The organism is Pseudaestuariivita sp. (genome assembly GCF_052825805.1).
Map to the genome: position 1 here is coordinate 335,839 of NZ_JBRBVB010000003.1, position 112,675 is coordinate 448,513.

Sequence of the window (112,675 nt, forward strand, 5' to 3'; positions counted from 1 at the left end):
CGTAGCCCGCCAGTCCCAGCAGCACGAGCCACGCTGAGATGAGCAGACCCAGCAGGATGACAACCGGCAGGGCAGCGCCATAAAGCCAGACGCGTTTGCGTTCGCGGGTAAAGAAGTCCGGGTGCAGATCGCCCACCTGCGCAAATCCGTGGCCAGAGCGCACGGCGCGTTGCCACCACTGTCCGAAGCGGGTCATGGCGGCGTCGTGTCGGGTCATCTCGACAGGCAGGCGGCGGAGCGTCCAGCCCGCCTTGCGCAGGCGCTGGCAGAACTCGTCGTCCTCGGCGGCGATCACGTCCGGGCGCCATCCGCCGGCAGCGCGGTACGCGGAGACGCGCACCTTCATGTCGCCGCCACACGTCTCGATCTCGCCGGCGGGCCTGCGCCACTCGTGGTGGCAGAGCGCGTTGTAGACGCTCGCGTCCGGTGCGATCTCGGAGCGCCACCCGGTGACGAGGCCCAGGTCGGGGTCCTCGGCGAGTGCCTCGCGGCCCGCGTCGAGCCAGCCTTCCACAACGGCGCAATCGCCGTCAATGAACTGGATGACGTCGACGTCGTGCGTGACGAGCAAAAGCTCCGCGCCTTCGCCGCGCGCGCGGGCAGCGGTGAAGGGTGTGGCGGGGTCAAGCTCGATCACGTCGGCACCCATGGAGCGCGCCACGGGCACGCTGTCATCGCGCGAGCCGCTGTCGACATAGACGACCGGGTGGCCGAGGCCAGCGACGGACTGGAGGCTGCGCACGAGCCGCTCCCCCTCGTTGCGCCCGATGAGGACGAGGCCGAGTTTCATGAAGTTGGCCTCAAACCGAGCGTTTCGCCGGCGTGATGCGCTTCGATCAGGGATTTCAGCCAAGCGGCTTCCTGGCTGACGTCGAACTCCGCCGCGACCTTGGCGCGACCGGCCGCGCCCATTCGTGCGCGCAAGTCGGGGTCGTCGAGCAAAGTGCGGAGCGCGTCTGTCAGAGCCTCGACATCGCCGGGCGCGACAAGCAGGCCGGATGTGCCGTCCTCGACCAGCTCAGGGATGCCCGCGATGCGCGTGGTGAGGACGGGGACCTGTGCGGCCATCGCCTCCATCAAAACCACTGGGACACCCTCGGCAAAGGAGGGCAGCACCAGCACGTCGGATTGCGCCAAAAGCTCAGCCACCCGGTCCTGCGACTGGTAGCCGAGGAAGTTTGCGTTGACGCTGAGCTCTCGCGCGAGCGCTTCGTGGGCCGCGCGTTCAGGTCCGTCGCCGACAAGAGTCAGGTCAAACTCGGTCGTTAGCTTCTCCGCTGCTTGCAAGAGGAGCGGCACGCCTTTCACACCTGCGAGACGCCCGACAAACAGCACCTGCGGACGGCGGTTCGGCTCGCGCGCGGCGGCATAGCGCCGAGGCTCGACGCCGCAATGCACGATGTGCAGCTTGTCCCAGTGCCGCGCCTCGGAGAACGCCATCGCCTGGCTCCGGCAAAAGTGCGAAATACAGGCCACGAACTGAGCGCGCGCGATCTTTTCATCGAGGCGCCAGTGCATCGGTTCAAAGAAGATGTCCGGCCCGTGCAGCGTGAAACTGTAGGGTCGCCCGTTCAGATGGGACGCCAGCATCGCGACGGTACAGGACGCCTTGGCGATGTGGTTGTGTAGATGCACCGCGTTCTCGCGCCGCATCCAGTCCGCCAACACGACCGCCTCGGCGAGGTAAATGAGGTTGTAAAGCCGGCCTTTGATCCCCTTGGGCGCTGTCCGCCAGGCCAGCGCCAATGCACTCCAGAACCGCGGCTGCGCGAGCGCCTTTAAGGAGAGCATAAGCCCCGCCAGAGAGGCGAGGCGTTCGAGCACGTAGAAGGTCTGCGCCGCCTCCGCGCGTTGCTCGGGACCCACCAGATGTGCCGCGTCGGTGCGGCGGATCGAGGACGTGACGACCTCCATCCCGTGCGCGCGCAGGGCGGCAACTTCGCGTTGGACGAACGTATCCGTCGCGCGGGGATACTCGCCTGTGAGGTAGGCGATCCTCATGCGTTGGTGCCTGCAACACTCGCGGCAAAGGCGGCGTCGAAATCCATGCCCGGCGTCCAGCCGAGCGCGTGCAATGCGGCGTTGGAATATGTCAGCGGTTGATAGCGCGCGCGGAGCGTCTCGATCTGAAAGAGCGAGGACGCGGTGCCAGACTGGCCAAGCAAAGCTGCTGCCGGGCGCAGCCAGCGCCAATGAAAGGGCACAACGCGCTCCGGCCAACCAGTCTGGCGCATGGCAGCCAGAAAGCGCGCGCGGGTGGGCAAGTCATCGTCGAGCACATGCACGGTCTGGATGCCCTCGGGCGCCTGCCCGGCGGCCAGCACCAGCGCCTGCGCACAGTGGTCGATGTAGGAGAGCGGGACCTGGCCGCGCGTCTCCATCCGCACCAGCGTCGGGCCAAAGGTCGGACCGATATGCGCATTCCACAGCCGGTCCGGGCCAAAGACTGCGCCGGGGCGCATGATCCAGACTGGCAGGCCGATGTCGCGGGCGGTGGCGCGCACGTGCTGCTCTTGCACCAGCTTGGCGCGGGCATAGGCGTCGCGGCCGGCAGTGCGGGTTTCGACCTCGCTTGTCTCGTCGATAAGGGCGCCGTTGGCATGGCCCATGGCTCCGATCACGGCGATGGAGGAGACGTGGACCAGCCGTTTCGGCGCGACGGCGAGCGCTTGCAAAAGCGTTTGCGTGGCGCGGTCGGTGTCGCGGGATTGCACCAGTGGATCGCCGCTGAGTGAGGCGGCACAGTGGATGACGGCGTCGACGCGGGGGAGCTCTTCATCCAGGGCGGCGCGGGCGGAGGGTTCGGCCAGATCGCAGGTGCGGACGACCTGTGCGCCCGGCACGTCCGCCCCGCGGGAAAAGGCGGTCACGTACCATCCGCGCGCCACGGCTTCGGCCACAGTCGCGCGCCCGATGAAACCCGACGCGCCGGTGATGAGGACGCGGCCTACCTCGCCCATGGCATCGGCTCCATCGGATCGCAGGTGGTGGTCATCGTCTGCGCCCCCGCCGTGCGGCCGGCATTTTGCAGTGCGAGCGTGACCTCATTGAGGTGCAGCGCCTCGCGTGGACCAAGGCGCGGCGGGCAGCCTCTATCGAGCGCATCGCTCATTTCCGCGAGGCCCAGCGCAAAGTTCATCGAGGCTGCGCCCCATCTGCCGACCTTGGGGTGGGTCGGGCCTTGGAGGCGGATACGGCGCCCGAGCGGGTGTTCGAGGAGGCGGCGGCGAATCTTCATCCGGCGGTGAAACCGGACGGGCGCGCCGTTGTCCCACGCCTTTTTCACGCGCAGAACGCCAGCGTCGCCGATCACCGCGATGCCGTGATCATGCGGGGCGACGATCGAACAGGTAAGCCGTGCGACCATCCCGCTGGCAAAAAAGAGCGTCCCGATGGAGACGTCGGGCGTGTCGGTGTCGGGGTCCGTCTTGCCGGGGATGACGGAGGCGGAGGCGGCCACCACCGTCTCGACCGCGCCAAACATGGCGATGAGCCAAGTGAGGTAGTATCCTGCGTGCTCGAGCGTGCATCCGGTGCGAAATTCATCCTCTGCCGGCCAGGGCGCGCCGCTGTCGCTGGTCCAGTCCTGGTAGGGCGCTTGCGGGATGAACCCGTCGTCGAGCTCTGCATAGACGAGGCACGGCGTGCCGGCGGTGCCATCGCGGACGGCCTTGGCCAGCGTCTGCGCCGTCTCCCCGAGCACCGAGCAGGGCGCGGAGGCAAGGCAGAGGGCTTGCGCCTCGGCCAGCGCGCAAAGCTCAGAGGCGTGGTCCATCTGCAGGGCCAGAGGCTTCTCCGAATAGACGTGGCACCCGGCGGTCAGCGCGGCCTTGGTGATCTCGTAATGGGCGGCGGGGTTGGTGAGGTTGAGCACGATCCCGTCCCGGGGATGTGCCGCGAGGAGCGCCTCGAGCGAGGACGCCGCCGGCACGTCGTGATGCGCGCAAAACGTCTGCAGCCGCGCGCCGTCGATGTCGAACACACCTGCCACGCGCACGTCCCCGAACGCCGCGAGCGACGCCATGTAGAGGTCCGCGACAAAGCCGCAGCCGATGATCGACACCGTGCGCATCCCGGGCCTGTCCTCACGCGTTTGCGGTCGCTCGAACGAACCGCCTTGGGCGTTGATTACATAAAAGCGTGGCAACAATTCGACACGGGGCAGCGTGCGGTCGGTGGCTTTTGTCGGCAATGGTGCTGTTTGGCACCGCCGCCATCCTATCGCCGCGCCCGGGTCTCGCTTCTGACGCCTGGCGCCTGCACAAAGTCTGCGCAACCTGAGGACGCGCCGCCTTGAAATTTGTCACCCGCACGGGCTCCGTCACGATCAACATGCCCACGCGCGCGGCGCTGCTGGAGGCCGTGCGCGCGCGGATGGCGGCGCGCGAGGGCTTTGCGCTGGCAACGCTCAACCTCGATCATCTGGTCAAGCTGAACCACGACCCGGCGTTTCAGACGGCCTATGCGGCGCAGGATTTTGTGGTCGCGGATGGCAATCCCATCGTGTGGCTGTCGCGGCTGGCGCGTCGCCCGGTCGAGCTGGTGCCGGGCGCTGATCTGGTGCTGCCGCTTGCGCGGCTGGCCGCGGAGACAGGAACGCCGGTTGCTCTTCTTGGCACGACGGAGGCGGCGCTCGAGGCGGCTGGCGAAGGGCTCATGGCACATGCTCCCGGCCTTGCCGTGGTGGCCAAGATTGCGCCGCCGATGGGGTTCGATCCGTCCTCCGAGGGAGCTGTTGCAGTGTTCGACGCGCTTGCGCAGTCAGGCGCGGGGCTGTGCTTTCTCGCGCTCGGTGCGCCCAAGCAGGAGGTGCTGGCCGCGCGTGGACGCAGCCTTTGCCCAGGCGTCGGGTTTGTCTCGATCGGAGCGGGGCTCGACTTCATCGCCGGCAGCCAGACACGTGCGCCGGCCTGGGTGCGACGGCTGGCGCTGGAGTGGGTTTGGCGGATGGTGCTCGCGCCCGGGCGGCTTGTTCCGCGCTACGCAAAGTGTATCGCGATCCTGCCGGGCCATGTGCTGCGCGCGCTGCGCCCGCGCAGGGACGGCTAGAAAAAGCGCGGCTTGGGCGCGCTGCCGCGCGACAGGCACCATTTGTAGATTTCAAAGATCTGCTCCGCCTTGCGCGACCACAGGAAATGCGACTGCACCCGCGCGTGGGCGGCGGCGGCCAGCGCGGGCAGGCCGGTGCGGTCCTGCACCAACGCCTCGAGCGCGGTGCGGAAGCGGGTCACGATGTCCGCGCGCCCGCCCAGCGGCACCTTGAGGCCGACGTCGGCGGACACCAGCTCCCCGGGGCCGGCATAGTCCACGATCAACGGGACGACGCCCAGCGCCATCGCCTCGAGCACGACACCGCCGCCAAACTCGCGGATCGATGGGAAGGAGAGCAGGTGGGACTGCGCGAGGATTTGCTGCACCTCCGTGTGGTCCTTCCAGCCATGAAAGGTGACCGCAGGGCCGAGCTCGCGCGCGGCGTCCTCCAGCGACGGGCGCATCGGGCCATCCCCGATGATGTCAAGCTGCATCCGCCCGGCCTCTAGCATCGGGCGCGCCGCCTCGATCAGCATATCGGGGCCCTTGTAAGGCACGAGCCGGCCGACAAAGCAGGCCCGGAGCGGGCCGTCCTGTGCTTGGGCTGCACGCGACGCGACGGCGAACCGGGACGGGTCGATACCGTTTTCAGGGATGTAGAACGTCTTGGATTCGGTGCCGTGCGGCAATTCCGAGGCGGTGTGCCGCGAGCCGGCGATGATCGCGCTCGCCGCGCTGTAGGTCGAGGTGTGGCCGGGCAGGTACTTGTAGGCGCCGCGCACGTAGCTCAGCCACTCCTTCTCCTGCCGGCGCTCGGCGTCAAAGCCGTCTGGCCAGGGCACCCCGCCGTTGAGCGGTCCCAGCACAAACGGCACGCCCGCGCGCGTGACCTTGCCGGCGATGGGGCTTGGCTGCGTCGGGCTGAGCGGCGTGATCCGGTGCACGATGTCGTAAGCGCCTGCCTCGATCTCCGGGCCAAAGCGTTGCCAGACGAGGCGCTCGAAATAAGGATAGGCGAAGCGCGACACCGCCTGCAGCATCGTCCAGCCGACGCCGGCCCCGCCGCGCAGCCGCTCGGACACGCCCCAGGCGGGGCGCATTACGGCCTCGCTGTCGATGGCCACGAACTCGCTGCCCTCGACGAGGCCGGTCTGCAGAATGTCGTCGCGGTTGCGCACCTGCGTGACCAGCGTGACGTCCGCCACCTCCGCCAGCGCGCGCGACAGCGACCAGCCGATGAGCGGCACGCTCACCCAGTTGGGGTTGGCCGCCTCCGCGATGAGGAGCACGCGCGTCACAGGACCGGCTTCCAGTTGAGGTGAAAGCTCTTGTGCAGCGGCTGCGCCAGACGCTCGGCCTTGAGGTGCTCGGCGTAGCCCAAAAGCGCGCCGGCCACGAGGAAGGTCAGCGGGGTGATCGTCGCGTTCGGCACGAGGTCGATCATGTTGATGGCATGCAGCAGCGACAAAGGCCCCACAAACGGAGAAACCGCGTCGAGCCGCCGCGCCGTCGCCTCCCGCCAGATCAGGAGCAGCGGCATGAGGAGGAGCAGGAACTCCGCGAGGAACCCGACCCAGCCAAAGATGCCGATGACGATCACCCAGCGCCCGTCCGAGATCGACAGGATTTGACCCGTCACGGGGTGCAGGATGTGGTTGCGCCCCCAGCTGCCCCAGCCAAAGACCGGCTTCTCCTCCGCCTTTTCCAAAAGCTGCGCCTCGTTCTCGAACCGGAACTCGAGCGACGCAGCGCGCTCGGCGTCGATGGCCCGGGCCGCGCTCAAAAGGCTTGCGTCGGGGATGATCTCGTTGCCCTTGAGCACCGGGTAGGCCACCGCGATACAGCCCAAAAGCGCCGCCAGCCGGACCTGCGCCATGGGGCGCATCATCAGCACCAGCGGCAGCAGGAACGCGGCAAAGAGCCAGGCGCCCAGCGACTTGGCCAGCACCAGGACGACGCCGATGTAAACGGTGCACCAAAAGTAAAACGTCTTGCTGCGCCGGTCATCGAACCGGTAGAGCGCCGCCGCGCAGATCAGCGCGGTCATGCAAAAGAACGCCACCCAGATGCCGTGGTAGAGAAACACGACCGGGCGGAACCCGCCGAACCGGATCGACTGGCCGAACTCGTGCTGGAAGTACCCGTAGATCTTGACGTTGAGCTGCGGCGACAGGCGCACCTCGATCAGCATCGGGATCGTGTAGACAAGCCCCGCGAACATGAACGCGACCACCAGCGCCCGCAGCGACTCGGCGGAGTGCAGGAACTGCCGCGCCAACAGGAACGGCAGCACAAAGATCGCCTGAGTCAGCACCAGCGCCAGTGCGTCGCTCACCCGCAGCCCCGGCACGGAGGCCGCGCCGAGGATGATCGGATCCTGGTTGTTGAGCATCGTCAGGAACGGGCTCAGCACAAAGACGAACAGAAGCCCCTTCCCGATCCAGCTTTGCGGCAGGATCGTGCCGCGCACGCCGTGCATCATCAGCACCAGCGCAAAGGTCGCGATCGAGGGGATCGTGTCCTTGCTAAAGACCGGCATCGCGGGAAAGTCGAACCCCGCAGGCGGCGGAGGCAGCAGCAGATACGCCACCAGCAGCGTGAGGATCACCCCCCGCTCCGGGCTCAACTGGCGTAACATCATCAACGTGATGAAGGGCCAGATGAGCAGCATCATCTGCGCAAATGCGTTCGGCATGACCCTCGCCCGCTTGGTCCACGCCTCGTTTACCAACGAGACGTGGCGAAAACGAGGCAAAACCATGGCGCACGCGGGAACCGGCCGGTGCCGTCCCGCGTGCTGCCGCCTTGTTATGCAGGGCTTTCGGGCTTCCGTTACGGCACGTGCGTCACAGCCCGATCGCCCAGTCCGCCAGCGCAACAAAGAGCGGGATGCTCAGGATCGCGACCGGCGTGCCGAGCCCGGTCGACGTCCCCACATAGGCCGAGGGGTTCGCTTGGGGTAGCGCGCCACGCATCGTCGGGGGACCCGAGATGTCCGAGGACGAGGCGGCCATGACCGCCAGCAGCACCACGCCGCCCGCCGAAAAGCCCGTTAGGTGATGCGCCACCAGACCCACGCCAAACCCGATCAGACCATGCACCAGCGGCGCTGTGAGACCGTAGAGAATGTACGTGCCCGCGACGCCCTTCATCTCCGACAGCCGCGACCAGGCTTCCATGCCCATGATCAGCATCAGGATCGACAGAAGACCCCGGAAGAGCGGCTCATAAAAGCTGTCATAGACTGAGTCAGGCCGCGCAAAGAGACCCAAAGCCAGGCCCAGAAACAGGGCTGAGATTGCCGGGCTGCGCACGGTGTCAACCAGGATACCTTTGATGAGACCCGGCTCGAGCGGCGCCTTGCCGCCTGTGCCAGCACCTGCGCCGCCGCCCATCGTCATCGTCGCCGCACCGCCCACTGGCGCCGTTGCGCGCGCCCTCTCGGCACTCATCCTTGCCAGCACAATGGCCGTGACGAGCGCTGCGACATCCATGAAAGGATAAAGCGCACCAATAAAGCCCTCATAGGCAATGCCGTCTGACTCAAGCATGGCCATACCCGCCGCCAGGGTCGAGGCAGAGACCGCGCCAAACAGGCCAACTGTGGCCATGCCATCCATATTCGACACGCCTCTGCGCCCGGCGAGCACTTTGCCACCAATCAGCACGATCACAATGCCGATCAGTGCTGCGCCAATCGCGGGCACGGCAAGCTCTGTCAGATCGCTTTCGCGCACGGACATGCCCGCGCCAATGCCCACCTTGAGCAACAGCAGGATCACAACGAATTTGTAGACCGGTTGGGGCACTTCGAGTTTACTTCCAAGCGCCGCGAGCACCATGCCTCCGATCAAAAAGGCAAGCGTCGGCTTTTGCAACTGCGCCAGCAGCGTTGTGAAAATGTCTGCAATTATGTCCATCGTGGGCTCTCCATCCGTGTCTGGACGGCGATGTAGAGGGGCGCGACGCACAAGAAAAATACAACTTTCACGCTTAATCGTTCTTCTTTATAGAACGATAGATGCTCAACTATCATCATTTGCGCTACTTTCGCGAAGTCGCCCGCGACGGCCACCTGACCCGCACCGCCGAACGGCTCAACGTCTCGCAATCGGCGCTGTCCACGCAGATCAAGACGCTCGAAGAGCGGCTCGGCCACGCGCTCTTTGCCCGCAAGGGGCGGCAGCTGCACCTGACCGAAGTCGGGCGCATCGCCCTCGACCACGCCGACCGCATCTTCGAAGTTGGGGACGAGCTCCTCGCCACGCTCAGCGGCACGCACGGCACCGAGGCACCCCTGCGCATCGGTGCAGTTTCGACGCTGTCGCGCAACTTCCAGCTGCAGTTCCTGACGCCCCTCCTTGCGAAGCGTGACGTCGACATCATCCTCAAATCCGGCAACCTGCACGACCTCTTCAGCGCCTTGCGCGCACTGGCGCTCGACGTGGTGCTCACCACCGACATCCCCGAAGGCGCCACACGCGACGGCCTCATCGCGCACAAGCTCGCCGAACAACCCGTCGGCCTACACGGTGTGCCGAAGCTCTTGCGCGCGGGCACGCTCAGGGACCTTTTGACCAACGTGCCAGTGATCGTGCCCACCGAAAGCGCGATCCGCACCGGGTTCGACGCGCTAGTCGCCCGGCTCGGCGCCCTCCCGCGCATCGCGGCCTCGGTCGACGACATGGCCATGGTCCGCCTGCTCGCACGCGAAGGTGTCGGCCTCGCCCTTGCGCCCGAGGTGGTTTTTGCAGACGAGATTGCCGACGGGCGGATCGCCGCAGCGGGCCTCGATCTGGGGCTGGTCGAGCCGTTCTACGCCGTCACCGTAAAACGCGCCTTCCCGCACCCGCGTCTCGAGGCCCTGATTGCACATAAATAGCTATTATTGAGACTCCAAGTCCCAACTGGCAACACAATCGCTACGGAACTGGCCCTAACCCGTTAGGTCCAGTCTCTCCTAAGTTGACGTCAACGCGCCCGTATCTTCGGGCCGATTCTGTGTGAGGAGACGCATCCATGAAAATGACGACCGAAGAAGCCTTTGTGAAGGTGCTCCAACGCCACGGCATCAAACACGCCTTCGGGATCATCGGCTCGGCCATGATGCCGATCTCGGACCTTTTCCCGACCGCGGGGATCAAGTTCTGGGATTGCGCACATGAAGGCTCGGCCGGCTTCATGTCCGATGGCTACACCCGCGCAACGGGTGAGATGTCGATGATGATCGCGCAGAACGGTCCCGGCATCACCAACTTCGTGACCGCGGTAAAGACCGCCTACTGGAACCACACCCCGCTCCTGCTGGTCACGCCGCAGGCCGCGAACAAGACCATCGGTCAGGGCGGTTTCCAGGAAGTCGAGCAGATGAAGCTCTTCGAGGACATGGTCGCCTACCAGGAAGAGGTCCGTGACCCCACTCGCGTTGCCGAAGTGCTGACCCGCGTGATCTCCCAGGCCAAGCGTCTTTCGGGCCCCGCCCAGCTCAACATCCCGCGCGATTTCTGGACGCAGGTGGTGGACATCGAGATCCCCGAGCCGATCGAGTTCGAAGTCTCCCCCGGTGGCGAGAACTCCGTCGCCAAAGCCGCGGAGCTGCTGTCGAACGCAAAGAATCCGGTGATCCTCAACGGTGCCGGTGTCGTTCTCTCCGAAGGCGGGATCAAGGCGTCGATGGAGCTTGCCGAGCGCCTCGATGCGCCGGTCTGCGTGGGCTACCAGCACAACGACGCCTTCCCCGGCTCGCACCCGCTCTTTGCTGGCCCTCTGGGCTACAACGGCTCGAAAGCCGGGATGGAGCTGATTTCCGAAGCGGACGTCGTCCTCGCCCTCGGCACGCGCCTCAACCCGTTTTCGACCCTGCCGGGCTACGGCATCGACTACTGGCCGCAGAACGCGACGATCATCCAGGTCGACATCAACCCCGACCGCATCGGCCTGACCAAAAAGGTCACCGTCGGCATCGTCGGCGACGCCGGCAAGGTCGCGCGCGGCATCACCGCGCAGCTCAGCGATGATGCGGGTGACGCAGGCCGCGACGCACGTAAGGCCAAGATCGCCGAAACCAAGTCGCGCTGGAAACAGCAGCTGACCGAGATGACCCACGAGGACGACGATCCGGGCACCACGTGGAACGAACGCGCCCGTGCGGCCAAGCCCGACTGGATGAGCCCCCGCATGGCGTGGCGCGCGATCCAGGCCGCCCTGCCGCGCGAGGCGATCATATCGTCCGACATCGGCAACAACTGCGCCATCGGCAACGCCTACCCGGATTTCGACGAGGGCCGGAAATACCTCGCACCGGGTCTCTTTGGTCCGTGCGGCTACGGCCTTCCGGCCATCGTGGGCGCCAAGATCGGCCAGCCGAACGTTCCGGTTGTGGGCTTTGCTGGGGACGGCGCCTTCGGGATCGCGGTGAACGAGCTGACGGCCATCGGTCGTGGCGACTGGCCGCCGATCACGCAGATCGTCTTCCGCAACTACCAGTGGGGCGCGGAAAAGCGGAACTCGACGCTCTGGTTCGACGACAACTTCGTCGGCACCGAGCTGGACGAGCAGGTCTCCTATGCCGGCATCGCCAAGGCGTGCGGCCTGCAGGGCGTCGTCGCCCGCACCATGGAAGAGCTGACCGACGCGCTGAACCAGGCGATCAAGGACCAGATGGAGAATGGCAAGACCACGCTCATCGAGGCCATGATCAACCAGGAGCTGGGCGAGCCCTTCCGCCGCGACGCGATGAAAAAGCCGGTCTCGGTGGCCGGCGTCTCCGAAAGCGACATGGTCGCAGCGGAATAAGCCCCGCGATGCACCTACGACCCTCGAGCGCCCCGGACTTGATCCGGGGCCTCACCTCCCTTGCCAGCCAAGAGGCCCCGGGTCACGCCCGGGGCGCGGTGCGTCTGTGACAAACGTCTTGCAAGCTCTTCAGTCCCGCGCGGCACCCCTCGGCAAGCACATCGTGCTGAGCGAGGGCGACGATCCACGCGTGATCGAGGCTGCGCGGCGGGCGAACGCCAGCGGCTTGGCACAGGTCTCGATCGTGGGCGACGCGGCCCAGGTCGAGGCCGCCAGCGAAGGCGGACGAGAGGGCCTGCCGGAGGTCCAAGACCCGGCCACCTCGCCACTGACCGCTGAGCTGACCGAGCTGCTGGTGGAGCTGCGCCAGCACAAGGGTATGACGCCCGAGAAGGCCGCTGCAGCGGTGCAGGACCGGCTGACCTTTGCCGCGCTCCTCGTGCGCGCGGGCCATGCCGATGGCACGGTGGGAGGCGCTGTCGCGACCACCTCCGACACAGTGCGCGCCGCTTTGCAGATCATTGGCAAAGCCCCTGACGCGGCGCTTGTCTCCTCCATCTTTCTCATGGTCCTGCCTGAGGGGCATCCTTCGGGGCGGGACACCATGCTCTTCTCCGATAGCGGGCTTGTAATCGACCCTGATGCGCAGGAGCTGAGTGCCATCGCCGCGCAGTCGGCGGCCAGCTGGTCGGCCTTGACCGGTGAGGAGGCCAGGATCGCCTTCCTGTCGTTCTCAACCATGGGCTCTGCCCGCCACGCCAAGGTCGGCAAGGTCTCCGAAGCCGCCAAGCTGCTCCAGGACGCGCGTCCCGATCTCGCCTCGGACGGAGAGATGCAGTTCGACGCAGCCTTTGTCCCGTCGGTCGGCGCGTCCAAGGCGCCGGGCTCGCAGGTCGCGGGGCAGGCCAATGTGATGATCTTTCCCGATCTCGACGCCGGCAACATCGGCTACAAGATCGCCCAGCGTGTGGGCGGATGCACGGCCATCGGGCCGGTGCTCCAAGGGCTCGCACGGCCTGCGAACGACCTGAGCCGGGGCTGCACGGCGGACGACATCGTCGACATGATCGCCGTGACCGCGCTGCAAGCCGCGCAAGTCGGCGATGGCTGAGCTGTGGCCGGTGCTTTCGCTCACTCCCGCCACGTGGGCGGCGCTTGCCGGGATCATGTTCCTGGCCGGTGTGGTGCGCGGGTTCACCGGGTTTGCACTCTCGGCCTTTGCGCTGGCGCTCGGCGTTCTGATCCTGCCGCCGGTGCAGTTGATCCCGGTGCTTTGGTGGCTCGAGGTCTCCGCCTCACTGGCGATGCTGCGAGGCGGCTGGGCGGACGCGGACAAGCGCACGGCGCTGACGCTGGCCATCGGTTCGTTCACCGGCATGTTCATCGGGCTGGGGCTGACGACGCAGCTCGACCCGCAGGTCTCGCGCCTGATGGCGCTGTGCGTCCTGATCGCGCTGGCGGCGCTGCAGTTGGCCAAGGTGCGGCTCGGCGTCTTTGCGACGCCTGCCGGCACCGTGATCGCAGGCGTCCTGGCCGGGATCGCCACCGGGATCGCAGGGATCGGCGGGATGGTGGTCGCACTCTTTGTGCTGGCACAAGAGCGCCCGCCCGCGCAGATGCGCGCCACGATGGTGCTTTTCCTGCTGCTGGGTGCGTCGTCCTCGCTGCTGGTGCACCTGACCTATGGCACGATGAACGCGACCTCGACCATGCGCGGGCTTTCGTTTCTCCTGCCCTGCCTCTTTGGCGTTTGGATCGGCACCCGCCTCTTCACGCCGCAGTGGCAACCCTATTACAAACCGATATGCCTGTGGCTGCTGATCGGGCTGGGCGCGCTGTCGCTCGTCCGCACCCTGATCTAGGCCACCTTTGGACCCCGGAGACCTGACATGAACCAGCCCAAGCTGAACCTCTCGCCCAAGGTCTCGGACGAGGTGCGCAAGACGACCTGCTACATGTGCGCCTGCCGCTGCGGGATCAACGTGCACCTCAAGGACGGCCCGGATGGAAAAAAGCAGGTCGCCTATATCGAAGGTAACCGCGACCATCCGGTCAACAAGGGCGTGCTTTGCGCCAAGGGCTCTGCCGGGATCATGCAGGTCAACGCCCCCTCGCGGCTGCGCGCGCCTTTGAAGAGGGTCGGCAAGCGCGGTGAAGGCAAGTTCGAAGAGATCACCTGGGACGAGGCGCTCGAGATCGCCGCAACGCGCCTGACCAAGATCAGGAACGAAGACCCGTCCAAGCTCGCCTTCTTCACCGGGCGCGACCAGTCGCAGTCCTTTACCTCCTTCTTCGCGCAGAACTTCGGCACGCCGAACTACGCCGCACACGGTGGGTTCTGCTCGGTCAACATGGCGGCGGGCGGCATCTACACGATGGGCGGCGCGTTCTGGGAGTTCGGCCAACCCGACTGGGACCACACCAAACTCTTTATGCTCTTTGGCGTGGCGGAAGATCACGACAGCAACCCGATCAAGATGGGGCTGGGGAAGATCAAGGCGCGCGGCGCCCGTGTGATCGGCGTGAACCCGATCCGCTCGGGCTACAACGCCGTGGCAGACGACTGGGTGGGGATCACCCCCGGCACCGACGGGCTTTTCATTCTCGCGCTGGTGCACGAGTTGCTCAAAGCCGGGAAGATCGATCTGGAGTACCTTGCGCAGTTCACCAACGCGCCTGTGCTGATGAACATGGATGAGAAGTCGCCGGAATACGGCCTGCTGCTGCGCGATGAGAACGGCAAGCTGCTGGTGATCGACAAGACAACCGGCAAGCCTGCGCCGTTCGATCAGAAAGGCGTGCGCCCCGACCTCAACGGGAAGATCCGCGAGCGCGGTGTGACCCATGGCACCGTATTCGTGAAGATGGTCGAGCGGTATCTCGACCCCGCCTACGCGCCCGAGGCGGTGGCAGAGCGCTGCGGTGTCAAGGCGGACAAGATCCGGCGGATCGCCTACGAGCTGGCCCGTGTCGCGTTTGAGGAGGCGTTCGAGCTGGACCAGCCCTGGACCGACTTTCGGGGCGATCACCATCCCACGATGAAGGGGCGTCCGGTCTCCATGCACGCGATGCGCGGGATTTCGGCGCACTCCAACGGGTTCCAGACCTGCCGCGCGCTGCATGTCCTGCAAATCCTGCTGGGAACCGTGGAGGCGCCCGGAGGCTTTCGGTTCAAACCGCCTTACCCCAAGCCGGTCAGCGCCCATCCCAAACCGCATTGCAAGGTCACGCCGGGCCAGCCGCTCGACGGGCCGCACCTGGGGTTCGTGCGCGGTCCCGAGGACCTTTGCCTGCGCGAGGACGGCACGCCTGCGCGGATCGACAAAGCCTTCACCTGGGACAACCCGATGTCGGCGCACGGGCTGATGCACATGGTGATCTCGAACGCGCATGCCGGCGATCCGTACAAGATTGACACGCTTTTCATGTACATGGCGAACATGTCGTGGAACTCGTCGATGAACACCACGGGCGTGATGAACATGCTCACCGACACCGACGAGGACGGTGAGTACGTGATCCCCAACATCATCTACTCGGACGCCTACTCGTCCGAGATGGTGGCCTATGCCGATCTTGTCCTGCCCGACACAACGTATCTCGAGCGGCACGACTGCATCTCCCTCCTCGACCGGCCGATCTGCGAGGCGGACGGCGCGGCGGACGCGATCCGCTGGCCGGTGATCGAGCCTGACCGGGATGTGCGCGGCTTCCAGACGGTGCTGGTGCAGCTGGCGAACAAGATGGGACTGCCGGGTTTCACCAACGAGGACAGCAGCGCCAAGTATCAGGACTACGCCGACTACATCACCAACCACGAGCGCAAGCCTGGCATCGGTCCGCTTGCCGGTTGGCGGATGGGAGAGCAAGGTTTGCAGAACGGACGCGGTGCACCGAATGCCTCGCAGCTCGACAATTACATCGCCAATGGCGGGTTCATGGTCGAGCATATCCCGGACGAGGCGCTCTACTACAAGCCGTGGAACATGGCGTACCAGAACTGGGCGGTGAACCTGGGTCTCTTCGACAGCCCGCAGCCGTACCTCTTCGAGCTTTATTCCGAAACGATGCGCAAATTCCAACTCGCCGCCGAAGGGCACGGGGAGCGCCAGCCCCCCGACCATCTGCGCGAGCGGATCAAGACGACGCTCGACCCGCTGCCGATCTGGTACCCGCCGTTCGAAGACGGCCATGTGGACCCCGAGGAGTTCCCGATCCACGCGCTCACGCAGCGCCCTATGGCGATGTACCACTCCTGGGGCTCGCAGAACGCCTGGCTGCGGCAGATCCACGGGCGCAACCCGCTCTACCTGCCGACCAAGCTTTGGGACCAGCACGGTTTTGGCGAGGGCGATTGGGCGATGGTGACTTCGGCGCATGGCGCGATCACGGTGCCGGTGGCGCATCAGGCGGGGCTCAACGAGAACACGATCTGGACCTGGAACGCGATCGGAAAGCGCAAGGGCGCCTGGGCGCTCTCGGACGATGCGACGGAGACGACCAAGGGCTTTTTGCTCAACCACCTGATCCACGAGCTACTGCCGCCGCGCGGGGATGGCCTTCGTTGGGCGAACTCGGACCCGGTGACGGGACAGGCGGCCTGGTTCGATTTGCGCGTGAAGATCGAGAAGGTCCCGGCGCCTGCTGAGAGCCTGCCCGCGCATCCGCCGCAAAGCGCGCCGGTGCCGAAGGGTCCCTCGGAGCTGACGTGGAAGGTGGGGCAATGACGGTCTCAACCTGCACCACACACAAATTTTTGCTGCGAAAAATTTGGTTCACGGAGGTCCTCACATGACCCCGCGCCGCACACTCCTTTTGATCGCGCTCTTTGTGGCGATCACCTTTGGCAGCTTCGTGCTGTATCTCGTCCGCGCCATGTCGGACGCGCCGGAAGCCGCCCTGACCCTGTCCCTTTTCGGAGGTGTCGCATGACCGCCCTGCCAGACCGTACCGAGAAAAAGCTCGGCCTCGTCATCGACCTCGACACCTGTGTCGGCTGTCACGCCTGCGTCGTCGCCTGCAAGGGGTGGAACACCGAGAACTACGGCGTTCCGCTCTCGGACCAGCAAGCCTACGGCGCCACGCCGAGCGGCTCCTTTCTCAACCGCGTGCATTCCTACGAAGTGCAGCCCGATGTCGGCCCCGCGCAGACCGTGCACTTCCCCAAGTCGTGCCTGCATTGCGAGGACGCGCCCTGCGTGACCGTCTGCCCGACCGGCGCCAGCTATAAGCGGGTCGAGGACGGGATCGTGCTCGTGAACGAAAGCGACTGCATCGGCTGTAGCCTCTGCGCCTGGGCCTGCCCCTACGGCGCGCGCGAGCTCGACAGGGCCGCCGGCGTGATGAAGAAATGCACGCTCTGCGTCGACCGCATCTACAACGAGAACCTGCCCGAAGAGGACCGCACCCCCGCCTGCGTGCGCACCTGCCCCGCGGGCGCGCGCCATTTCGGCGATCTGGGTGACCCCGAGAGCGACGTCTCCAAGTTGGTGATCGAGCGCGAGGGCGTCGACCTGATGCCCGAGCAAGGCACCAAGCCGGTCAACAAGTACCTGCCGCCGCGCCCCAAGGATGACCTCGACCAGATCGACATCCTCTCGCCCTTCCTCAAGCCCGCCGCGCCCGAAGCAAAAGGCATCGCAGGCTGGCTCGACCGCGTTCTGGAGAAGATCTGATGCACCCAGCCCCCTCCGTCATCGTCTTTACCACGCTCTCCGGCCTCGGGTTCGGGCTGCTCTTCTTCCTCGGGTTCGGAATGCCCGCCGTGACCGGCTGGGTGACGTTTGTCTTCTTTGCGTTGGCCTATGCGCTGGCGGTTGGAGGATTGCTCGCCTCCACATTCCACCTCGGCAACCGCAAGAACGCGCCCAAGGCATTCACCCAGTGGCGTACGTCCTGGCTGAGCCGGGAGGCGATTGCCTCGGTGGCGGCATTGATCGTCATGGGGTTTTACGGGCTCGGCGCGGTCTTCTTTGACGCAAGCTGGCAGCCGCTCGGCTGGATCGGCGCGCTGCTGTCGCTGCTGACGGTCTACACCACGTCGATGATCTATGCGCAGCTCAAGACGATCCCGCGTTGGAACCATTGGCTGACGACGGCGCTCTTCATCTCGCTTTCGCTGGCTGGCGGCGCGCTGCTCGCGGGGCAAGTCTGGCCGGCCATCGTGCTTTTGCTCATCGCGGGGCTGGTGCAGCTGGTGGCGTGGCAGCAGGGCGATCAACGGTTCCGCCAGCGCGGGCACACGCTTGAGACGGCGACGATGCTGCCGGGCGGGAAGGTCCGCCAGTTCGAGCCGCCGCACACCGGGTCGAACTACCTGCTCGACGAGATGGTGTTCGTGGTGGGCCGCAAACACGCGCAAAAGCTGCGGGTGATCGCGGGTGTGCTGATGGTCGGCGTGCCGGTGCTGTGCCTCTTTCTGGCCCTGGGCGAGGGCTCGGGCGTGTCGCACTTCGCGGCGCTAGTCGCGGTGGTGAGCCACCTCATCGGCGTCGCCTGCGCGCGCTGGCTCTTCTTTGCCGAGGCCGAGCACGTGGTCGGCCTTTACTACGACAAACGCTAGTTTCGGCAGTGCCCACCTTACCTCGCTTGGAGATGCGTGGAGCGCATGGGGACAGGCGTGGCGGAATGAACTCAGCACAGTAGGGTGGACACCCCTCTACAGTCGTAACCAGCTGCCCACCTTACCTCTCTTAGTTCATAGACCTCCACGAGAGGCATTCGGCGAGAACCGAAACCCGCAAAGTAAGGTGGGCACTGCAATCAGAGATCGAGCGCCGCGCTGCATGCCGCGCCGTATTCCCACCGCATCTGTGTAAGGTGGGCACTGCCGAACGCCCTATGCCTTCTTCCCGCGGAACCAGTTGCGGATGCCGCGGCCTTGTTCGCGAGCGTTCTCGCGCGCCATGTAAAGGTCGTCGCCCAGCTCATCGAGCGCCGGCTCGATCCGGTTGCGCTTGAACCGGCGCCAGCGCGCCCAGATCGCCCAGACCAGCATCACAAAAAGCCCGATCACGATGATGTTGACCCACGGCACAGGCTTGCCGACGTCCGGCCCTGCGATGGGGCGCACCCCGACGGCATTGGGAAAGATCGTCAGAAACTCGTTCCGCCAGCCGTAATGCGTCATCAGCACCCACTGCGGCGCGTCCTTGGTGGACACGAGGTCCGCCGCCTCGGTCTGCAGGTTGGTCGTGTCGATCTTGAAATAGGGCGGCCAGCCCCAACCGGTGTCCTCGTTGCGGTAGACCATCGGCCGGCCATTGGCGCGGACCGTCTGGATAAAGAGCACGTCGCGGTTCACCGGATTCGCGGCCATGCCCGAATTGGGGTTCGACCAAAAGATCGAATTCTCACCAAAGTCGATGCGCTGCTCGAACGTGTCCACGATCCGCACGATGTCGCGCTGCGGCAGGGTGTAGTGAAAGATCGAGAGCACAAGCCCCCAGAACACCACAAACAAAAACCAACGCACATAGATCATCGCCGCGCCCCCTCAGGCAAAGTTTGTCATGTAAAAGATCACCGCGATCAGGATCACCGGGACCACATAGACCCCCAGGATCAGCTTGCGGCGCACCGAACCGTCGTACTCTTCGAGGCCCTGCCGCACCCACTGCTCCTTGTCGCCGGTCATGCCGTCTTCCTCCCAGGCGCGCTCCAGCTTGCGGCGGCGCGTCTGGCGGGAATAGAGCGACAGGCACACGTAGACAATTGTCAGAACGACAAAGAGGATCAAGAGCAGCCGCCCCATCGCAAAGATCATGTCCTACCTCCTGACGGCGCCCCACGGGCCCACGCGTGCGATCAGATCGTCCTTCTGGCGGCGCACCGGCTTGCGCCCCGGCACGGGGCGCGGCGCAGCCTCCGGCTCTGCCATGGCCGCCTCGAACCCAAAAAGCTGGCCCCTGACGCCCGCCTTGTCCACTTGATACTCGGTTGCGAGGAATTCCGCCACATAGGCTTGCTTGTCCTCCGGCCAGGCCGCGTAGGCGGCGTAAAAGGCGGGCTTGTGACAGATATAGAGCTGCCGGACGTCTTCGGGAGCCAGCTCCGCAAGAAGTTGGTTCACAAGTGCTGCATCAGGCGTGTCGGAGGCGCGCAGCGAATGGAAATACGCAGGATGCGCGGAGGTGATGTGCGGCCACGGTCCGCCCTCCTCGGCATAGGCGAGCAGTTGGCGCAGGCCGTGCCACGCCTCGGGCAGGTCGGCGGCCACCTGCCGGGTCACCCGCCGCAGCGCACGCCGGTCGCCATGCGCGACCTCGACGCCCCGGCTCGCCGCCGTTGCGATGACGATAAAGTCCATCTTCTGCCGCAGGATCGCGCCCGCATCGATGCCGCGCGCCTTGACGATGGGTTCCACCAGATCGTGCTCCGCGAGGTAACCCGCAATCGCGTTGCGGTCTTCCAGCGTCATCTGGTGCTGCACCGGCAGGTCATACGCCTCCGCCTCTGCACCGATCACCGCATCCGCGCCCTCCTGGCGGAAGACGTAAAGCCCGCCAAAAAGCGCCGTCCAGAAGGAGCGCTGCTCGAACGTCATCTCCCTCAGGCGCACCGGGTTGCGCGTCACGTCGCCCGTCCGCTTGGCCACGGTGATCATCTCCGCGATCAGAACGTCATCGAACCAGGCGTCCTCCTCGCCCATGAACCGGTCCACCATCCCCGCGAGTGTGTCCGCATCCTTGACCGTGCCTTGCGTCGTATCCGCCTCCACCGTGATCTTGCGCAAGTCCAAGAGCCGCGCCGGCGTGTCCGCATGAAAGACCGAGTTCACAAGCTCCCCCGCCACCGCATCACGCGCCGTGAGCGCAAAAAGCTGCGCCTCGTTCTCCTCGATGAAGCGCCTCAGAATGTCGCGCGAGGTGGAGAACTTGGCCTCCAAAAGAGGCGCCGTCTTCTGCTCAGGCGTGAGCAGGATAAACTGCCGGTTGACCCCGTGGTGGTTGAGATAGGCCCGGTCGCCCAGCTCTTCGCCAATCTCCGGCGCATAGCCCGAAAGGTCGATGTGAAAGTCGGTGAGGCCGGTCCGCTTCCCCGTCAAATGCTCCAGCGCACGATTGTACCGCTCCACGAGCGCCGGAGTGCTGACGTGAACCAGGTTCCCAAACATGAGGCCGCGTTTGATCAGGTGGTGCATGGATTTAACTGTTCACAACGGCTTGGCGGGTTTTTTCTTGTGCCATTTTCTCCCCAAGTTCTTGAATTGAATAAGGAGGACTTTGCTTATGCAGCATTGCGTGACAATTCGGGCAGACAGGTCGCAGGTCTTTCACAGGATCCGTCTCGCGAACACCTTCACTTAAGCTCAAGGGGTCCAGATGATGGACATGAATAAAGCCATCACCAATTTCGCCATAGACTATTGAAAAATCTATGCCGCAAACCTGACAGACTGGTCCAAAATAATCGACACAGACCTTTCGTGCTTTTGGGTTTCTTTCAATCGCTTTCGCAACGATTTCCTTCCTTTGCCCCTCAGGAAAGGTTGGCTGAAAGTACTTCTGTTGGACAGGTGCTGATGTCGAAAGTGCGCCCACCCTATAGGCATGCCATTGTCGCCCAATTTTTATCAGCTCGGCAGGCCGTAGTCTTTCGTCGATTTCAGCAATTTTGCTTGGCGAGCTTGTTCGGTCTTCTTGCCCTTGGACCATATCGAATATTTCAAGGCGATACCCATGATTTTCGATTAGCTCGATCTTCAAGAGGGCATCTGAATAGCCCGGTTGTTTCCGCCCAGAAGCCCCTATTTGCCATTCCTCATCAAGAATTATAGCGTCGTCACCATCAGTATTATGATCGAATGCACCAAATACGACCACTTTCCGCTTGTGATTAACGGCACACCAACTCCACTGCTGGTTTGCAAATTCTAAATTATTGGCTTTGAAAAACGCTGTTCTTTTCACCCCTTCCCCTCCAAATACCGCCGCTTCGCCTCTTCCTGCCTTCCAAAGTCGCGCACCATCCCTTCGATCGCCACTTCGTCCGACTTGTCGGCATACCGAAACTCGCTGTCGGCGTAGCGGTTGATCTCCTGGATCACCATCTCGGGCGTGATCGGCACGCGCAGCTCGGCGATCATCTCCTTCTTCCGCTCATAGGGCTGAAAGAGGAAGAGCTCCGGCTGCTCCATCCATTCATCGGGCAGTTCAAAGTCCATCGCCCGCACCTTCACCGCGTCGGTGATGTTCTTGATCGCGCGCCCGGTAAACCGTTCATCGGCGGCCTGGATCGCCTTAAGGTAGGTCCCCATCTTGGCCAGCGTATCGAGCTCGCCGACCTCGCCATGCACCCGGTCAAAGACCTCGAGCAGCCCCGCCTCAGCCGGGCGGTTGTGCGCCTCAAAGGACTTGGCGACCGCCGACTTGATCTCCTGCGCGCTCATCAGATCGTGCGCGCCGACGGGGATGTCGTGGTTCTTGCCCATCAAAAGCGCGAGGATGTCGATGTAGTCTTCCCGCGTCTGCGGTCCGTCCACAAGGAACCGCGCGCCCGCCCTCTGGCGCAAAGCGTCGTCCACGTTCTCGGGATAGTTCGAGAACATCCCGAACGTGCAATTCCCGCGCACGACGGTGTTCGCGCCCGCAAAGCTCTCCATCAGCACGGCGGTGATCTCGAGCTGCCCGGCTGAGGACTGCCGATCGCCGCGCTTGCCCGCCAGCTGGTCGATATCGTCGATGGTCCCGAACCCGATCACCCCCGGATCGAGCACGTTGTTGATAAACGCCTTGGCGTTCTGGCCCGACTTCCCCTGGTAGCTGTCGATGTTGTCCGTGCTGAGGTTCTGGTAGCGAAACGGATACCCCGCCACCTGGCAATACTCGTTGATGAGCCCCGCCATCATCTGGATCAGAGTCGTCTTGCCCGTCCCCGGCTTGCCGTCCCCCATGAAGGTAAAGATGAAGCCGCCCAGCTCGGCAAAGGGGTTGAGCCGCCTGTCAAAGTCATAGGCCATCAGCATCTTGGCGAGCTTCATCGCCTGGTACTTGGCAATGTGATTGCCCACGACCTCGTGCGGTTTCTTGAAGGTCATGGTGAGCGTGCTGGCCTTGGCCTTGCTGGCCGGCTCAAAGCCGCGGATCGTCAGGTCATCCGCCTCGATCCGCCAGGCTGCACCCGTGAAGGGCTCCAGCCGCGCCGCCTCCTGCGCCCGCAGCGCGATCTTGCCCATCACCGCCTCGGCAAAGCCTGTCGCCACCGCCACCAGCCGCGCATCGTCCTCCGCGCGCGTCTCGAACAGACCGTCCAGTTCCCAAAGCAATCCATGCAGCATGACCTGCGCGTTGTCGGTCACGACCTCCTCCGGCTCCGGCAACTCGACCTGCGTCTCGCTTGTGTGCGGCGCCAACAGGTAGGCGAGCGCATTGGCAAAGACATGCCCCACCACCAGCGCCTCAGCGGTCAAGAGCTGACCAAAGGCCGCCTTCTTGTCCGCACCCAAAGCGCCTTGCAGGTTCGCGCGCTTGAGGTCGGCCAGCTCCGTCCGCTCGGCAAACTGCTCGCCCACGGCCAGCGCAATCGCGATCCCCCGGCGCAGCGCATTCAGCACGCTCGCCTGAACGGGTGAGACCAAATCCTCCCCCTCGATCCGCTCGATCAAAGCCACGCCCTCGGGACGCGCGGTCGACCGCGTCACCAGCCCCGGCGTCGTCGTACGAAACCGCCGTCTTGTACCCAGACCGCTCGACCGCTCCGGCGTCACCTGCGGCACCACCGACGCAATCCGCGGCGCATGATCGAACCCACGCAGCATCCCGAGCGCCGCCGGGTAATGCGCCACGATCGCCGCCTCCCGCAGCTCCATCTGGTCCGACGTCAAACTCATGTCCCGCTCCCGCGCTTCATCTTCCCAAGTAAACTCCCCCCGGAGGGCCGGCTGGCCAAGGCGCGCTACCGGTAGTCCAGCACGCGCCCCTGCCCGCTCACCACGAACTTGCGCACGTTGGAAAACCCGGCGGGCTGCCGTTCCGCCAACACCTGATAGGGGCGTTGCGGCAGGATCACCGCACGGTCCATCGCCGTCATGCCGCTGTCCGCGCGAAACGGATCACGCTTGAAAACCTGCAACTCCCGCGAAGAGAACCAGCCCGTGCGCTCCGTGCGCGGCGCCTCGGTCTCGAGCCGTTCTTCTGTCCACACCAATGCCCAGTCCTGCCCCTCCGGCGCCTGCGCGCTGGCAAGGACTTCAAGCAACGGCCCTGACTGAGACGTATACATTGATGAATACATTGGCCCCAGATGAAACCGCCGGAGGCGCTTGGGGTGAAGATCGTCAAAGTCCTCGTCAAAGCCTTGCGCAATCGTCATCAGCTTGAGCCCACCCAGCGACTGCGCGATCAGATGCGCCTGCGCTTCCGGCCAGCGGCGTTGATCTTCGTAAAGCGACGTCCTGCCCGTGTCCTCACATTCCATCAGATAGATCACCGGGAGGTTCAGTTCGCTATCATACACTGCCCAGTGGATCAGCAAGCGCCGCCGGTCAGAGCTTCCACCAAGCCACACGATCTTTGGATCGTTGCGCGCCCAAAAGAGGTCCCCACGCGCGAGCTCCTCGTAATAGAGCCGCTGCGAGAGCGCGAATTGCAGCTTGGTCGGGATCTCGTGATCGCCGACGATCTTTTGCACCATCTGCTCTTTCAGGACATGCGCCGTCGGCGCTTGCCGCAGATGCACCCCGGCCTGCGCCGCGTCATTGGCCATCGTCATCAGCTCGGTGATCACCGGAAAGCCACTTTCTTTGGCGTCGATCTGAAGCGAGCCAAAGAACCGCCCCGTGTCGCGCCCGACCAGCAGGTACTTGAGCGACAGCGCCCGAAAGGTGAACGTCAGCGCAGAGATATACCGAGTCAGCGCCTCCACCTCCTCCCGGCTGAGGCTTCCTTCCGCATGCAACATCCCCGCCACCCGGCCTAAATGCCGCGTGATCCCCTCGAACTTCCGAAAGTACCGTCGTGAAGCGAAAAGGTCGGTAAGGGCGGAAAGGTCAGTCATGTACTACTGCCGGTATCGTTCTGGTATCGATCTCCCTTGAGATCGTCCACGTTTTGGCAGCCAATCAAGACAACAAGTCCAACAATCAAAAGCCCAAGGCCAACGACAAATGCGCCAACCGAAAGCGGCGTCCAAAACGCAGCGACGAGAAACGCAAAACCCACAAAAATTGGAAGTCGATGAAGCATTAGATCCCCATCCTTCGTCGCGAGTTGAAAAGAGGTCCCGGGTCAAGCCCGGGACGGGTGGAGCGGAACACGCCCCGGACATGATCCGGGGCCTCGCGCCAAAACAATTCTTTCATCGCCCAAGCCCATCAAGCAACGCCGCTAGGAAACCAGCACCATCGTGTTGGTCTCGCGAACCGCGAAGTTGTCGGATCGATATAAGAAATCTGCGGTGCATCGAAGAGCTGACGACACCAAGAAACATCAGCCCGATGGCCGCCAGGTGCCATCCCGATGCAAGCGCCCCAACCATCAGCACAAACAGCGCAAGACCGATACCAACCCAGACCAAATCACCGTAGCGTTCAGCCCAGCGCTTGCTTCTCTTAACGATTGGTACAGGCACCGGGTCACCCCCCGTACGCATTCTTGTCATGCAGCGCGACCACTTGCGAAAAGCGGCGGGCGAAGCGTTCGTCGGCCTTGGCCTTGGCCTCCAGCACCTCGCGGGCGAACACCATGTGGTCCTCGTGCGCTTCGAGCATCGAGGCCATGCGTTCGTTCGTGGCCGACCCGATGGCAGCCATGGCGGATTGCGCCTCCTGGTCGGTCTTCACCCCGATCTCGTTGATCCGGTGCGCGACGTCCTGCTGCTGTGCGGTCTTGAGCGACTTGGTCAGCGCGTCATAGAGCACCACGCGCTGCTTGGTGTCCGTCTGCAGCTTGTTGATCAGCACCATCTGTGTTGCCGCCTGGTTCTGCAGGCTGTCGATCCAGCTCTTGCCCTTTTCGATATACCGCTCGAGCGTCTGGCTCTTGGCCAGCTTGACCTGCTCGTCCTGCACAAGCGCATTATACTGCTTGTTCACGTCCGACAGGTCCGACTCCAGCGCCGTGCGCTTGGCCGCGTCCTGCTCGACCGCGATGGCGTTCTCGAGTGCGATGATCTTGGGGTCGAGCGCCAGGATGTCCTGCTTGACCTGTTCCATCTCGGCGACGGTCACCTCGCGCTCTTCGAGCGTCTCGGTCAGGTTGACCTCCACCTGCACCTTTTGGGTGTTGAGCACGTCGAGCTGGCTTTGCAGCAGCCGGGTGATCACGTCCGATTTCGAGATCAGGTCTTGCAGCTTGTCGTCGATCGAGGCCGAGCGCACGCGCTCCTGCCGCATCGCGTCCGAGCGGCTCTTCGAGAAATAGCCGACAAAGCTCTCCCATCCGGTCTTGGACCGCATCTCGTCAAAGTCCTTGGAGAACCCGGCCGTGATGTCATCGAGCCCCATGATCAGCTCGGCGATGTTGGCGTTCATCACCTCGGTGTGGGCGTGCACATCCTCGAGGGAGGCGTTTTCGATGTCGATCTCGGCGCTCTCACCGGCTGCAATCTTTTGCCGGGCCGTCTCGATCCGGCTCGTCAGTTCGGTGATCTTGGCCTGCGCTTCGGCCACCTGCGATTGTGATTGCTGAACCTGACCGGCAAAATCCGACATCCATCCCTCCAAATTGTTGTTGTGTTTCAACATATATGGGGAATGTAATGACGTTTTACATCCCCCTTTTGGTCCAGTTTTGCAAATTGCCTGACCAAAAGGAAGCGGAACGGGGGCCGGTGTGCCGCGTTGGCGCTTCATGTCTTCCCAAGCCCGCCTGACCCGAGGCCCCGTCCCAAAGGCGCTTGCCGCCGTCTCCGCCCCGATGTCCTTCGGCATCTTTGCCGTCCTGTCGGTGGGGGTGGCGGATGCGTACTTTCTCGGGCAGCTGGGCGGCGCCCCGCTCGCGGCGATCGGGTTCATCTTTCCGGTCACCACGGCTTTCGCCTCGCTCGCCATCGGGCTCAGCGCAGGTGCCAACGCGGCGGTCTCCCAGTCGCTCGGGCGCGAGGACGATCCAGAGCACACGCGCCGGCTCGGGCTGCACGCCATCGGGATCGGCGTTCTTTTGGCAGCGCTTATGTCCGTGGCCGTCTGGCTGCTCTATCCGCTGCTCTTTCAGGCGCTCGGTGCCGAGGAGGCCGCGCTCGAAGAGATCGCCGCCTACATGCCGGTCTGGGCGCTCTCCTTCCCATTCCTGGTGTTGATGATGATCGTGAACGCGGTCTTTCGCGCCTATGGGTCGGGCATATCGTCGGCAGCGATCATGGTGCTGGCGGCGGTGGTCAACATCGCGCTCGATCCGCTTTTGATCTTTGGCGTGGGTCCCTTCCCCGAGCTTGGCACGCAAGGCGCGGCGGTCGCAACGGGCGCCGGGCGCGGCCTCGCAGCGGTCGTGGCGCTCTGGTACGCTTGGCGGAAGGGGATGCTGTCCCTTTGCTCTGATCCTCTGGAGGGGCTCTGGGCGTCGACCAAGACCATCTTCCAGGTCGGTCTTCCGGCAGGCTTTTCCAACGCCATCAACCCGGCTGGCATGGCGCTGGTCACCGCCGCTGTGGCCACCGTCGGCAGCGCGGCGGTTGCGGGCTTTGGCGCAGGCACACGGATCACCTCGCTCACCAACGTGCCGATGATGGCGTTGAGCGCGGGCATCGGTCCGGTCGTCGGCCAGAACTGGGGCGCGGAGAAGCAGGACCGCGCGCGCAGCGGCGTGCTGTGGACCTGGGGGATTTGCCTCGTCTACGGTCTGGGTATGGGCGTCGCGCTTGCCGTCTTTGCCGAACCGCTCGCCGCGCTCATCACCGACGGCGGCGAGGCCGCGCAGTACACCGAGACCTACCTGCGCATCGCCGGGTTCAGCATGGCCGGCTACGGCATGGTTGTCTGCACCAATGCCGCGATGAACGCGCGCAGCAAGGCGGGCATTTCGATGGCCCTCTCGATCGGGCGCACGTTCCTTCTGTACCTGCCACTGGCGTGGGCGCTCGTGATGGTGCTGGACTTCACTGGCGTCGTCTTTGCTGTGGTGATCGCGAACGCACTTGGCGCTGCCGCCGCCGTCTGGTGCGCCTGGTACACCGGTCTCTTCAGTCCATCCCGCATGGCGGAGATGATCCCGTCGCGCGCCTGACACAGACCCCGAACCAACCCGGCAATTGACAAGCGCGCGACATCGCGGCACCCCTTTCAATATGGCCAAGGGCGATGGCGTCGCCGGGCGTTTGCCTGCCGCTGAGACCCTCCTGCACGCCGGGACATCCACCTCTCGCAGGAGATCGCGCCATGACCTGGACGCCTGAAAAGACCATCGTCAACAGCTGGAACGAATGGGACCCGCTCCGCCACGTGATCGTGGGGAAGGCCGACGATTGTCACATCCCGCCCGAAGAGCCCGCGCTCGACGCCAAAGTCCCCGAAGACAGCGACATGCGCGGCCAGTGGGGGCGCCGCCCGCAGGAGACGATCGACCGCGCCAACGAGCTCCTCGACGCCTTCGCCGACCAGCTGCGCAAGCGCGGCGTCAAGGTGGACCGCCCGACGCCCATCGACCATTCCCTGCCCGCCACGACGCCCGACTTCCACACAGAAAGCCAGTTCGGCTGCATGCCGCCACGCGATGTGCTGCTGACGGTCGGCTCGGAGATCCTCGAGGCGACCATGTCCTACCGCTGCCGGTGGTTCGAGTATCTCAACTACCGCCCGCTCCTGCAGCGCTACTGGGAGGAGGACCCGAACTTCCGCCACGAGGCGGCGCCCAAGCCGCGCCTCACGGATGCCGACTACCACGACGACTACCTCAGCGAGAAGATCGGCGTCGAAAAGCGCCTGCAATGGACCGCCGAGAAATTCTTCGTCACGACCGAGGAAGAGCCCCTCTTCGACGCCGCCGACGTGCTCCGCTTCGGCAAAGACCTGGTGGTGCAGCACGGCTTCACGACGAACCTCAAAGGCATCGAGTGGATCCGGCGCCACTTCCCCGACCACCGCGTACACGCGGTGAACTTTCCGGGCGATCCCTACCCCATCCACATCGATGCGACCTTCACGCCGCTGCGGCCGGGCCTGATCCTGAATAACCCACAGCGCCGCCTGCCGCAGGGCCAACGCGAGATGTTCGAAAAGAACGACTGGCAAATCGTCGACGCCGCTCAGCCCGCGCACAACACGCCCCCGCCGCTCTGCTACTCGTCGACCTGGCTCAGCATGAACGTGCTCGTCCTCGATCCCAAAACTGTCTGCGTAGAAAAATCCGAGGTCTACCAGGCAGAGCAAATGGACAAGCTCGGGATGGAAGTGGTCGAGGTCGACCTGCGCGACGCCTACGCCTTCGGCGGCGGCCTGCACTGCTGCACCGCCGACGTCTACCGCGAAGGCGGATGCGAGGACTACTTCCCCCACCTCTGACCCAAAGGCACAGGTCCCCAGCTTCTTCTGGCTAAAAATATCCCGGGGGGAGGCGTCGAAAATCCCCTGATTTTCGACGTTGGGGGGCAGAGCCCCCAACCCACGTGCGCCTAGACGCGCCCGATCTGGGTAGTGCGCTTGAGCAGGTCCACGCCCAGCTGGTTCCAGACATGGAGCAGGTCGATGAAAATCCAGTTCTCGTGCAACTTGCCCCCGCCCGCGCGGTAGACGTCGATCACGCGAAACTCGACGGGCGTGTCGGACTTCGGCATCCCCATGAACCCGCCCAAATGCGTGGCGGTAAAGTTCGGCCACCCGAAGAACGCGCCATAATGCCCCTCCGCCATGCGGCAGATGTGGCCCGTCTTGGCCCGGTTCATGAACGCGGCGCGGAAGGGGCCCGCGTGCTGCTGGGCGTAACGCTTGATCGTGTAGCTGGCGCCAATCCCCGTCGGGCCCCACCACAGCATGTCCTCGGCCCAGGTGCGGCGCAGCTCGTCCTCGAGCGGCAGGCCAAGCCCCCAGGTGCCGAGGTCCGCCACCATCGCGTTGATCGTCGCCAGCGTCTCCTCGCCCAGCGCCGGGTCCTGCACGTCGAACATCAGCGCGTCGTGGGTCATCGGCCCCGGCTGCACCAGCTCGGCGGCGGTCTGCGGACCAAAGGGGCGCAGCCCCGCCTGACCCATGAGGTGCGGCAGGTCAAAATACATCGCCTCCTCGACGATGCGCCCGCCCTCGATCTTGTGAAAGGCGGCGTAGCGCAGCATCGCGATCTTGCCGGTCGGCGGAATGCCCAGCCACGGCGCATCGAAAAGCCCCATCAGGTGACCCATCGACACGACCCAGACGGAAGCAAAGCCGTCCATCTCGTTCTGGCCAGCCATGAACACGTCGAGCCTGCGTTGCAGCGGCGTCAGCGCGGTTTGCAGCGGTGTCCAGAACGTCTCGCGCACAGCCTCGGCGCCGGTGATGAGGCCAAACGGGTGAAACCCGCGCCAGACCATCTGGGGATCGCAATAGGGGCTGGTGTCCCCGCCTGCATCAAGCGCCGCGTAGTACCGCCGCACAAGCTCCTTCTCCGCCTGAAATGTCAGCGGCCCGGTGCCGTCCATGATATCCCTCGTTTGTGACCCGCCTACTTTGCGAGTCTCGCGGCAACGCGCAAGCCCGTTTGCGTCACGTCAGCCCCAGAAGTGTCCAGCAAAGCGCAGACGCCGGATCTTCGAGCGCGTCGATGACATCGAAATGGTGGCGGCCCTCGGCGATGTGCAGCCCGCTGTCCCACGCCTCCGCCAGCCACCGCGCCTGGTCGAGAAAGACCGGACGCTCCGCCGCGCCGACCCAGACCGTCACGTCCGCCGGCAGACGATCCTCCAGGTGCACAGGGCTCTCGCGCCGCGCTTCGGCGTCGTCGATCCTGAGGTCCGCGTTCATCGAGGTGTGCATGAGTGGCGCGAGGTCTGCGACCGGCGAGATCGGCACGCAGGAGGTGACGCGCCCGGCAACCGCCACCGGCAGTATTGCCGCCGCCATCATCCGCGCAACCAGATGCCCGCCGGCTGAATGGCCGGTGAGCGCGATGGGACCGGCCACGTGCTCTGCCGCGACGGAGATCGCCTGCGCGACCTGCCGGCCAATCTCGCCAATGCGCACGTCGGGACACAGGTCATAGGACGGCAAGGCCACCGCCCATCCGTTCAGCACCGGCCCCGCCGCGAGATGCGTCCAGACCGACTTGTCGAACCGCAGCCAGTACCCCCCGTGCACGAACACCACGAGGCCCTTTGGAGTGCCCTCCGGCAGCATCAGATCGAAGAGCGACCGCTCGGTCCGCCCGTAGGGCAAGTCCATCTGCGCGCGCCCGCCACCCATCTGCCGCGCGACAAACGCCGCCGCCTTGGCTTGCCAGCGCGGGATGTAGTCCGCGGCGTTCGGGATGAAATCGCCGTTGGCATAGGCCATGTCCCACGCCTTTTGACCTGCGCCCGTCTCCCGCAAGATCGCATGATCGAGCTTTGCGTAGTCCATCGGCACGTCTCCCACCCTTGGCTGGACAAGCATGTGCCACACATGATGGTGTCCCGCACGGAAACATTTGCCGTCCCGCGCGTACCCTCAGGGACCGGCAGCGAAGGAGACCCGCCCATGCTCGACCAGACCACCGACCTCGCCTCCCACCTCAACGACCCGTCTCTGCTGGTGACCAAAGGCTACATCGCCGGCGCGTGGGTGGATGGAGACGGCACGTTCGACGTGACGAACCCTGCGCGCGGCGACGTGATCGCCTCGGTGGCGGACCTGTCGCGCGCACAAGCCGGGGAAGCGATCGCCAAGGCCGAGACCGCGCAAAAGGACTGGGCCGCCAAGACCGCTAAGGAGCGCTGCAACATCCTGCGCAAATGGTTCGACCTTATGAACGAGCGCGCCGATGACCTAGCGACCATCCTGACCGCCGAGCAGGGCAAACCGTTTGCCGAGGCGCGCGGTGAGATCCTCTACGGCGCGTCCTTTGTCGAGTGGTTCGCCGAGGAGGCCAAGCGTGTCTACGGCGAGACCATCCCCGGCCACCAGCCCGACAAGCGGATCTCGGTCATCCGCCAACCCATCGGCGTGGCCGCCTCGATCACGCCCTGGAACTTTCCCAACGCGATGATCACCCGCAAGGCAGCGCCTGCCCTCGCCGCAGGCTGCGCCTTTGTCGCGCGCCCGGCCAAGGAGACACCGCTCTCGGCTCTGGTCCTCGGGGAGCTGGCGACGCGCGCGGGCATCCCGGACGGCGTCTTCTCGGTGATCCCCTCGTCGTCCTCCTCGGAGATCGGGAAGGAGTTCTGCGAGAACCCCGCGGTGCGCAAACTCACCTTCACCGGCTCCACCGAAGTCGGGCGCATCTTGCTGAAACAAGCCGCCGATCAAGTGCTCAAATGCTCGATGGAGCTGGGTGGCAACGCGCCCTTCATCGTGTTCGACGATGCTGATCTCGATGCCGCCGTCGAGGGCGCGATGATCTGCAAGTTCCGCAACAACGGCCAGACCTGCGTCTGCGCCAACCGCATCTACGTGCAGGCCGGCGTCTACGACACCTTTGCCGAAAAGCTCAAAAAGGCGGTGGCCAAGCTCAACATCGGCGACGGTCTCAAGGACGGCGTGACCACCGGCCCCCTCATCAACCCCGATGCCGTCGACAAGGTGCAGGAGCACCTCGACGACGCGACCTCCAAAGGCGCCGAGATCATCGTGGGTGGCAAGCCGCACGACCTCGGCGGGACGTTCTTCGAGCCGACCATCGTCACAGGCGTCACGCAGGACATGCAGGTCGCGCAGGACGAGACGTTTGGCCCCCTCGCCCCCCTTTTCAAGTTCGAAACCGAAGAGGAGGTGATCGCCATGGCCAACGACACGATCTTTGGCCTGGCCTCGTACTTTTACGCCCGCGACATCGGTCGGGTGACCCGCGTGCAGGAGGGGCTCGAGTACGGCATGGTCGGGGTGAACACCGGACTCATCTCCACCGAGGTCGCGCCCTTTGGCGGGGTCAAGCAGTCGGGCCTCGGCCGGGAAGGCTCCAGGCACGGCATCGAAGAGTTCATGGAGATGAAGTACATCTGCACGAGCATCTGATCGGGCGGCTTTCGGGAGCTAGAAAGCTTGATGTCTAACGCCTAAATCAAGGCGCCCGCATGACGGGCACCGTTAAGCGTCATGCCGAAGGCATGCCTCCGGCATGACGCGCCTCGTCAAACCGTAGGTTTGGCTCCGCCCAAATGGGGCGGCGCGTCCCTATTTGTTCCACTTGGTTACGCCTAAAGCACCCCGCTCCCACACGGCCCGCTACGTCGCAAGACATTCCACCTGTGGCGCATTTGCCATAGGTGGCTCTGGCCAACCCGCCGCCGCGCGTGAGCGCTTGCCGCATTTGTGAGCACGCCACATCCTTCTCCCAAGGGGGGCGCCGTATTTCCGGCGCGATGCTGCGTGAAAGCACTGATTGTAGGTGGAGGAATCGGCGGCTTGACGACCGCCCTCGCTCTCGACGGGATCGGGTGGGATGTGCGCGTGCTCGAACAGGCACCCGAGATCTCCGAAGTGGGCGCTGGCGTGCAGATCAGTCCCAACGGGATGAAGGTACTCGAAAAGCTCGGCGTGGTCCCCCGCATCGAGCACACGCTCTTTCAACCGGACGCCATCGAAATCCGGCACGGACCGACCGGCCGGAGATTCTTCAACCTGCCGATGAAGGCGATTGCCGCCGAACGCTGGGGCGCGCGCTACATCCAAATTCACCGCGCCGATCTGGTCGACGGCCTGCTGGGCGAACTCCGCGAGCGCCAGCCGGACGCGGTCCAGACGGGCGCGCGGGTGCAATCCTACGAGACCTCCTCCAAGGGCGCGTCGGTAACCCTCACGGACGGCACGCGGCACGAGGCGGACCTGATCGTCGGTGCCGACGGGCTGCACTCGGCGATCCGCACGCAGATGCTTGGACCGGACGCGCCGACATTTACCGGCAACATCGCCTGGCGCACGGTGGTCCCGGCCGCAGCGCTGGGCGCCGATGCACCGCCGCAGGCCGGCTGCGTCTGGACCGGGCCCGGCAAACACGCCGTCACCACCCGCGTGCGCGGCGGGGACATGGTCAACTTCGTCGGCATCGTCGAGGAGGACAGCTGGACCGAAGAAGGGTGGTCGATCACCGGTACCGCCGCCGAGGCCAAGGCCGACTTTGGCGGCTGGAACCCGACCCTCGACGCGATCCTCGATGCCGCGCCGCAGCTGCACCGCTGGGCGCTCTTTACCCGCGATCCGCTGGAGCGCTGGTCCGACGGCGCGGTTGCGCTTTTGGGCGATGCGGCGCACCCGATGCTGCCGTCGATGGCGCAGGGCGCGGTGCAGGCGATGGAGGATGCCTGGGTGCTCGCCCGCGAGCTCGACAAGGGCGGCATGATCTCTGCCGCGCTCGAGCGCTACTTCGCCGCGCGCATCGACCGGGTGACGCGGGTGCAAAAGGAATCCGCGGCGAACCTGGCGCTTTTCCACCGCCGTTCGGTGCTCAGCCAGGCACAAGCCTACGTGCCGATCTGGATCGCCGGCAAAGTCGCGCCCGCGCTGCTGTGGCGGCGCAACGATTGGCTTTATGGGGCGGACTTCGCTTAGTGCCTCGAACTTTGAATATCGTAATCGCCTGCCTAAATCAAAGCACTCGCCTGACAGGTACTGTCAGGACGCGCCGTCCCGCCCCCGTCAAACCAAAGGTTTGCCTCCGGCAAAACGGGCGGCGCGATTGCGCCACCCCGCGGGACGGCGCGTGAACCACTGTTGTATTAGTCAGCCGAAATAAAACCCGCTCTACCGCCGCGCCGCCAAATTCTGTGCACGGTCTACGACCATCCGGTACCACAGATTCGCCGCCTGCAAGAACCACGGCCGCCCTCCAGGATGCAGCCACGATGTGCGCAGCGTGGTCTCCGCATAGGCCGTCTCGCCCCGCGGATCACCGAGCGCCCGCCACGCAGCCTTGGCACCCAGATAAGGCGCCATCACCGTCCCCGACCCGGAAAAGCCCATCGCCCAATGCACACCGCCCTCACTGCCGACATGCGGCATGTGCGTAAAGCTGTAGCCGGTGTTCCCTGACCATACGTGCGAGACCTGCGTCTCCGCCAGCTCCGGCCAGACCTCCGACATCGTCGCATGCAGGCGCGCAGCGGCCACCTCGGGACGCACATCGACCATCGAGGCGCGCCCGCCAAACAGCACACGTGTTCCGTCTGGCGACAGGCGAAAATAAGAATGCCGCGCGCGCGTTTCGACCATCATTCGCTTGCCCGGCGCCAGCTCTCCGAGCAGGTTCGGCGACACCGGCTCCGTCGCGATAAGGTAGCTCGGCAGTGGAAAGACCCGGCGTGCGAGCCTCCTAAACGGCGCGCGGGTGTACCCGCCCGTCGCCACCAGCACTTTGCCCGCGCGGACAGTGCCGTGCGGTGTCTCCACGCGGTAGGCACCCCCCTCCGCCACCGGCAGCCCCGCGCGGCAACACGCAGTGACGGTGATCCCCCGCCGCAGCACCGCCGCCAGGAGACCGTCGTGGTACTTGCGCGGATGCAGCGCCCCATGCGTGGGAAAGAGCAAGGCGCCGTGGTATGAATCCGTCCCGACTTCCCTCCGCAGGTCGGCCTTGGCAATCACCTCGCACGGCAGACCCGACTGCGCCGCGACCGTCTCCGCGAGCTTGCGCTGGCCTGCGTGATCGGCCCGCGTCCACGCCAGCTGAATCCGCCCGGTCTGCGCAAAATCGCAATCGATCCCTTCCCGCGCGATCGCGTCCTGCACAAAGGCGAGTGAGGGCGCGGCCTCGGCAAAGACGCCGGCGGCCACCTCCTCCCCAAAGAGCTCCGTCAGACGGTCCCAGCTCAGCCGCGGATGCGCGCCGACCATGCCTCCGTTGCGGGTCGAGGCGCCCTGCCCCGGCTGCCCGGCATCCACAACGGCCACCTTCGCGCCCGCATCATGCGCCGCAATCGCTGCCGAGAGGCCGGTGTACCCAGCGCCCAGGACAAGCAGATCGACCGCTGCCGGAGGCGGCGCATCAAGCGCCGGCCAGACCGCACCCTCCCACCAGTAGGGCAGCCCCGGCCGAGCATCGGCACTCAGCACCGCCATCTTGCCTCCCTCAGCCATGCGGCGACTTCAGCGAGCGCGCCTTGCCGCGTTGCAGGCCCAGCTGCCGCTCGCGCCAGATGATCGCAACCCCGGCCGAGATCACCACAGCCGCGCCGATCAGCATCGGCGCCGTCGGCACCTCGGCAAAGACCGCGTACCCGATGATCAGCGCAAACAGCATCGAGGCATAGTCGAACGGCGCAATCAGCGAGGCCGTCGCATGGCGGTAAGCAGACGTCAGGAAGATCTGCGCCACCCCGCCGATAAGCCCCGCGCCAATTAGCATCAGCGTGTCCGGCAGGGGCGGCACGGTCCACCCGAACGGCACAGTGAGCAGCGACAGCAGCGTGCACGTCAGCGAGAAGTAGAACACGATCGACGAGGTCGTCTCGGACTGCACCAGCTTGCGGATATAGACCTGCGCGAGCGAGCGCAGCGCCGCCGAGGCCAGCGCCAGCGCCGCCCCAAAGGCCGCGATACGCTCATAGTCACTCTCCATGCTCAGGCGCGGTGACAGGACGATCAGCACACCGATCAGTCCCACGCCGACCATCGACCAGCGAAAGAGCCGCACGCGCTCCCCCAGCAGCCACGCGGCCAGCGCCACCGTGATCAGCGGCGCGGCGTAGCCGATGGCCGTGACCTCGGGCAGCGGCAACATGCCCAATGCGGCGAACCCCATGACCATGGCCGACGCGCCCGACGCGCCACGCCAGAAATGCCCCCAATGTGATTGCACCTTGAGGCCCGTCGCCAGCTCTCCCTGCCAGACGAGCCAGGCCAGGATCACCGGGATCGCAAAGAACGAGCGAAAGAACACCGCCTGCCCCGGCGGCACGGCATCGCTCGCCGCCTTGATGAGCGAGGCCATGATCATAAAGAGGAAAACAGCGGTGAGTTTCAGCGCGATCCCGCGGAGCGGGGACAGGCGAGGTGTGGACATGGCACCACTGTCTGCCTCTGCCCGGCGGAGGTCAATGGCAGGGGATCACGCGCCTGCCAGCCGTTTCTTGTAAAGCGCATCGAAAGCGCGGAGGTCCGCGATCAAGGCGCCCAGCTGGTCCACCGGCACCATGTTCGGCCCGTCGCTTGGCGCGTTATCAGGGTCCTGATGCGTCTCGATGAAGAGCGCCGAGACCCCAACCGCACAGGCCGCGCGAGCCAGCACAGGCACGAACTCCCGCTGGCCCCCGGACGAGGTGCCAAGCCCTCCGGGCTGCTGCACTGAGTGCGTCGCATCGAAGACCACCGGGTAGCCCATCGCCGCCATCACCGGCAGGCCGCGAAAATCCGTAACCATCGCGTTATACCCGAACATCGCCCCGCGCTCGCACAAGAGGATGCGCTCATTGCCCGTGCTCGCGACCTTTTCGGCCACGTTCTTCATATCCCAAGGGGCGAGGAACTGCCCCTTCTTGATGTTGATCGCCTTGCCGGTTTCGCCTGCGGCCAGAAGGAGGTCCGTCTGACGGCAGAGATAGGCGGGGATTTGTAGCACGTCGCAGACTTCAGCCGCCTTGGCGCAATGCCACGGCTCATGCACATCGGTCAGCACCGGCACGCCGAACTCGTCACGGATGGTGGCCAGGACCTCAAGCCCCTTCTCCATGCCAAGCCCCCGCGCGCCAGACAGCGAAGAGCGGTTGGCCTTGTCGTAGCTCGCCTTGAAGATGAAGCGGGTGCCGGTCGCCGCGCACGCCTCCCCGATCCGCTCCGCCATCATCCGCGCGTGGTCGAGGCTTTCCAGCTGGCACGGCCCGGTGATCAGCGCGAAGGGCTCCGCCGCGCCAACTTTGATCCCCTGAATGTCGACAGTCATGCGTCACCTCTCAAGACCGCTTCGATGCGCGGCACGTCTTCGGGGTTGTTCAACTCCCAGAACACCCGCCCGCGTCCGTCCACCTCGACGCAGCGCACCTTGTGGCCGTTCTCGAGGAACCGAAGCTGTTCAAGCCCTTCGAGCCGTTCCAGCGGGCCCTCCTCCCACGCCATATAGGCTCTGAGCGCAGAGGGCGTGTAGGCGTAGACCCCGACATGGTGGTAGACCGGAGGCGTATCTTGGGATTTGGGCGGCAGGAAGGGGATCACTTCTTTCGAGAAGTAAAGCGCATTCCACGCCCCATCGAAGACAGCGGTGGTGCCGCCCACCCGGCCCGCGCGACGATCCTCGACAAAGTTGGCGTAGGTCTGCGCGTCACAACGCAGCACAGGCGTCGCCATATCCGCCCCGTCCTTCATCGCCGCAATGAGCGCATCGAGAAACCACGGCGGCGTCAAAGGCGCATCACCCTGCAAGTTCACGTAGACGTCGGCTTTGACCTGCGCCGCCGCCTCGGCCACCCGCTCCGTCCCGTTCCGGCAGGTGTCCGAGGTCATCAGCACCTCCGCCCCGAACCCAGCCGACGCCGCCCCGATCCGATCATCGTCGGTCGCGACGTAGACCCCATCCACGCCCATAATCCCCTGCGCCGCCTCCCAGGTCATCTGGATCAGGCTCTTGCGCGTCCCGTCGCCCTGATCGAGCGTCACGAGCGGCTTGCCGGGGTAGCGGCTGGAGGCGTAGCGGGCGGGGATGATGATCACGGTTTTCATGGCACTCACTTCACGGCTCAAACGATCCCGGCATTCAGGCAGTCGAGGATCCGCAGCACGCCGACAGGCCGCTCGCCCTCGGCCACGACGATGGTGCCGATCTTGCGCTCCTGCATCTTGTGCAGCGCTTCGAGCGCCAAGGCATCCGGCGCCACGGTGACCGGGGCCCGCGTCGCCACCTCGAGCGCGGTGCGCTCCATCAGACCGTCGATGTGCCGCCTCAGGTCACCATCCGACACGACGCCTTGCAGGCCCACTTCATCCACGACAATGGCGATCCCGAAGCCCTTGTCCGACATGGTGAACAGCGTCTCGATCATGCTCGTGTCCGGCCCCACCAGCGGCAGGTCGCGGTGCATCAACTGCTCCACCGTCGCCAGCTGCGCGCCCAGCTTGCCGCCGGGGTGAAAGATGCGGAAGGATTCCTGCTGAAACCCGCGCTCCTCCATCAGCGCAACCGCGAGCGCATCGCCCAAAGCCAGTGTCAGCGTCGAGGACGTCGTCGGCGCCATGCCAATCGCACACGCCTCCGGCGCGTCGGGCAAAAGCAGCCGCAAGTCCGCCGCCGCCATGATCGTGCTCTCCGCTTTGCGCGAAATCGCGATCAGCGGAATTTGAAACCGCCGGGAATGGGCAACCACATCGCGCAGCTCGGCCGTCTCCCCCGACATCGAGATCACGAGACACACATCGTCCGCGCCGATCATCCCCATGTCGCCATGGCTCGCCTCGGAGGCGTGCACAAAAAGCGACGGCGTCCCGGTCGAGGCCAGCGTCGCCGAAATCTTGCGCCCGATGTGACCCGACTTGCCGATGCCTGACACGATCACACGCCCCTTGGCGCGCAGGATCAGATCGACTGCGGCCGCAAAATCCTCCGGCAAATGGTCATGCAACTGGCCAAGCGCCTCTGCCTCCACGCGCAGCACGCGGCGGGCGGTATCGATGGAGCGCGCAGTCTGCGCCATGCCAAAGCTCCCTTTGAGCTGCTGGAAAGTCGTAACCCGTGTCGTGACCCATGTGCCTCATCGCGCCGGCAGGCGCCAGTGCCGCGCCACGCGGGCGGTCCAAACCCGCGCAACAGCGCAGGAAAGACCCGCCTGATTCGAGCGCCTTACATCATTTGACGGCACGCCTGTTGCATGAGAAGCACAGTTTGAAACGCCTGTACCGCAAAGTCGCGGGAAACCGCTGTCCGCGAGCCGCACCCGCTTTGCTGCGCTGCAGCACAACTTGCCCGCGCAAAGCGCCCTGAGGTAAAGTCATACCCGGGACAGCGGCGCGTGTCCCCCTCTGCGGCCACGGCGCAGGTGCTGCTCTCGCGCCACCGGAAAGACCACGTTGCTCGAACCGACGCACCAAGACTCCGACGCCGGCAGCCTCGCCTACAGGCTTGTGACCTCCCTGTCGCGCGGACAGAAAAGCCTGATCTTCCTCGCCATCGACGTCGCGCTTGTGCCTTTTGCGCTTGTGCTCGCCGTGCTGCTCAACGGCATGGCCTCCGCCGCCGACCTCTTTACCTGGAACGTCGTCTGGATGGGCGCCGCGCTCATGGCGGTCTCGGCCTTCCTCTTCCAGCAGCTCGGCCTCTCGCGCCACAAGCTCAACGCCTACGAGATCCGCGGCGTGATGAACACGGCCATGGTGGCACTGCTGCTTGGCGTGTTCGGTGCCGCGTTCAACTCGATCCTCGGCGCCCCGATCCCCTATGCGGTCTTCGTGATCTTTGCGGCGCTGGCGGCGATCATCGGCGTCGCCTGGCGGCTGACGCTGCGCCAGTTCCTGATCACCGTGTACCGCCAGGGCGAGCGGCACATGCGCGTCCTCGTCTACGGCGCCGGCCAGACCGGACAGCAGCTGGTCGCGGCCCTCAGGACGGACAATTCCGTGCAGCCCGTCGCCTTCATCGACGACAACCCCAAGCTGCAGTCGATGATGATTTCCGGCTTGCCAGTTTACGCCAAGAGCCAGATCAAGGAGCTCATCACGTCCAAGGCGATCAGCCGCGTGGTGCTCGCCATGCCCTCGCTCGGCCAGCCGGCCCAGGCCCGCATCGCCGTGTCGCTCCGCGATCTCGACTGCGAGGTGCTCGCACTGCCGTCCTTCGCCGAACTCGTCGGCAAGGGAGAGATGACGAAACGCGCCACGCCCGTCTCCCTCGACAGCCTCCTCGGCCGGTCCAAGCTGGAAAAGGAACTGCCCGGCGTCAGCCATGCCTACACCGACCGCCGCATCCTCGTGACAGGGGCGGGCGGCTCGATCGGCTCCGAGCTTTGCCGTCAGCTGATCGCTTGCAACCCGGCCTGCATCGTGATCCTCGATCACAGCGAGTGGAACCTCTACGAAATCGACAAGGAGCTGCGGGACCTGCGGAGCGACCTGCACATTGTGCCCGTCCTGGGGTCCGTGGGTGACGCGCCGCTCGTCGAGCACGCGATCACGGCGCACAAGGTCGACGTCGTCCTGCACGCCGCCGCCTACAAGCACGTGCCGATGGTCGAGCTCAACGCGTTGCAGGGGCTCGAGAACAACGTCTTCGGCACCAAGGTCGTCGCGGACGCGGCCAAGGCCGCCGGCGTCGAACGGTTTATCCTCGTCTCCTCGGACAAGGCCGTCCGCCCGACCAACGTCATGGGTGCCTCCAAACGCCTCGCGGAACTCATCGTACAGGACCTTGCCACCCGCGCGAGCGGGACGCGCTTTTCGATGGTGCGGTTCGGCAACGTGCTTGGCTCGTCCGGCTCGGTGATCCCCCTCTTCGAGGAACAAATCGCTCGTGGCGGCCCTATCACGCTCACGCACGGCGCGGTCACGCGTTACTTCATGACCATCTCCGAAGCGGCGCGGCTGGTGCTGCTCGCAGGCTCCTTCGCGCGCGGGGGTGACGTCTTCGTGCTCGACATGGGTGAGCCCGTGCCGATCCGCAAACTCGCCCGCCAGATGATCGAAGGCGCCGGCCTCACGGTCAAGGATTCCGAGAATCCTACAGGCGACATCGAGATCGAAGTGACCGGCCTACGCCCGGGCGAGAAGCTGCACGAAGAGCTGCTGATCTCCCCCGACATGCTCACGACGCCGCACCAGAAAATCCTGCGCGCCCAGGAGACGCACCTGTCGGAGATCGAAGTGGCCAACGCCCTGCGCGATCTCTCCCGCGCAATCGAAACCCAGGACGAAGCTGCCGCCCGCGCCGTCATCGCCCGCTGGGTCGAACGCTACCAACAACCCGCCCAAGCCGGCGCCGACGATACGTCCGCGTAATCGTTCCAGTACTCAAAACGGCGGCGCAACCCGCAGGTTGAGCGCCGCACCCCCATCGGGATGGCGCACCCGCAGACGCTCCGCGTGCAGCATCATGCGCGGATGCGCCGCCGCCGTCTCGGAATAAAACGGATCACCCAGGATCGGATGACCCAACTCGCGGCAATGCACCCGCAACTGGTGCGACCGCCCAGTCTGCGGCATCAGCCGCAGCCGCGTCTCGCCGTCTCCGCGCTTGACGACGGCCCAGTCCGTGACCGCCGGCTTGCCGGATTCGAAACACACCTTTTGACGCGGCCGGTTCGGCCAGTCGACGATGAGCGGCAGATCGATGGTGCCCTTGTCCTCGACGACAACGCCAGCCACTCGAGCGACATAGGTCTTCCGCGTCTGCCGCTTCTCGAACTGCAGGCCCAGATGCCGCTGCGCATGCAGCGTCAACGCAAAGATCATCACCCCGGACGTGTCCCGATCCAACCGGTGCACGAGCAGAGCATGCGGAAACACCGCCTGCACCCGCGCGATCAGGCAATCGGCCAGATGCGCGCCTTTGCCCGGCACGGACAAGAGCCCCTCGGGCTTGGCCACCGCCAGAACCTCGTGATCCTCATGCACCACCGCGAGCGGCACATCAGGCGGTGCATAGACATCCATCAGGCGCTCCTCGCTTTCCAACCGACGCTCCCACGCCCGAACATCCAGGCACAGGTCCCCCAGCTTCTTCTGGCGAGAAATATCCCCGCCGGAGGCATCCCGCCAGTGCCGTCAGCGCACCGCCCGCAGAAGGGACGCCGTGGGCCAAGGCTCCTCCTTCCCCAGCCCGCGGCAGCCCAACGCGAAAGGCCCAGGTCAGACCTTCACGCGCTCGGACTTGGGATCGTACATCGGCTTCAGCGACGCCTCGGCCTTGACCCGCACCCCGGCCACGTCGATCTCGTAGCTCGACGCCAGCACCTCCGCGGCGCTCTCGCCCTTGCACGGCACGTATCCCAGCCCCATCGCGCCACCGAGCGCATGCCCATAGGCGCCGGACGACAGGTAGCCCACCAGCTCCCCGTCCCGCACGATCGGCTCGGCGTGGTACAAGAGCGGCTCGGGATCGGTCAGCTTGAACTGCACCAGGCGGTTCTCGAGCCCCGCCTCCTTCTTGCGCAGCACCGCGTCCCGCCCGATGAAATCTGGCTTGTCCGTCTTGACCGCAAAGCCCAGACCCGCCTCCAGCACGTGATCCTCGCAGGTGATGTCGTGACCAAAGTGGCGAAAGCCCTTCTCGATCCGGCAGGTGTCCATCATGTGCATCCCGCACAGGCGCAGCCCCATGTCGAACCCGGCCTCGGCCAGCACTTCGAACACATGCCCGCACATGTCCGACGGCACATAGACCTCCCAGCCGAGCTCGCCCACGTAGGTCACCCGGTGCACCCGGGCGAGGCCCATGCCAATCTCGATCTCCTGAGCGGTGCCGAACGGGTTGGCCTCGTTCGAGAAATCCGCCGGCGAGACGGCTTGCAAAAGCCGGCGAGCATTCGGCCCCATGACCGCCAGCACGCCCTCACCCGCCGTCACGTCGGTGATCACGACGCGCATGTCGCCCACATGGCGCTGCATCCAGGTCTGATCGGCAAGCCGCGTCGCCGCCGGCGTGACGACCAGGTAACAGGTCTCGGTAATCCGCGTGACGGTCACATCCGCCTCGATCCCGCCCGTGGAGTTCAGAAACTGGGTGTAGACGATCTTGCCCAGTGGCACGTCATACTGCCCGCCGCCCACGCGGTTCATAAACGCCATGGCATCCGGCCCCTCGACCCGGATCTTTCCGAACGAGGACATATCGTACATGCCCACGTTCTGACGCACCGCCATGTGCTCTTCGCGCACATTGTCGAAAAAGGTCTGCCGGTCCCAGCTGTACTCATAGACCGCATCCTGCGCCTCGCGCGCGAACCAATTGGCCCGCTCCCAGCCGGCCAGCTCACCCATCACCGCTCCTCGCTCGAGCAAGTGGCTGTGGAACGGCGTCCTCCGCACGCCCCGCGCCGTCACCTTCTGCAAAAAGGGGAAATGATCGGCATAAAGGAGACCCAGCGTCTCGACCGACCGCTCCATCAGGTAATGCTTGTTGCCCTGGAAGGGCTGCATCCGGCTGATGTCCACGTCGCCCAGATCAAACGGCTTCTCGCCCGTGTCCATCCAGGACGCCAGCGCACTGCCCGCGCCGCCCGCGCTCTGGATCCCGATCGAGTTGAAGCCCGCGGCGACCCACACGTTATCCATCTCGGGACAAAGGCCCAGGTGGTACGCATCATCCGGGGTAAAGCTCTCGGGCCCGTTAAAGAACGTGTGGATCCCCGCCTCCGCCAGCATCGGCATCCGCTCCACCGCCGCTTCGAGGATCGGCTCAAAATGGTCGAAATCCTCGGGCAACTGGTCGAATTCGAAATCCGCCGGGATGGGTCCCCAGGGCTTGGCCTTCGGCTCGAAGGCACCCAGCAGCATCTTGCCTGCGTCTTCCTTGTAATACGCACACTCGTCCGGCACGCGCAGCACCGGCAGCTGCGTGAGGTTCGGGATACTCTCGGTCACGATGTAGAAGTGCTCGCACGCCTGCAGCGGCACGTTGGTGCCCAGCATCTGCCCGACCTCGCGGCCCCACATGCCGCCGCAATTGACCACATGCTCGCAGGCGATGTGTCCCGAGCTCCCGTCCTCGCCCTGCCAATCGACCCCGGTGACCCGGCGCCCGTCACGCGCCACGCCCGTTGCCTTGACGCGCTCCTTTACAACCGCACCGCGCTGCCGCGCGCCCTTGGCCAGCGCCTGCGCGATGTTGGCCGGATCGCCCTGCCCGTCGAGCGGCAGATAGACCCCGGCCAGCACATCGGCGACATTCAGATGGTCATACTTGGCCTTCACCTCGTCCGGCGTGATCTCCTCGACCTCGACGCCAAAGGCCCGCGCCATCGCCGCCTGGCGAAAGATCTCTTCCTTGCGCGCCTCGGTCAGCGCCACGGTGATCGACCCGCACCGCTTGAAACCCGTGGCAACGCCCGTCTCCGCCTCCAGATCGCCGTAAAGCTCCTGGGAGTACTTTGCGAGCTTGGTCATGTTGGCCGTCGCCCGCAGCTGCGCGATGAGACCCGCCGCATGCCAGGTCGTCCCCGACGTCAGCTGCTTGCGCTCGAGCAGCACCACATCCGTCCAGCCCAGCTTGGTCAGGTGGTAGGCCACCGAACAGCCGATGACCCCGCCGCCGATGATGACGACGCGCGCTTTGTCAGGAAGGCTCATGCCTCAACTCCCCTAAATGCCCCGGTCAGCGCCGCGATATGCGCCGGCCCCACTTCACAACAGCCGCCGATCAGGGTGGCTCCATCCCGCGCCCAGTCCCGCGCATGACCGAGGTACGCCTCCGGCGTCAGATCCCGGCGCGTCTCGAGCATGTCCACGGTGGCAAGCGTGTCGTTGAACTCCGCCGTGATGCCGACAAACCCGTTGGCATAGGCGCCGACCGGAACACCGGCACCGCGCAACGCCTGGATGCCTTGCCCCACCGCCTCCGGCCGCGAACAATTGAGCAAGAGCGCCGCCGCCCCGTACCGTTCCACCAAAGGCAGGGCGTCCACCACCGGCTCCCCGGAGCGCAGCCGGGTGCCGTCCGCATCGTCCACCGTCATCGCGACCCACACCGGCTTGCCGAGACCCTGCGTTCCGACCAAGCCCCCTTCGACCTGCTCCAGCGACGCCATCGTCTCCAGTAGATAAAGGTCCACCCCCTCCATCATCCGCGCCACGCGCGCATAGACCTCGGCGGCCTCAGTGACAGGCGGCACCTTGTCCGCCTGATAGGAAAACCCCTGCGGCCCCAGCGCCCCGGCCACGAGACCCGCCCCATGCGCATCACGCGCCCGAACCGCAAGATCACAGGCCAGCCGCGTCAACGCCTCGAGCTTCTCCCCATGCCCCTTCGGCTCCAGCCGATCCGGCAGGCAGCAATAGGTATTTGTCGTGGCAATCTCTGCCCCCGCGGCAAAGAAATCGTCATGCACCGCGCGCACGACCTCCGGCCGCTCCATCAAGGCCCAAAGCGACCACAGATCCGAGGTCACCCCCGTCCGCGCAATCAGCTCCTGACCCATGCCGCCATCAAGCACCGTCACTGTCATCTTCTTCTGGCCTCAAATATCCCGGGGGGCTTGGGGGGCTGGCCCCCCAAATTGTAACTGAGTTTGGGGACTGGCCCCAAGAACCGTAAGGTGGGCACCTGCCCACCCTACCACTCAAGCCCGAAGGCGCGCGTTCTCGGGATCCCAGATCGGACCGTCCGGCTGCACCACGGCCTTGCGGCGTTCGCCGTAGATCTCGACCTCCAACTCCGTGCCGGCCTCGGCCAGATCGGTGCGCACGCAGCCCAGCGCAATGGAGGCGCCAACCCGGTGCCCCCACTCGCCCGACGTCGTCTCGCCCACGATCTCGTCACCCTTCCAGATGATCGACATGTAGGGCGCGTCCGCCTTGCCCGCGTCCACGATCATCGAGACAAACGCCTTCGTCCGGCCCTGCTGCTTTTCGCTCAAGAGCGCCGCCTTGCCGGGGAAGTCCTGCGGCTTGTCGAACTTGACGAACCGCTCCATTCCGCCCTGCAGCAGCGTGTAGTCGGTCGAGAGGTCCCCCTTCCACGTCCGATAGCCCTTCTCGATGCGCAGGCTGTCGAGCGCGAACATGCCGAACGGCGTCGCCCCCTCGGCCAGCACCGCGTCGTAAAGCGTCGGCACGTCCGCCATCGCCGCGTGGATCTCCCAGCCCAGCTCGCCGGCAAAGGACACGCGCACCAGACGGCAGGCGATGCCTGCCACCACCGCGTTCTGATGCGTCAGCCAACCGGCCTCGAGGTCTGCCTCCGGCGCGATTTTGGCAAAGAGGTCACGCGACTTCGGCCCCGTCACGATCAGGGTCGAGATCTCTGTCGTCCGGTCCACAAGGCTCAGCCCCGCCGGCAGGTTGCGCCACAGCACCTCGTAGTCGTGCCACTGCGCGGTCGCCGCGGTGATCAAGGTAAATTCATCCTCGCCTGTGCGGATCACCGACATCTCCGTCAGGATCCGCCCGCGATCGTCGGGGAAATACGCCAGGTTCATCCGGCCCACCTTCGGCAAGGCGCCCGCGATGCGCCCACGCAGCCACTCTGCGGCGCCTTCACCCGACAGCGCGAACCGAGAGAAGCCACAGAGGTCGAGCACGCCGACCCCGTCGCGCACCGCCTCGCACTCTTCCTTGACGCGGTGCTCCCAGGGACCTTCACGCTCCCACGTCTCCGTCGCCTCGATCGAGGTGTCGTCGCCCGGCTTGGCGAACCATGTGGCACGCTCCCAGCCGTTGAAGGCGCCGAACTGCGCGCCCAGCTCCTTGAGCTTGGCGGCCACCGGCGACGGCTTCTTGTCCCGCCCGGCAGGCCAGCACTTGTAGGGGAAGTGCATGCCGTACTCGTGCCCGTAGGTCTCGAGTGCCTTCTGATGGCAATAATCATGATCGGTGTAGTCGGTGTAGCGGCGCGGATCGACGGCCCACATGTCCCACTCGGTCTGGCCATCGACGATCCACTCGGCGAGCGTCTTGCCCGCACCGCCGGCCTGCACGATCCCGAAGGTAAACGAATGCGCCTCGAACGCGTTCTTCACCCCCGGCATCGGCCCGATCATCGGCAGACCATCGGGCGCATAGGGAATCGGGCCGTTGATGTTGCGGCCCACCCCTCCGGTCCCGAGGAGCGGCACCCGCTCCATCGCGTCCTCGATGTACCACTCGAGCCGCTCCAGATCGTCCGGGTAGAGCTGGAAGGAAAAGTCCTCCGGCATCTGGTCATCCTCGGTCACCCAATGCGCCTTGCAGTTGCGCTCGTAGGGGCCAAGGTTCAGACCGTTCTTGTCCTGCCGCAGGTAGTAGGAGCTGTCCACGTCCCGGATCATCGGCAGCTTGTGACCGTGCTCCTTGGTCCAGTCGGCGATCTCCCCGATCTCTTCGGTGAGGAAGTACTGGTGGCTCATCACCACCATCGGCACATCGCGCCCCCCATGCGGCTTGAACCACTCGCCCACGCGCGCGGCATAGTACCCAGCAGCGTTCACCACGTAGTCACAAGCAATGTCGCCCTTGTCGGTGTGCACGATCCAGCCATCGCCATCTTTGCTAACGCCGGTGGCCGGGCAAAAGCGCTGGATGTTGGCCCCCAGATCGCGCGCACCCTTGGCCATCGCCTGGGTCAGCTGCGCGGGGTCGATGTCCCCGTCCATCGGGTCCCAAAGCACCGAGTCCAGGTCATGAGTCTCGAGGAAGGGGTACATCTCCACCGCCTTCTCCGGGCTCATCAGCTCCAGCTCCAGCCCCTGATAGCGCCCCATGGAGACAAAGCGTTTGAACTCCTGCGTCCGCTCCTTGCTGTGCGAGAGGCGCAGCGAGCCGGTCACGTGGTAGTTCATCGGGTAGTCGACGTCCTCGGCCAGCGTCCGGTACATCTCGAGCGAGTAGCGCTGCATGTTCAGCACCGCCCAGGAGGTCGAAAAGTTCGGGCAATTCCCCGCCGCGTGCCAAGTCGAGCCCGCCGTCAGCTCGTTCTTTTCCAGAAGGACGCAGTCGGTCCAGCCTTTCATGGCCAGATGGTAAAGCGAGGACACGCCCACCGCGCCGCCGCCGATGATGACCACACGGGCCTTGGTTGGAAAATCGCTCATCGCTTGTCTCCCTCAGTCGATCACGAGACGGGCTGCAAGCCCGCCAAACAGAATGGCAGTTATCTTGTTCAGAACGCGCACGCGGGCGCGCAAACGGTCGGCAAAAAGCCCCGCCGCCGCACCAAGCGCGAGCGAGAAGGCCATGCCGAAAATCTGGAAAATCGCGCCCAGGATCAGGATCTGCATCCACACCGGGCCGATGGCCGGGTCGGTGAATTGCGGGATGAACGCAAAGATAAAGAGCGCCGTCTTGGGGTTGAGCACGTTTGTGAAAAAACCCCGGCGCACCGCGGCCGCGGCACTGGGCGCTGCACGCCCCTTGCCAAGCGTACCACTATCGCGCCAGGCTTGGATGGCGAGCCACGCAAGGTAGGCCGCCCCCGCGTACCGAATCACGTCGTAGCTTGCCGGATCGGCAAGGAGCAGCGCGGACACCCCGCCCGCCGCCATCGCGACGTGCACTGTGATCCCTATGTTGATCCCCAGCGCGGCCGCCATGCCGATGCGCGGACCGCCTGCGATCCCGCTCGCCGAGACGAACACGAAATCCGCCCCCGGCGTCAGGTTGAGCAACAGCCCGGCAGCAATAAAAGCCACGAGCAGGGCCGGATCGAAACCTGTCAGCACGTCCCACACGGCCTACGCCCTCACCGGAACGGAGGCGCTGCCAAGAAGCACGCCATACACAACAAAGCACACCGCCATCACGCGCCGCACGACAGTATTGGCGACAGCGCCCAAAGCCACCCGGCCGAGGCCAGCGCCAAGCGCGGTGAACCCGCAATAGCTCAGCGCCGTCAGCGTGAGCGCGGTGGGAAAGATCACCACCATCTGCTCCCAGATCGGCACACCCGGCTGCACGAATTGCGAAAAGGCGGCGAGGTAGCCCGCGACGCTCTTGGGATTGATCGTGGCAATGGCCAGCGCCTCGAAATAGATGCGCCCGCCGCTCGCAGGCTTGGCCGCAATGGGGCGCGTCGCGGTCATCCAACCGCGCACCCCAAGCCATATCAAGAACCCCGCCCCGACGAGCTTGGCCACCAGGAACGCCGTCTCCGACGCCGCGATCAGCGCCGTGACCCCTGCCGCCGACAAAAGCAGAAAGACGCTCGCCTGTGTCAGGATCGCCGCGACGGCAGGGAGGCTGCGCACGAACCCACGGCTCATACCGTTCTGGATGCAGTTGACCGCGTTCGGGCCCGGCGTGGTCACGAACACCGCCCAGAAGAGGGCAAAGACCGTCCACGCCTCCCAGCTCACGTCAGTAGACCGGCGGCGCGATCACCCAGATCGCAACCGCCGCCTCGGCGTAGGGATTGGCCCACGAATAGCCCTCTTCTCGGATGCGAAAACTGTCGCCCGCGCGGATGGTGAACGCCTCGCCCCCGATGGTCAGATCCAGCTGGCCGGACACCAGATAGGCCACCTCCTGCGTAGGACGTGTGACCGTCGAGGTGCTCACAGCGCCGGGCTGAAAGACCGAATGCACCATCTCGAAATCGTCGGTGAGATCGGGCGACAGCAGCTCTTCGACCAGGCCCGCCGCCGCACCGATCTTGCGCCGCGCGCCTGCGCGCACGACCCGTCCAGCCTCTGCTGCAGGGCCACCCGATTGACCAAAGAGGATCGAGACCGACACGTCGAAGAGCCGCGCAAAGTCGCGCAGGTCCTCGATCGACGGCTCGGAGATGTCCCGCTCGATCTGGCTGACCCACCCGACGGACCGCTGCAGATCGTCCGCGACGTCCTGCAACGTCAGCCCGCGCGCCTTGCGCAGCGCCCGGATGTCGGCGCCCAGTGTCGTCGGAACTGGAAGCTCGTGCAGCACCTCGGGCCCTTCGTGAAAAATCTTACGTCTTTTTCACGTTGCCGTCGCCTTCGTGAAAAAGCAACGTATTTTTTCACGCCGCAGTGCAGAAACGCCTGACCTTGCTGGCAAAACGGTCAGAGCCTGGCGAACACCTGCCTCAAAATCCCTGACAATTCCTCTGCATCCCGCGCCTCGAACGCCGCAGGCTGGTCGCTGTCGATGTCGAGCACGCCGAGCAGCGCTCCGCGCGAATCATAAACCGGCAGCACGATCTCGGACCGGGTGGAGGACGCGCAGGCGATGTGACCCGGGAAGGCATCGACGTCGTCGACCAACTGCACCTCCCCTGTGCGCGCCGCCGCCCCGCACACCCCGCGCGAGAACGGGATGACGAGGCAGCCATGCTCGCCCTGATACGGCCCGATCTTGAGCAGCTCCGGCGCGGTCACGCGGTAAAACCCCGTCCAGTCGAACCTGTCGTCCGCATGGTGCAGCTCGCAAACAACGGTGGCCATCAGCGCGACCGCGTCAGTCTCCCCTTCGGTGAGCGCCGCAATGCTGCCCCGTGCGGCGTCATAGTCGATCCGGCTCACGGGCGTTCAATGGCGATGGCCGTGCCCTCGCCTCCGCCAATACAGATCGCCGCGACGCCGCGTTTGAGGCCGCGCTTTTCCAGCGCGTTCAGCAGCGTCACGATGATCCGCGCGCCGCTCGCACCGATGGGATGGCCGAGCGCGCAGGCACCGCCGTTCACGTTCACCTTGTCCCGCGGCAAGCCCATCTCGTGCATGAAGGCCATCGGCACCACCGCAAACGCCTCGTTCACCTCCCACAGATCGACGTCCGCCACGTCCCACCCCACCTGCTTCAGCAGCTTTTGCGCGGCCGGCACGGGCGCGGTGGTAAACCAGCCCGGCGCCTGCGCGTGGCTGGCATAGCCGCGAACCCACGCGCGCACGGGCCCCTCGGTCCCCAGCACCAGAGCCGCCGCCCCGTCCGAAATCGAGGAGGCATTGGCCGCCGTGACCGTCCCCTCCTTGCGAAAGGCCGGTTTCAGCTGCGGTATCTTGTCGGGGCGCGCGCTGGCCGGCTGCTCGTCGGCACCGATCACCGTCTCGCCCTTGCGGGTCTTGACCGTCACGTCGACGATTTCACCCTCGAACGCGCCATCGCCCTGCGCCTTGAGCGCATTCTCGAGCGAGCCGAGCGCATAGGCGTCTTGCGCCTCGCGGGTAAACTGGAACTTCTCCGCGCAATCCTCGGCAAAGGTCCCCATCAGGCGCCCCTTGTCGTAGGCGTCCTCGAGCCCGTCGAGGAACATGTGATCGACCACCTGCCCATGCCCGATTCGCGCGCCGCCGCGCATCTTGGGAAGAAGGTACGGCGCGTTCGACATGCTCTCCATCCCGCCGGCGACAACCGTATCTGCACGTCCCAGCTGGACCTGATCGCAGGCCATCATCACCGCCTGCATGCCCGACCCGCACATCTTGTTGAGCGTCGTGGCAGGGACCTCCTCGCCGAGGCCCGCAGCAAAGCTCGCCTGTCGCGCCGGTGCCTGGCCCTGGCCCGCGGGCAGCACACAGCCCATAAGCACCTCATCCGCGGTGCTTTTCTCCGCCTGTGCCAGCGCGCCGGCGATGGCGACCCCGCCCAGCTCGGACGCAGCGACGCCGTCGAACACGCCCTGAAATCCGCCCATAGCGGTGCGGGCCGCGCCCAGAATGCCAACGTTTTTCATCAATTTCTCCGGTGAACGTCTCGGTAACGATTGCGCGCTAGCGTGCACAGCCAAACGAGACCTGCAAGAGGACGACATGGAACTTTCCAGCTCAACCCACGGCGACGCGCAAATCGTCGTCGCGCGCGAGCCGCGCATCGACGCCGCCGTCGCCATCCAGTTCAAGGACCGCATGAAGGCGGAGACAGAAGGCGGCTCTGGCCGCGTGATCCTCGACCTCAGCCAGGTCGATTTCATCGATTCGAGCGGCCTCGGCGCCATCGTCGCCGCGATGAAACAGATGTCGAACCGCCGCCGGCTCGAGCTTGCCGGCCTGACCGAAACCGTGGCCAAGGTGTTTCGCCTGACCCGGATGGACACGATCTTTGTGGTGCACCCCACGGTCGAGGATGCCCTCGCCACCGCGGAGTGAGCCGCGATGACGGCGGACAGCTTTGATACTGGCTACGTTGATTCTGGCCACTTTGAGTCTGGCCTCTGCGTGCGGCTCAAGAACGACACATTCAGCGTGCGCCACGCGCTGAGCGACATCATCGCCGCGCTCAAGTCCCGCAAGGTCGATCCCGAGGCGCTCGGGTCGGTCGAGATCGTGCTGGCCGAAGCGCTCAACAACGTGGTCGAGCACGCCTACGACGCGACCGAATGCGGCGACATCGAGGTCAACGCGCAGGTCCTGCTCGGCAGGGTACAGTTCGACATCCTCGACACCGGCCGCCAGATGCCATTCGGCACGCCACCGCTGGGCCATCCCGTCGATCTCGACACCTCAGCCGACGATCTGCCCGAGGGCGGATTCGGCTGGTTCCTGATCCGCGAGATGACGGAAACGCTCGAATACACGCACCAGAACGGCCGCAACCGGCTGAGCCTGACACTGGCCACCTGATCAAAGCCTCGCGCGCCTGCGTGCAGGCTTCGATCTTTCTGCGATGCCTCCAATTTAAGTATCTGTTTTATCGTATTTTTTACGTACTCGCCTCACTTGGGCGCTGCGCCGCAAAATGGTCTCAAACGCTCCCAAGTCGGGCCAGAAACCTCCGCCATACACTCCCTTGTAGCTGCTTAGGCTTCCCTCGGCGCCGTGCGTTAACAGCCCCCACCCAGTGTGCGGCGTCGAGGTCTTAACTCCCCCCGATCATCTGACGACATTGGCAATTCGGCCAGCGCCCCCTAGGGTCCGGCTGGTGATTTGCGTTGGGGGGAGCGATGCGCGATTTTCATCTACCGGGCCGGTCGACGGTGTTTGCCGAAAACGGCATCTGCGCGACCTCGCACCCGCTGGCGGCGCAAGCAGCGCTCGATGTGCTCAAGGACGGCGGCAACGCCATGGATGCGGCCATCGCCGGCGCGGTGCTTCTGGGTCTTTGCGAGCCTGCGATGACCGGGATCGGGGGCGATTGCTTTGCCCTCTGGAACCGGGCCGGCAGCGGGGAGGTTCACGCGCTGAACGGGTCTGGCCGCACACCTGCTGCCGCCTCTGCCGAGGCGATGCGGGACGCGGGCCACAGCAAGATGCCGCTTTATGATCCTGCTGCGGTGTCCATCCCCGGCGCCATCGATGCGTTCTGCCACCTCTCCGAGACCGAAGGGAGGCTCGGCCTCGACCGCCTGCTCTCTCCGGCCATCCACTACGCCGAGGCTGGCGTGCCGATCGCGCCGCGCGTGGCCTTCGACTACGCCTCCAGCCACGCCGTGCTGCAGGACAACGGACAAGCCTTTCTCAACAACGGCGCCCCCTTCACGGTTGGGCAAAAGCTCACCGCCCCCGGTCAGGCCGAAGTGCTGCGCCGGACTGCTAAGACAGGGCGCACCGCGTTCTACGAAGGCGAAGTCGCCGACGACATGCGCGCGACCCTGGCGCGGCTTGGCGGTCTCCACACGGCAGAGGATTTTGCCGGCAACGCGCCAACGCTGACCCTGCCGGTTTCCGGCACCTACAGGGGCGTCGAACTGGTCGAGCATCCACCCAACGGGCAAGGCGCGACGGCGCTCCTGATGCTCAACATCCTCGCGCAATTCGATCTGGCCAGCCTCGACCCGTTCGGCGCCCGGCGCACGCATATCGAGGCGGAGGCGGCCAAGCTCGCCTATGACGCGCGCAACCGCTTTCTCGCGGATGCGGACGCGACAACGCGGCTGGACCACATGCTGTCGATGGAGACGGCCAAGAGACTGGCCAGCCTCGTCGCGATGGACCGCGTCCTGCCGGACGTGACTGCCGCAACAGAGGCGGTGCACAAGGACACGATCTATATCACCGTGGTCGACCGCGACCGCATGGCGGTGTCGCTGATCTATTCGATCTTTCACGGATTTGGGTCGGGCATCGCGTCGGACAAGTTCGGCATCCTCCTGCAAAACCGCGGCGCGGGGTTCTCGTTGGAACCCGGTCACCCGAACGAACTTTCCGGCGGCAAGCGCCCGATGCACACGATCATCCCCGCGATCCTGCGCGAGGGCGGACGCGTGACGATGCCATTTGGCGTGATGGGCGGGCAGTACCAGCCCTGCGGACACGCGCGGATGGTGACCAACCGGCTCGATTTCGGGATGGAGCTGCAGGAGATGCTCGACGCGCCCCGCGCCTTTCCCGAGGCCGAAGGGCTTATGCTCGAACGCGGGTTTTCAGGCAGCGTGCGACAGGAGCTGGCAGACCTCGGCCACAATGTGCAGACGCCGCACGTGCCGATCGGCGGGGCGCAGGCCATCTACATCCGCGAGGACGGCGTGCTGGAGGGGGCGTCCGATCCGCGCAAGGACGGAATCGCGCTGGGGTACTGAGACGTAGGATGGGTGATTTCACCCATCCAAGCGGTCAGTTCATGTGAAAATGCAGCGGGTAGGCGCCGTCCTGGAACGGGCCAAAGAGGTCCGGGATATCCGGGTGGTCCACCGGCTCCCCCGAATAGTCCGCCACCAGGTTCTGTTCGGACACATAGGCCACGTAAAACGACTGATCGTTCTCGGCGAGCAGGTGGTAAAACGGCTGCTCCTTGCGCGGGCGGCTGTCCTCGGGGATCGCCTCGTACCACTCTTCGGTGTTGTTGAACGTCGGGTCCACATCGAACACAACACCCCTGAAGGGATGCTTGCGATGGCGGACAATCTGTCCAAGGTGATATTTCGCGCGCATGTGATCCATATCAGGGATTGACCGTACCGCGTTCGGCCTCCCTTTGTCCATGGCCGCCGGCCAAACAGAAAGAAACAGTTTGTGAACCTTGTTGTGACAGTGCTCGAGATCGTGGCGCCGGTGTTTCTGCTGGCGGCGCTTGGGTTTGCCTGGGTGCGGCTGGGGTTCGAGTACCGCGTCGCCTTTGTCACACGGCTGGGCATGACGCTGGCGGTGCCTTGTCTGGTGTTCGTCGCACTGATGGAATCAGAGCTGCCCGGGGAGGCGCTGAGCCGCGCGACGCTTGCCGCCTTTGTCGCCTATGCCGCGGTGACACTTGTGTTCCTCGCGCTCCTTTGGGCGTTGCGGCTCGACCGGCGGACGTATCTGGCGCCGATGATCTTTGGCAACACGGGCAACCTCGGCCTGCCGCTGGCGCTTTTGGCCTTCGGGCCGGAGGGGCTGAGCTATGCCGTGATCGTCTTTGCGATGACCGGCATCCTCAGCTTTACCTTTGGGGTGTGGCTGGTGTCGGGCGGCGGGTCGCTGCGCAAGGTTGTGGCCGAGCCACTGGTAGCAGCGACGCTGCTCGGCGCGCTCTTTCAGTGGCAGGGCTGGACGACGCCGCAGTTCCTGACGAACACGCTTGATCTCGTGGGGCAGATGGCAGTGCCCTTGATGCTGATCACGCTGGGCGTCGCGGTGGCGCGGCTGACGCCGGGGCGCGTCGGGCAGGCCATCCTGCTGGCGGCGGTCAAGTTCGTGATCTGCGCGGGCATCGGCTTTGGCACGGCTGAACTCTTTGCGCTTGGCCCGGTTGCGGCGGCGGTGCTGACGGTGCAGATCGCAACGCCGGTGGCGGTCACGTCTTACCTTCTGGCGGAGAAATACGGGGCGCAGTCCGAGGCCGTGGCCGGTCTCGTGGTCGTCAGCACGCTGATGTCGGTCGGCACTTTGCCGCTTCTTTTGGCAACGCTTTTGTGAGGTCGCCCTTAGGGGATTTCGCGCTGGCGGGCTTTGGCCTATAGTCTCAATAAAATATACAAAAAACCAAATGAGGCAGACCCATGATGCGCAGATCCGTCGGCGCCCTTTTGATGGTATTGGTGGTTGCGTCCTGCGGGGGCGGCAGCAACACCTCGGCGCCCCGTAACCTCGACAACGCGTGCAGCATCCTCAAGCAGCGCCCGGGCTATATCAAGGCGTTCCGCGCCACCGAGCGGCGCTGGGGCGTGCCGGTGCATGTGCAGATGGCAACGATCTATCAGGAGAGCAAGTTCATCGGCGATGCGCGCACGCCGTTCCGCTACACGCTGGGCGTCCTCCCGATGGGGCGGCAAAGCTCGGCCTTTGGCTACAGCCAGGCGCTGGACGGGACGTGGAAGGAGTATGTCGAAGAGACCGGCAACCGCCGGTACAAGCGGGACAATATCAAACACGCCACCGACTTCATGGGGTGGTACATGACCAAGACGCGCGACCGGCTCGGCATCCCGATGAGCGACGCGCGGCGCCAGTACCTGGCCTATCACGACGGCCACACGGGCTACGCCCGCGGCAGCTACCGCCGCAAGCCATGGCTAATGCGTATCGCCGGAGAGGTGGGCGATAGGTCGGTCATGTACCAGCAGCAGCTGCAAACCTGCCGGGTCGCGCGGCGCGGGTAATCCCGCCGCGCGTTGACGGGTCAGTTGTCGTTCAGCCGTGCGATGATGTTGAACATGTTGTTGTTCAGCCGCGCGCGCGTGTCGAGCCCGCTGAGGATCACCGTGGTTGTCGACCCGTTGTCGCTGTTGATCACCCACTGGCGCAGCTCAATCGGGCCAGAGGTGAACTTCATCTCGATGTTGCCGTACTCGGGATGCTCGGGATCCTGCGCCGTCACCACAGTTGCCGTGCCGTCAAAGCTATGGCCGGTGACCATGCGCGCCTGGTTGAGGTTCACGTTCTTCGCCAAAATGATCGACAGGGGCGTGCGCCGTAGGGGGTAGCGGTCGGGGCCGACGTTGCTTTTCTCGTCAAAGATCGCGACCTCGCCGCCGGCGGCGAGCACCAGCGTTTGCTCGGGCGGATTGTACTCGAACCGGATGCGCCCGGGCCGCTTGATAAAGATTGTGCCGGTCGAGATGGAGCCGTCTTCGTTGATCTGGGTGAAGGGGCTTTTCGCCTGCTGCAACCCGTTGAGGTAATTGGAGATCGCGTTGAGCGACAGCTTGTCGGCCGCGGCGGGCAGGGCCAGCGCGAGCCAGAGGGCGGGGACCAAAAGAACTCGTGTCATCATGCGAGCCAAAGTAGCGAACCCAGCAAAAGGTTGCACCTGCCCAAACGGCAATGTGATGCGCTTTGCGCGGCGAGCCGCCGATTTGGGGTTGGTTTTGCCGATGGCGCTCCTGCTACGGCACGATCTACTGGGCGCAGAACGATCGCCTCATTCGAAGCGCCCGTCTGACAGGCACTGTCAGGCCGCGCCGTCCCGCCACCGTAAAACCGGAGGTTTGCCTTCGGCAAAACGGGCGGCGCGTACGCAGCTGTTTATATGACACCTCGGTTAAGTGAACCGCCCTAAGCCGGCTCCGGCACCAGGATGTCGCGTTTGCCGACGTGGTTGGCGGGGGAGACGAGGCCCTCCTCCTCCATCTGCTCCACGAGGCGCGCGGCCTTGTTGTAGCCGATGCCGAGCTTGCGCTGGATGTAGGAGGTCGAGCATTTGCGGTCGTTGATGACGATCTGCACCGCCTGATCGTAGAGCGCGTCCTCGCCGTTCGTGTTGCCGCCGGTGTTGAGGCCGAGCACCGCGTCGATGCCGTCCGCCTTTTCGTCGGCGGGTCCCGAGACCACGCCCGACACGTAGGTCGGCGGTCCGAACGCCTTGAGGTGGTTGACGATCTCCTCGACCTCGATGTCGCTCACGAATGGCGCGTGGCAGCGGGTGATCTTCCCCCCGCCGGCCATGTAGAGCATGTCACCCATGCCGAGGAGTTGCTCGGCACCCATCTCTCCGAGGATGGTGCGGCTGTCGATCTTGGACGTGACCTGGAAGGAGATGCGGGTGGGAAAGTTCGCCTTGATCGTGCCTGTGATGACGTCGACGGACGGGCGCTGCGTCGCCATGATGAGGTGGATGCCTGACGCCCGCGCCATCTGCGCAAGGCGCTGGATACAAGCCTCGATCTCCTTGCCCGCGACCATCATCAGGTCGGCCATCTCGTCGACGATCACGACGATGAAGGGCATCTTTTCGGGCTTGATCTCTTCGGTCTCGAACACCGGCTCGCCGGTCTCGTCGTCAAAGCCGGTCTGCACCGTGCGGGTGAACATCTCGTCCTTGGCCAGCGCATCGGCGACGCGGGAATTGTAGCCGTCGATGTTGCGCACGCCCATCTTGGACATCTTTCGGTAGCGCTCCTCCATCTCGCCCACGACCCATTTGAGGGCGACCACGGCCTTTTTGGGGTCGGTCACGACGGGCGAAAGGAGATGCGGAATCCCGTCATAGACGCTGAGTTCCAGCATCTTGGGGTCGATCATGATCATCCGGCACTCGTCCGGCGTCAGCTTGTAGAGGAGCGACAGGATCATGGTGTTGATCGCGACAGACTTGCCCGAGCCGGTGGTCCCTGCAATCAGCAGGTGCGGCATCTTGGCGAGGTTGGCGACCATGTGATCGCCGCCGATATCCTTGCCCAGCACCAGTGGCAGCTTGTGCGAGCCGTCGCCGTAGTCGCGGCCCGACAGGATCTCGCGAAAGTTCACCATCTCCCGCTTTTCATTCGGCAGCTCGATCCCGATCACGCTGCGCCCCGGCACGGTCGAGACACGCGCGGAGAGCGCCGACATGGAGCGGGCGATGTCGTCGGCAAGACCGATCACGCGCGATGCCTTGAGGCCCGGCGCAGGCTCGAGCTCGTACATCGTCACAACCGGGCCCGGACGGACGCTGACGATCTCGCCCTTGACGCCATAGTCGTCGAGCACCGTCTCGAGCATGCGCGCATTCGCCTCGAGGGCGTCGTCCGAGAGCTGGTGCCGCTGGATCGTGTCGGGGCTGGCCAGCAGCGACAGGGGCGGCAGGTCAAAGCCCTGGCCCTGCTCTTCAAAGAGCTGCGGCTGCGCTTCGGCCTTGGCGCGCTTGGACTGCTGCACAGGCTTGCGCGTTTGCGGGACAACCTTGCGGGCGACCTGCGGCTCGGTCCGTGCGGGGCGGAACATCGGCGCGGTTGGCGCGACGTTCTCGACCAGCTCAGATTCCGGGAGCGGCGGCAGGTCGATGGCAACCGTCGCCGCGACCGGAGGCACGGCCTCGGCCGGCACGGAAGGCGCCTGCACCGACGTCATCGGCGGCTCGCCCGGCAGGTCGGGCTGCGTCTTGGTGTCGAGCACGAGCGGCACGGGACCCCGCCCGCGCCCTTTGGTGAGCGGCGCCGCGCTTTCGACCTGCACGGCAGGGTTCTGGCGCGCGCGGGACTTGATAGCGTCCGAGATGCGCGACTTGATCCGGTCTTCGGGTTCGGCGGGCGTGCGCGTGACCGGCGGCTCGGCCTTGCGCCCGATCAGCGGCATGCGCGCCAGAAGGCCCGGCTTGGCAGGTTCTTCGTCGGGGAAGTCCGCGCTGATCTCCGCGTCGTCTTCGTCGATGACCTCGATGGAGGACGGGACCGGCATCGGCTGCGCGCGCTTGACCCTCGGTTCGGCCACGGTGACGGCGTCCTCAGCCTGCACCTCTGCCCGCGCCTCGCGCCGCGCCGCTTGCCGCGCCTGCAAACCGCGAGCCAGACCACCGGCGCCTGATGCGCCACGCCCGACAAGCGACACCAGACCGGCATAGGCGACCACCGTTCCAACCAGCAGGAACCGCAGCGCGGCACGCACTTCGGCCAGCGTACACCCGACCACAAACGCCAGCACGATCACCGCCGTCAGGCCAAGCACCAGCGACAGGACCTTGAGCGCCGTCGCCGCGCTGAACGGCAGCACCACCAGCAGAGAGCCCAGCACCGTGTCGCCGAAGAGCCCGCCAAGGCCAAAGTTGTGCGTCCACCCGGCGCCCGGCACCAGCGTCGCCGCGTAGATCGCCGAGATTGCCAACGCAATCGGCGCAAACACCAGCCGCCACAGCGCCCGCTCCGTCCCGAGGTGCAGCACGAACCGCAGCCCCCAGGCGCACAGCACCAGCGCCGCCGAGAGCGCACCCCAACCGACGACCATGAACACCGGCGCCGCGATGGAGGCGCCCATGCGCCCCATCCAGTTCTGCACCGGCGCGTCGGTTGCGGAGAACAGGCTCGGATCATCCGGCGTGTAGGACCCGATCATCGCCGCCAGCATGGCCCCCAGCACAAAGAGCGCGAACCCAAAGAGCTCGCGCCCGCGTTTCTCGAGCGTTGCCTGCGTGCTGCTGTCAAAGAGCGGATCGCGTCCACGTGCGGGGAATGCCATCAAACCACCTCCGTCTCGGTCATGCGTAAAGGCAGGCGCGGATCGCGCGCAGGCCGGCTTCTGTCTTGTCCAGTGGGGCGACCATGGCGACACGGATGTATCCGGCGCCAGGGTTCACCCCGTGGGCGTCCTGCGCGAGGTAACTGCCGGGCAGCACCTTGACGCCGGTCTCGGTCCAGAGCTTGACCGTGGCCGCCTCGGCGTCCTCCACCGGCAGCCACAGGAAAAACCCCGCCTCCGGCGACATGTACCCGGGCACGTCACCCAGCACCTCGTCGGCAAGCGTGTACTTCGCGTGATAGAGCGCACGATTTTCTTCGACATGTGCCTCGTCCGCCCAAACTCGCTCCGCAGCGCGTTGCAAAGGCAGCGGCAGGGGCGATCCGGCATAGGCGCGCAGCTGCTTGGCCCGGCGGATCGTCTCGGGTCCCGAGGTCACAAAGCCGGACCGCAGCCCAGGCAGGTTCGAACGTTTCGACAGGGAGTGAAACGCGACGATGCGCTCGGGATCGGTGCCGGCGTCCCGTGCCGCCTCGAGGATGCCCGTCGGCGGCGTGTCGCGATAAATCTCGGAGTAACACTCGTCGGCAAAGACCTTGAAGTCGTGCTGTTCGGCCAGTGCCAGCAGTGCCGCCCAGTACGCTTTGTCCGCCACCGCGCCCTGCGGGTTGGCGGGGGAGCAGATGTACGCCGCCGCCGTCCGGTCCAGTACCTCCGCCGGCAGGCTCGCAAAGTCCGGCAGATGGCCTGAGGCCGCCGTTGCGTTCACGAAATACGGCTCCGCGCGCACAGAAAGTGCGGCGACCATGTAGACCTGGTAAAACGGGTTCGGCGCGAGGATCAGGGGTGCCGCGCCGTTCTTGACCTCCGGCACCAGCGCCATGCAGGCGTTGTAGAGCCCCTCCCGGGTGCCGTTGACCGGCATGACCTCCGTCTCGGGGTCCTTTTCAACGCCGTAGCGCGTCTTGAGCCAACCGGCGTAGGCCGCGCGCAGCTCAGGCGTGCCGTCGTTTGGTGGGTAGGAGTTGAAGCCGCTGGCATGTTTCGAGATCTCGTCCGTCACCCAGGCCGGAAACGGATGCTCCGGGTCGCCGATCGTCATCTGGATCTCTGGCCCGCCCGGCGCAAGATCGCCCAAAAGCGTGCGCAGGCGTGGAAACGCGTAAGCCGGAAGGTCCGAAAACCGCTCGGGAAACATTGCAGAACTGCCTCAAAGTGCGTGGGATCGTAAGCGCCCCATTTGCGTGCCAGAATAGCCACGCCCGCGCCGCACTGTCCATCGCCGCGGCAGAGATCTGCCTTGCTGTGGCTTTTACGCCAAGGCGCGCTCCGCCGCCGCACCCAGCCGCAAGAGCCGCTCTTCGGACATCGGCGCGCCCATCAGGCTGATCCCGCAGGACGGTACACCCATCGGCAATTGCAGCACCGCCAGCCCCATGAGGTTGCCGATCCGCGTGTTGCGCAGGGCCAGCAGGTTCTCGGTCACGTAGTAGTCGTGGTCCGTTTTGAGCCGTTCGAGGTTCGGCGGCAGGATCGGCGCGGTTGGCACAAGCACGGCGTCGAACTCCGCCGTCGCGGCCATATAGTCGGCGCGGTAGCGATCGAGCGCCTGAACAGCTGCGATGTAGTCCGCCGCCATGAACGCCTTGCCCGCGCGGAACCGCGCGAGGATCTCCGGGAACATCTTGTCCGGCGCGGCTTCGATCACGTCCTTCCACGTGCCGTAGGCTTCGGACGTGTAGAGGATCGCGCTGAGCGCGAGCGCGTCCGACACGCTTGGCAGCGCAATGCGTGTGATCTTGGTTCCCTCCGCCTCGAGCCGGTGCACGGCGTTCTCGAAAGCGTCGGCGGGCGCATCCCGGATGTCGTCGAAGGCGCCGGTTTCCAGCACCGCCATGCGCGTGCCGGAGAGGCTGGCGTTTGCGAGGTCCGGCGCTTTGCCGCCCTCGATCAGGGCCAGCACGTTGGCCGCGTCCTCGACGGAACGGGTGAGCGGGCCGATGGTGTCGAACTTGGCCGCGAGCGGCACGCAGCCGGTCACATCGACCCGTCCAGCGGTTGTCTTGAGCCCGACGAGGTCGTTCCACGCCGCCGGGATGCGCACCGACCCGCCCGTGTCCGACCCAATGGCTGCCGCCGCGAGGCCGAACGAGACAGACGTGGCCGCGCCGGAGGATGATCCACCCGGCACAAGCGCGGCATCATGAACGTTGGGCGGCGTCGCGGTGATCGGGTTGTAGCCGAGGCCGGAGAAGGCAAGCTCGCTGAGGTGCGTCTTGCCGACGCAGACGGAGCCTTGTGCGGTGGCGGCGGCAAGCACACCGGCATCCGTGTCGGGCGTGCGACCAGCAAGCAAGGCGCTGCCGGATTCGGTCGCGACGCCGGCACTGTCGACAAGGTCCTTCCAGGAGATCGGCACCCCGTCGAGCGGTCCCTTGCGCAGCCCTGCCTTGGCTCTTTCGCGCGCGGCCTCGGCCTCGGCCCGGGCGCGCTTTGGCGTCGTGCGCGCGTAGATCGACGCGCCGTGACCATGCGCCGCGATGGCGTCGAGATACGCGTCGGTCAGTTCGACCGGGTCGATGTCGCCGGAGGCAATGGCGCGTCCCAGCGCGCTGGCGGTTTGGGTCAGGTCCATGAAGCTCTCCTGTCGCTTGGCGAGCGCGACGGTAGCGACGCACCCCGATTTGGACAATCCCGCGCATGGACAATCCCGCGCCGCATCGTATGTCAGGGGCATGACGCAAGATGTCCTGATCGTAGGTGGCGGCCTCAACGGCATGCTGATGGCGCTCGCTGCCGAGGCGGCGGGCCTGAGCGTGACGGTCATCGATGCCGCGCCTGAGCAATCTGTGGGTGCGACATTCGACGGCCGCTCCTACGCGCTGGCGCTGGCCTCGCAGCGGTTGCTGGGCGGGCTCGGGCTGTGGGAGGATGTTGCGGATCACGCCCAGCCTATCCTCGAGATCAAGGTGTCGGACGCGCGGCCCGGGCAGCCTCCGTCGCCGCTTTTCATGCATTTTGACCATGCCGAGATCGAAGAGGGGCCGATGGGCCATCTCGTCGAGGACCGTCACCTGCGCGCGGAGTGCAAGGCGAAGCTGGCGGCGTCGGGTGTGACGTGGCTGCAGGGCGCGTCGGTGACCGCGCAGGACGGAGGGGCGCTGGCGCTCTCGGACGGGCAAACGCTTGAAGGGCGGGTGGTCGTGGGGGCGGATGGCCGGCAGAGCGGCACGGCGCTGCGTGCCGGGATCCAGCATGTGCGCTGGGACTATGGGCAGACCGCGCTTGTTTGCGCGTTGGAGCACGAAAAGCCGCACCACGGCATCGCGCACCAGATGTTTTTGCCCTCTGGGCCGCTGGCGATCCTGCCGCTGACGGGCAATCGCGCCTCAATCGTCTGGACCGAAGGGACGGAGGCCGCGGCGCGCCTGCAGGCGCGGGACGACGACGGTTACATGGCGCATCTGCGGCCGCTCTTTGGCGACTTTCTGGGCGAGATCGCGCTGACCGGCGCGCGCTACACCTACCCGCTGGGGCTGTCGCTGGCGCATCGGTTCGTTGAGGCGCCGACGGTGCTGATCGGAGATGCCGCGCACGGCGTGCACCCGATCGCGGGACAGGGACTGAACGCCGGCCTGCGCGACATCGCGGCGTTAGCGGAGGTTCTGGCGGATGCCACGCGGCGCGGTGAGGACATCGCAAGCCCGCTTGTGCTCAAGCGATACGAAACGTGGCGGCGGTTCGATGCGACGACGCTGGCGCTGGCGACGGACACGTTTAACCGCCTCTTTTCCAACGACAACGGGCTCCTGCGGCTGGGCCGCGATTTGGGGATGGGCGTTGTGAACGCCCTGCCAGGGCTGCGGCGCGGCTTCATCCGCGAAGCGGCGGGCCTGACCGGCGAGCTGCCGCGGCTGATGCGGGGGCTGGCGCTTTAGCGGGGGTGGCTGGAGCGAGTGGTTTCAGAGCTGGTCTGAAAAACATCATTTCACGCGCCGTCCCGCGGGGTGGCGTATCGCGCCGCCCGTTTTGCCGAAGGCAAACCTACGGTTTGACGGGGGCGGGTCGGCGCGGCCTGACGGTTCCCGTCAGGCGGGTGCTTTGTTTTGGGTTTGAGCGTATCTGGCTAACGGTCATTTGCTTTGTGACCGCGCGATGGAAGGCTTTGCTCAAGATGGTTCGAGGTCCCGGATCAAGTCCGGGACGGGGGTTAGACGTCGAGCGTGCGGGCCTCGTCGCGCAGCATCACGGGGATGCCGTTGCGGATCGGGAAGGCGAGGCCAGCCGCCTCGGACACCAACTCTTGCGCGTCCGCGTCATAGCGCAGCGTCTTGTGCGACACCGGGCAGATCAGCGCCTCGAGCATGTGGCGGTCAAAGGGTTGCGGTGTGCTCATTGGACGTTCCTCGCAGTCGTCACTGCATCATATCCCCGCTGCCGTCGCTGCGCAGCGCAAATTCGATCAGGGTGACCAGCGTTTCGCGCCGCGTGCTGAGGGAGGGCGCCTCAAGGAGGGCCTGTTTGTCCTCCGGCTCGAAATCGAGGAGCATCGAGAGCGAGTTGATGAGCAGCTCGTCATCGGCCTCCTTGAGCGTGTCCCAGTCGGTGTTCAGCTCGCGTGCCGAAAAGAACCGCCCCAGCAGATCAAGGAATTTCGGCCGGTCAAAGCCGGTGTCGCGCTCGGTCGGGCCCATGTCGCCGTCGAACCCGTCCCAATTCACGTTGAAGCGGCGGTAGGGGGTGAACCCCTCGACCTCATCCCGGGCGCGGTAGCGCGACAGGCCGGTGAGGGTGATCATGTACCGCCCGTCTTCGGTCTCGGAAAACTGGGTGATGCGTCCGACACAGCCGATGCGGTGGACGCCGCCGGCTTTCTTTCCGGGCACCTCGTTGGGCTGGATCATTCCGATCAGCCGCTCCTTGGTGCCGAGGGCATCGTCGATCATCGCCAGGTAGCGCGGCTCGAAGATGTGGAGCGGCATCCGCGCTCGCGGGAGCAACAGAGCCCCCGGGAGCGGGAAAACTGGGATGAGGTCGGGCAGGTCTACGTGCTTGCTCATGAGTATGAGCTAGGCTGGCGCGCGCCTCAGGCAAATATCATCGAGCTGAGTTTTCTGCGGCCGTTCAGCACGACCGGGTCGTTCGGTTTGAGGGCGTCGAAGATGGTGAAAAGCTGTGTCTTGGCGGCACCATCGTTCCACTCGCGGTCGCGGCGGAAGAGGTCGAGCAGCGCGTCCACCGCCGCCTCGGTTTCACCCGCCGCGTGCAGCGCCTGCGCCAGGTCGAGGCGCGCCTGGTGGTCGTCCGGGTTGGCCTCGACCGCGGCGCGCAGCTCGGCCACGGGACCGGCGTTCTGCGCCTGCTTGGCCAGCTCCAGCTGGGCGCGGGCGGCCTCGAGTTCGGGGGTGTCGGTGATCTCTGCCGGGGCACCATTGAGGATCGCCTCCGCCTGGTCGAGCTCGTCCAGTGCCAGGTGCGCGCGGATCAACCCGCCGTAGGCACCGGCGTGGTTCGGGTCCTCACCGAGGATGGCGGCAAAGGTCTGCGCGGCATCGGGGGCGGCGCCCTGCGCGAGCATCTCCTCGGCGGCCTCGACCGCCTCACCGAGACCGCCATCGGCAGAGCCGCCGCCCATCGCGGCAACGCGTTCGACGAATGCCTTGATCTCGCTTTCGGGGACGGCGCCCTGGAAGCCGTCGACCGGTTGGCCCTGGTAGAAGGCATAGACCGTCGGGATCGACTGGATGCGCAGCTGCGCGGCGATCTGCTGAGCCTGATCCACGTCGACCTTGGCCATCTTGACCGCGCCTTTGGCGGCCGTCACTGCCGCCTCGAGCTGGGGTCCGAGCGTCTTGCACGGGCCGCACCAGGGCGCCCAGAAGTCGACGATCACCGGGACCTCCTTGGAGGCGTCCACGACCTTGGCCATGAACTCGGCTTCGGTCACGTCCTTGATCAGGTCTGAGGGCGCGGGGCCCTGGCCCAGTTCGATCATTGCTCTGGCTCCATATCCGTCGGTTGCGGTGTTAGATGGAGCATCGCCCGCCCCGGTGCAAGGGGAGCGCCCTGGCTGTCAGGCGGCGGCAGGCAAAGGCAGGCATCCGGTGAGCCCGGCGGGCAGGACCAGAAGCCCGCCCGCCCTGTAGAGCGCCGCGCCAAGGCCGGGCGCATCCGAGCGGATGGCGATCCAGCCCCACCCGCTTCCGACGACGGCGGCGTCTGGCGGGAGCGCAGCGATGAACCCGTCGCGCGGCAGGAAGGCGACGGCACCGGGCGCTGCGTCCGAGACGAGCATCACGCTACTCAGGACTGCGATCCATCCGGCAAAGACGGCGGCAAGCGTCAGCAGAGTGCGCCTAATAATCATGGATGTGCTCGATAGTCAGGCCCTGCCCCTCGGCATTGCGCAGCGCAGGCGCCAGCTCCGCCACCGGCACGAGGATGAGGTTCCGCCAATCGCCGTAGCCCTGCCGCCGCAGAGAGGTCATGGCGTTTTCGATCGGCGCACTGGAGATCGCCGTAAAGAGGATCGTGTCGTTCCCGGCAATCTCCACGAACTCCGCCCCGGCCTCTGACATTTGCAGCATCAACCCCGTCAACTCGCGGTAACGCGGCGTCTCGATCTCGATGCCGCGCGCATGGGGGGTGATGACATCGACGCCGTCGAGTGCTCCCAGGTCAGCGGCTGGCACCCCGTTAACCACCATGCGCAGGCGCAGCGCGTCTGGCCCGACGGAGGCGACGGCCTCTTCGATCACGCCGGCGTAGGCTTGCTTGGCGCCGTATTCGAGGCCGAGTGCCACCGCGCGTTCGCTGTCGCGCAACGATCCCGTCGAGGCCACGCGCAGGGCGTCTGCGTCCGCGGCAAAGTCGTACCGGTACCATGGGACCTGCTGGAGGAACTGCGCGTAGGCTCGCGCCTGCTTCGCAGAAAGATCGTCGAGCGGAGCGCGTTCGGAGCCGCGCAGCCAGGTGACCACGCGTCCGATGGTCTCCTCGTAGAGCGCCTTGAAGAGCAGCTCGGCGGTGAAGCTGACGCCGATGACGTAGACCATCTGCTTGGTCCCTGTATCGACCGGGCCAAGCGTGCCGGACGCGCGCGTGAGATCGCAGAGCGACGTCCAGTACCCCGCGATCCCGCGCAGGTAGGCGTAGTCGTGCGGATCCTCGCTGGCGATCACCTCCGCGTAGTCGTCGTAGGCGTGCACGATGTGCCACTCGGGATAAGTCAGCAGCGTGCGCGCCTCGGGGCGGTGGTGCTCGGGATCGACGAGCGCTGTCTGCGGCGCGGGCGTGCCTTGCGGGCGACAGGCCAACTCGACGTAACCAACGGGCGCAAGCAGGATCAGCACAAAGATGAGGGCGGCGAGGAGGAGCCGTCCGAGCAGCTTTCCAAAGCGCCTCATGCCTTGGCGGGTCCGGCCATGATGCCGGAGACGAGCGCGATGCTGCCAAGCGCCAGATGCGGCAGGTTTGCGAGGATCTTGAACCCTAACGGCAGGTCCAGAACGCCACCCGTGAAGATGCCGAAGTCGAGATACCCAGACCCCGTCACCAGCCCAAGCGCTCCGTCGCCGAGATAGAGCGCGCCAAAGAGCAGGCAGAACGTCCGCGCCGCCGCCCGGCTGGTGAGCGCGGCAATGAGCGCCCACAAGGCAGAGGCGGCATGCAGCGCATCGTCAAAAAGATCGAGCGCAAAAATCCCGAAGGCCAGCCCGTCGTCGTCCGTCAGGCCGGGGATGTAGTTGAGCGACGCCGCGCCCATCAGCACGACAAAGAAGCCGAGGCAGATCTTTTGCAAACCACTCATAACTCAGAGCCTTTCGAGGTAACGGGTCCAGAAATCGGTGCGGAAGACGCCGGTGGGGTCCACCTGCCGCTTGAACGCGGCAAAGGCTAGCGCGCCGGGGTAGCCTTCGGCAAACTGCGCGGGCGTCGCGTGCAGGCGGTAGGGCAGGTAATAGCTGCCGCCGATGGCGTGCACCCGGTCGATCAGCGCTTGGGTCATCCGCTGCATGTCCGCCTCAGCGCGCGCGGTCATCTCCTGGCTGAAGAGCATCACGCAGGCGATGCGCGGCACGGGCGCGTAGCTCAGCAGGCTCTCGGCGTCCGTGTCGACCCAGCGCAGGGTGATGTTGAGCATCTCTTGATAGCTCGCCGGGATTACCTCGCGGCAGGCGTCGAGGAAGGCCGGGAACTGGTCCACGGCGACAAAGTACTCGTGCAGAATGTCGGTCCGGTTCGGGTCGCCGTCGTCGAGCGTGACCACCGGCTCGTTGATCAACTGGTTGCGGGTGGTCTGGCCGCCGCCCACGCGCGGGCCAAGGTCCGTCTCGAACCACCAGCGGCGCCGCTTGACCCACTCGTTGCCAAGCTGCGCGCGAAAAACGTCGCGGGCGACGTGGCTCAGCCAGCCCGAGCCTGTGGCGGTCGGGATCTCGTTTTGGTCCTCGGCTGCCCGGTAAGTGACCATCAGCGCGTCCTCGAAGAAGCGCGCACGGTCCACGTTGAGCCGGCCATAGGCCATGTCTACGTCGCCGGCGCTCACGGCTGCGGCAAACGCCGGGCCAAAGTCACCCGCGGGCATCCTTTCAAAGGTCGGTACGAGATTGCGGTTCGGCGCGGCCTCGACCTCGAGCGCGGTGATCGCACCGATGAGGCCGTAGCCACCCATCGCCGCGTTGAAGAGCTCGGTGTTCTCGGAGCGTGACGCGGTGACGAGCGTGCCGTCGGCCAACACCATGTCGACGCTGCGCACCGTCGCGCCCATCGGGCCCAGCTTGACCGGCCAGCCATGCGCGTTCACAGAGTAGGTCGCCGCCACGCCGAAATCGTTGTTGGATTGCATGACCTTGGGGGACAGGCCAACGGGGTCGAGCGCGGCGATCACCTGCGACCAGCGCGCGCCGGCATGACAGCGGTAGGTCTGGGCGGAGCCGTCGATCTCGACCCTGCCGTTGTCGAATGTCATTGCGTGTCCGTCCCGCGGGATCGCCTGCCCACCCATCGAGTGCCGCGCGGCACCGACGTTGAAGGGCCGCCCCTCGGCGCGGGCCTCTGCGATCTCGGCGCGGACAGCATCGACCAGCGCCTGTCCCGGGTCCTCCCGAACAATGATATGGCGGTGGACCGGCGTCGGGCTCAGCCCGCTCGCATCGTTCAGAACGTTCTCGGCAGGCGGTGTCACAAGGCTCTGGGTGCCGGCCATGGACGGACGCTGCGCACCAAAGCTGCGCGCGGCCACGGCGCCCAGCGCGGCGCCCCCGCCAAGCAAGACTGCACGCCTCGCGATCTGTGCCATACCTATCACTCCCACACGCTTACAGGCCGAGGCTAACACAAAAGCCATGGCACAATTGGGGCAGGAAAACCCGACCGTGACGCCGCGTCATTGCAGCGTGGCAACGAGGTCGCTACGCTTCGACCATGCGCACGATCCTGACATTTGGCGACAGCAACACCCACGGGACCATGCCCCTTCCGGCAGATGGAAGCCCCGGAGGCCGGCACGGTCTGACCGAACGCTGGCCGCGGGTCATGCTCGAGGCGCTCGGGGAGGGCTGGCACCTCGTCGAGGAGGGCTTGCCCGGCCGCACCACCTGCCGCAGCGACCCCGGATCGCTGGTGGAGATGGACGGCGGCACGGGCCTGATGATCGCACTCAAGTCGCATGCGCCGGTCGACGTGCTGACGATCATGCTCGGCACCAACGACACCAAGACACGGTTCGCCGCGACCCCGATGCAGATCATGGGCGGGATCGCCGGGCTGCTCGATCTCGTGGTTTTGCCCGATGTGCAGGAGGCGCATCCGGGGCTCAAGGTGCTCGTGATCTGCCCGCCGCCGGTGCAGGAGAGGGGCGTTCTTGCGGACATGTTCATGGGCGCCGAGGGAGTTTCGGCCAAGCTTGCAGACCTTTGCGCCACACTTTGCACGGCACGCGATGTGCGGTTCCTCGACGCCGGCTCCCTGATCTCCGTCAGCCCGGTCGATGGTGTGCATTTCGACGCCGAGGCGCATGCTGTTCTCGGGCGTGCCGTGGCGCGCACGGTGCGCTCGCTAGTCTAGGCCGGCGGAACCTAGGCGCCGGTTTCCACGTTAGCTGCTCAACGACGCATCCCGCGTCCCCTGCTTTTAATAAGGAGAAAACCTATGCTTGGTTGGGCACTTACGTTCTTTATCGTCGCCATCATCGCTGGCGTTCTCGGCTTTGGCGGCATCGCCGGAGCCTCAGCTGGCATCGCGCAGATCCTGTTCGTGATCTTTCTGGTGCTGTTCGTCGTCTCGCTCATCGCACGTGCGGTACGCGGGTAGCGGTTGCTGCAGTCTGAACGCAAAGGCGCATCCAAATGGGTGCGCCTTTTTCGTTGCGTGGCTTTAGTCGATGTCAAATGTCGCAAAGACCGGCGCATGGTCGCTTGGCTGTTCCCACCCGCGTGCAACTCGCAGGATGCGGCTGGAGTGCGCGGCGCCTGCAATGTCGGGGGTCGCCCAGACGTGGTCCAGGCGCCGCCCCTTGTCCGCGCCGTCCCAGTCGGGAGAGCGGTAGGACCACCAGCTGTAGAGATTGCCTGCGGGAATGTCCTTGCGGGTGACATCCACCCAGCCGCCCGCCTCCTGCACGTCGGCCAGGTGATCGACCTCGACCGGCGTATGGCTGACGACCTTGAGCAGTTGCTTGTGGTTCCAGACGTCGTCCTCGCGCGGGGCGATGTTGAGATCGCCCACCAGGATCGACCGCGCGGGCTTTGCGCTGTGGCACCAGTCGCGCATGTCGGTGAGGTAGTCGAGCTTCTGGCCGAACTTCTCGTTCACGGAGCGGTCGGGCTTGTCGCCGCCCGCCGGCACGTAAAAGTTGTGCACCGTCACCCCGTTCGGCAGTGTCGCCGCAACGTGCCGTGCATGACCGAGGCCGGCGAAGTCGAACGTCTCCTGCCGCTGCAACGGCAGCTTGGACAGGATCGCGACACCGTTGTAGCCCTTTTGTCCCTCGGCCTCGAGATGGGCGTAGCCCAGCGCCTCGAACGCCTCTCGCGGAAACTTGTCGACCGGGGTCTTGCACTCCTGCAGGCAGAGCACATCTGGAGCGTGATCCTGCAGCAGCCGTGTCACCAGAGGTGCGCGCAGCCGGACGGAGTTGATGTTCCACGTAGCAAGGGTGAACGGCATGGCGAACCTCTCGGAATTGCGGTCCGCCTCCTCTACGCCGAAGGGCGCGGCGGCGCCAGTGCCGGCATCCGCCGCGGCGGAACCGGCCACGCGCAGGGCGCGTTTGAACCGCATGACTGCGCGCACGACAGACGCCCCGGTGCGGCAGACGCTGAACCGGGTGGCGACCATGCGGGACAGGCCGGAAGTGTCGGTCGGTGACATGGTTGGAGCCGTGGGCCCGACCGGCCCGCTTCCGGTGCTGATGCTGCTTGGGCTGGTGCTGGTATCGCCGCTGAGCGGCGTGCCGCTCTTTTCGACGTTGGTCGGGCTGGTCATGGTCTTGACCGCCGGGCAGATGCTGATCGGGCGCGATCGTCCTCGCCTGCCAAGCCCGCTCGCCAAGCGAAGCGTTTCCGGCACGCGGCTGGGACGCGCGCTCGCGCGGCTACGCGGCATTGCGCAGAGGATTGACCGGGTGACCACCGCAGGCCGGCTCGGAGTGCTGACCCGGCCTCCAGTAGCGACGCTGGTGTTGTCGCTGATCGTGGTGATCGGGCTGATCATGCCGGTGTTGGAGTTCGTCCCGTTTTCCTCGTCCATCTTTGGCGGCGCCGTGGCGCTGATGGCGCTTGGCCTTTTTGTGCGCGACGGGCTTTTGGTGTTGGCGGGGCTGACAGTGGTGGCCGCCGCGACGGCTATTCCGGTGACGGTGGCGGTGCGGTTGATCGGCTGAGAAGTGCCTCCTCTTGAAGCAGGCGGCCTTTAGTACAGTACATGAGGATCAGACGTGCACGCGCCGTCCCGCGGGGTGGCGCAATCGCGCCGCCCCAGGGGGGCGGGTCGGCGCGGCCTGACAGTACCTGTCAGGCGGGACCTTTGGATTAGGCCAGCAATATCAGGTCTGAACTCACCCACCATCAAACAAAAAAAGACCCGGGACATGCCCGGGCCAGTCAACAGGGAGGATGACTGGCGTAACCCGGCCAGTCGCGGGATTCGGTTAGCTCACAAGCCTGTACCCACCAGATTCGGTCACAAGAAGGCGCGCATTTGACGGATCTGGTTCGATTTTTTGACGAAGCCGGTAAATATGCGTCTCGAGCGTGTGGGTCGTGACACCCGCGTTGTAGCCCCAGACCTCGTGCAGCAGCACATCGCGCGGCACGACGCCGGTGGTCGAGCGGTAGAGGAACTTGAGGATGTTCGTCTCTTTCTCGGTCAGGCGGATTTTCTTGTCGTCCTCGGTCACCAGCTGCTTCATCGCTGGTTTGAACGTGTAAGGTCCCAGCGCGAAGACGGCATCTTCGGACTGTTCGTGCTGGCGCAGCTGAGCGCGGATGCGTGCGAGGAGCACCGGAAACTTGAAGGGTTTGGAGACGTAGTCGTTCGCGCCCGCATCGAGACCCAGGATGGTGTCGGCGTCGGTGTCATGGCCGGTCAGCATCAGGATCGGGCTTTTGACCCCCTGCTTACGCATGAGCCGGCAAAGCTCGCGCCCGTCGGTGTCCGGCAGGCCCACGTCGAGGATCACCAGATCAAAGAGCTGGTCGCGCACGCGCTCCATGGCGGTGGCGCCGCTGTCGGCCTCGAACACCTCGAAATCTTCGGTCATCACCAGCTGCTCGCTAAGCGCCTCGCGCAGATCGTCGTCGTCGTCGACCAGAAGGATGTTTTTGAGCTGAGCCATCGGGGCCTCCCTTGCGTGTCGAGGCAAAGATGCGCCCAACCTTCCGTTCGCTCAAGATTTGCTGCATCACTCTCACAGGCTCGTGTATGGCGGGTTAACGGGTGCGAGATTTGTTTCAAAAATCGCCCCTTTGCGATCACGGACCGGTGAGAATAGGGGTCTTGCGCGGTGAGCTTTGCGCCGAATGAAACACAAATGGTCGCCCGGGCGCGCACGGATTTGCGTCTGGGACAGCCGATTGTGGTGCGGGACGGCGCCGGGGCGTGGCTTGTGTTCGCGGTGGAGACGCTGGATGCCGCGCATTTCGAGGCGTTGAAACGGCTCGAAGGCGTGGAAATCGCGCTGACCGTCTGGCGGGCAGAGACGCTCAAGCTGCGCCCCTATGACGGCGATCTCGCGCGCATCGCGCTGGCGCAGCATCACTCGGCGATGGACGTGCGGGCGCTGGCGGATCCGTCGCTCGACCTTGCGCATCCGATGAAGGGGCCGTTTCAAGGCCTGCGAGAGGGACGGGCGGATGTGGCGCGCGCGGGCATTGCGCTGGCCAAGTCGGCGCATCTTCTGCCTGCGGTGCTGACCGTCCCCGTGCGCGACATCGACCCCGGCCTCACGGTGCTGGACCTGCACGACGTGCCGCGGGATGCGGGACCCGAGCGGCAGCTGGGCCGCGTCTCGGGTGCGCGCGTTCCGATGGTGGCGAGCCAGGCGGGCCGGGTGCAGGTGTTCCGTCCCGGCGATGGCGGGGAAGAGCATTATGCGGTCGAGATCGGCAGGCCGGACCGCGCGGCACCGGTGCTTGTCCGCCTGCACTCGGCGTGTTTCACCGGGGACGTCCTTGGCTCGCTCAAATGCGATTGCGGTCCGCAGCTGAACGCCGCGCTGACGCAGATGGGCCGGGAGGGTGCCGGTATTCTGCTCTACCTCAATCAGGAGGGGCGCGGGATCGGGCTGGCCAACAAGATGCGCGCCTATGCGCTGCAGGATCAGGGATTCGACACGGTCGAGGCCAATCACCGGCTGGGATTCGAGGACGACGAGCGCGACTTTCGCCTGGGCTCTGCGATCCTGCGCGAGATGGGCGTGAGCGCGGTGCGGCTCCTGACGAACAACCCGGCCAAGATCGCGATGATGGAGGAGCAGGGGATCACCGTCGCCGAGCGCGTGCCGTTGAAGGTCGGGGAGACGGCGCAGAACCGCGCCTATCTGGCGACCAAGGCGGCCAAGTCGGGGCATCTGCTGTGACACCCGATGATCTGGTGCTCACGCGGCGGGGGCTCCGGTTTAGGGGACGGTATTATCCCTGCACCATTGGCAATGGCGGGATCTCGGGTCGCAAGCGCGAGGGTGACGGGGCGACACCGCGCGGAGTGCACCGGATCGTCGGATGTCTCTATCGACCTGACAGGATGGCGCGGCCTGTGCCGTGGGCGGTGCCGATCCGGCCGGGAGACCTTTGGTCGGACGACGCGGCGCTGCCGGACTACAACCTGATGGTGCGCGCGCCGTATGACGGCAGTCACGAGCGGTTGCGGCGGGCGGACAGGCTCTATGATCTGGTGCTGCTCACCGACTGGAATTGGCCGTATCCGGTGGCGGGGCGCGGGTCGGCGATCTTTCTGCACAGATGGCGGCGACCGGGTTATCCGACGGAAGGCTGTGTGGCCTTACGCCCGGATCATCTGTTGGAGATCACGCAGAGGTTGTCGTTTGGGTCGCGGCTGATTGTGCGTTAGAGCTGGCGATCTTTGACTCGACGCTCCGTCGCTAAAATCAAAGCACCCGCCTGACGGGAACCGTCAGGCCGCGCCGACCCGCCCCAGTCAAACCGTAGGTTTGCCTTCGGCAAAACGGGCGGCGCGATTGCGCCACCCCGCGGGACGGCGCGTGCACCCACGTTGCACACGAATTCAGATCAAGATGACCGCACGGAGCTCAACCCGCCGGCGGCACGCGCTCGCCAAAGATCGCGGAGCCGACGCGGACGTGCGTGGCGCCAAAGGCGATGGCCTGGTCGAAATCGCTGCTCATCCCCATCGAGAGCCCTGAAAGCCCGTTGCGCGCCGCCATCTTGGCGAGGAGCGCGAAATGGAGCGACGGCGTCTCCTCCACCGGCGGGATGCACATCAGCCCTTTGACCGGCAAGTCGAGCCCACGGCACTCGGCCACGAAGGCATCCACCTCAGCGGGCATGACGCCTGCCTTCTGCGCCTCCTCCCCGGTGTTCACCTGGATGAAGAGGTCCGGGCAGCTGCCCGTCTCTTGCGCGAGCCGCGCGAGCGTCGTGGCCAGCTTGGGGCGGTCGAGGGAATGGATCGCCTGCGCCAGCTCCATCGCCTGCCGGGCCTTGTTGGTCTGGAGGGGGCCGATGATGTGCAGGTCGACGTTGTCGAACTCCTGCCGGAAGTCCGGCCATTTGCCAGCCGCCTCCTGCACGCGGTTCTCGCCAAAGCTGCGGTGACCCTCTTCGAGCACGGCGCGCACGCGCTCGTTCGGCTGCACCTTGGAGACCGCAATCAGCGTCACGTCCGCCGGGTCGCGCCCTGCCTTCTCGCATGCCTCGGCCACCTTGGCCTGAATGTCAGCCAGCCCCATTGAGCGCCTCCCACACCTCGTCAAACGGTTTGAGCGCGTCGCCGTAGCGCTGCCATGCCTTGGCGCTCGATTTGTAGATCGGCTGACGCACTTGGTGGAGGCTCAGCGTCTTGACCGCAGCGCCGGATTCGTGCGGGCGCAGGCATGCGTCGTCCCATGGAAGACCTACTGCCTCGAGAAGGGCGCGGGTCTGCGCCTCGGGGTCAGCCACAAACGCCTCGTACTCGAGGTCGTAGGGCGCCTCGGGCAGGATCCCGCGCCAGTGCTCGATCGCCTGGTTAAAGTCATGGATGTAGCGCGCGATATCACCGAGATCGTTGGTGTAGCGGTGCGAATCCTCGACAAAGAGGTTGCGGTACATCGAGACGGCCACGTCGCGAGGATCGCGGTGGATCACCACCAACCGCGCCGCCGGCATGGCGTAGCGGATTGCGCCGAGTGCGCTGTGCACGTGCATGGTCTTGTCGACCGACGTGCTGCACGCCGCGCCAAGCTGGCGCTGCGCGTGGCGCATGTAGGCGCGGCGATACCCGTCGACCTTGTCCCCGGTCACCTGCGACAGCGGCGTGTAGTGCGGCGCCTTGCCCATCAGCACAGAGATGCCGCGCGTTGCAAAGGACGACTCACCGATGCTGCCGACCTGCGGGTGCGCAGCGAGCACGCGTTCGATCAATGTCGTCCCGCTGCGGGGCGTGCCGACGATGAATATCGGGCGGAAGCCGTCGGTGCTGTCCTCGCGCGACGGGAAGTCACGAACATCCTGCGCGTTGATCAGGTCCCAGATCTCTTTGTGCAGCGACGCGTATTTGAAGGGCCGGCGAGCGCGCTCGGTGCTGTTGGCGATGTCGAGATAGGGGAAGACCTGGTCGTGTTTCCCGAGATCCGACATGACCTTGGACAGGGCAAAGCCGAACTGGGCTCGGTGCATGGGGATGGTCTTGGGGGCCTTAACCGCCTTTATCATGGGGCGCAGCAGCGGGTCGTTGGGTTTGAGTTTTTCGGTGACGGTGATCATGCGGTAGAGGAACCCGTCATCGGGCTTCTTCTTGATCAGGCGCCGCAGCAGCTTGCCTGCCGCCTCGAACCGGCCGATGCGCTGCAGGAACAGCGCCTTTTCGGTGGACCACTGGATCGTGTCTGGCGTTTTCGCGATCAGTTGATCGAAGATGGCGGCGGCCTTGTCAAAGGCTCCGGTCGCCTCGTATGCGCCTGCGAGCGCCTTGAGCGTGGCGACGTTGCCGGACTGCAAGCGGTCCGCGTGCTCGAGGTGCTCGAGCGCTGTCTCATGTAGATTGAGGCGCGCGGCGATCACGCCCTGCATCAGCGCCACACTCGGCACATTCGGCGCCAGGTGCGCCAGGTCCTGAAATGCCTGCGCCGCACCATTAACGTCCCCGGTGTCGAGCTTGAGCTTGGCCGCGTCGAACATCTGGCTGAGCTGGGCGTGCGTCGGCTTGGCCATGCGGCTCTCCTGTGGGCGTGGGACTGTCGCAGTTCAATTGGCGCTGTTCAAACGGAAAAGAGCGGACCAATGGCCCGCTCTTCCCACCAAGTTCCGAGAGGAACTTAGAAGCTCATCGAGATACCCAGCGAGTACTGGTCGAAGCTGTCCGGGCCGCCGATGTCGTCCAGGTCGCTCGAGCCGTAGCCGAACTGAACCTGTGCGCCGCCGCCGAGGTCGTAGTCAACCGCGAGGCCGTAGCCCGACACGCTGTCGCCGTCCTGCTCGTACACACCGTAGTTGAAGCCGATGGTCAGCGCGTTCATCGCGTAGCCGAGGCCGATTGCGGTGTGGGTCAGGTCGTCGACGTTGTCGCCGGAGAACTGCGAGTAGTTCACAACCGCCTGCAGGCCGTTGTCGAACGTGGTGCTGAGCGAGATACCGTAGACGTCATCAAACGCGGTCACGACCGGAACACCGCCACCGTTGGACGATCCGAGCGTCACGGTGCCGCCGTCGGTGGTTTGGTAGCCGAGGCCAACGCCGAGCGACAGACCTGCCAGGTTTGCGGAGTAGGACACACCCACACCCCAGACCGGGTCGCCGTTGCCGGTGTCGTCGATTTCAGCCGACACGTGGCCGGTGAAGCCTTCGAAGGCATACGTGAAGCGCGCGACTTGGCCGTCGTAGGTGCCGTCGAAGCCGGAGTTGCCCGAGTAACCAACGTGCGCGGTGTGCGCGTCGTCGATCGAGCCGCCGATGCCGACTTCGGTCAGAGCCGCGTCGAATGCGCCGTCGGTGTCACCCATGGTCAGGGTTGCGCCGCCACCGGAGATCGCGATGGTTTCGCCGCCTTGGGTCGTGCCGGCGAATGCGCCGTTCTCGTCCAGGTCGACAGTCGCGGTGAACGACAGGCCGTTGTCGGTTTCACCCGACATGGAGAACGTCACGTCGATGTCCGTCCAGAATTGTGTTTCGTCGCCGTAAACGTCGCCGCCCACAACACCCATTTCGGCGGAGCCGGAGAGTGCGATGTCTGCGGAAGCGATACCGGCGGTTGCGACCAACGCTGTGGTTGCGAAAAGAACCGATTTCATAGTTTCCCTCATGTGTTCGTAAGGCACGTACCAAGCCGGTGCTCCGGCCTTGATGAAGGTTGTATGCTCACGCACCCCCAGACTTGGCAATGCGGACTGCCACAAGGGTGCCCAACAAGTGCCACAGTGATGCGCATTTGCCACAAGCCCCCGGACCACCCTGCCAAAGCGGCGAATTCCCGCCGTTTGCACAGTGGCTTGTCCCATTTCGCAGGGCGGTCTAATAGGAGTGAAGGCAGGCGTCTGCACGGAGCAGGGACATGATCGCAGCACTTCGCATTCCTCTTATGAGCCTTCTCGCGGCAGCCGTGCTTGCGGGGTGCGGTCCCAACTTTGCCGAACGCAGCAAGACCGCAGAAGAGCTGACGGACGAGGTGATCTACCAGGACCGCCGGCGCCCGCCCTCGCGTCTGCGCGACGTCCTCTTTAGCCGCACGGACCCGGCCAAGGTCGGCGGTGTGAACAAGTACCTGTGGAACGCCTCGCTCGAAGTCCTGAATTTCCTGCCGGTTCAATCGGTTGACCCGTTCACGGGCACGATCGTCACCGGTTACGGCACACCTCCGGGCACCGGCCGCGCCTACCGCGCGACGATCCTGATCAGCGATCCGGCGCTCGACGCCCGCTCGCTGAACCTCGCACTGCAGACCCGTTCGGGTCCGGTCAGCGTCGGCACCCAGCGCGCCGTCGAGGACGCCATCATGACCCGCGCGCGCCAGCTGCGCGACCGCGACAGCCGCTTTTAAGGTTTCACCTCAGGCCATGGGTTTCGGCGCCGGCAGCGTTGCGAGCCGGTGCACCCAGTCGACGTGCTGCGGCAGACAGGTCGAGCGCAGGTCGTAGTTCTTGACCACGAACGCCCGTGCTGCCTTGCCCATGGCCTCCCGCGCCTCGGGATCGTCCAGCAATCGGCACACTTTGTCCGTCAATGCGTCGGTGTCGAAGAAGTCCGTGAGCCAGCCGGTCTTGCCGTCCTCGATGACCTCTTTCACGGGCGCCGTGTCGCTTGCGACAATCGCCGCCTCGACGCTCATCGATTCCAAAAGCGACCAGCTCAGCACAAACGGATAGGTCAGGTAGACGTGGACCCGGCTCACCTGCTGCATCGCCATGAATGTCGGGTACGGCACGCGCCCCAGCATATGCACCCGCGCCCAGTCCGCGTCCGAGATCCGCGGCCGCACTTCGTCGATAAAGATCTGCTTCCACGTCTGCCCTTTTGGCGCGCTCGCCCCGTAGGACACCTCGTCCCCGCCCAGCATCACCACCTGTGCGCTCGGGCGGCGCCTCAGCAGGTCCGGCAGCGCCCGCATAAAGATGTGATAACCGCGGTACGGCTCGAGGTTGCGGTTGATGAAGGTGATGACTTCGTCGTCGCGCGTCAGCACCGGACCGTCCGGGATCTCGAGCCGCGCGTCGGGGTTTTGCACCAGCAGGTCCGTGTCGATCCCGTCATGCGCCACGGTGATCTTGTCGCGGAAGGGCTGGGGGAAGGTGTCGGCCTGGAACTTGGTCGGGGAAATCCCCGCGCTCGCCACCTCGAAATGCAGGCGGTTGTTGAGGTTCTTCATCCGAATGCGCACCGGGTCGAGCTCGGGTGCACGGCTCGGGAACTCCGGGTCAAAGTTCAGATGCGGCTCCTCGTCGAGGTGGTAAAGCTCGCAATAGAGCCCCAGCCGCGCTTCAGGCCAGACGTCCTTAAGGTAAAGGCTCTCCCCCCACCCGTGATGCGCGAGGATCACCGCGGGGTTCAGCCCCTTCTCCTTGAGCTGGCGGGCCGCCTTCATGCAGGAGAACCCGCGCACCACCTTGGTCTCGAAATCCGACACAAGCGGGTGGATGCCCTGCGTCGAGCCGCCCTCGATCTTGTAGGGGATCACCTGCACACCGTTCCACTTGGTCGGCTTATCAACCTTGGGGGTCAGCGCGACGACCATATGCCCGGCCTGCGCCAGCGCCGGGGCGAGGTGCTTGTACTGGCCGGGGAAATTCTGGTGAATGATCAGGATCTGCATCGACGGCGTGCCTTTTGTCGGGCTTTTGCTGCGGTGTAGCACCCCTGGCGCAAACCGCAAAGCGAGGCGCGCCACTGGACGCTGCACCGCGACCGCCGTATCACACCCCCGCGCAACCGACCGGAGCAGACAGATGGCCTACGACGCCACCACCCTCGAAGCGAAATGGCAGGCCACCTGGGCCGAGGCGGAGACCTTCAAAGCCGTCCGGGACGAGAGCAAGCCCAAGTATTACGTGCTCGAGATGTTCCCCTACCCGTCGGGCAACCTGCACATGGGTCACGTGCGCAACTACACGATGGGCGACGTGGTCGCGCGCTACAAGATTTCGACCGGGCACAACGTGCTGCACCCGATGGGGTTCGACGCCTTCGGCATGCCCGCCGAGAACGCGGCGATGGCGTCGGGCGGTCACCCCAAGGATTGGACCTACGCCAACATCGACACGATGGTGGGCCAGATGAAGCCGCTCGGCCTGTCGCTCGACTGGTCGCGCATGTTCGCCACCTGTGACCCCGAATACTACGGCCAGCAACAGGCGCTGTTTCTCGACTTTCTCGAGGCCGGCCTCGTCTACCGCAAGAACGCCGTGGTGAACTGGGACCCGGTCGACATGACCGTGCTCGCCAACGAGCAGGTGATCGACGGCAAGGGCTGGCGCTCGGGTGCCGAGGTCGAGCGTCGCGAGCTCACGCAGTGGTTCTTCAAAATCTCCGACATGTCGGGCGAGCTTCTCGACGCTCTGGACGGGCTCGAGGAGTGGCCCGCCAAGGTGCGCCTGATGCAAGAGAACTGGATTGGCAAATCGCGCGGTTTGCAGTTCGCCTTCTCCACCTCTGAAGCGCCTGAAGGGTTCGACCGGATCGAGGTCTACACGACCCGCCCGGACACGCTCATGGGCGCGTCCTTCGTCGGCATCTCGCCCGATCACCCACTCGCCAAACACCTCGAGGCACACGACTCAAAGGTCGCGGAGTTCTGCGCTGAGGCGCGCAAGGGCGGGACCACCGCCGAGGCTATCGAGACCGCACCCAAGCTGGGGTATGACACCGGCATCACCTGCCGCCATCCCTTTGACACGTCTTGGGAATTGCCGGTCTACATCGCGAACTTCATCCTGATGGACTACGGCACCGGAGCCATCTTCGGCTGCCCAGCGCACGACCAACGCGACTTTGACTTCGCCACGAAATACGGCCTGCCGATCATCCCGACTTTCCTGCCGTCCGAGGCGAGCTCCCCGGAGCTCGAAGAGGCGTTCGTCCCGACAAAGGCCGAAAAAGTCTGGTGGGTGCGCCCCATCAACTGGGAGCCCGAAACCACCGGCCAGGAGGCCATCGACGCGACCATCGACTTTTGTGAGGCAAACGGCGTCGGCCAGGGCGTCACGCAATACCGCCTGCGCGACTGGGGGCTCTCCCGCCAGCGCTACTGGGGCTGTCCGATCCCGGTCGTGCATTGCGACGCCTGCGGCGTTGTCCCGGAGAAAAAAGAGAACCTGCCCATCGCCCTGCCCTATGACAACGGCAACGAGGCGATCGACTTCTCGATCCCGGGCAACCCGCTCGACCGCCACCCCACGTGGCGCAATGTGCCCTGCCCCGCCTGCGGCAAACCCGCCAAGCGCGAGACGGACACGATGGACACGTTCGTCGATTCGTCCTGGTATTACGCCCGCTTCACCGCGCCGCGCGCCGAGACGCCGACCGACATGGACGACGCCAAATACTGGATGAACGTCGACCAGTATATCGGCGGGATCGAACACGCGATCCTGCACCTGCTCTACGCGCGTTTCTTCGCCCGCGCGATGCACATCACCGGCCACCTGCCCGAGACCGCCAAGGAACCCTTCGACGCGCTCTTCACCCAAGGCATGGTGACCCACGCGATCTACAAGACAACCGGCGCGGACGGACGGCCGAAATATCATTTCCCCGAGGACGTGACCCTGCGCGACGGCTCGGGCTTTCTCGCCGATGGAACGGAGGTGGAGATTGTCCCCTCCGCCAAGATGTCGAAATCCAAGAACAACGTGGTCAACCCGCTGGAGATCATCTCCAAATACGGCGCCGACACCGCGCGCTGGTTCGTGCTTTCCGACTCGCCGCCCGAACGGGACGTGGAATGGACGGCGTCGGGCGCCGAGGCCGCCAGCAAGCACCTCGCCCGCGTCTGGAACATCGGCGACCGGATCGCGAGACTGCCGTCCGAGGCGGCCTCCCCCGAAGCCGACGAGGCCCTCCTGCGCGAGATGCACAAGGCCATCCGCGACGTGACCGTCAACATCGAAAGCTTCGGGTTCAACGCCGCCATCGCCAAGCTCTACGCCTTCACCGCCACCTTGCAGAAATCCAAGGCTGGCAAGGACGCGCAGACCACCGCGATCAAGACGCTCGCGCAGCTCATGTCGCCCATGACCCCGCACCTGTCGGAGGAAATCTGGGCGCACCAGGGCGGCACGGGCCTTATCACCAACGCACCCTGGCCCATCGCTGACGAGGCCAAGCTGACCGAAGACAGCGTGACCCTCCCGATCCAGATCAACGGCAAACGCCGCGCGGAAATCAGCGTACCGGCAGACATGGACAAGGCCGAGGTTGAAAAGATCGCGCTTGCGCACGAGGCTGTCGCCAAGGCGCTGGGCGGGGGAGCGCCGAAAAAGGTGATCGTCGTCCCCGGCCGGATCGTGAACGTTGTCGTCTGACCTCAACTCCACCCGTCCCGGGCTCAACCCGGGACCTTGCAGCCCCTCCCGCCCCGGATGTGATCCGGGGCCTCTCACCCGACGTGCGCTGCTCTTGTCAGCCCTCGCAACCCTCACCGCCTGCGGCTTCACCCCCGTCTACGGCCCCACCGGCGCGGCCTCCTTCCTGCAAGGCAACGTTCTTACGGACGCACCCGCCTCCCGGCTCGACTACCTGCTCGTGCGCCGCATCGAAGAGCGGCTCGGACGCGCCAATGGCCCGGCCTACACCCTCTCGGTCGAGATCAGCACCGACAGCATCGGCATCGCGCAATCAGGCGGCGCCACCCGTGCGCAGCTGACCGGTACCGCCGCCTACGCGCTCAAGGCGATCGGGACAGGCGCCGTGCTGACGGACGGCACCGTCGAGAGCTTCACCGGCTATTCGACCACCGGCTCGACCGTCTCCGAACGCGCCGCGCAGCTCGACGCGCAGGAGCGGCTGATGACCATCCTCGCCGACCAGATCATCGACCAGCTGATCCTCGCCGCCCCCGACCTGCCACGATGAAGCTCAAGAGCCACGAGGTCTCCGCCTTCATCGCCAAACCGCCGACCACCGCGCCCGGCGCGCTGATCTACGGCGCCGACGCGATGCGGATCGCCCTCAAACGGCAGGAGATGCTCGCCGCCATGATTGGCCCGAACGCCGAAGAGGAGATGCGCCTCACCCGCATGTCCGGCGCCGACGTGCGCAAGGACCCGGCCCAGGTGCTCGACGCCATCAAGGCGCAAGGTTTTTTCCCCGGTCCCCGCGCTGTCTTTGTCGAAGAGGCGAACAACACCACGACCGACGCATTGAAGGCCGCCTTGGGTGAGTGGCAGGCCGGGGACGCGCAGATCGTGGTGACCGCCGGGATGCTCACGCCCGCGTCTTCCTTGCGCAAGCTCTTCGAGGGGCACAAGGCCGCCGCCTGCCTGCCGATCTACGACGATCCCATGGGGCGGGACGACATCGAGAACGCGCTGCGCAAGGCCGGGCTTGCGCTGCCGGACCGCGAGGTGATGGGTCATCTGACCGCCCTCGCGCTCGAGCTCGAGCCCGGCGATTTCCGCCAAACCCTCGAAAAGCTCAGCCTCTACAAGCGCGGTGATGCAGCGCCCATCAGCTCGGACGACATCGCCGCCTGCGCACCCACCTCGACCGAAGGCGATATCGACGACCTCCTCGCCGTCGTCGGCGACGCACGTGTGCAAGAGATCGGACCCATGCTGCGCAAACTGACGGCGCAAGGCGTGAACCCCACAACTCTCACCATTGGCGCGACGCGCCACTTCCGCACGCTGCACGGCGTGGCAGCAGGGGCAAATGTGCGCCTGCCCGGCAATTTCAAGGTCAAGGAGCGCCTCCAGCGTCAGGCCCGCACGTGGGGCGCGTTCAAGCTGGAGCAGGCCCTTTCGGTGCTCACCGACACGGACCTCGCCCTCCGCTCCGCCGGGCAGACCGCGCCGCAGATGGCGATGGTCGAACGCGCGCTCATCCGGCTGGCGATGCTGGGGCGCCCGTAGGATGGGTGATCTCACCCATCGCGGCTTGTAGCTACTTGGTGAAAAGCGCGATGGTCTCGGCCCGCGTCAGCTTTTTTGTATCCCCTGCAAAGGCATACCCATCGGCCTTGCAGTCGAAATAGATCTCGTCCGTCAGCGCCACGGCCGACTGGTCATCCAGCGTGCCAAACCCAAAGTGAAAATCGCCCTCCATCGGTCGTGGCGCGGTCACGCGGTAGAACAAAGTGCCGCCGCACGCCGCGCAAAACCCCCGCTCCGCCCAGTGCGACGAGCGCCAGACCTGCGGCGTGCCTTGGGTGAAGGTCACCGCGTCGCCTTTCGCCTCGATACTCATAAAGACACCGCCCGACCAGCGCCGGCAGGTCTCGCAATGGCACGCGCCCGTGCGGGTGATCTCCGCGTCGATGCGGTAGCGCACCGCGCCGCAAGCGCATCCTCCGGTCCGTGATCTCATGACACATCTCCTTCTTTTGAGACCCAGCCTACCGTGCGCTCCTGTCAAATCCAGTCAGCACGTCTCGGCTCTGCTCAGGTGTGACCGGTCGGAACAATCGTCCACGCCGCCTTGCGCAGACGGACAATTTTTCCGATCCTCGCGCGCAAAGGAGAGCGAACATGCCGAACGACCACGACTTCAGCATTGCCCCCGAGGTGACCGGCTTCTTTGACCCGGCCACCAACACGATCTCTTACGTGGTGCAGGACCCCAGCTCGACCGCCTGTGCGGTGATCGACCCGGTTATGGACATCGACTACGCCGCCGGGCGGATCACGCATGAAAGCTCTGACCGGATGATCGCCTTCATCCGCGAGCACGGCCTGACGCTCGAATGGGTGATCGAGACCCACGTGCACGCCGATCACCTCTCGGGCGCGCCCTACATTCAAGACCAGCTGGGCGGACAGATCGGGATCGGCGCGCAGATCACCGAGGTGCAGGAGGTCTTTGGCAAGGTCTTCAACGAGGGCACCGAGTTCCAGCGCGACGGCTCCCAGTTCGACCGGCTTTTCGTGGACGGGGATACTTACACGGTCGGCGGGATGAAGTGCTTTGCGATGCACACGCCCGGCCACACGCCCGCCTGCATGGTGCACGTGATGGGCGATGCGGCCTTTGCGGGCGATACGCTCTTCATGCCCGACGGCGGCTCTGCGCGCTGCGATTTTCCCGGTGGCTCGGCGGAGCAGCTTTACGACTCGATCCAAAAGGTGCTTTTGCTGCCAGACGAGGTGCGGCTCTTTATCTGCCACGACTACGGCCCCGGCGGACGGCAGATCGCGTGGGAGACGACCATCGGCGCGCAGAAGGCGGAGAACATCCACGTCGGCCAAGGGCGGTCCAAGGAAGACTTCGTCAAGTTCCGCACCGAGCGCGACGCGCAGCTCTCGATGCCAAAGCTGATCATCCCCGCGCTGCAGGTGAACATGCGCGCGGGGGAAGTGCCGAAGGATGCCGCGGGCAGTCCGATGCTCAAGGTGCCGGTGAACGGGCTTTAGGGCTACGTACCGTTCATACAACACCGACAGATGTTCACGCGCCGTCCCGCAGGGGTGGCGCAATCGCGCCGCCCGTTTTGCCGAAGGCCAACCTCCGATTTGACGGGGGCGGGTCGGCTCGGCCTGACAGTGCCTGTCAGGCGAGTGCTTTGAACCGTGCGGGTACATTCAAAAAAGGCCCCGGCAAACTGCCGAGGCCCTGGCGTCAGGCTGTAGCTCTACGCCGAAACGCAGCGGATCAGTTTACTGCTTTGGCGTCCACCACGTCGGTTTCCACGGCGGGGCGGGACGCGATCTCGATCCGGCGCGGTTTCAGCGCCTCGGGGATCTCGCGCTCCAGCTCGATGTGCAGCATCCCGTCGACATGGGACGCACCCGTCACCTTCACGTGGTCTGCGAGGTGGAAACGGCGCTCAAACGCGCGGGTGGCGATACCGCGGTGCAGGAACGTGCGGTCCTTGGCCTCGTCCGACTTGCGGGCAGAGACGACAAGCGCGCGCTCTTTCACCTCGACCGACAGGTCAGCTTCGGAGAAGCCGGCCACCGCGATCGAGATGCGGTACGCGTCGTCCGCGGTCTTTTCGATGTTGTAGGGCGGGTAGCTCTGCGTGCCGGCATCACCAGCCAGAACACGGTCCATCAGGTCGGCCATCTGGTCGAAACCGACAGTGGCACGATAGAGCGGAGACAGATCAAAATTTCGCATGGGGTCATCCTCCAGTGAGCGATAACAAAGTGCGCCCTCCCACCATGGGACGGGCTTTTGTGGGTCCCAGGCCCGATCGTTCAGCGCCTGGTGAAGTGTATTTGGGAAAGCCCTTTGCGGGTTTCAAGAGGGAGAGGTTGCAGAGCTTTCGAGCAGTATTTGTATATCAGAAACATATATTTATACTAAGGTGCCTCAAAACCTGGTACATTCCAAACGGACATGCATGCGCCGGCCGTTTTGCCGAAGGCAAACCTTCGGTTTGACGGGGGCGGGTCATGCCGGAGGCATGCCTTCGGCATGACGCGGCCTGACAGTGCCTGTCAGGCGGGCGCCCTAATTTAAGGCAAGGTGTATCTGGTTGAGGCTTGCGTACCTTTAGCGCTCAGGGCCGCACGAACTTCGCGCCGGATGTGTTGCGTCCACCGACCTGAACGCGCTTGGCGGTCACGCCGGTGCTCTGCAGGCCGCGCCCTTCGAGGAGTTCGGTTTGCAGGATCGGCAACGCCCCTTCGAGCGTGCTTGCCAACGACACAGGCTGGCCCTGCGCCTCCGCCTTGGCGGAGACCACCGACACGATGCGCGGCGCGCCATTTGCAAAGCTGAACACGGGAGAGCCCGAGGCGCCGAAGTCCACGTCGCAGGACATCACCAAAACGCCGGCCTGGCGCGCCATCACGGTGCACACGTCCTGCATGGAGGGCGCTTCGGCGCGGTTCAGCGCGTAGCTGACCACCCCGACCCGATCGCCCGCGCGTGCGCGGCGCGCCGTCAGGAAGGGCTGGACCTCGCTTGTGCGGATTGGCCGGTCGAGCTCCAGAAGAGCCAGATCGTTGCGCACCCGCTCGGCTCGGACCGCCGCGTCAAAGACATACTCGGGATGCGTGACCGCGCGGGCCACGTTGCGGTAGGCCGAGGCGCGGCCATTGCGCCAGCCTGCCAGAAACTCGATCTGGCCGGGGTCGATGCTTTGCCCCGAGGCCCGGTCGAACAGGCAATGTGCCGCCGTCAGCACGAGGTCCGGCGCGATCAGCGATCCGGTGCAGAACGCCGCGCCTCCGAGGTTGAGGCGGCCAACCGCCTCCCACCCGCGACTGTCGTCGCCCGTGTCGAGCCGGCGCAGCGGAGCGTCCTCGGCCATGGCAAGGCTGGCCAGGCACCACAGCCCGGCAATCATGCTCACCAATTTGCGCATAAACGCTCCATTGTCCCTCAGCCTGATCGGGTATCGGCAGAGTGCGGCGAAAATAGGGCAGTGCGGTCCGGGTCAGGAGATGACACGCGGGTGCGGGTTGCCTAGGCTCGCGGCATGTGGCGGCGGCTCCTTTTGTCGGTGATGTTCGTGATTGCGCTCCTCTGGGCGCTCAACACGTCGCTGTGGATCGCGCCTCCGCCGGGCGAGGCGCGGCTCATCGCGCACAGGGGCGTGCACCAGACCTATGCCGGGCCTCCGCCGGTCCGGGACACCTGCACCGCGACCCCGATCACACCCGTCACGCATGGGTTCATCGAGAACACGCTGCCGTCGATGCAGGCCGCCTTTGACGCGGGCGCGGACGTGATCGAGCTCGACATCCACCTGACGCCGGACAACGTCTTTGCCGTGTTCCACGACTGGACGATCGACTGCCGGACCGAAGGCACCGGCCAGACCAACCGGACACCGTGGGAGACGCTGGCACGGCTCGACGTCGGGTATCGGTATTCCGAGGACGGCACGTCCTTTCCCCTGCGCGGCAGCGGAGTGGGTCTGATGCCGCGGCTCGAGGAGGTGTTCACCACGTTTCCCGAACGCAGGTTCCTGATCAACTTCAAGAGCGACGACCCGAACGAAGGTGCAGCCCTCGTCGATCTTTTGCGCGCAAACCCCGGCTGGCGCGCGCAGGTCTGGGCGATCTACGGCGGAGAACGGCCCGCGCGGGTCGTGACCGATGCCTTCCCCGAGATCAAAACGTTCAGCCGCGCGTCCATCCAGGCCTGCGGCCTGCGCTACATCGCCCTCGGGTGGACCAGCTACGTGCCGGAGGCGTGCCGCGGCACGATACTGGCGCTGCCGATCGACGTGGCGCCTTTCGTCTGGGGCTGGCCGCGCCGGTTCGAACGGCGCATGGCCGCACATGGCACAGAGCTCCTGCTGCTTGGCCCGATGGAACAGGGCTCGACCGCCGGCATTGACACGCCTGCACAGCTAACGCAGGTCCCGGACGGGTTCGCAGGCTGGGTGTGGACCGACCGGGCCGAGGTCGTGGGACCGCTGCTGCGCTAGATTCGGTAACCTTGACCCTTACTCATTCGAATCCGATATGCACGCGCCGCCCCATGGGGGCGGGTCGGCGCGACCTGACGTTTCCGTCAGGCGAGCGCTCCAATTTAAGGCAAGGTGAATCAGGCTTAAGGTTGTTGCGTGCTCAAAACGCTACGCACCGTCCCGCAGCGCCCGCGGCTTAGGCCCACCCGTCGCCCAGTCCAGCAGCTCGACCGTGTGCACCACCGGCACACCCGTCCTTGAGCCGATCTGCATCATGCAGCCGATGTTGCCCGCCGCGATCACGTCCGGCGCCTTGGCCTCCAGCGTCTCAACCTTGCGCGCCTTGAGCTGGCCCGAAATCTCGGGCTGCATCAGGTTGTACGTCCCCGCCGAGCCACAGCAGAGGTACGGATCCTTCGGCTCGACAACCTCGAAGCCTGCCCTCTTGAGCAGGGTCTTGGGATGCATCTTGATCTGCTGGCCGTGCTGCAGCGAACAGGCGGCGTGGTAGGCAACCCGCAGGCCCGTCCCGCTGGCGTCCTGCGACCAAATCTGGGGTGCATCCGTGCCGGCAATCGCGCCTTTGGCGGGAGCAGGCTCCGCGCTTGGCGCCTCCCCCGGCATCAACTCCATCAGCACTTCGCTCACGTCCTTGGCGCTACCGGAAACCCGCGCGGCGTCCTCGGCGAGCGGATCATTGCGGAACATGTGTCCGTAATCCTTGACCGTCGTGCCGCAGCCGGAGGTGTTGATGACGATGGCGTCGAGCCCGTCCGCGTCCATCTCCCGCACCCAGGCGCGGATGTTGGCAGCTGCCGAGCCGTGGCTCTCCGCCGTCTTGCCCATGTGGTGCGTGAGCGCGCCGCAACAGCCCGCGCCCTCGGCCACCACCACCTCCGCGCCAAGCCGCGTGAGCAGGCGGATGGTTGCATCGTTGATGTCCGTGTTCAGCGCCTTCTGCGCGCAGCCCGTCATCAGCGCCACGCGCATCTTGCGCTGCGGTACGGCAAAGGTCTGCGGGTCGTCGTTGCGGCTGACCGGCGGGATGTGCTTTGGCGCCATGTCGAGCATCGCACGCAGCCGCGCGTCCGGCACCAGCGCGCGGAACGGGCGTCCCATCTTGGCGAAAAAGAGCGCCACGCGGAACCGCATCGGGTGCGGCAGCACGCGCGCCAGCACCCAGCGCAGCGCGCGGTCCGACCACGGCCGGTCATAATGCTCCTCGATATACTCCCGCGCGTAATCGACGAGGTGCATGTAATGCACCCCCGACGGACAGGTCGTCATGCACGCCAGGCACGACAGGCAGCGATCGACGTGTTTGACGGTCTTCTCGTCCGGTTTGCGCCCCTGTTCGAGCATGTCCTTGATCAGGTAAATCCGCCCGCGCGGACTGTCGAGCTCGTCGCCCAGCACCTGATAGGTTGGGCAGGTCGCGGTGCAGAACCCGCAGTGCACGCAGGTCCGCAGCACCTCGTTCGAGCGCTGGATCGCCGGGTCGGTGAGTTGCTCTGGCGTAAAAGTCGTCTGCATCGTGTCGCCCGTCCCGGACTGGATCCGGGACCCTCCCAAAAAGGTAAAGAAAAGGCCCCGGATCAGGTCCGGGGCACGGATCGCTATGCCATCAATCCAGGGTTCAGAACTCCGCGGGGATCGAACTTGTCTCTCAGGCCCGCCTCCAGCCGGCCCACGCCGAACTTCGCCGGGTGGAATGCCGCTGCCGCACCCCTGAGGCACGTCGCATGGCCCGGCACGCTGAGCGCCGCGCGCACATCGTGACCTGCCGCGACCCGCGCCCAGATCAGACCGCCGCCCCAATCCAGCAGCATGGCCTTAGCATCAAGCGCTGCCACGACCGAGGGCGCATCTGACGGACGCACGGAAATGCGCCACAGATCCCCTTCGGCACCGGCGACTGCCTTGGCATCCCGCACCCATCGCCAGTCTGCCGCGATTTTGGCCGGATCATCTTCGATCACCGCGCCGCGCCCGATCAGCCGTGCCACCTCCGCCGCGCGATAGGCCACCTGCGCCTCGAACCCCTCGACCCGCAGCATCGTGACCGGCGCGCCACCTGCACCCACAGGCGCATGCGCCGCACCCGTCACCTCATAGGGAGAGCCCAGCCCCGCGCTCATCACAGGAACAGCCTCGGCCACGTCCAGACCGTTGATCAACACGCCGGCCCGCGTCTTGGGTGCTGGTAGCACTTTGAGCGACACCTCCGTCAGGACGCCAAGCGTGCCCCAGGACCCGCACAACAGCTTGACCAGATCGTAGCCGGTGACGTTCTTCATCACCCGGCCGCCGTTCTTGATGATCTCGCCCGACCCATCGACAAACCGCACGCCCAGCGCAAAATCCCGCGCCGCACCCGCCACCACGCGCCGCGGCCCGCTCGCGTTCGCCGCAAAGACCCCGCCAATCGTCGAGACCCCTTCGCTGCGAAGCACCGCGCGCAAATCACGCGGCTCGAACGCCAACCCCTGCCCCTCGGCAGCAACCACCGCCTCGATCTCTTCCAGCGGCGTGCCCGCCCCGGCAACCAGCGTCAAAGCACCCGGCTCATAGAGCGTCACACCGCTCAGCCCGCCCGTCTCGAGAACGTCTCCGTCGACACACCCAATCGACCGCGTCCCACCGCCAACGATCCGCAAAGGACCCCTCGCAGCACGCAACATCTCGGACAGCTCACTTTCGCTCTCTGGTCGCAGCATCGTCTCTTCTTCTGGCTGAAAATATCCTGGGGGAGGCGCCCTTCAGGGCGGCGGGGGCAAAGCCCCCAACTACCCGGCCCGCCGCCCCGCGCTCACCTCGAGCGGAAAGACCTTGGCCGGATTGAGCAGCCACTTGGGATCGAACACATCCTTCACCGCCATCTGCGCCTCCAGATCCTCCGGCGCGAACTGCGTCCCCATCAGGTCCCGCTTTTCGACACCCACACCGTGCTCACCGGTCAGGCACCCGCCCACCTCGACACAGAGCCGCAGGATGTCGGCGCCAAACGCCTCGCATAGCTCGAGATCCCCCGGCTTGTTCGCATCAAAGAGGATCAGCGGGTGCATGTTCCCGTCGCCCGCGTGAAAGACATTGGCCACATCGAGGCCGTACTCCGCACTCATCTGCTTGATCCGGCGCAGCACCTCCGGCAGCGCGCTCACCGGGATTGTGCCGTCGAGACACATGTAATCGTTGATCTGCCCCATCGCGCCAAAGGCGGACTTGCGCCCCAACCAGATGCGCCCGGCCTCGTCCGCGTCCTTTGCTTCGCGCATCTCGACCGGATTGTGCCGCGCCGCGATCTCCATGATCTGCGCCAGCTGCGCGTCGATCTCCATGTCCGAGCCCTCGACCTCCACGATCAAGAGCGCCTCGCACATCGGGTAGCCCGCCTTGGCAAACGCCTCGCACGCCTCGATACACGGGCGGTCCATGAACTCGATCGCAACCGGTAGGATGCCGCTCTTGATGATGTCGCTCACGCAGGCGCCCGCGACCTCGTTCGAATCGAACGCCATCAGCACGGGACGCGCGCCCTCGGGCTTGGGAAGGATGCGCAGCGTCGCCTCCGTCACCACACCCAGCTGGCCCTCACTGCCGCAAATCACGCCGAGCAGGTCGAGCCCCGCCGGATCCAGATGCGCCCCGCCGATCTCGATGATCTCACCTGCCATCGTCACCATCGTGACACCCAAAAGGTTGTTCGTCGTCACGCCGTATTTCAGGCAATGCGCCCCACCCGAATTCATCGCGATATTGCCCGCAATCGCGCAGGCCAGCTGCGAGGACGGATCGGGCGCATAGAAAAAGCCATCCTCCTCGACCGCGCCGGTGACGCTCAAGTTGGTACGTCCCGTCTGCACCCGGATCACCCGGTCGGCATAGCTCGTTTCCAGCACATCGTTCATGCGCGCCACCCCGAGGATCACGCTGTCCTCCGTCGGCAGCGCGCCGCCCGCAAGCGACGTCCCCGAGCCGCGCGGCACAACCGGCACACCCATCTGGTGACAGACCCGCAGGACCGACGCGACCTCTTCGGTCGAGCTCGGCAGCACCGCCGCCAGCGGCGGGCACTTGTAGGCCGTCAGACCGTCGCACTCGTAGGCCTTCGTCTCGAACGCGTCATGGATCACCGCGTCCTCCGGCAGCACCTCGAGCAGCGCCGCGACAAGCGCGTCCTTGCGGCCAAGCACCATCTCATCGGGTCGAGGCATTTGCATCGGCGGTCTCCACGTTCTGTAGAATTGGTCAACTTATATAACCAATTTCCAGAAAGTCGAGTCCCAGCCGCGCCACACACGCCGATTGCCCCCGCCGCACTGCCTGCCTAGGCTCCGCGCCATGACGTTTGCCGCGATGCTCACCCACTTCACGCCGCTCGATGCCGCCGCGCTCGGCCTCCTCATCTCGGCGTGGTGGTGTATCGGATGGGCGGTCGACCGCGAGAACGCCGGCACCCCTTCCGTCACCGCGCTGATGAACACCTACCGCCGCGAATGGATGCGCCAGATGGTGACCCGCGAGCCGCGTATCTTTGACGCGCAGATCATCACCAACCTGCGGCAAGGCACGGCGTTCTTCGGATCGGCCTCGATGCTGGCCCTCGGTGCGGGGCTCGCCGCCCTCGGCAATGTCGAGATGATCTCCGGCCTTGCGCGTGACCTCGCCGTCAGCGAGGCGCCCCGCGCCGTCTGGCAGATCAAGCTCATTGCCCCGCTCGCCCTCCTCGGCCACGCCTTCCTGCGGTTCGTCTGGTCCAACAGGCTCTTCGGCTACGCCGCCGTGATGATGGCCGCCGTGCCGAATGACCCGGACCACCCAGCCGTCGCTGCACGTGTGGACAAGGCCGCCGAACTCACCGTCGCCGCCTCCCGCGCCTTCAACGCCGGCCTCCGGTCGGTCTACTTCTCGCTCGCCGCCGTGGCCTGGCTGATCGGCGCGCTCCCGCTCCTTGTCGCAAGCGCGCTTGCGCTCTGGGTCGTGGCCCAGCGGGAGTACGCCTCCCGCTCGCGCCGCGTGCTGCTGATGCCGGACGAGGACGTCACGCCCCCGTGAGCCCCCTTCCACGCATCGGCGCGCTTGCGTATCCAGACATGATGACACGCCTCGCTCCCCTGCTCCTCGCCCTCCTGCCCACCAACGCGCTCGCGGACCCGCCTGCGATCGAAAAGGTCGAGGCACGGCCCGGCGGCATGGGCTGGACCTTCACCGTCACCCTCAGCCACCCGGACACCGGCTGGGACCACTACGCCGACGGGTGGGAGGTCATGCTCGAAGACGGCACATCCCTCGGCATCCGCGAACTCCTGCACCCGCACGTGCACGAGCAACCCTTTACCCGGTCCCTCTCGGGGGTCACGGTGCCCGACGGCGTGCGCACGGTCTACGTCCGCGCCCGCGACAACGTCGACGGATGGGCGCCGGGCCGCACCAAAGTGACCCTCACACTCGGCGAGTGACCCAGCTCCAGCTTCATCTTCCCGGATAAACTCCGGGGAGGACGTCGAAAATGCCCATTTTTGACGGGAGGGGCTGGCCCCTCCAACCCATGTCAAATGCAGGTACGCACCTCCGCAGATTAAAGGTGCCGTTCCCCCCGCGCCGCCGCCAGCGCGATCTGCCGCTGACGCTCGCGAAACCGCGCCTTGTCCTCGGCGCTCGTCGCGTCGATGCACTGGTGGCACGACACACCTTCCTCATAGGCGTCCCGGCTGCGATCCTCCGGCAGGATCGGACGGCGGCAGGCGTGGCAGAGCAGATGCGGCCCCTCACGCAGCCCGTGACCAACCGAGACACGCCCGTCAAAGACGAAGCACGCGCCCTCCCACGCACTCTCCTCGGCAGGCACCTCCTCGAGATACTTGAGAATGCCACCCTTGAGGTGAAAGACATCCTCCACCCCCTGCCCGATCAAGTAGTTGGTCGACTTCTCACACCGGATCCCGCCCGTGCAAAACATCGCGATCTTCTTGCCCGCAAGCTCCGCTCTATGCGCCTCCCACCATGCCGGAAAATCGCCAAAGCTCTGCGTCTCGGGGTTGATCGCGCCCGCGAAAGAGCCGATCGCCACTTCATAATCGTTCCGCGTATCGATCACCGCCACGTCGTCGCGCGCGATCAGCGCGTTCCACTCGTCGGGCGCCACGTAGCTGCCCACCCGCTCGGCAGGGCGTACGTCTGGCTGGCCCATCGTCACGATCTCGCGCTTCAGGCGCACCTTGAGCTTGCGAAATGGCGGCTCGGCCGCCTCGCTTTCCTTCCACTCGAGCGACGCGCAGCCCGGCAAGCCGCGGATATGCGCAAGCGCCGCTTCGAGCCCCGCCCGGTCCGGCGCCGCAATCGTCCCGTTGATCCCCTCACGCGCCAGCAAGAGCGTCCCGGTCACGCCATGCGCCCGGCACACCGCCTCCAGCGGCGGCTTGAGCGCATCCGGCGCATCGAAAGTCGTGAAGTGGTAAAGCGCAGCGATCTGGAACATGCGCCGCATGTAAGGGGCGGCGCGCGGGCGGGCAAGCTTGACGCGCGCCGGATCAGGCGCGAGGAAAGACCCCAGCCAAGGAGACCCGCCATGTCCGACACCGCCCTGCTCGTGATCGACGTCCAGAACGACTTTTGCCCCGGCGGCGCGCTGGCCGTCACGGACGGCGACGCCGTCGTGCCCATCATCAACGCAATGCTCCCGGACTACGCCGTGCGCGTCTTCACCCAGGACTGGCACCCGGCGGGCCACAGCTCCTTTGCCTCCCAGCACAGCGGAAAGGCGCCTTTCGAGACCACGGAGATGCCCTACGGCACCCAGGTGCTCTGGCCAGACCACTGCGTGCAAGGCACCTCGGGCGCCGCCTTTCACCCGGACCTGGAGACGGACCCGGCTGACATGATCATCCGCAAGGGCTTCCGGCCGGACATCGACAGCTACTCGGCCTTCTTCGAAAACGACCGCACGACGCCCACAGGGCTCGAAGGCTACCTGCGCACGCGCGGCGTCACCAATGTCCTCTGCACCGGCCTCGCCACGGACTTTTGCGTCGCCTACTCCGCGCTCGACGCCGCACGGCTCGGCTTCACGACTTCGGTGCACTTGCCCGCCTGCCGCGCCATCGACCTCGATGGATCCCTCGATGCCGCCCTCACCGAGATGAAGGACGCCGGGATCACACTCATTTCCTGAACCTGTTTGAGGGTTGTTAACCCCTCGCCTTTAGGCAGACGCGTGCCAGTACCATGCCAGTACAAGGACGCCTGCCTCGATGACCGCCGCCACAGACCTGCGCCCGCCTGCCGCCGCGGACATCTCCGCCGAGGACGCGCTGGCCGAGTTCGACCGCGCCAACAGCCCCGATGGGCTGATGTGGCGTTACGCGGCCGGGCGCGTGGCGCATTTTCTCAGCCGGCAAATCCTGACCGTCAGCGGAACCATGTCTCTGATGCTGATCGCCGCGCCCTGGGTCGGCATCTTTGCCGTGCTGACCGCGCTCATCGGCGAGGCAGTCGACTGCCTGATCCTGCGCAACCTGCCGAAATGGCGCGCCTGGGGCGTGCCGGAAGAGCGCCTGCGCGTGGTGTCCACCGGATCGGCGATCTTCCAGTCGCTGACCATCGCGTCATGCGTGACCGTCGCGTGGTTCAGCACCGACCCCGGAGAGGCGGCGTTCTTTTGCATCGCGTACCTGTCGGGCGCCGCCCTCAACGCCGGGATCGTGCTGCCCTTTCACCCGCCCGCGGCCATCGCGCGCCTGGTCATTTACGCAGGCACCGCCGTCGGGCTCTACGCCCATGACGTGATGACCAGCGAAAGCTTCAAGGCGCGGCACGGATACGACCTCCTGGCGCTCTTGATCATGATGTACCTCGTCTACATCTTCGTCTCGTACGTCAGCACACAGTTCCGCCGGAACGCGATCCGCAGCCGGGAGCTACTCGTGCGGCAGTGCGACCTGGAAAGCGCGACCCGCTCCCTCAAGGAACAAGAGGCGGAAACGCACCGCCTCTCCCTCGTCGCCCGCAACGCGCGCGACAGCATCATGCTGACCGACGCCAAGGGGCGCGTGACCTGGGTCAACGACGCCTTTACCGAGACCAACGGCTACACGCTCGATGACGTGCGCGGCAGACACCCCGGCGCGCTGCTGAACGGGCCCGAGACGGACCCGATCACAGTCTCCTACATCGCGACCGAGGTCGCCGCCGGGCGCCCGCTCCGCGCCGAGCTTTTGAACTACACCAAGGACGGGCGCAAAATCTGGGTCGAAACCCACATCGTGCCCGTCGCGGGCGAGACCTCGGAGGACGCCATGACCATCGCGGTGGAGCGCGACATCACCCGCGCCAAGGAGGACGCGTCCCGCCTAGCCGACGCCATGACCCGGGCCGAGGCCGCCAGCCGGGCCAAGTCCGAATTCCTCGCCACGATGAGCCACGAAATCCGCACGCCCATGAACGGGATCATGGGCATGGCAGAGCTTTTGTCGGAGACCCGGCTCGACACCGACCAGACGCTTTATGCGGACACGATCCACGCCTCTGCGCGCGGGCTCTTGACGATCATCAACGACATCCTCGACCTCTCGCGGATGGAGGCGGGGCGGATGACGGTCGAGTATACGGCGACCGATCTGGAGGCGTGCCTGCGCGAGCTGCGCACCATGTTCACGCCGCAAGCCCGCCAGAAGGGCCTCACGCTGACGGTCGACATCGACCCCAAGACGCCCCGGCTGGGTCGCACGGACGCCGGCAGGCTGCGGCAAATCCTGATCAACCTGATCGGCAACGCGCTCAAGTTCACGACCCACGGCGGCGTCTGGGTCGAGGTCAAACCGATCCGCGTCGCAGGACGCGCGCAAATCCTGATCGACGTGATCGACACCGGTATCGGCATCGCGGACGAAAAGCAGGGCGAGGTGTTCGACGCCTTCCGCCAGGAGGACGGCACGATCTCCCGCCGCTTTGGCGGCACCGGGCTCGGCCTCACGATCTCCCGCAAGCTGGCGCAGCTTCTGGGCGGCGACATCAAGGTCGCCTCGATCCACGGCGACGGCAGCTGCTTTTCCCTCACCCTCGACTTTGCGCCGGTGGCGGCCACCCTCCCGCGGCCAGTGGCCAAGCCTGTGCCAAGCCCCGCCGTCATTTCCGGCGGCACAGGCTCGATCCTTGTGGCCGAGGACAACCACACCAATCGCCTCTTGATGTCGCGTTTCCTCAAGGATTGCGGCTATGCGGTACGCTTCGCCGAGGACGGGCAAAAGGCGGTCGATGCGGCACTCGCAGAGCCGCCCGACCTTATCTTTATGGACATCTCGATGCCGGGCATGAACGGCCTCGACGCCACCCGCGCCATCCGCAAAGCACCCCTGTCGCGCCAGCCGGTGATCGTGGCGCTGACCGCCAACGCCTTCGAAGACGACCGCAAGGCGTGCCTCGCGGCGGGCATGAACGCATTCCTGGCCAAACCAGTGCGCAAGGCGGACCTGCTCGCACATATCGCCAGCCTGACGCTCGACACCGCCGCCGAATAGCCCTTTGCCCCGCAGGCGCGCTGGCGTACACCTTTGGCGGCTGATCGGCAAAGGGCGGGGACGCAGGTGGACATCGCAACGCGGGTTTGGAACCACAAGTGGCGCATCGACCCGATCGTGCGGTCGCTGATCGACACCGATTTCTACAAGCTGCTCATGTGCCAGTCAGTGTTCCGCAACCGGCCCGAGACGCGCGTGACCTTCTCGCTCATCAACCGCTCGACCCATGTGCCGCTGGCGACGATGATCGACGAGGGAGAGTTGCGCGAACAGCTCGATCACGTGCGCTCGCTGTCGCTGAGCCGGGGTGAGTCGACCTGGCTGCGCGGCAATACGTTCTACGGCAAACGCCAGATGTTCCGCCCCGATTTCATGGAGTGGTTCGAGGCTCTACGCCTGCCCGAGTACCACCTCGAACGACGCGGCGATCAATACGAGCTGACGTTCGAAGGCAGCTGGCCGGAGGTCATGCTGTGGGAGATCCCCGCCCTTGCGATCCTGATGGAGCTGCGGGGCCGCAAGGTTCTCAACGCCATGGGACGGTTCGAGCTGCAGGTGCTCTACGCCCGGGCGATGACCAAGCTGTGGGAAAAGATCGAGCGCCTGCGCGAGATCGACGGGTTGCGGCTGGCCGATTTCGGGACGCGGCGGCGGCATTCGTTTCTGTGGCAGGACTGGTGCGTGCAGGCGATGCAGGAGGGGCTGGGCGAGGCGTTCATCGGCACGTCCAACTGCCAGATCGCGCAGCGCCGCGACATCGAGGCGATCGGAACGAACGCGCACGAACTGCCCATGGTCTACGCTGCGCTGGCCGAGGATGACGCGGCGCTCAACCGCGCGCCCTACGACGTGCTCGCCGACTGGCACGAGGAGCACGATGGCAACCTGCGCATCATCCTGCCGGACACCTACGGCACCGAAGGGTTCCTGGCAGACGCGCCTGACTGGCTGGCCGGCTGGACCGGCATCCGCATCGACAGCGGCGATCCCGCGACCGGTGCCGAGACGGCGATCCGCTGGTGGAAAGAGCGTGGCGAGGACCCCTCGGACAAGTTGATCATCTTTTCAGACGGGCTCGACGTGGACAAAATCTCAGAGCTGCACCAGCAATTCGCCGGCCGCTGCCGGGTCAGTTTCGGCTGGGGCACGCTTTTGACGAACGACTTCAAAGGGCTGGTGCCGGACGACGCGCTCGCGCCATTCTCGCTGGTGTGCAAGGCGGTCGCGGCGGACGGCAAACCCACGGTCAAGCTGTCCGACAACCCGAACAAGGCGATGGGTCCGAAGGACGAGATCGCACGGTACAAGCGCGTGTTCGGCGTGGGCGCACAGGATGCGCTTTCGGTGGAGGTTTAGCAACTCGATCTAAGACCCAGCACACACTCGCCGAATTCAGAGCACACGCCTGACAGGCACTGTCAGGCCGCGCCGACCCGCCTCCCTGGGGCGGCGCGATTGCGCCACCCCTCGGGACGGCGCGTGAATTTCTGCTCCTAGTTTTCGGGATCAACGACCCACGCTTGCGCACTACTCTTCGACCTTCCCGCGCAATGCCTTGATGTCACCGCGACGCTTTTTGGCCTCTACGCGCTTGCGCTTTTGGTTGAGCGACACGCGCGTCTTGATCCGCTTTTTCGGCGTTTCGGTCGCCTTGCGCACCAATTCCGCGAGGCGGTCGCGGGCGATCTCGCGGTTGCGCGCCTGATGGCGGGTCTCGTCGACCTGGATCACAACGGCGCCATCCTTGGTCCAGCGGCGCCCGGCGAGCCTTTTGAGCCGCGCCTTGACCGGACCCGGTACGTTTGGAGAGCGCTCGGCCTCGAAGCGCAACTCGACCGCGGACGCGACCTTGTTAACGTTCTGACCGCCGGGACCTGACGCGCGCACGAACTGCTCGGTCAGCTCCCAGTCCTCGAGCGTGATGGTGTCGGTGATGCGCAACATGATGGCCTCTTTACCGTGCAACGCAGGATCTCGGCAAATCGTCCCCAAAGTGCCAACCGCCCGAATGCAAAAAAGGGCCACCCCGGCGATGGAGTGGCCCTTTCGAAAGTTTCGGAGGTGGGGCCGGTTAGGCTCTCACCAGATCAGATGCTGCAGCATCCGAGGATTGCCTCAGACACGCGCCTCCTGACCTGTTCCGACACCTCTCTCCAACATCTTTCTCGACACTGGATCACCTCCTTTCGTTTGTTTCGCCAATACCCAAAGCGTGGCACGGATCATCCGATCCGCCAAACGAAATCACACCGGGCGGCGTGAAATTTTTGTGACCAGCACACGAAATGGCACCAAAGCGAGCAGCGCGATGCCCACCTTGACGCACCAGTCGGCGACAGCCAGCGACACCCAAAGCGGCGCCTCGGGCCCGGTCCCCAAGAGCGGCAGCACTTCGTTCGCCCATCCGACGTCATTTCCGGGCTCGAGGAACGTCAGCTGCGCGGCAAAGGCGATCGAGAAAAAGAGCGCCGTGTCGAGCGTGCTGCCAACAAGCGTGGAAGCGAGCGGTGCCGACCACCAAGGTCCCCGGCGCAGGGCGTCAAAGATGCGCACGTCGACAAGCTGCGCTGCGAGGAAGGCGATGCCGGAGGCGCAGGCGATACGGAAGGTCACGAGCGGGCCGAACTCTCCCACGATCTGCGTGCCGATGAGCGAGCAGATGACGCCGACGACAAAGCCGGCGTAGACGACCTGCCGCGCGGCGGCCTTGCCGTAGACGCGATTCATCACGTCCGTCACGAGGAAGGCGAACGGATAAGTGAACGCCCCCCATGTCAGCCAGTCGCCGTAGAGGAACTGGACGAGGATGTTCGAGGCAACCACGATGGTCGCCATCGCAAGGATGCCGGGGAGATACTTGTTCATTTCTGGTGCCCGTTTTGACATGGTAGCGGCGACATGGGGCCATCCCTCGGCCCGGGCCGCCTTGTAGCGCTGCTGCCGCGTTTTGGCAATCGCCTCAGTCGATCACATACTCGACAAATTCGGTCTTTTGGAACGGCATGAAGTTGTCGTCGGACACCATGGTCAGACGGATGCGCCCGGCCGCGTCGCGCCAGACGGAGAGCCCTTCGAGGTTGTCGTGGGCGCGTGTGCGGGTGGTCAGGACGGTACCGAGAACCTCGACCCGGTCCCCCTCGACGGAGAGCAGACGGACGCGGCTGCGAAAGCCAAAGCCGGGCGCTGCGCGTTCGAGCAGGAACAGCCCGACGTCCGGCAGGTAGTCGAGCCCGACTGGCAGAAAGCCCTCGCGGCGCGGGATGGTGCCGATCCGAGTCCAGCTCCCCTCCAGGAACCGCCAGACGGGGAAGGGGCGGATGGGGCTGCCCGACCGTTCGGGGATCGCGACAAAGCCGCCGCGCACGCGGGCCAACCCCTCGAATCCGCCGTTAAATGACAGGTCGCCGAATTGCTCCCACCCCGGCAAGGCGCGGGTTTCCACGCCGTCCTCGAGCCGCCCGACGCGGTGCGCGCCCTCGAAGGACACCCAGAGGCGGCCGTCGGGTGCACGCGCCAACCCCTCGCTGTCGCGGGGAACTTCGGCGTCGCGGAACGGCTCGGCGGGGAAGAGCAGGACGGCATCCGACACGGTCACGCCGATGATCTCGCCGCCCTCGCGCGCAAAGCTGCCTTGGGTCACGATCCCGCGGTCGGTGATGGCGACGAACCGGCGCCCGCCGTCAAAGACCTCGAGACCGGAAAACCCGCCGAACCAGTAGACGTCGAGGTCCCAGCTGTAGCTGCCGAGGTAGCGTGCCTGCGGCACGTCATCCGCATTGGCGGCAGAGGCAAGCCCCGCCAGCCACAGCGCCGCACACCCGATCAGCCGCCTCAGCGCGACTGCAAGACGTTCGTGCATTGGTTCGGCAGGTCCGCGAGCACCAGCTCACGCCGTTTGCGCGGCGGCGGCGCGTTCGGGTTCGGGGGCGGCGGGTTGAGGATGTTGCGCACCCACTGCTCGGCCTCGGCGCAGCCATCACCCGGCGGGGGCGCGGCCTGGTTCTGGCACCACTTGGCACCCCGCGGACAGTTCAGCCGCACGTGGAAATGGTAGTGATGGCCCCACCAGGGGCGGATCTTGCGCAGGTAGGCGCGGTTGCCGCGCTCGTCCTTGCACATCTGCACCTTGGCCCCCGGAAAGACAAAGATGCGGGCGGTGCGCCGGTCCTTGGCGGCGGCCTTGATGATCTCGTGATGCGCGCGTGTCCACTGGCCGTTGACGTAGGCGCCATTGGCGCGGCGCATCGAGTCGCTCGAAATCCGCTCGCGCTGGCCGCGCGACAGGCGCAGGTTCTTGGCCGGTTTCATCCAGATGTCGATGTCCATGCCGATCTGGTGACTGCGGTGCCCGGTCAGCATCGGCCCGCCCCGCGGTTGCGAAATGTCGCCGATGTAAAGCCCGTTCCAGCCCGGCTGGCGCGCGGCCTTGCGGCTGAGGTCCTTGATAAAGTCGATGGTGGTCGGGTGACCCCAGTTGCGGTTCCGGCTCAGACGCATCGCCTGCCAGGTCGGCCCGGTCTCGGGCAGCTGCTCGGCGCCGGCGATACAGCCCCGCGCGTAGCCACCAAAGGGCTGCGGGCGCTGCTGCGACGCGCCTGATTTTGCACCAAAAAGCTGCTTGGCCTCCTTGGTGGAGACATAATGCGGTGTGTAGGACGCCTCTTGCGCGGCCACCGTGGTGGCGCCGAGGCTGAGGATGAAAATGCCTAAAATTCGGAGGTGTCTTCTGACCATGCTGCGCGATCTCCGTTGGAATGCACCATGCTTAGCAGGCCCAGCCCCAAAAGAAACAGCAGGATCACCGGAAGAAAGCCGAGCTGGTTGCTGCGGAACACATCCGTGAAAAGCGTGATGAGCGCCGGCGCCAGGAACGCGGTCGCCCGCCCGGTCAGCGCAAAAAGGCCGAACGCCTCCGCCGCGTTCTCAGCCGTGCAGTGGCGCACCATCATCGAACGGGACGCGGAATAGAGCACACCGCCCGCCCCTCCGATCACCGCTCCGCACACCATGAAAATGGCGTCCGGCAGCCACGACCCTGCGGCAAAGGGCACACCCCAGAGCTGCTCGCGCGACATGCCGACGGTGACGAGGCACACGACGATCAGGATCAGGATGCACCAGGTGATGACCGGCTTTGGCCCGAACCGCATGTCCGCCATCCCGCCCAGCCAGCTGACGATGGCCGCCGAGATCGCCGCGATGATGCCGAAGACGCCGAGAAACGTGATGCTCCAGTCCAGCACCAGCACCGCGTAGATCCCGCCGAACGAATAGAGCGCCGCCATAGCGTCCCGGTAGAACATCGAGCCGATCAGGAAACTCGCGTAGGACCGCCGTTTGGCCACGCCCTTGATCGAGGTGGCGAGCGACGACAGGACTTCGCCGAACCGCGGGCGCACCACCGCCCGGTCCACGTCCTCGCGCACCCACAAAAAGAACGGCACCATGAACACCGCGAACCACAGCGCGATGAACGGGCCGACAAACCGCGTGCCTTCGCGGGTCTCGGCATCGAGGCCAAAGAGCGGATCGAGCCCGATCAGCGTCTTGCCCGTGTCGCCCTCGGCAAAGAGCAGCAGCATGATGAAGAGCGAGACGACTCCGCCCCAGTACCCGAACGCCGTTGCACCGCCCGACAGGCGCCCGACCTCTTCGGGATCGCCAAGCGTCGGCAGGATCGCGTTGTTGAGGTTGAACGCCATCTCCGCGGCGATGAACCCGACCCAGAACGCGACCAGCGTGAACATCAGCCCCGAGCCGTCCGGCATCAGGTACCACAAGAACGCCGCGCAGATCACCGACACGGCGGTAAAGGTGTAGAACCACGGCAGCTTGCGCCCCGTCGCATCCGCCCAGGCGCCCACGAAAGGCGCACTCAGCGCGATGAAGAGACCCGCGATCGCCTGCGCGCCCGACCAGAGGCTTTGCGCCTCGGTCTTGGCGAGGTTCTCGTCCATGCCGGCGTCGATGAACGTGCCCGCCGCGACCCCGGCAAAATACGGGCCAAAGATGAACGTCAGTCCAAGCGTGGCGTAGGGTTGCTGAGCCCAGTCGAAAAAGAACCAGCCCCACACCCGTTTCTTGAGTGATACGTGCGCCAAGGGTCCCCCTCCGATGGCCGATGCGTGACTAGAGACCGGGCCTTGCACGTGCGCAAGCTTTTTCAGCCGCCCTTCGCCAATTCCGCTTCGTCATAATCGGGCGGCCAGGGGCGGTTGGCGTCGGCGTCGATCCAGGCTTGCACCCATTCCGGCAGCCGCGGTGGGGTGCCGTCGTAGCCCATCTCGACTGCGACCTCCGGCGGCGGCACGATGCCGGACGCGCCGGTCACAGCCGTTCGGTACAGCGCCTGGTTGGCGCACTCGCCCGACCGCTTCCAGATCGACTGGTCGATGTAGAAAAACCGCGTGTCCCAGCCGGCAAGGCGCGAGCGGATCTCGAACCGCTCCATCGGGCGGATGCGGCGGCGGTAGCGCACGCTCACGCCGGCCACGGTCAGCCCCCACCGGTTGCGCTTGAGCGCGGTGAGCAGCCCGGCACGATGGCCCAGTGGAATGCGCCCCAGATCATAAAGCGTCAGCGTGCGCCCGTTGTTGAGCTCCATCCACAGGTCGATGTCCCAGGGCCAGCAGATGTGGTGCGAAACATGCACGCCGTCCGGCTTGAGAGGCGGGGCATTGCGGTACTTGATCAGCTCTTTGGTGAGGCGAACGATGGGGTACATGGCGTCTCCTTACCCCCTCGGGTGACGCAGGCTGCACCCAACGTCAAGCAAGACGTGGGGGCACCCTTGCACGCGGCGGACCTGCACCGTATGTGCCTATCAAACAAGCACGGAGACGGGCATGGGCGCTCCCGACGCGATCTACGGTATTCTGCGGCTGCTGCTCGACGTGGCGTTCTTTGTGATGATCGTGCACATCATCATGTCGTGGCTGATCACGTTTCAGGTGCTTAACCTGCACCAGCAGCTGGTCTACCAGATCTGGACGGGGCTCAACCGCCTGCTCGAGCCGATCTATCGCCCGATCCGCAACATCCTGCCGAACACGCAACCGCTGGATCTCGCGCCCCTCGTGGCGTTCCTGATCGTCATCAGCCTGCGCGACTTCATCCTGCCGGCGATCTTCTTCTAATTCTCCACAAGAAGTCCGATGGCGGCGCTTGAGCCGCAACATCCTGTGTGGCACCCTCTGCACAAGAGCAGATGCAGCACTCAAAATCGCAGGACCTTCCCATGACCGATGCCGCCACGCTGTTGCGTGAGGTCTTTGGACACGCCGCCTTTCGCCCAGGCCAGCAGGACATCGTGGACGCGGTGGCCGCGGACCAGAACGTGCTCGCGATCATGCCGACGGGCGGTGGGAAGTCGCTCTGCTTCCAGCTGCCGGCGCTGCTTGGGGACGGCGTCACGGTCGTGATCTCACCGCTCATCGCGCTGATGCGCGACCAGGTGCGCGGCCTCAACGAGGCAGGCGTGCGCGCGGGCGCATTGACCTCCGCCAACACCGAGGAAGAAACCGACGCCGTCTGGCAGGCGCTCGAGGCGCGGGAGCTGCGGCTCCTCTACCTTGCGCCCGAGCGGCTCGCTTCCTCCCGTGCGATGCACATGCTGCGCCGGATCGGCGTGCGGCGTATCGCCGTGGACGAGGCGCATTGCGTGAGCCAGTGGGGGCACGATTTCCGGCCCGACTACCTCAAGATCGGGGAGCTGCGGCAGATGCTGGACGTCCCCGTCGCCGCCTTTACCGCCACGGCGGACGCAGAGACGCGCGCTGAAATCGTCGAGAAGCTCTTTGCCGGCACGCCGCCAACGACGTTCTTACAGGGGTTCGACAGGCCGAACCTGCACCTCGCCTTCCAACCCAAGAACAAGCCGCGCGAGCAGATCCTCAGCTTTGTGGCGGCGCGCAAGGACACCTCCGGGATCGTCTACTGCGGCACCCGCGCCAAGACCGAAACGCTGGCCCAGGCCCTGCGGGAGGCCGGCCATTCGGCCGTCGCCTACCATGGCGGGCTCGAGCCCGATCTGCGCCGCGAGGTCGAGCGTCGCTTTGCGGTCGAGGACGGGTTGATCGTCGTCGCCACCATAGCGTTCGGCATGGGCGTCGACAAACCCGACATCCGCTGGGTCGCGCACGCCGACCTGCCAAAGTCCATCGAAGCCTACTACCAGGAGATCGGACGCGCCGGACGGGACGGAGGGCCGGCCGAGACGCTGACGCTCTACGGCGCCGACGACATCCGCCTGCGTCGCGCGCAGATCGACGAGGGGCTCGCGCCCTTAGACCGGAAGGAAGCCGATCACGGACGGCTGAACGCGCTCTTGGGTCTGGCCGAGACTACGGGATGCCGGCGCGCCCTGCTGCTGTCGTATTTCGGAGAGACGCTGCCCAATTGCTCGGGCTGCGACCAATGCGACACGCCTCCCGAGGTGGTGGACGCGACCGAAAACGTGCGCAAAGCGCTCTCAGCGGTGCTGCGGACGGGCGAGTATTTCGGCAGCGGTCACCTCATCGACATCCTGACGGGGAACCTGACGGACAAGGTGCGCGCGCGGGGCCACGACGATCTGCCGACCTTTGGCGTGGGCAAGGACACGTCGCGTGCGGCGTGGCAGTCGATCTTTCGCCAGATGCTGGGGCGCGACATCGTGCGGCCCGACCCCTCCCGCCACGGCGCACTGAGGATGACCGAGGCGGCGCGCCCGGTGCTGCGCGGAGAGGAGGCCGTGACGCTCCGCAAGGACGCCCTCGCCCCGCCTGCCGCCCGGCGTCCCGCCGTGCGCACGCTGGTCTCGGAAGAAGACGCGCCGCTGCTGTCCGCGCTCAAGGCCAAGCGCCGGGCGCTCGCCGAGCAGGCCAGCGTGCCGGCCTATATCATCTTTACCGACAAGACGCTCGCTGAGATGGCGGAGACACGCCCCGCGAGCCTCGACGCCATGGCGCGGATCGGCGGTGTCGGCGCCAAGAAGCTGGAGCGGTATGGCAGCGATTTCCTGGAGGTGATCAACGGCGAATCCGAGCAGATGCACCCGGCCCGGCGGCGGCTTGCGGGACGTGACACGGGCGCGCTCTACGACGCGTTGCTCAACACGCAGGCGAGCCTCGCGCGCGGGACTTGCGGGAGGCAAAAGCCGATGTCGTGCTCCGCCTCGCTTCTGGCCAAGGTCGCCGAGCAAAAGCCGAAGGGCGACCGCGATATGGAACGACTGTTGGGCGCGCGGCGGCACGAACGGTTTGGCGCGGCGTTTCTGGACCTGGTGCAGGCCGCGGACTAAATCCCGGCGCAGACGAGGGAGACCATAGCGATGTTGGTGACGATTTCGCCGGCCAAGCGGCTGGACTGGCAGGACCGCGGTGTCGAGATGAGCGCGCCGGAGTTTCAGGACGACGCGGTCCGACTAGCGCGCACGGCGCGCAACCTGACGCTGCGCGATCTGAAAAAGCTGATGTCGCTGAGCGATGATCTAGCGCGGCTCAACCGCGACCGGTTCAAGGCGTTTGCCGAGGCGCCAGAGGCCGCGCATGTGCGCCCGGCCGCCTTTGCCTTTGCCGGGGACACGTATCAGGGGCTCGACGCGGCGAGCCTGTCGGGCGGCGATCTGGACTGGGCGCAGGAGCGGCTGGCGATCCTGTCGGGGCTTTACGGCGTGCTGCGCCCGCGCGATGCGATCCAGCCTTACCGGCTGGAGATGGGCTCACGGCTCAAGACGCGGCGCGGTAGCTCGCTTTATGACTATTGGGGCAAGACCCCGGCCAAGGCGCTGAACACGCGGGCCGAAGAAGTTGGCGCCGAGGTCTTGGTGAACTGCGCGAGCCAGGAGTATTTCGGCGCGGTCGATCTGAAGGCGCTCAAGCTGGAGGTGGTCACGCCGCAATTCCTTGAACTTAAGGATGGCAGTGCCAAGACGATCAGCTTTTACGCCAAACGCGCGCGCGGCGCGATGGCGCGGTACATCGTGCAGAACCGGCTGACGGACGTGGACGCGATCAGTGGGTTTGACCTCGACGGCTATGCCTTTGATGCGGCGCTTTCGGCGCCCGGCAAGCCGGCCTTTGTGCGCGAGGCGGTGGCATCGAGCCCGGCGCAGGCGGCGGGCGCGTAGGCGACAAGCGCGGCGAGGATGTCGGATTTGCGCATGGGCTTGTGCACGGCGCCGTCCATATCGAGGGCGGCAAGGCCGACCTGATCCTCCCCCGGCACGTGCGCGGTCATGGCGAGGATCGGCAGGCGCGGGCCGCCTTGCGCCCGCAGCGCAGCAGTTGCCGTACGCCCGTCCATCTTCGGCATCTCGAGGTCCATGAAGACGATGTCCGGGTCAAAGCTCTGCACGGCCTCGAGCGCCTCGGCGCCATTGCGGGCGAGCCGCAGGTCGAGGTCGAGATCGCGCGTGCAGCTTTGGAAGACGAGCCGGTTGGTGGCGTTGTCGTCCACTGCGAGCACGCGCATGCGGCGGAGCACTTGGCGGTCCGCAGGCGGCTCTGACCCGGCTGGTTTCGCGGGCGGTTGGGACTGGTCGAGCGACCGGAGCGCGTCGAAGAGCGCGCGGCGGGGCGCCGGGTTCTGCAGCACGCAGCGCACGCCAGAGATGTCTGCCGCGCGCCCGAGGTCGCGAAAAACCGAACTGACCAGCAGGATCGGGCAGTCTGGGTGCGATGTGCTCAGCGTCTTGGCCAGCGCCAGGCCATCGAGGCCGGAGGTGCCATGGCACACGATCGCAACGTCGCACGGGCGCAGCTCCAGATGCTGCGCCGCTTGGCTGGCCGGGACCGCCGTGGCAGTCACGCCCATCGCCAGGAGTTGCTTTTCGAGGATTTGACGGCCCGCTTCGGACGCGCCGACGATCAGCGCGGTCCTGAGACGGGGCAGCTGGCAGGGCAACTCGTCCGGCTCGCCGTCGGCGATGGGCAGGGTGAGCTTGATGCCGAAGCATGCGCCCTCCCCGGGGGTGCTGTCGACCCAGATCTCCCCCTCCATCATGTTGACGAGGCGGCGCGTGATGCTGAGGCCGAGGCCGGTCCCTTCGATGCGGGTGCGGTCCGCGTCCTCGATCTGGTTGAAACTGCCGAAGATGTGCTCCCGCGCGTGCTCTGGCACGCCCATGCCGGTGTCCTCGATAGTGATGTGAAGCGTGGTCGTGGCGGCCTCTTCGACAAGGCCGACGACGCGGACCAGCACGTGGCCATCTTCGGTGAACTTGACCGCATTGCCGAGAAGGTTGGTCACGATCTGGCGGATCCGGCCCTGATCGCCGATCAGGTTGGCAGGCAGGAACATGTCGTAGTCGACCAGCAGGTCGAGCCCCTTGGCCTGCGCGGCGGGCTGCATCAGCAACATCAGATCGTGCAGCGTCTGTTCGAGGTCGAAGGGCGCGGCGCGCAGCTCCATCCGGTTGGCCTCGATCTTGGAAAAGTCGAGCACGTCGTTGATGATCGCCAAGAGCGCCTCGCCGGACGTCTTGATCGTGCTCGCGAACAGGCGCTGGTCCTCGCTGAGGTCGGTGTCCAAAAGCACGTCCGCCATGCCCACGACGCCGTTCATGGGCGTGCGGATCTCGTGGCTCATGTTGGCGAGAAATGCCGATTTGGCGGCGGTGGCGGCCTCGGCACGGGTCTGCGCCTGCTTGAGGTCCGCCTCGTTCCGGGCGGTGCGGGTGATGTCCGACAGGACGGAGATCAGGCCGCCCTCCGGGTCGCGCCGCAGCACCGAGCGCACCGTGCGGCCATCGCGGAAGCGCAGCACGACCTCGTCCGGGTCCGCGGACTGCCAGCGGGCAAAGACCGCGCGGCGCCAGTCGTCCTGCTCCATCGGGTCGATCTCGAGGAGGTCGGCGCGCAGCACGGCCTCGATCATGGCGAAATGCGTGATGCCCGGCTGGATCGACGCCAGACCGCCGAGAAGGCGCACGTAGGTGCGGGTGCAATCGAGCATCCGCCCGGCCTCGTCAAAGACCGCGATCCCCTCGTCCAGCACGGCGAGCGCGCGCTTGAGAATGTCGGGCGCCGGGGTCCGAAACGGCGCCGGCATGTGGTGATGATCCTTGGCCATGGGTCCCTCCGCCTTGGACAGGTGGCGGACCATCGCGCCGATCCCTTAAGGCCCGGTTAAGCGCGGCAGTTGCCTCAAATTGTCCCCCATGCCACCATCGCGGGATTAGAGATGGAGAGCCTCATGCGCCTCGTTGCATTTATTTTCAGTGCCTTAGTCTGTTTTTCGCAAGCCGTTCTGGCCGAGTCCCCCTTGCCGGAGGCGCGGTCGGAGGTGGTCCAGAACGTCGATTTTTACGGATCTGATCTGCAACCTTTCTTTGAGACGACGCAGGAGGCGTGCCAGCGCATCTGTGTCGCCGACGCGCGCTGTGTTGCGTATACCTTCAACGCGCGGTCGAACGCCTGTTTCCCGAAATCCGCAATCCGCGAGCGCGCGCCGTATGACGGGGCGGTCTCGGTTGTGTTGGCGCGCTATGGCGCTGACGAGGTCGCGCGGGCGGTGACGCGGAGGGCTGAGCTGGTCGCCTTGCCGGACGCTGACATTGCCCGTGCGCGGGCGCAAGCGGCGGAGCTGGGGCTGCGGTTCCCGGCGGGCGCGTGGACGGCGGAGGACCTTGCGGCGGCTGTGCGCACGCAGCGCGCAGCGGGCAACCTGCGCGCGGCGCTGCGCTGGCAGGCGACGCTGACGGCGCTGACGGACGCTCCCGAGGACTGGCTCGAATTCGCGCGGCTGAGCGGGCTGGTTCCGGCGGAAACCGGGCGGGAGCGGCGGAGCTATGAGGCGCAAGCTCGAAGTGCTGCGCTGAATGGCTACCTGAGGGCCGAGGCGCCGCCGCTGCGGGCGAGCCTGTTGATTGCGCTTTCCGACCAGCTGGAACGGGATGGACGCGGGCGACTCGCGGTGCGCGCCCTGCGGCTGGCGGAGCGCACGCAGGCGCGCCCGGACGTGGTGCAGGCGCTGGATGCGATGATCGCCAAGCACGGCTTTCGCGTGCTGCGCCATGACGTGGAGAGCGATCTGGCGGCGCCGCGCCTGTGTGCCGTCTTTTCGGAGGACTTGCACTCGGCGGGTGTCGACTATGCACCTTACGTGCAGTTGCCCGATCCGCGGCTGGCCGTGAGTGCGGAAAAGCGGCGTCTGTGCGTCGCCGGTGTCGAGCACGGAGCGCGGTACGAGATCACGCTGCGCAGGGGGCTGCCGTCCGCCGAGGGCGAGGTGTTGCGCAAGGATGTGCGACTGCGTCTCTACGTGCGGGACCGTGCGCCGGTCGCGCGGTTCACGGGGCGCGCCTATGTGCTGCCGAAAGCGCCGGATGCGGGTGTTCCGATCGAGACGGTGAACCTCACATCGGTCGATCTGGTGCTGCGCCGGGTCAGCGATCGCAACCTGGTGCGGAGCCTGCAGCAGAACGCCTTTGGTCGGGCGGTCTCGGCTTATGCCGAAGAGCGGCTCGACACGTTGGCCGAAGTGGTCTGGAGCGGCAGTGCGCCGATGGAGATGGCGCTGAACCGGTCCGTCACCACGCGCCTGCCGATGGGCGAAGCCATCGGGGATTTGCCGCCGGGGCTTTACGCGCTGACGGCGCGGGTGCCGGGACAGGACCCGTTCGAGAGTGATGGCGCGACGCAGTGGTTCGTCGTCTCGGACATCGGGCTGGCGACGCTCGGCGGTGCGGACGGGCTGCATGTCACGGTGCGCTCGCTGGCAACAGCGGAGGCGCTTGCCGGCACCGAGGTCGCGCTGGTGTCTCGCGCCAACCGTGTGCTGGGTGAAGGCGTGGCCGATGCGGCGGGCCGGGTGCAGTTTGCGCCGGGTCTGATGCGCGGCACCGGCGGCGCTGCGCCGGCGCTGGTCACGGCAAAGCGCGGGGGTGACGACCTGAC

At 65.6% G+C, this 112,675-nt stretch carries 102 protein-coding genes (2 of these 102 running past the window's edge); 40 read left to right on the plus strand and 62 right to left on the minus strand.

Annotated elements, in window-relative coordinates:
* The 4 genes in view from ACU0B3_RS05955 to ACU0B3_RS05970 are tightly spaced (each overlapping or abutting the next) and all read right to left on the minus strand, a layout consistent with a single transcriptional unit that may run on beyond the window.
* On the minus strand, positions 1–790 hold the 5' portion of the coding sequence (locus ACU0B3_RS05955; protein WP_446259911.1) for a glycosyltransferase. 176 nt of this gene lie to the left of the window's left edge; the window shows 790 of its 966 coding nt (coding positions 1–790); the start codon lies at positions 788–790; its stop codon lies off the left edge, out of view.
* Positions 787–2,001 carry a glycosyltransferase family 4 protein gene (locus tag ACU0B3_RS05960; protein WP_446259912.1) on the minus strand — a complete coding sequence of 405 codons (1,215 nt, stop codon included), beginning with the start codon at positions 1,999–2,001 and terminating at the stop codon, positions 787–789. The genes ACU0B3_RS05955 and ACU0B3_RS05960 overlap by 4 nt, the downstream gene beginning before the upstream one ends.
* Positions 1,998–2,960 carry an NAD-dependent epimerase/dehydratase family protein gene (locus ACU0B3_RS05965; RefSeq protein WP_446259913.1) on the minus strand — a complete coding sequence of 321 codons (963 nt, stop codon included), beginning with the start codon at positions 2,958–2,960 and terminating at the stop codon, positions 1,998–2,000. The genes ACU0B3_RS05960 and ACU0B3_RS05965 overlap by 4 nt, the downstream gene beginning before the upstream one ends.
* Positions 2,948–4,072 (minus strand): Gfo/Idh/MocA family protein, encoded by a 1,125-nt coding sequence (locus ACU0B3_RS05970; protein ID WP_446259914.1) that lies wholly within the window; start codon positions 4,070–4,072, stop codon positions 2,948–2,950. The genes ACU0B3_RS05965 and ACU0B3_RS05970 overlap by 13 nt, the downstream gene beginning before the upstream one ends.
* A 221-nt stretch (positions 4,073–4,293) precedes the next feature.
* Between ACU0B3_RS05970 and ACU0B3_RS05975 the strand changes: the two genes are divergently transcribed.
* A complete protein-coding gene (locus ACU0B3_RS05975) occupies positions 4,294–5,049 on the plus strand; it encodes a WecB/TagA/CpsF family glycosyltransferase (protein WP_446259915.1) in 756 nt (251 codons plus the stop codon).
* On the opposite strand, the gene ACU0B3_RS05980 is transcribed toward ACU0B3_RS05975, so the two are convergent.
* The 3 genes from ACU0B3_RS05980 to ACU0B3_RS05990 form a co-directional block, all read right to left on the minus strand.
* Positions 5,046–6,329 carry a glycosyltransferase family 4 protein gene (locus ACU0B3_RS05980; protein ID WP_446259916.1) on the minus strand — a complete coding sequence of 428 codons (1,284 nt, stop codon included), beginning with the start codon at positions 6,327–6,329 and terminating at the stop codon, positions 5,046–5,048. The genes ACU0B3_RS05975 and ACU0B3_RS05980 overlap by 4 nt on opposite strands.
* Positions 6,326–7,726 (minus strand): hypothetical protein, encoded by a 1,401-nt coding sequence (locus ACU0B3_RS05985; protein WP_446259917.1) that lies wholly within the window; start codon positions 7,724–7,726, stop codon positions 6,326–6,328. The genes ACU0B3_RS05980 and ACU0B3_RS05985 overlap by 4 nt, the downstream gene beginning before the upstream one ends.
* Before the next feature lie 151 nt (positions 7,727–7,877).
* Positions 7,878–8,951 (minus strand): sodium-dependent bicarbonate transport family permease, encoded by a 1,074-nt coding sequence (locus ACU0B3_RS05990; RefSeq protein WP_446259918.1) that lies wholly within the window; start codon positions 8,949–8,951, stop codon positions 7,878–7,880.
* Positions 8,952–9,052: 101 nt separating this feature from the next.
* Between ACU0B3_RS05990 and ACU0B3_RS05995 the strand changes: the two genes are divergently transcribed.
* The 8 genes from ACU0B3_RS05995 (at position 9,053) to ACU0B3_RS06030 (ending at position 18,388) form a co-directional block, all read left to right on the plus strand.
* A complete protein-coding gene (locus ACU0B3_RS05995) occupies positions 9,053–9,913 on the plus strand; it encodes a LysR family transcriptional regulator (RefSeq protein ID WP_446259919.1) in 861 nt (286 codons plus the stop codon).
* A gap of 137 nt (positions 9,914–10,050) precedes the next feature.
* Positions 10,051–11,826 carry a sulfoacetaldehyde acetyltransferase gene (gene xsc / locus ACU0B3_RS06000; RefSeq protein WP_446259920.1) on the plus strand — a complete coding sequence of 592 codons (1,776 nt, stop codon included), beginning with the start codon at positions 10,051–10,053 and terminating at the stop codon, positions 11,824–11,826.
* Between the two features lie 106 nt (positions 11,827–11,932).
* Complete coding sequence (gene pta / locus ACU0B3_RS06005) at positions 11,933–12,937, plus strand: phosphate acetyltransferase (RefSeq protein ID WP_446259921.1); 1,005 nt, start codon at positions 11,933–11,935, stop codon at positions 12,935–12,937.
* On the plus strand, positions 12,930–13,688 hold the full coding sequence (locus ACU0B3_RS06010; RefSeq protein WP_446259922.1) for a TSUP family transporter: 759 nt from the start codon (positions 12,930–12,932) through the stop codon (positions 13,686–13,688). The genes pta and ACU0B3_RS06010 overlap by 8 nt, the downstream gene beginning before the upstream one ends.
* A 27-nt stretch (positions 13,689–13,715) precedes the next feature.
* Positions 13,716–16,553 carry a molybdopterin oxidoreductase family protein gene (locus ACU0B3_RS06015; protein ID WP_446259923.1) on the plus strand — a complete coding sequence of 946 codons (2,838 nt, stop codon included), beginning with the start codon at positions 13,716–13,718 and terminating at the stop codon, positions 16,551–16,553.
* 64 nt (positions 16,554–16,617) lie between these two features.
* On the plus strand, positions 16,618–16,758 hold the full coding sequence (locus ACU0B3_RS06020; protein ID WP_446259924.1) for a hypothetical protein: 141 nt from the start codon (positions 16,618–16,620) through the stop codon (positions 16,756–16,758).
* Complete coding sequence (locus ACU0B3_RS06025; RefSeq protein ID WP_446259925.1) at positions 16,755–17,501, plus strand: 4Fe-4S dicluster domain-containing protein; 747 nt, start codon at positions 16,755–16,757, stop codon at positions 17,499–17,501. Before ACU0B3_RS06020 ends, ACU0B3_RS06025 begins: the two co-directional genes overlap by 4 nt.
* A complete protein-coding gene (locus tag ACU0B3_RS06030; protein ID WP_446259926.1) occupies positions 17,501–18,388 on the plus strand; it encodes a dimethyl sulfoxide reductase anchor subunit family protein in 888 nt (295 codons plus the stop codon). The genes ACU0B3_RS06025 and ACU0B3_RS06030 overlap by 1 nt, the downstream gene beginning before the upstream one ends.
* 276 nt (positions 18,389–18,664) lie before the next feature.
* On the opposite strand, the gene ACU0B3_RS06035 is transcribed toward ACU0B3_RS06030, so the two are convergent.
* The 7 genes from ACU0B3_RS06035 to ACU0B3_RS06065 all read right to left on the minus strand — a co-directional run bounded on the left by ACU0B3_RS06035 (position 18,665) and on the right by ACU0B3_RS06065 (position 26,476).
* Positions 18,665–19,309, minus strand: coding sequence for a DUF1523 family protein (locus tag ACU0B3_RS06035; protein ID WP_446259927.1), 645 nt, complete (start codon positions 19,307–19,309; stop codon positions 18,665–18,667).
* A gap of 12 nt (positions 19,310–19,321) precedes the next feature.
* Complete coding sequence (locus ACU0B3_RS06040; protein WP_446259928.1) at positions 19,322–19,591, minus strand: hypothetical protein; 270 nt, start codon at positions 19,589–19,591, stop codon at positions 19,322–19,324.
* A gap of 3 nt (positions 19,592–19,594) precedes the next feature.
* Positions 19,595–20,968, minus strand: coding sequence for a DUF6638 family protein (locus ACU0B3_RS06045; RefSeq protein WP_446259929.1), 1,374 nt, complete (start codon positions 20,966–20,968; stop codon positions 19,595–19,597).
* Positions 20,969–20,972: 4 nt separating this feature from the next.
* Positions 20,973–21,737, minus strand: a complete 765-nt coding sequence (locus tag ACU0B3_RS06050) for an HNH endonuclease (protein WP_446259930.1) — start codon at positions 21,735–21,737, stop codon at positions 20,973–20,975.
* Complete coding sequence (locus ACU0B3_RS06055; protein WP_446259931.1) at positions 21,734–23,656, minus strand: ATP-binding protein; 1,923 nt, start codon at positions 23,654–23,656, stop codon at positions 21,734–21,736. Before ACU0B3_RS06055 ends, ACU0B3_RS06050 begins: the two co-directional genes overlap by 4 nt.
* Before the next feature lie 65 nt (positions 23,657–23,721).
* The gene (locus ACU0B3_RS06060; protein WP_446259932.1) at positions 23,722–24,822 is read right to left on the minus strand and encodes a hypothetical protein; all 1,101 of its coding nucleotides are present in this window, start codon (positions 24,820–24,822) and stop codon (positions 23,722–23,724) included.
* Between the two features lie 577 nt (positions 24,823–25,399).
* On the minus strand, positions 25,400–26,476 hold the full coding sequence (locus tag ACU0B3_RS06065; RefSeq protein ID WP_446259933.1) for a hypothetical protein: 1,077 nt from the start codon (positions 26,474–26,476) through the stop codon (positions 25,400–25,402).
* 139 nt (positions 26,477–26,615) lie between these two features.
* Between ACU0B3_RS06065 and ACU0B3_RS06070 the strand changes: the two genes are divergently transcribed.
* Both ACU0B3_RS06070 and ACU0B3_RS06075 read left to right on the plus strand, forming a co-directional pair.
* The gene (locus ACU0B3_RS06070; protein WP_446259934.1) at positions 26,616–27,986 is read left to right on the plus strand and encodes an MATE family efflux transporter; all 1,371 of its coding nucleotides are present in this window, start codon (positions 26,616–26,618) and stop codon (positions 27,984–27,986) included.
* Between the two features lie 152 nt (positions 27,987–28,138).
* Positions 28,139–29,260 carry a serine/threonine protein kinase gene (locus ACU0B3_RS06075; protein ID WP_446259935.1) on the plus strand — a complete coding sequence of 374 codons (1,122 nt, stop codon included), beginning with the start codon at positions 28,139–28,141 and terminating at the stop codon, positions 29,258–29,260.
* 110 nt (positions 29,261–29,370) lie between these two features.
* Here ACU0B3_RS06075 and ACU0B3_RS06080 read toward each other — a convergent pair whose 3' ends face one another.
* The gene (locus ACU0B3_RS06080; protein ID WP_446259936.1) at positions 29,371–30,372 is read right to left on the minus strand and encodes an ester cyclase; all 1,002 of its coding nucleotides are present in this window, start codon (positions 30,370–30,372) and stop codon (positions 29,371–29,373) included.
* Between the two features lie 64 nt (positions 30,373–30,436).
* Positions 30,437–31,222 (minus strand): alpha/beta hydrolase, encoded by a 786-nt coding sequence (locus ACU0B3_RS06085; protein WP_446260204.1) that lies wholly within the window; start codon positions 31,220–31,222, stop codon positions 30,437–30,439.
* A 183-nt stretch (positions 31,223–31,405) separates the two neighbouring features.
* Here ACU0B3_RS06085 and ACU0B3_RS06090 point away from each other — a divergent pair, with 183 nt between their 5' ends.
* The gene (locus ACU0B3_RS06090) at positions 31,406–32,878 is read left to right on the plus strand and encodes an NAD-dependent succinate-semialdehyde dehydrogenase (RefSeq protein ID WP_446259937.1); all 1,473 of its coding nucleotides are present in this window, start codon (positions 31,406–31,408) and stop codon (positions 32,876–32,878) included.
* A gap of 354 nt (positions 32,879–33,232) precedes the next feature.
* Positions 33,233–34,411, plus strand: a complete 1,179-nt coding sequence (locus ACU0B3_RS06095; RefSeq protein ID WP_446259938.1) for an FAD-dependent monooxygenase — start codon at positions 33,233–33,235, stop codon at positions 34,409–34,411.
* A gap of 192 nt (positions 34,412–34,603) precedes the next feature.
* Here the strand turns inward: ACU0B3_RS06095 and ACU0B3_RS06100 are convergent, their stop codons facing one another.
* From ACU0B3_RS06100 to ACU0B3_RS06120, 5 genes are read right to left on the minus strand one after another with little or no spacing between them, the layout of a single operon-like run.
* Positions 34,604–35,917 (minus strand): NAD(P)/FAD-dependent oxidoreductase, encoded by a 1,314-nt coding sequence (locus ACU0B3_RS06100; protein WP_446259939.1) that lies wholly within the window; start codon positions 35,915–35,917, stop codon positions 34,604–34,606.
* 10 nt (positions 35,918–35,927) lie between these two features.
* Entirely contained in the window at positions 35,928–36,860 is a 933-nt protein-coding gene (locus ACU0B3_RS06105) for a DMT family transporter (RefSeq protein WP_446259940.1), read from the minus strand.
* A 45-nt stretch (positions 36,861–36,905) separates the two neighbouring features.
* Positions 36,906–37,736, minus strand: coding sequence for a 3-deoxy-8-phosphooctulonate synthase (kdsA, locus tag ACU0B3_RS06110; protein ID WP_446259941.1), 831 nt, complete (start codon positions 37,734–37,736; stop codon positions 36,906–36,908).
* Entirely contained in the window at positions 37,733–38,509 is a 777-nt protein-coding gene (locus ACU0B3_RS06115; protein ID WP_446259942.1) for a 3-deoxy-manno-octulosonate cytidylyltransferase, read from the minus strand. The genes kdsA and ACU0B3_RS06115 overlap by 4 nt, the downstream gene beginning before the upstream one ends.
* Positions 38,510–38,526: 17 nt before the next feature.
* Positions 38,527–39,477 (minus strand): KpsF/GutQ family sugar-phosphate isomerase, encoded by a 951-nt coding sequence (locus ACU0B3_RS06120; protein ID WP_446259943.1) that lies wholly within the window; start codon positions 39,475–39,477, stop codon positions 38,527–38,529.
* A 373-nt stretch (positions 39,478–39,850) separates the two neighbouring features.
* On the opposite strand from ACU0B3_RS06120, the gene ACU0B3_RS06125 reads away from it, so the two are divergent.
* The gene (locus tag ACU0B3_RS06125; protein ID WP_446259944.1) at positions 39,851–41,770 is read left to right on the plus strand and encodes a polysaccharide biosynthesis protein; all 1,920 of its coding nucleotides are present in this window, start codon (positions 39,851–39,853) and stop codon (positions 41,768–41,770) included.
* Positions 41,771–41,782: 12 nt separating this feature from the next.
* Here ACU0B3_RS06125 and ACU0B3_RS06130 read toward each other — a convergent pair whose 3' ends face one another.
* The 9 genes from ACU0B3_RS06130 to ACU0B3_RS06170 all read right to left on the minus strand — a co-directional run bounded on the left by ACU0B3_RS06130 (position 41,783) and on the right by ACU0B3_RS06170 (position 52,046).
* Positions 41,783–42,424 (minus strand): pseudouridine synthase, encoded by a 642-nt coding sequence (locus ACU0B3_RS06130; RefSeq protein ID WP_446259945.1) that lies wholly within the window; start codon positions 42,422–42,424, stop codon positions 41,783–41,785.
* Between the two features lie 195 nt (positions 42,425–42,619).
* The gene (locus ACU0B3_RS06135; protein WP_446259946.1) at positions 42,620–45,058 is read right to left on the minus strand and encodes a GcvT family protein; all 2,439 of its coding nucleotides are present in this window, start codon (positions 45,056–45,058) and stop codon (positions 42,620–42,622) included.
* On the minus strand, positions 45,055–45,933 hold the full coding sequence (locus ACU0B3_RS06140; RefSeq protein ID WP_446259947.1) for a homocysteine S-methyltransferase family protein: 879 nt from the start codon (positions 45,931–45,933) through the stop codon (positions 45,055–45,057). Before ACU0B3_RS06140 ends, ACU0B3_RS06135 begins: the two co-directional genes overlap by 4 nt.
* A 114-nt stretch (positions 45,934–46,047) precedes the next feature.
* Complete coding sequence (locus tag ACU0B3_RS06145; RefSeq protein WP_446259948.1) at positions 46,048–48,495, minus strand: GcvT family protein; 2,448 nt, start codon at positions 48,493–48,495, stop codon at positions 46,048–46,050.
* A gap of 12 nt (positions 48,496–48,507) precedes the next feature.
* Positions 48,508–49,131: a LysE family translocator gene (locus ACU0B3_RS06150; protein WP_446259949.1), complete on the minus strand. Its 624-nt coding sequence runs from the start codon at positions 49,129–49,131 to the stop codon at positions 48,508–48,510.
* 3 nt (positions 49,132–49,134) lie between these two features.
* Entirely contained in the window at positions 49,135–49,755 is a 621-nt protein-coding gene (locus ACU0B3_RS06155) for a LysE family translocator (RefSeq protein ID WP_446259950.1), read from the minus strand.
* A gap of 1 nt (position 49,756) precedes the next feature.
* A complete protein-coding gene (locus ACU0B3_RS06160; protein WP_446259951.1) occupies positions 49,757–50,323 on the minus strand; it encodes a helix-turn-helix domain-containing protein in 567 nt (188 codons plus the stop codon).
* A 116-nt stretch (positions 50,324–50,439) separates the two neighbouring features.
* The gene (locus tag ACU0B3_RS06165) at positions 50,440–50,898 is read right to left on the minus strand and encodes a GAF domain-containing protein (protein ID WP_446259952.1); all 459 of its coding nucleotides are present in this window, start codon (positions 50,896–50,898) and stop codon (positions 50,440–50,442) included.
* Positions 50,895–52,046 carry a thiolase family protein gene (locus tag ACU0B3_RS06170; RefSeq protein WP_446259953.1) on the minus strand — a complete coding sequence of 384 codons (1,152 nt, stop codon included), beginning with the start codon at positions 52,044–52,046 and terminating at the stop codon, positions 50,895–50,897. The genes ACU0B3_RS06165 and ACU0B3_RS06170 overlap by 4 nt, the downstream gene beginning before the upstream one ends.
* A gap of 76 nt (positions 52,047–52,122) precedes the next feature.
* On the opposite strand from ACU0B3_RS06170, the gene ACU0B3_RS06175 reads away from it, so the two are divergent.
* The 3 genes from ACU0B3_RS06175 (at position 52,123) to ACU0B3_RS06185 (ending at position 54,827) form a co-directional block, all read left to right on the plus strand.
* On the plus strand, positions 52,123–52,458 hold the full coding sequence (locus ACU0B3_RS06175; RefSeq protein WP_446259954.1) for an STAS domain-containing protein: 336 nt from the start codon (positions 52,123–52,125) through the stop codon (positions 52,456–52,458).
* A gap of 6 nt (positions 52,459–52,464) precedes the next feature.
* Positions 52,465–52,932, plus strand: coding sequence for an ATP-binding protein (locus ACU0B3_RS06180; RefSeq protein WP_446259955.1), 468 nt, complete (start codon positions 52,465–52,467; stop codon positions 52,930–52,932).
* A 320-nt stretch (positions 52,933–53,252) separates the two neighbouring features.
* Entirely contained in the window at positions 53,253–54,827 is a 1,575-nt protein-coding gene (locus ACU0B3_RS06185) for a gamma-glutamyltransferase family protein (RefSeq protein ID WP_446259956.1), read from the plus strand.
* Between the two features lie 34 nt (positions 54,828–54,861).
* Here ACU0B3_RS06185 and hspQ read toward each other — a convergent pair whose 3' ends face one another.
* A complete protein-coding gene (hspQ, locus tag ACU0B3_RS06190; RefSeq protein ID WP_446260205.1) occupies positions 54,862–55,188 on the minus strand; it encodes a heat shock protein HspQ in 327 nt (108 codons plus the stop codon).
* A gap of 72 nt (positions 55,189–55,260) precedes the next feature.
* On the opposite strand from hspQ, the gene ACU0B3_RS06195 reads away from it, so the two are divergent.
* Positions 55,261–56,142: an AEC family transporter gene (locus ACU0B3_RS06195; protein ID WP_446259957.1), complete on the plus strand. Its 882-nt coding sequence runs from the start codon at positions 55,261–55,263 to the stop codon at positions 56,140–56,142.
* A gap of 86 nt (positions 56,143–56,228) precedes the next feature.
* A complete protein-coding gene (locus ACU0B3_RS06200; protein ID WP_446260206.1) occupies positions 56,229–56,825 on the plus strand; it encodes a transglycosylase SLT domain-containing protein in 597 nt (198 codons plus the stop codon).
* Between the two features lie 20 nt (positions 56,826–56,845).
* Here ACU0B3_RS06200 and ACU0B3_RS06205 read toward each other — a convergent pair whose 3' ends face one another.
* The 4 genes from ACU0B3_RS06205 to ACU0B3_RS06220 form a co-directional block, all read right to left on the minus strand.
* Complete coding sequence (locus ACU0B3_RS06205; protein WP_446260207.1) at positions 56,846–57,436, minus strand: LolA family protein; 591 nt, start codon at positions 57,434–57,436, stop codon at positions 56,846–56,848.
* Between the two features lie 284 nt (positions 57,437–57,720).
* Positions 57,721–60,594: a DNA translocase FtsK gene (locus ACU0B3_RS06210; RefSeq protein ID WP_446259958.1), complete on the minus strand. Its 2,874-nt coding sequence runs from the start codon at positions 60,592–60,594 to the stop codon at positions 57,721–57,723.
* A gap of 19 nt (positions 60,595–60,613) precedes the next feature.
* Positions 60,614–61,792 carry an aminotransferase class I/II-fold pyridoxal phosphate-dependent enzyme gene (locus ACU0B3_RS06215; protein ID WP_446259959.1) on the minus strand — a complete coding sequence of 393 codons (1,179 nt, stop codon included), beginning with the start codon at positions 61,790–61,792 and terminating at the stop codon, positions 60,614–60,616.
* Between the two features lie 114 nt (positions 61,793–61,906).
* Positions 61,907–63,229: an amidase gene (locus ACU0B3_RS06220; protein WP_446259960.1), complete on the minus strand. Its 1,323-nt coding sequence runs from the start codon at positions 63,227–63,229 to the stop codon at positions 61,907–61,909.
* A 100-nt stretch (positions 63,230–63,329) separates the two neighbouring features.
* Here ACU0B3_RS06220 and ACU0B3_RS06225 point away from each other — a divergent pair, with 100 nt between their 5' ends.
* A complete protein-coding gene (locus ACU0B3_RS06225) occupies positions 63,330–64,532 on the plus strand; it encodes an FAD-dependent monooxygenase (RefSeq protein ID WP_446259961.1) in 1,203 nt (400 codons plus the stop codon).
* 272 nt (positions 64,533–64,804) lie between these two features.
* On the opposite strand, the gene ACU0B3_RS06230 is transcribed toward ACU0B3_RS06225, so the two are convergent.
* The 7 genes from ACU0B3_RS06230 to ACU0B3_RS06260 form a co-directional block, all read right to left on the minus strand.
* The gene (locus ACU0B3_RS06230) at positions 64,805–64,990 is read right to left on the minus strand and encodes a Trm112 family protein (RefSeq protein ID WP_446259962.1); all 186 of its coding nucleotides are present in this window, start codon (positions 64,988–64,990) and stop codon (positions 64,805–64,807) included.
* A gap of 19 nt (positions 64,991–65,009) precedes the next feature.
* Positions 65,010–65,654: an LON peptidase substrate-binding domain-containing protein gene (locus ACU0B3_RS06235; RefSeq protein WP_446259963.1), complete on the minus strand. Its 645-nt coding sequence runs from the start codon at positions 65,652–65,654 to the stop codon at positions 65,010–65,012.
* A 26-nt stretch (positions 65,655–65,680) separates the two neighbouring features.
* Complete coding sequence (gene trxA / locus ACU0B3_RS06240) at positions 65,681–66,589, minus strand: thioredoxin (RefSeq protein ID WP_446259964.1); 909 nt, start codon at positions 66,587–66,589, stop codon at positions 65,681–65,683.
* 78 nt (positions 66,590–66,667) lie between these two features.
* Complete coding sequence (locus tag ACU0B3_RS06245) at positions 66,668–66,961, minus strand: hypothetical protein (RefSeq protein WP_446259965.1); 294 nt, start codon at positions 66,959–66,961, stop codon at positions 66,668–66,670.
* Entirely contained in the window at positions 66,951–68,000 is a 1,050-nt protein-coding gene (locus tag ACU0B3_RS06250; protein WP_446259966.1) for a hypothetical protein, read from the minus strand. Before ACU0B3_RS06250 ends, ACU0B3_RS06245 begins: the two co-directional genes overlap by 11 nt.
* Positions 67,997–68,404, minus strand: a complete 408-nt coding sequence (locus tag ACU0B3_RS06255; RefSeq protein ID WP_446259967.1) for a hypothetical protein — start codon at positions 68,402–68,404, stop codon at positions 67,997–67,999. The genes ACU0B3_RS06250 and ACU0B3_RS06255 overlap by 4 nt, the downstream gene beginning before the upstream one ends.
* A gap of 3 nt (positions 68,405–68,407) precedes the next feature.
* Complete coding sequence (locus tag ACU0B3_RS06260; protein ID WP_446259968.1) at positions 68,408–69,895, minus strand: FAD-binding protein; 1,488 nt, start codon at positions 69,893–69,895, stop codon at positions 68,408–68,410.
* 125 nt (positions 69,896–70,020) lie between these two features.
* Here ACU0B3_RS06260 and ACU0B3_RS06265 point away from each other — a divergent pair, with 125 nt between their 5' ends.
* Both ACU0B3_RS06265 and ACU0B3_RS06270 read left to right on the plus strand, forming a co-directional pair.
* The gene (locus ACU0B3_RS06265; RefSeq protein WP_446259969.1) at positions 70,021–70,662 is read left to right on the plus strand and encodes an SGNH/GDSL hydrolase family protein; all 642 of its coding nucleotides are present in this window, start codon (positions 70,021–70,023) and stop codon (positions 70,660–70,662) included.
* Positions 70,663–70,746: 84 nt separating this feature from the next.
* Complete coding sequence (locus ACU0B3_RS06270) at positions 70,747–70,908, plus strand: DUF1328 domain-containing protein (protein ID WP_446259970.1); 162 nt, start codon at positions 70,747–70,749, stop codon at positions 70,906–70,908.
* Positions 70,909–70,971: 63 nt separating this feature from the next.
* Here the strand turns inward: ACU0B3_RS06270 and ACU0B3_RS06275 are convergent, their stop codons facing one another.
* On the minus strand, positions 70,972–71,763 hold the full coding sequence (locus ACU0B3_RS06275; RefSeq protein WP_446260208.1) for an exodeoxyribonuclease III: 792 nt from the start codon (positions 71,761–71,763) through the stop codon (positions 70,972–70,974).
* Positions 71,764–71,875: 112 nt separating this feature from the next.
* Between ACU0B3_RS06275 and ACU0B3_RS06280 the strand changes: the two genes are divergently transcribed.
* Entirely contained in the window at positions 71,876–72,478 is a 603-nt protein-coding gene (locus ACU0B3_RS06280) for an exopolysaccharide biosynthesis protein (RefSeq protein WP_446259971.1), read from the plus strand.
* A 267-nt stretch (positions 72,479–72,745) separates the two neighbouring features.
* Here the strand turns inward: ACU0B3_RS06280 and ACU0B3_RS06285 are convergent, their stop codons facing one another.
* Positions 72,746–73,432, minus strand: coding sequence for a response regulator transcription factor (locus ACU0B3_RS06285; protein ID WP_446259972.1), 687 nt, complete (start codon positions 73,430–73,432; stop codon positions 72,746–72,748).
* Positions 73,433–73,600: 168 nt separating this feature from the next.
* Here ACU0B3_RS06285 and ribA point away from each other — a divergent pair, with 168 nt between their 5' ends.
* Complete coding sequence (gene ribA, locus ACU0B3_RS06290; protein ID WP_446259973.1) at positions 73,601–74,674, plus strand: GTP cyclohydrolase II; 1,074 nt, start codon at positions 73,601–73,603, stop codon at positions 74,672–74,674.
* On the plus strand, positions 74,671–75,165 hold the full coding sequence (locus ACU0B3_RS06295; protein WP_446259974.1) for a L,D-transpeptidase family protein: 495 nt from the start codon (positions 74,671–74,673) through the stop codon (positions 75,163–75,165). The genes ribA and ACU0B3_RS06295 overlap by 4 nt, the downstream gene beginning before the upstream one ends.
* Positions 75,166–75,364: 199 nt before the next feature.
* Here the strand turns inward: ACU0B3_RS06295 and ACU0B3_RS06300 are convergent, their stop codons facing one another.
* From ACU0B3_RS06300 to ACU0B3_RS06310, 3 genes are all read right to left on the minus strand, one after another.
* Entirely contained in the window at positions 75,365–76,024 is a 660-nt protein-coding gene (locus ACU0B3_RS06300) for a YggS family pyridoxal phosphate-dependent enzyme (RefSeq protein WP_446259975.1), read from the minus strand.
* Positions 76,011–77,486, minus strand: a complete 1,476-nt coding sequence (locus tag ACU0B3_RS06305; RefSeq protein WP_446259976.1) for a tetratricopeptide repeat-containing sulfotransferase family protein — start codon at positions 77,484–77,486, stop codon at positions 76,011–76,013. The genes ACU0B3_RS06300 and ACU0B3_RS06305 overlap by 14 nt, the downstream gene beginning before the upstream one ends.
* Positions 77,487–77,590: 104 nt before the next feature.
* A complete protein-coding gene (locus ACU0B3_RS06310; protein ID WP_446259977.1) occupies positions 77,591–78,562 on the minus strand; it encodes a porin in 972 nt (323 codons plus the stop codon).
* Between the two features lie 260 nt (positions 78,563–78,822).
* Between ACU0B3_RS06310 and ACU0B3_RS06315 the strand changes: the two genes are divergently transcribed.
* Positions 78,823–79,308 carry a DUF3576 domain-containing protein gene (locus ACU0B3_RS06315; RefSeq protein ID WP_446259978.1) on the plus strand — a complete coding sequence of 162 codons (486 nt, stop codon included), beginning with the start codon at positions 78,823–78,825 and terminating at the stop codon, positions 79,306–79,308.
* 9 nt (positions 79,309–79,317) lie between these two features.
* Here the strand turns inward: ACU0B3_RS06315 and ACU0B3_RS06320 are convergent, their stop codons facing one another.
* Positions 79,318–80,577, minus strand: a complete 1,260-nt coding sequence (locus tag ACU0B3_RS06320) for a glycosyltransferase (protein ID WP_446259979.1) — start codon at positions 80,575–80,577, stop codon at positions 79,318–79,320.
* 133 nt (positions 80,578–80,710) lie between these two features.
* Here ACU0B3_RS06320 and leuS point away from each other — a divergent pair, with 133 nt between their 5' ends.
* The 3 genes from leuS (at position 80,711) to holA (ending at position 84,832) form a co-directional block, all read left to right on the plus strand.
* Positions 80,711–83,284, plus strand: a complete 2,574-nt coding sequence (leuS, locus tag ACU0B3_RS06325) for a leucine--tRNA ligase (protein ID WP_446259980.1) — start codon at positions 80,711–80,713, stop codon at positions 83,282–83,284.
* Positions 83,285–83,378: 94 nt separating this feature from the next.
* The gene (gene lptE / locus ACU0B3_RS06330; protein WP_446259981.1) at positions 83,379–83,834 is read left to right on the plus strand and encodes an LPS assembly lipoprotein LptE; all 456 of its coding nucleotides are present in this window, start codon (positions 83,379–83,381) and stop codon (positions 83,832–83,834) included.
* Positions 83,831–84,832, plus strand: coding sequence for a DNA polymerase III subunit delta (gene holA / locus ACU0B3_RS06335; RefSeq protein ID WP_446259982.1), 1,002 nt, complete (start codon positions 83,831–83,833; stop codon positions 84,830–84,832). The genes lptE and holA overlap by 4 nt, the downstream gene beginning before the upstream one ends.
* A 31-nt stretch (positions 84,833–84,863) precedes the next feature.
* Here the strand turns inward: holA and ACU0B3_RS06340 are convergent, their stop codons facing one another.
* Positions 84,864–85,286: a GFA family protein gene (locus ACU0B3_RS06340; protein WP_446259983.1), complete on the minus strand. Its 423-nt coding sequence runs from the start codon at positions 85,284–85,286 to the stop codon at positions 84,864–84,866.
* Positions 85,287–85,447: 161 nt separating this feature from the next.
* Between ACU0B3_RS06340 and ACU0B3_RS06345 the strand changes: the two genes are divergently transcribed.
* Positions 85,448–86,329 carry an MBL fold metallo-hydrolase gene (locus ACU0B3_RS06345; RefSeq protein ID WP_446259984.1) on the plus strand — a complete coding sequence of 294 codons (882 nt, stop codon included), beginning with the start codon at positions 85,448–85,450 and terminating at the stop codon, positions 86,327–86,329.
* 238 nt (positions 86,330–86,567) lie between these two features.
* On the opposite strand, the gene ACU0B3_RS06350 is transcribed toward ACU0B3_RS06345, so the two are convergent.
* Both ACU0B3_RS06350 and ACU0B3_RS06355 read right to left on the minus strand, forming a co-directional pair.
* Positions 86,568–87,035: an Hsp20 family protein gene (locus ACU0B3_RS06350; protein ID WP_446259985.1), complete on the minus strand. Its 468-nt coding sequence runs from the start codon at positions 87,033–87,035 to the stop codon at positions 86,568–86,570.
* A 385-nt stretch (positions 87,036–87,420) separates the two neighbouring features.
* The gene (locus ACU0B3_RS06355; RefSeq protein WP_446259986.1) at positions 87,421–88,230 is read right to left on the minus strand and encodes a trypsin-like serine peptidase; all 810 of its coding nucleotides are present in this window, start codon (positions 88,228–88,230) and stop codon (positions 87,421–87,423) included.
* 114 nt (positions 88,231–88,344) lie between these two features.
* Between ACU0B3_RS06355 and ACU0B3_RS06360 the strand changes: the two genes are divergently transcribed.
* The gene (locus ACU0B3_RS06360; RefSeq protein WP_446259987.1) at positions 88,345–89,301 is read left to right on the plus strand and encodes a glycerophosphodiester phosphodiesterase family protein; all 957 of its coding nucleotides are present in this window, start codon (positions 88,345–88,347) and stop codon (positions 89,299–89,301) included.
* Positions 89,302–89,451: 150 nt separating this feature from the next.
* On the opposite strand, the gene glcF is transcribed toward ACU0B3_RS06360, so the two are convergent.
* The 3 genes from glcF to ACU0B3_RS06375 form a co-directional block, all read right to left on the minus strand.
* Positions 89,452–90,816, minus strand: coding sequence for a glycolate oxidase subunit GlcF (gene glcF / locus ACU0B3_RS06365; RefSeq protein WP_446259988.1), 1,365 nt, complete (start codon positions 90,814–90,816; stop codon positions 89,452–89,454).
* Between the two features lie 83 nt (positions 90,817–90,899).
* A complete protein-coding gene (locus ACU0B3_RS06370) occupies positions 90,900–91,997 on the minus strand; it encodes an FAD-binding protein (protein ID WP_446260209.1) in 1,098 nt (365 codons plus the stop codon).
* Positions 91,998–92,069: 72 nt separating this feature from the next.
* Positions 92,070–93,503 carry an FAD-linked oxidase C-terminal domain-containing protein gene (locus tag ACU0B3_RS06375; protein WP_446259989.1) on the minus strand — a complete coding sequence of 478 codons (1,434 nt, stop codon included), beginning with the start codon at positions 93,501–93,503 and terminating at the stop codon, positions 92,070–92,072.
* Between the two features lie 121 nt (positions 93,504–93,624).
* On the opposite strand from ACU0B3_RS06375, the gene ACU0B3_RS06380 reads away from it, so the two are divergent.
* On the plus strand, positions 93,625–94,338 hold the full coding sequence (locus ACU0B3_RS06380; protein ID WP_446259990.1) for a DUF599 domain-containing protein: 714 nt from the start codon (positions 93,625–93,627) through the stop codon (positions 94,336–94,338).
* Between the two features lie 38 nt (positions 94,339–94,376).
* Positions 94,377–94,742: a hypothetical protein gene (locus tag ACU0B3_RS06385; protein WP_446260210.1), complete on the plus strand. Its 366-nt coding sequence runs from the start codon at positions 94,377–94,379 to the stop codon at positions 94,740–94,742.
* Positions 94,743–94,861: 119 nt separating this feature from the next.
* On the opposite strand, the gene trhO is transcribed toward ACU0B3_RS06385, so the two are convergent.
* The gene (gene trhO, locus ACU0B3_RS06390; RefSeq protein ID WP_446259991.1) at positions 94,862–95,761 is read right to left on the minus strand and encodes an oxygen-dependent tRNA uridine(34) hydroxylase TrhO; all 900 of its coding nucleotides are present in this window, start codon (positions 95,759–95,761) and stop codon (positions 94,862–94,864) included.
* 90 nt (positions 95,762–95,851) lie between these two features.
* Here trhO and pncA point away from each other — a divergent pair, with 90 nt between their 5' ends.
* From pncA to pncB, 3 genes are all read left to right on the plus strand, one after another.
* Positions 95,852–96,454, plus strand: coding sequence for a bifunctional nicotinamidase/pyrazinamidase (pncA, locus tag ACU0B3_RS06395; RefSeq protein WP_446259992.1), 603 nt, complete (start codon positions 95,852–95,854; stop codon positions 96,452–96,454).
* 79 nt (positions 96,455–96,533) lie between these two features.
* Positions 96,534–98,798, plus strand: coding sequence for a response regulator (locus ACU0B3_RS06400; protein WP_446259993.1), 2,265 nt, complete (start codon positions 96,534–96,536; stop codon positions 98,796–98,798).
* A gap of 66 nt (positions 98,799–98,864) precedes the next feature.
* Entirely contained in the window at positions 98,865–100,154 is a 1,290-nt protein-coding gene (pncB, locus tag ACU0B3_RS06405; RefSeq protein ID WP_446259994.1) for a nicotinate phosphoribosyltransferase, read from the plus strand.
* A gap of 171 nt (positions 100,155–100,325) precedes the next feature.
* Here the strand turns inward: pncB and arfB are convergent, their stop codons facing one another.
* The 6 genes from arfB to ACU0B3_RS06435 all read right to left on the minus strand — a co-directional run bounded on the left by arfB (position 100,326) and on the right by ACU0B3_RS06435 (position 105,522).
* Positions 100,326–100,742 (minus strand): alternative ribosome rescue aminoacyl-tRNA hydrolase ArfB, encoded by a 417-nt coding sequence (gene arfB, locus ACU0B3_RS06410; protein WP_446259995.1) that lies wholly within the window; start codon positions 100,740–100,742, stop codon positions 100,326–100,328.
* A 300-nt stretch (positions 100,743–101,042) separates the two neighbouring features.
* Positions 101,043–101,663 (minus strand): queuosine precursor transporter, encoded by a 621-nt coding sequence (locus ACU0B3_RS06415; RefSeq protein ID WP_446259996.1) that lies wholly within the window; start codon positions 101,661–101,663, stop codon positions 101,043–101,045.
* A gap of 94 nt (positions 101,664–101,757) precedes the next feature.
* Positions 101,758–102,657 (minus strand): esterase-like activity of phytase family protein, encoded by a 900-nt coding sequence (locus tag ACU0B3_RS06420; protein ID WP_446259997.1) that lies wholly within the window; start codon positions 102,655–102,657, stop codon positions 101,758–101,760.
* Positions 102,630–103,532, minus strand: a complete 903-nt coding sequence (gene mepA / locus ACU0B3_RS06425) for a penicillin-insensitive murein endopeptidase (protein ID WP_446259998.1) — start codon at positions 103,530–103,532, stop codon at positions 102,630–102,632. The genes ACU0B3_RS06420 and mepA overlap by 28 nt, the downstream gene beginning before the upstream one ends.
* Entirely contained in the window at positions 103,505–104,899 is a 1,395-nt protein-coding gene (locus ACU0B3_RS06430; protein ID WP_446259999.1) for an MFS transporter, read from the minus strand. The genes mepA and ACU0B3_RS06430 overlap by 28 nt, the downstream gene beginning before the upstream one ends.
* Before the next feature lie 62 nt (positions 104,900–104,961).
* Positions 104,962–105,522, minus strand: coding sequence for an acyl-CoA thioesterase (locus tag ACU0B3_RS06435; RefSeq protein WP_446260000.1), 561 nt, complete (start codon positions 105,520–105,522; stop codon positions 104,962–104,964).
* Between the two features lie 121 nt (positions 105,523–105,643).
* Here ACU0B3_RS06435 and ACU0B3_RS06440 point away from each other — a divergent pair, with 121 nt between their 5' ends.
* The 3 genes from ACU0B3_RS06440 (at position 105,644) to yaaA (ending at position 108,906) form a co-directional block, all read left to right on the plus strand.
* On the plus strand, positions 105,644–105,934 hold the full coding sequence (locus ACU0B3_RS06440) for a YggT family protein (protein WP_446260001.1): 291 nt from the start codon (positions 105,644–105,646) through the stop codon (positions 105,932–105,934).
* Positions 105,935–106,035: 101 nt separating this feature from the next.
* Positions 106,036–108,078, plus strand: a complete 2,043-nt coding sequence (gene recQ, locus ACU0B3_RS06445; protein WP_446260002.1) for a DNA helicase RecQ — start codon at positions 106,036–106,038, stop codon at positions 108,076–108,078.
* A gap of 30 nt (positions 108,079–108,108) precedes the next feature.
* A complete protein-coding gene (yaaA, locus tag ACU0B3_RS06450; protein ID WP_446260003.1) occupies positions 108,109–108,906 on the plus strand; it encodes a peroxide stress protein YaaA in 798 nt (265 codons plus the stop codon).
* Here the strand turns inward: yaaA and ACU0B3_RS06455 are convergent.
* The gene (locus ACU0B3_RS06455) at positions 108,813–110,882 is read right to left on the minus strand and encodes an ATP-binding protein (protein ID WP_446260004.1); all 2,070 of its coding nucleotides are present in this window, start codon (positions 110,880–110,882) and stop codon (positions 108,813–108,815) included. The genes yaaA and ACU0B3_RS06455 overlap by 94 nt on opposite strands.
* A gap of 90 nt (positions 110,883–110,972) precedes the next feature.
* Between ACU0B3_RS06455 and ACU0B3_RS06460 the strand changes: the two genes are divergently transcribed.
* Positions 110,973–112,675: the start of an alpha-2-macroglobulin family protein gene (locus ACU0B3_RS06460; protein ID WP_446260005.1), read on the plus strand. The gene runs 3,703 nt beyond the window's last position; only the first 1,703 of its 5,406 coding nucleotides appear in the window; it begins with the start codon at positions 110,973–110,975; its stop codon lies off the right edge, out of view.

What these genes read in the sequence shown, in the direction of transcription:
- ACU0B3_RS06220 (WP_446259960.1), bottom strand. Translation starts at nt 63,229, where the DNA reads ATGGACCTGACCCAAACCGCCAGCGCGCTGGGACGCGCCATTGCCTCC.
- ACU0B3_RS06305 (WP_446259976.1), bottom strand. Translation starts at nt 77,486, where the DNA reads ATGGCCAAGCCGACGCACGCCCAGCTCAGCCAGATGTTCGACGCGGCC.
- ACU0B3_RS06455 (WP_446260004.1), bottom strand. Translation starts at nt 110,882, where the DNA reads ATGGTCCGCCACCTGTCCAAGGCGGAGGGACCCATGGCCAAGGATCAT.
- ACU0B3_RS06140 (WP_446259947.1), bottom strand. Translation starts at nt 45,933, where the DNA reads ATGACAGTGACGGTGCTTGATGGCGGCATGGGTCAGGAGCTGATTGCG.
- ACU0B3_RS06350 (WP_446259985.1), bottom strand. Translation starts at nt 87,035, where the DNA reads ATGCGAAATTTTGATCTGTCTCCGCTCTATCGTGCCACTGTCGGTTTC.
- hspQ (WP_446260205.1), bottom strand. Translation starts at nt 55,188, where the DNA reads ATGGATCACATGCGCGCGAAATATCACCTTGGACAGATTGTCCGCCAT.
- ACU0B3_RS06040 (WP_446259928.1), bottom strand. Translation starts at nt 19,591, where the DNA reads ATGATCTTTGCGATGGGGCGGCTGCTCTTGATCCTCTTTGTCGTTCTG.
- ACU0B3_RS06300 (WP_446259975.1), bottom strand. Translation starts at nt 76,024, where the DNA reads ATGGGGCTGGCTGACATTCAGGCCAAGGTGGCCGAGGCATGCGAGAAG.
- ACU0B3_RS06210 (WP_446259958.1), bottom strand. Translation starts at nt 60,594, where the DNA reads ATGGCATTCCCCGCACGTGGACGCGATCCGCTCTTTGACAGCAGCACG.
- ACU0B3_RS06265 (WP_446259969.1), top strand. Translation starts at nt 70,021, where the DNA reads ATGCGCACGATCCTGACATTTGGCGACAGCAACACCCACGGGACCATG.
- holA (WP_446259982.1), top strand. Translation starts at nt 83,831, where the DNA reads ATGAAGCTCAAGAGCCACGAGGTCTCCGCCTTCATCGCCAAACCGCCG.
- ACU0B3_RS06180 (WP_446259955.1), top strand. Translation starts at nt 52,465, where the DNA reads ATGACGGCGGACAGCTTTGATACTGGCTACGTTGATTCTGGCCACTTT.
- kdsA (WP_446259941.1), bottom strand. Translation starts at nt 37,736, where the DNA reads ATGACTGTCGACATTCAGGGGATCAAAGTTGGCGCGGCGGAGCCCTTC.
- ACU0B3_RS06035 (WP_446259927.1), bottom strand. Translation starts at nt 19,309, where the DNA reads ATGATCTATGTGCGTTGGTTTTTGTTTGTGGTGTTCTGGGGGCTTGTG.
- ACU0B3_RS06385 (WP_446260210.1), top strand. Translation starts at nt 94,377, where the DNA reads ATGATGACACGCCTCGCTCCCCTGCTCCTCGCCCTCCTGCCCACCAAC.
- ACU0B3_RS06105 (WP_446259940.1), bottom strand. Translation starts at nt 36,860, where the DNA reads ATGTCCACACCTCGCCTGTCCCCGCTCCGCGGGATCGCGCTGAAACTC.
- ACU0B3_RS06030 (WP_446259926.1), top strand. Translation starts at nt 17,501, where the DNA reads ATGCACCCAGCCCCCTCCGTCATCGTCTTTACCACGCTCTCCGGCCTC.
- ACU0B3_RS06255 (WP_446259967.1), bottom strand. Translation starts at nt 68,404, where the DNA reads ATGAGTGGTTTGCAAAAGATCTGCCTCGGCTTCTTTGTCGTGCTGATG.
- ACU0B3_RS06250 (WP_446259966.1), bottom strand. Translation starts at nt 68,000, where the DNA reads ATGAGGCGCTTTGGAAAGCTGCTCGGACGGCTCCTCCTCGCCGCCCTC.
- ACU0B3_RS06245 (WP_446259965.1), bottom strand. Translation starts at nt 66,961, where the DNA reads ATGATTATTAGGCGCACTCTGCTGACGCTTGCCGCCGTCTTTGCCGGA.
- ACU0B3_RS06080 (WP_446259936.1), bottom strand. Translation starts at nt 30,372, where the DNA reads ATGGACGGCACCGGGCCGCTGACATTTCAGGCGGAGAAGGAGCTTGTG.
- ACU0B3_RS06185 (WP_446259956.1), top strand. Translation starts at nt 53,253, where the DNA reads ATGCGCGATTTTCATCTACCGGGCCGGTCGACGGTGTTTGCCGAAAAC.
- recQ (WP_446260002.1), top strand. Translation starts at nt 106,036, where the DNA reads ATGACCGATGCCGCCACGCTGTTGCGTGAGGTCTTTGGACACGCCGCC.
- yaaA (WP_446260003.1), top strand. Translation starts at nt 108,109, where the DNA reads ATGTTGGTGACGATTTCGCCGGCCAAGCGGCTGGACTGGCAGGACCGC.
- ACU0B3_RS06115 (WP_446259942.1), bottom strand. Translation starts at nt 38,509, where the DNA reads ATGAAAACCGTGATCATCATCCCCGCCCGCTACGCCTCCAGCCGCTAC.
- ACU0B3_RS06225 (WP_446259961.1), top strand. Translation starts at nt 63,330, where the DNA reads ATGACGCAAGATGTCCTGATCGTAGGTGGCGGCCTCAACGGCATGCTG.
- ACU0B3_RS06340 (WP_446259983.1), bottom strand. Translation starts at nt 85,286, where the DNA reads ATGAGATCACGGACCGGAGGATGCGCTTGCGGCGCGGTGCGCTACCGC.
- ACU0B3_RS05985 (WP_446259917.1), bottom strand. Translation starts at nt 7,726, where the DNA reads ATGCCGAACGCATTTGCGCAGATGATGCTGCTCATCTGGCCCTTCATC.
- ACU0B3_RS05990 (WP_446259918.1), bottom strand. Translation starts at nt 8,951, where the DNA reads ATGGACATAATTGCAGACATTTTCACAACGCTGCTGGCGCAGTTGCAA.
- ACU0B3_RS06380 (WP_446259990.1), top strand. Translation starts at nt 93,625, where the DNA reads ATGACGTTTGCCGCGATGCTCACCCACTTCACGCCGCTCGATGCCGCC.
- ACU0B3_RS06280 (WP_446259971.1), top strand. Translation starts at nt 71,876, where the DNA reads ATGACTGCGCGCACGACAGACGCCCCGGTGCGGCAGACGCTGAACCGG.
- glcF (WP_446259988.1), bottom strand. Translation starts at nt 90,816, where the DNA reads ATGCAGACGACTTTTACGCCAGAGCAACTCACCGACCCGGCGATCCAG.
- ACU0B3_RS06015 (WP_446259923.1), top strand. Translation starts at nt 13,716, where the DNA reads ATGAACCAGCCCAAGCTGAACCTCTCGCCCAAGGTCTCGGACGAGGTG.
- ACU0B3_RS06175 (WP_446259954.1), top strand. Translation starts at nt 52,123, where the DNA reads ATGGAACTTTCCAGCTCAACCCACGGCGACGCGCAAATCGTCGTCGCG.
- trxA (WP_446259964.1), bottom strand. Translation starts at nt 66,589, where the DNA reads ATGATCGAACTGGGCCAGGGCCCCGCGCCCTCAGACCTGATCAAGGAC.
- leuS (WP_446259980.1), top strand. Translation starts at nt 80,711, where the DNA reads ATGGCCTACGACGCCACCACCCTCGAAGCGAAATGGCAGGCCACCTGG.
- ACU0B3_RS06100 (WP_446259939.1), bottom strand. Translation starts at nt 35,917, where the DNA reads ATGGCGGTGCTGAGTGCCGATGCTCGGCCGGGGCTGCCCTACTGGTGG.
- ACU0B3_RS06205 (WP_446260207.1), bottom strand. Translation starts at nt 57,436, where the DNA reads ATGACACGAGTTCTTTTGGTCCCCGCCCTCTGGCTCGCGCTGGCCCTG.
- ACU0B3_RS05995 (WP_446259919.1), top strand. Translation starts at nt 9,053, where the DNA reads ATGCTCAACTATCATCATTTGCGCTACTTTCGCGAAGTCGCCCGCGAC.
- ACU0B3_RS06270 (WP_446259970.1), top strand. Translation starts at nt 70,747, where the DNA reads ATGCTTGGTTGGGCACTTACGTTCTTTATCGTCGCCATCATCGCTGGC.
- ACU0B3_RS06275 (WP_446260208.1), bottom strand. Translation starts at nt 71,763, where the DNA reads ATGCCGTTCACCCTTGCTACGTGGAACATCAACTCCGTCCGGCTGCGC.
- ACU0B3_RS06055 (WP_446259931.1), bottom strand. Translation starts at nt 23,656, where the DNA reads ATGAGTTTGACGTCGGACCAGATGGAGCTGCGGGAGGCGGCGATCGTG.
- ACU0B3_RS06025 (WP_446259925.1), top strand. Translation starts at nt 16,755, where the DNA reads ATGACCGCCCTGCCAGACCGTACCGAGAAAAAGCTCGGCCTCGTCATC.
- ACU0B3_RS06075 (WP_446259935.1), top strand. Translation starts at nt 28,139, where the DNA reads ATGACCTGGACGCCTGAAAAGACCATCGTCAACAGCTGGAACGAATGG.
- ACU0B3_RS06420 (WP_446259997.1), bottom strand. Translation starts at nt 102,657, where the DNA reads ATGCACGAACGTCTTGCAGTCGCGCTGAGGCGGCTGATCGGGTGTGCG.
- ACU0B3_RS06145 (WP_446259948.1), bottom strand. Translation starts at nt 48,495, where the DNA reads ATGAGCGATTTTCCAACCAAGGCCCGTGTGGTCATCATCGGCGGCGGC.
- arfB (WP_446259995.1), bottom strand. Translation starts at nt 100,742, where the DNA reads ATGTTGCGCATCACCGACACCATCACGCTCGAGGACTGGGAGCTGACC.
- ACU0B3_RS06065 (WP_446259933.1), bottom strand. Translation starts at nt 26,476, where the DNA reads ATGTCGGATTTTGCCGGTCAGGTTCAGCAATCACAATCGCAGGTGGCC.
- ACU0B3_RS06440 (WP_446260001.1), top strand. Translation starts at nt 105,644, where the DNA reads ATGGGCGCTCCCGACGCGATCTACGGTATTCTGCGGCTGCTGCTCGAC.
- mepA (WP_446259998.1), bottom strand. Translation starts at nt 103,532, where the DNA reads ATGGTCAGAAGACACCTCCGAATTTTAGGCATTTTCATCCTCAGCCTC.
- ACU0B3_RS06400 (WP_446259993.1), top strand. Translation starts at nt 96,534, where the DNA reads ATGACCGCCGCCACAGACCTGCGCCCGCCTGCCGCCGCGGACATCTCC.
- ACU0B3_RS05970 (WP_446259914.1), bottom strand. Translation starts at nt 4,072, where the DNA reads ATGCGCACGGTGTCGATCATCGGCTGCGGCTTTGTCGCGGACCTCTAC.
- ACU0B3_RS06320 (WP_446259979.1), bottom strand. Translation starts at nt 80,577, where the DNA reads ATGCAGATCCTGATCATTCACCAGAATTTCCCCGGCCAGTACAAGCAC.
- ACU0B3_RS06215 (WP_446259959.1), bottom strand. Translation starts at nt 61,792, where the DNA reads ATGTTTCCCGAGCGGTTTTCGGACCTTCCGGCTTACGCGTTTCCACGC.
- ACU0B3_RS06130 (WP_446259945.1), bottom strand. Translation starts at nt 42,424, where the DNA reads ATGGATGTCTATGCACCGCCTGATGTGCCGCTCGCGGTGGTGCATGAG.
- ACU0B3_RS06235 (WP_446259963.1), bottom strand. Translation starts at nt 65,654, where the DNA reads ATGAGCAAGCACGTAGACCTGCCCGACCTCATCCCAGTTTTCCCGCTC.
- xsc (WP_446259920.1), top strand. Translation starts at nt 10,051, where the DNA reads ATGAAAATGACGACCGAAGAAGCCTTTGTGAAGGTGCTCCAACGCCAC.
- pncA (WP_446259992.1), top strand. Translation starts at nt 95,852, where the DNA reads ATGTCCGACACCGCCCTGCTCGTGATCGACGTCCAGAACGACTTTTGC.
- ACU0B3_RS06355 (WP_446259986.1), bottom strand. Translation starts at nt 88,230, where the DNA reads ATGCGCAAATTGGTGAGCATGATTGCCGGGCTGTGGTGCCTGGCCAGC.
- ACU0B3_RS06345 (WP_446259984.1), top strand. Translation starts at nt 85,448, where the DNA reads ATGCCGAACGACCACGACTTCAGCATTGCCCCCGAGGTGACCGGCTTC.
- ACU0B3_RS06200 (WP_446260206.1), top strand. Translation starts at nt 56,229, where the DNA reads ATGCGCAGATCCGTCGGCGCCCTTTTGATGGTATTGGTGGTTGCGTCC.
- trhO (WP_446259991.1), bottom strand. Translation starts at nt 95,761, where the DNA reads ATGTTCCAGATCGCTGCGCTTTACCACTTCACGACTTTCGATGCGCCG.
- ACU0B3_RS06360 (WP_446259987.1), top strand. Translation starts at nt 88,345, where the DNA reads ATGTGGCGGCGGCTCCTTTTGTCGGTGATGTTCGTGATTGCGCTCCTC.
- ACU0B3_RS06285 (WP_446259972.1), bottom strand. Translation starts at nt 73,432, where the DNA reads ATGGCTCAGCTCAAAAACATCCTTCTGGTCGACGACGACGACGATCTG.
- ACU0B3_RS06315 (WP_446259978.1), top strand. Translation starts at nt 78,823, where the DNA reads ATGATCGCAGCACTTCGCATTCCTCTTATGAGCCTTCTCGCGGCAGCC.
- ACU0B3_RS06435 (WP_446260000.1), bottom strand. Translation starts at nt 105,522, where the DNA reads ATGTACCCCATCGTTCGCCTCACCAAAGAGCTGATCAAGTACCGCAAT.
- ACU0B3_RS06170 (WP_446259953.1), bottom strand. Translation starts at nt 52,046, where the DNA reads ATGAAAAACGTTGGCATTCTGGGCGCGGCCCGCACCGCTATGGGCGGA.
- ACU0B3_RS06415 (WP_446259996.1), bottom strand. Translation starts at nt 101,663, where the DNA reads ATGAACAAGTATCTCCCCGGCATCCTTGCGATGGCGACCATCGTGGTT.
- ACU0B3_RS06120 (WP_446259943.1), bottom strand. Translation starts at nt 39,477, where the DNA reads ATGGCGCAGACTGCGCGCTCCATCGATACCGCCCGCCGCGTGCTGCGC.
- ACU0B3_RS06260 (WP_446259968.1), bottom strand. Translation starts at nt 69,895, where the DNA reads ATGGCACAGATCGCGAGGCGTGCAGTCTTGCTTGGCGGGGGCGCCGCG.
- ACU0B3_RS06230 (WP_446259962.1), bottom strand. Translation starts at nt 64,990, where the DNA reads ATGAGCACACCGCAACCCTTTGACCGCCACATGCTCGAGGCGCTGATC.
- ACU0B3_RS06020 (WP_446259924.1), top strand. Translation starts at nt 16,618, where the DNA reads ATGACCCCGCGCCGCACACTCCTTTTGATCGCGCTCTTTGTGGCGATC.
- ACU0B3_RS06010 (WP_446259922.1), top strand. Translation starts at nt 12,930, where the DNA reads ATGGCTGAGCTGTGGCCGGTGCTTTCGCTCACTCCCGCCACGTGGGCG.
- ACU0B3_RS06310 (WP_446259977.1), bottom strand. Translation starts at nt 78,562, where the DNA reads ATGAAATCGGTTCTTTTCGCAACCACAGCGTTGGTCGCAACCGCCGGT.
- ACU0B3_RS06135 (WP_446259946.1), bottom strand. Translation starts at nt 45,058, where the DNA reads ATGAGCCTTCCTGACAAAGCGCGCGTCGTCATCATCGGCGGCGGGGTC.
- ACU0B3_RS06085 (WP_446260204.1), bottom strand. Translation starts at nt 31,222, where the DNA reads ATGGCCTATGCCAACGGCGATTTCATCCCGAACGCCGCGGACTACATC.
- ACU0B3_RS06070 (WP_446259934.1), top strand. Translation starts at nt 26,616, where the DNA reads ATGTCTTCCCAAGCCCGCCTGACCCGAGGCCCCGTCCCAAAGGCGCTT.
- ACU0B3_RS05965 (WP_446259913.1), bottom strand. Translation starts at nt 2,960, where the DNA reads ATGGGCGAGGTAGGCCGCGTCCTCATCACCGGCGCGTCGGGTTTCATC.
- ACU0B3_RS06090 (WP_446259937.1), top strand. Translation starts at nt 31,406, where the DNA reads ATGCTCGACCAGACCACCGACCTCGCCTCCCACCTCAACGACCCGTCT.
- ACU0B3_RS06045 (WP_446259929.1), bottom strand. Translation starts at nt 20,968, where the DNA reads ATGCACCACCTGATCAAACGCGGCCTCATGTTTGGGAACCTGGTTCAC.
- ACU0B3_RS06060 (WP_446259932.1), bottom strand. Translation starts at nt 24,822, where the DNA reads ATGACTGACCTTTCCGCCCTTACCGACCTTTTCGCTTCACGACGGTAC.
- ACU0B3_RS05960 (WP_446259912.1), bottom strand. Translation starts at nt 2,001, where the DNA reads ATGAGGATCGCCTACCTCACAGGCGAGTATCCCCGCGCGACGGATACG.
- ACU0B3_RS06375 (WP_446259989.1), bottom strand. Translation starts at nt 93,503, where the DNA reads ATGCAAATGCCTCGACCCGATGAGATGGTGCTTGGCCGCAAGGACGCG.